Raw genomic sequence first — 115,343 nt, forward strand, 5'->3', positions numbered from 1 at the left:
GTCACTTTTTATATGAAGATCTTGCCACCCGAAACGGGGAACATAATGAATGATTTCCTCTCTTGTCACCAGACCGTGAATCCCGATTACGACACCGACTAAACCATAGCGGCTTGTTGTACATTCTTTTTGGAAAATTTGAATGTGTTTAACTAAAAGAGGGAGAATGGTTTCATACTCAGTCGTTTCTATTTTCACGGTATAGGCCGATACTGGCTGGCCGAGCAAGTCAGATAAAGCAAACGTTAACAGCCCATAATCGAGATCAATGCCAAGCGTATAACCGGCTGATCGGTTGACAGACAGTATAATCGGGCGTCTTCCTACGCCATAGTGTTCGGGATGTGTTTCTACAATTAGTTCATCTTCAAGCAAATCTGCTACTTGGGCGGAAATAGTCGCTCTTGTTAAAGAGGTTAATTTTGATAAATCAGCCCGAGAAATCATGTTTCTTTCGATAATTTTTTGAACAATAAGGGAACGATTTATTTTTTTTATGTAAGCGGCATCACCAGCAGCCATGTATAATCCTCCTTCATAAGTGTATTCTTTTATTATACAGGTTTTTTTCTGTGAGGAAGGTTTATTGACGTATAATACAGAGACATGATAAATTAATAATATATTTAATTTGTTTAGTAAACGAATTAAATAGATGCCTTATTTTTGATTAATTATATCGTTCTGAAAAGGTTTACAATTTTCAACTTTAAAAAATACAGTATCATAAAATGGGAGAGGGCACAACATGAAAAAATTTTTAGACAATCATTTTCTTTTAAATAATGAGACAGCCGTACACTTGTATGAAAAAGCGGCAAAAGATACACCGATTTTCGACTTTCACTGTCACCTCAGTCCAAAAGAGGTATGGGAAAATAAACCGTTTGAAAACATCACGCAGCTTTGGCTTGCAGGTGATCACTATAAGTGGCGATTAATGCGTATGCACGGCGTGAGCGAGTCACTGATTACGGGTGATGCAAGTGACTGGGAAAAGTTTCAGGCTTGGGCATATACCGTACCACATTTAATAGGCAATCCGCTTTTCCACTGGACACATATGGAATTAAAAAAATACTTTGGCATCGACAAATTGCTTACACCGGAAACAGCGAAAGAAATTTGGGATGAATGTAATGAAAAGCTTCAGTCACCTGGATATGATCCAAGATCGTTTATTCAAAAATCAAACGTGTTATTCATTGGTACAACAGATGATCCAGTATCGGACCTTCGTTACCATAAACTGCTGAAAGAAGATGATTCATTTAAAGCAACCATCGCGCCTACATTCCGTCCGGACGGAGCTCTTTTTATTGAACGTCCTGCATTTGTAGAATGGCTTGGCAAATTAGCGGGTGTTTCCGGTTTGAAAGTAGAAACATTTGAGGATCTATTGGCAGGACTTCAAAACCGGGTTGATTTCTTCTATGAAAATGGCGGGCGAGCGTCGGATCACGACATTCCAAAAATGGTATATAAAGAAACGACGAAAGACGAAGCGGAAGCGGTCTTCAACAAACGGATCAGTGGAGAAGAGTTAACCGATGAAGATTTGCTTGCTTACCGTTCATTCCTTTTAAAAGAACTTGGCAAGATGTACGCGGAAAAAGGATGGGTTATGCAGCTTCATATGGGTGCGATCCGCAATAATAATACAATGATGAAAGAAAAAATTGGGCCGGATACAGGATTTGATTCAATTGGTGATGGAGATGTAGCCGAAGGATTGTCTCGTTTTCTTGATGCACTTGATCAAGAAAGTGCTTTGCCAAGAACCGTTCTCTTTAACTTAAATCGCAAAGATAACGATGTGCTTGCGACCATGATGGGCAACTTCTTTGAAGAAGGGATTCCAGGGAAAGTTCAATTAGGTTCTGCCTGGTGGTTTAATGACCATATTGATGGAATGGAACAGCAAATGAAAACATTTGCAAGTGTTGGAGTGCTCGGCCATTTCATCGGAATGCTGACGGATTCCCGGAGTTTTATCTCATATACGAGACATGATTATTTCCGCCGCATTTTATGCAACATTCTTGGAGAATGGGTGGAAGAAGGAAAAGCTCCAAATAATTGTGCCTTCCTTGAGCGGATGGTGCGAAATATCGGGTATGATAATGCAAAGAGTTACTTTTTGGAGCGAAAAGGAGGAAACTAACAATGGGGATCATTCAAGATCTTGTTAAAGACATTCCTGTACCGAAAATGGTGAAAGTCAGACAGAAATTTGATGATCAGAAAATCGATGATCTGGCAGCTGTGTTTCAAAGCGAATTTGAGCGCGAAGTGATCCGTCAAAAAGTGAAGCCTGGCATGTCGATTGCCATCGCAGTTGGAAGCCGCGGCGTAGACCGGATTGTTGAAATTACAGCGATGACCGTTTCTTTTCTAAAAGAAATGGGTGCAAAGCCGTTTATCGTACCGAGCATGGGCAGTCATGGCGGAGCAACAGCGGAAGGGCAAATTGATGTGTTAAAACATCTCGGTGTAACCGAAGAAAGCACCGGTGCTGAAATTCGTTCATCGATGGAAGTGATTAAAGTCGGCGAGCTGCCAAATGGCCTGCCGGTTTACGTGGACAAATACGCATCTGAAGCGGACGGCATTGTCGTGATTAACCGCATTAAGCCGCATACCGCTTTTCGCGGACCGGTTGAAAGCGGCATTATGAAAATGATCAGTATCGGACTGGGCAAGCAAAAAGGGGCAGAAGCGTGCCACCAGCTTGGTTTTAAGCATATGGCGGTGCACGTGCCAGCAATGGCGAAAATGATTATGGAGCATCTGCCGGTATTATTCGGTGTTGCAACACTTGAAAATGCCTTTGATAAAGTGGCGGTCGTTAAAGTGCTTGCAGCAGAAGAAATTGAAGAAAAAGAAGCAGGGCTTCAAGCAAAAGCAAAAGAGCTGCTGCCAAAACTGTTTTTTGAGCAGCTTGATGTACTTGTTATTGATCAGATTGGCAAAAACATTAGCGGCGACGGCATGGATCCCAATATAACAGGCCGCTACCCAACACCATACGCGCATGGCGGACCGGATGTGAATAAAATGGTCGTCCTTGACTTAACGCACGAGACAGAGGGAAATGCGAACGGGGTCGGCACCGCCGATTTTACGACGCAGCGCCTTGTTGATAAAATGGATCTAGAAACAACGTATGCAAACGGGCTGACATCAACCGTTGTCGCACCAACCAAAATTGCAACGACACTCGCAAATGACAAAGAAACCATTCAAGCGGCGATTAAAACGAGCAACATTCTTGATTTTACAAAGGTGAAAATGGTTCGTATTAAAAATACTCTTGAAATAAGCGAGATTGAAGTGTCTGAAGCACTGCTCCCATACGTGCAGCAACATGCGCAGCTTGGAGCAGTGACAGAAGCGGAAGAACTTTCATTTGATCAAAACGGAAATTTATTTTAATTATTAAAGGGAAATCAGGAGGATACATCATGACTACATTATTTGACTTAACGGGTAAAACAGCGGTTGCCATCGGAGGAAACAGTGTTCTTGGATCATCCATGGCAAAAGGACTTGCTGCTCACGGCGCAAAAGTGGCGATTGTTGGACGCAACCTTGAGAAAGCAAACGAAGTTGTCAAAGAAATTGAAGCATCAGGAGGCATAGCGAAAGCATTTCAGGCAGATGTTGTCTCGAAAGAATCGCTTGGAGCAGCGGCGGCGGCAATTGAAGAATGGTCGGGCGGATGGGACATTTTATTAAATGCGCCCGGTACAAATAGCCCGACGCCGTTTTTTGATCTTGATATGGACGAATGGGATCAAATCATGGATGTTAATCTAAAAGGAATCGTTTTAACGTGCCAGATTTTCGCTAAAAAAATGATCGAGCAAGGCAGACAAGGAAGCATTATTAATATTTCATCTGTTTCCTCGACAACACCGCTGTCAAAAGTGTTCACGTATTCTGTTTCAAAAGCAGGACTGAACAGTGTCACCCAATTTTTAGCGCGTGAATTCGCGCAAGATGGCATTCGTGTGAATGCGATTATTCCAGGCTTTTTCCCGGCTGAACAAAACCGAAAGATTCTAAGTGAAGAACGCATTGCTTCTATTATGGGTCATACACCGATGAACCGTTTCGGCGATCCGGATGAATTGCAGGGAGCAGCGGTATGGCTTGCGTCTGAGAAAGCATCAAGTTTTGTGACGGGTACGCTGATCCGCGTGGATGGCGGATTTGGCAGCATGACGATTTAACAGAAAGGATGAGTCATGGTGGTAAATGAAAAGTATGGGGACCTGCAGTCGATTCTCCGTGAAATGGGTTCTGTTGTCGTCGCGTTTTCAGGTGGAGTGGATAGTACGTTTTTGTTAAAAGCGGCTGTTGATACACTGGGTCCAGAGCGGGTACTCGCTGTTACGGCGGATTCCGAAACATACCCATCCACTGAACTGGAAGAAGCAAGGACGTTAGCTAAACAGATTGGCGTGCAGCATACGGTGATCGAAACGTCAGAATTAGCGATTCCGGGGTATACAGAAAATGATAAAAACCGATGCTATTTTTGCAAAAGCAGTTTGTTTGATCACCTTATCCCCATTTTAGACAAACAAGAGTTTAATAACATCGTGTACGGCGTGATCGCAGATGATATGAATGAATTTCGCCCGGGGATGAAAGCGGCGAAAGAAAAAAATATTCGTGGTCCGCTGCAGGAAGCGAATTTGTTTAAAGAAGAAATAAGAGAGCTGTCCCGTAGCTTTAATTTACCGACGTGGGATAAACCATCCTTTGCCTGCTTGTCTTCCCGCATTGCTTATGGGGAAACGATCACAAAAGAAAAGCTGACCAAAGTGGAAAAGGCAGAAGCTTATATAAAATCGTTATCCATTCGTCAAGTACGAGTACGGACGCACGAAGATACGGCCCGCATTGAAGTGGAGCCGAAGGATATGGCACGTGTACTTGAGTATCACGCGGCCATTGCCAAAAGACTGCAGCAATTCGGCTATAAATATGTGTCATTGGATCTTGTCGGCTATACGAGCGGCAGCATGAACAAAGCATTAGAAAAGGATGAACAACATGTCTAAAGAATACGTTATAGGACTGGATATGGGCACGACCAGTGTCAAGGCAGTCGTCTTTGATCGAAGCGGAAAAGTAACTGCTGAATCCGAACAGTTAACGAAATCATTTTATCCGCATCCAAACCACGTTGAGCAGGATCCGGAAGCACTTACATCCGCTTCCGTTTTCGTTTTAAAAGAGGCGATTCAAAAAGCGGGTGTGACACCGGATCAAGTAGCTGCTATTGGTTTTTCATGCGCGATGCATTCTCTTATTTGTGTCGATGAAAACGGCCGGGCGCTATCAGGTGCCATTATTTGGGCAGACGGGCGCGGCAGTGATCAAGCAGAACGTTTGATAAGTGAGAATGGGATGGCACTATATGAAAAAACAGGTACGCCCATTCATCCGATGTCTCCCCTTGTCAAGCTTCTGTGGATGAATGAAACGGGTTACGAACCGTTTCAGAAAGCCGCTTATTTTATGTCTGTAAAAGAGTATTTGCTTTTGCAATGGTTTGGCAAGCGCATCGTTGATTATTCAATGGCCTCTGCTACCGGTTTGTTCAATGGCAAAACACTTGATTGGGACACGGAAATTCTTGAATTGTTGAACGTGAAAAAAGAACAGTTGTCGCGCCCGGTGCCTCCAACAGAAATATTGACAGGCTTAAATAAAATCATTGCCGACTACATCGGCATACCTGAAGATATTCCATTTGTCATTGGTGCGGCAGACGGACAGCTTGCCAACCTTGGCAGCGGCGCCATTTTGCCAGGCGAAGTGGCGATCACTGCCGGCACAAGCGGAGCGGTTCGCCAGTGGGCGAATGGATTTCGTGCAAATGAAAAACATGAAACGTTTTGCTACATGTTTACCGGAGAAACATCCATTATTGGCGGTCCGACCAATAACGGCGGGATCGCGCTTGAATGGCTGAAAAACTTGTTAAACTATCAAGGAACGTACGAAGAATTTACGAAAGAAGCGGGCCGGGTTGGACCGGGGGCAGATGGCATTCTCTTCCTGCCATACATTAATGGCGAGCGGGCACCATTATGGAATCAGCACGCACGCGGGAACTTTTTCGGAATGTCGATTACGCATAAGAAAGAACATTTCGTTCGCGCGGTACTAGAAGGAATTACATTTAATTTATATCAAATTAGCGAGGCGCTTGAACGCTTGGCAGGTCCTTCTGAGAAGATTTATGTAAACGGAGGTCTTGCACGGTCGTCGATCTGGCTTCAAATGATGGCTGATGTATTTGGGAAAAACATGTATGTATCTGAAAGCCACCATAATGCAGCCTGGGGAGCAGCTTGGACAGCACTTGTCGCAGTCGGAGAAGAGAATTCATTTGAAGACATTAAGAACAACTTGCCAATGGATGAAGCGGTTGTACCGAATGCAGAGAATCATAAAGTGTATCAGGACATTTACAAAAAGTACGTACGACTCGCTGCGGATGTAACAAAGTATTTTTAAAAAAGGTGTGTGGTTAAAATAATCGATCGTATTTTAGAACAGGTCCAAAATGGGACGTTAACGGCAGCGGAAGCAAAGGAAAAGCTGTCGACATATGAAAATTTAGGATTCGTGAAGATTGACCACCATCGGAAAAAAAGACAGGGATTTCCGGAGATTGTATTTGGTGAAGGGAAGTCAGCGGAACAGATTTTAGCGATTGTCCAGTCACTCCGGGGGCGTAATGACTCTGTGCTTGTGACACGCATTTCGTCTGAGAAAGCAGCATTTGTGCAAAAGAAATGCCCGGAGTTTAAATATAATGAAATGGCTAGAACACTTGCCTGGACGGAAGAAAAGCCGAAAACAAATGGATACATAGCAATTGTATGTGCAGGTACATCCGATTTGTCGGTAGCGGAAGAAGCAGCCGTAACCGCTGAGACCCTAGGTGTTCATGTTCGGCGTATTTACGATGTCGGAGTGGCCGGCTTGCACCGCCTGCTTGATAATATTGAAGAAATTCAGAATGCAGATGTCTCCGTTTGTGTGGCCGGTATGGAAGGCGCGCTGCCGAGCGTGCTTGGCGGGCTTGTGACCAATCCTATTATTGCTGTGCCGACAAGTGTCGGTTATGGAGCGAACTTTAACGGTTTATCGGCTCTTTTATCGATGCTCAATTCATGTGCGTCAGGTGTGAGCGTTGTGAACATAGATAATGGATTTGGAGCGGCCTATAATGCCGTTCTCATTCACCGTTTGGCGCATAAAGGAGAGAATGAATATGACGACACTTTACTTTGACTGCTTCTCTGGCATGAGTGGAGACATGGTCATCGGGGCGCTTCTTGATGCAGGCGCCGATCCAGTAAAAATGGAAGCGGAATTAAAGAAACTGCAAATAGAAGAAGAGTATGCATTATCGTGGGAAAAAGTTGTGAAAAAAGGCATCACGGCAACAAAGTTTGATGTACAGTTGGCAGCCGAAAGTGGTCACAGCCATGACCATGATCATACACACAGTCATGACCACAGCCACGAGCATGATCATACACATAGTCATGACCACAGCCACGAGCATGATCATACACATAGTCACGATCACAGCCATGACCATGATCATGACACACACAGCCATGACCATGATCATGACACACACAGTCATGACCACGGACACGACCATCATACGCATAGTCATAATCATACACATGATCACCACCATCATCACGCTCACCGCTCGTACAAGGATATCGTGGAGATGATTAAAGCGGCAGGTTTTAAGGAAGAGGTCACACGCATGTCACTGGCCATTTTTAAAAAGATCGGTGAAGCGGAAGGGCATATTCATAGTATGCCGCTTGAAACGGTTCATTTTCATGAAGTGGGTGCGGTCGATTCGATTATCGACATTATCGGTGCAGCCATTTTAATAGATCAGATGGACATCACGTCCATTAAATCATCGCCGGTACCTGTAGGCACAGGGAAAATCCAAATTGATCATGGCGTTTATCCGGTTCCTGCTCCTGCGACACTCGAAATGTTAAAAGGGGTGCCAATTGCCAAAAGCGATATTCGTTTTGAGCTGACGACACCGACAGGCGCTGCGATTGTATCTGTTCTGGCAGAAGAGTTTTGTTCGATGCCCTCGATGACAATCGATTCGATCGGTTATGGCGCTGGTACGAAAACCTTTAAAGATCACCCGAATGTGCTGCGTGTGGTCATTGGAAAAGAATGAAAAGATGACGAATCAGCGTCCGCCGGATCAGGAGCATGTCGATGATCAAATGGTGAAAATGGAAATAAATCTGGACGATATTTCAGGTGAATGGCTCGGTTACGTAATGGAGCTGTTGTTTGAAGCAGGCGCAAATGACGTTTATTACACACCGATTTTTATGAAAAAGAATCGTCCGGGTGTCCTGCTTCAGCTGCTTTGTTCAAGCCGTTCAGTCGGAAAAATGAAAGATATTTTATTTGCTGAAACGACAACGCTTGGCGTGCGGTATTATCCGTTAACGGTACATCGGCTTGAACGGGCATTTATAAAAGTGGAAACGCCGTGGGGACCGGTAACCGTGAAAGAAGGATTTTATAACGGAGAGGCGGTACAGCGAGCGCCGGAGTTTGATGAATGCCGGAGAATTGCTGTAAAAGAAGGAATTCCACTCAAGCATGTATATGAAGAAGTCTGGAAGCGCCTTGGCGGGAAATCCGATTAAAAATAAGTTAAAGTCATTCAAGAATTTAAAACGGACATAGAGAGGGGTCCTGTCCTAAACGTCAGTGAATCATTGACTAGGACAGCCCTATTTTTTTTGAAAACAATTTAGAGAGCCGTTCATGCCCGATTTAGTGTCATCGTAGCGAGAATGAAGATGTATAGGATTGAATTGCACGTTGGATACTCATTGAATGAAGGCTTATTTTAAATTGAACGGGCAGTAAGACCCCGTAGGAAGTTTCACTTTATTGATGGCTTTAGGCTTTTTGAAACGAAAGAAAGGATGCATTAAATGAACGATCAACAGTTGGCTAAAGAAGAAAAAGAGTCAATGATGTCAAAGATTTTAGGTATAATTTCAGGAAGTTTTGCTCCTCTACTAGGTGTACTTGCTGGGTCGGGGTTGTTAAAAGCATTATTAACGGTTTTAACCATGTTAGGATGGATGTCTACTGAAAGCGGGACATATGCAATTTTATCTGCTGCGGGACATGCCGTTTTTTATTTCCTGCCTATTTTTCTCGGAATTACGCTTTCGATTAAACTGGGTGCCAATCCATATGTCGGCGGAACCATTGGTGCAGCGCTTTTGGAGCCGACCTTTACGGAATTAGCAGCAAACGGAGCAAAAAGTGTAGACTTTTTAGGGATTCCTGTCGTGTTAATGAGTTATTCTTCGACCGTTTTTCCAATCTTCATTGCTGTTGCTATTTATGCAGTATTAGATAAATTCTTGAAAAAGATTGTTTATAAAGACATTCAAATGTTTGTAAATCCGATGATCTCCTTACTTATTATTGTTCCGTTAACGGTGCTTATTTTCGGTCCTTTCGGTGTATACGTCGGGGAGGCAATCGGTGCAGGCATCGAATTTTTAAGCTCCAAAAGTGGTCTTTTAACCGGAGCAGTGTTAGGAAGCGCTTGGACCTTTCTTACAATTATAGGGCTTCATTGGGCGATTATCCCTATTGCCATCGCTAATCTTGCTATTGGCGCAGACCCTATCATCGGGATGGCAGCAGCAGCGCCATTTGCTCAAATCGGGATGGCGATCGGCATTTTCTTGAAAACAAAAGATAAAGATTTAAAAGGTCTCTCTGCAACAGCCATTTTGCCAAGTGTATTGGCAGGTACAACAGAACTGATCAACTATGGGATCATCTTACGCTATAAACGAACGATGCTTTATGTAGCGATTGCAGGAGCTGTCGGCGGAGCTATTAATGGCAGCCTCGGAGTGAAAATGACCGTATTTTCTTTCCCGAGTTTATTGACGATCCCTGCGTTTTCACCGATGTTACAATATACAATCGGTATCGCAGTTGCCTTAGTTTTAGGAATGGTTCTTACGTATATATTCGGGTATGAAGATAAAAACCAAAAAGCTATTTCAAAAGCAAAGTTTGACACAGGTCTGATAAGTGTGAAAAGGGAAACGATTGGAAGTCCATTGAGTGGGGAAATCATTCCATTACACAAGATCAGTGAGCCACTTTTCGCTACAGAAACAGTGGGGAAAGGGATTGCGATTGAGCCAGAGAAAGGGGAGGTCGTTTCACCAATGGATGGGATCGTTACCACTTTATTTCCGACAGAACATGCGGTTGGAATCACATCAGAGGGTGGTGCGGAAATTTTAATTAATATCGGGATTGACACAGTGAATTTAAAAGGTCAATTTTTTACCTCTCGTGTCAAACAAGGGGATAAGGTGCGGCAAGGTGACTTGCTTATTGAATTTGATATTGAAAAGATTAAAGCTGCCGGGTATGAAGTGACAACACCGGTTGTGATCACTAATACAAGTCAATACGTTGATGTTGTGAAGACAAAGAATTCCTTTGTAACGGCGAAAGACGAATTATTAACAGTTATTGTATAATATACAAACAGAATTCAAACCCTGCCAGCAGCATGGCAGGGTTTGAATTCTGTTTAGTGAAGGATTGAAAATCAAAATAGAACAAAAATTTGTATTGACAAAAAGAAAATGGGGTGATAAAATTTCGTTAATTAGTTTGTTTAGTCTATAAACTAATTCGCTGATTGAAAAAACCACACACATAGTATGTCTTTATCCTCCTTGGAAGGGAGGAAAAAGATTAGAACGTTTTGAAAACGCATACTAATGTCGATAAAATAGAAAGATGTCCCAAGAGCCAGTGACAACTGACTTTTGGGACATCTTTTTTTCATCATCGTGACTAAGGTGGCTTGCTTAAGAAGCGAATTTTTATCTTGCTTGAACCAGCAGTAAGACTTTGACTTCAACATATTGAAAGGAAATGAAGTTTCACTTTATGAAGGTTCGATTGTTTCGCCAATCGCTCGGTATCTGTCTGATTCTTTTTTTATAAACAAATGTTAATAATATCCTTATAAAGCAATTATAGTCCTTTTTATAAATCGGAATAAGCAAAACCCGCCGTCACTGTTAGACGGCGGGATTATTTGTGTTTATGGCGGGATTCTGGTGATCGACGGCGGGATTCCAGCAGTTGATGGCGGAATAACCACTAGAATATGGAGAATCTCGCCAACATGAATCAAAATCCCGCCGTTACAAGGTAAAATCCCGCCATCCCGGGGCATAATTCCGCCAGAAGGCCTGCTGTTACTCCGAGAAACATCAGGCCTTTATTACTCAAACTCCTTCAGCAAAACCTGACCAAAAAAGATTTTCAATTTGAGCAGGGAATCGACAAAAAACGTCGTATTGTTACAGGGAGATAAAGGAGATGAAGTATTGAAAAAATCAGTGTGGCACCAAAAAGTAGAAGGGCTTGAGGCCAGACTTATAAAAACTGCTCCGCAATGGACAGCTGTGCGAGAGGAACTGCACCGATGTGAAGCAGGATTTAAGGGGGAGCGGCGAGTCGTTTACTACTTAGCTGAAATGAACGAATCATTCCGTATTCTCCACGATATCCGCCTTCCATTTCCAAACGGCTTCACATTTTTCCAGATGGATACCATCGTCATCTGCCCATCCATTATCTTAATTCTCGAATCAAAAAATCTAACTGGACATCTTATTTTCAATCGCCGGACGAAGCAGCTCATACGTGGCAGCCAAACGTTTGACGATCCGATCACTCAAGTGCAGCGCCATAAAAGAGGTCTTGAACACTGGCTTGAAAAACCAGTTCCAATTCTCCCAGCGGCCGTAATCAGCCATCCAAACGTGCGCGTAGAACTCGTTCCAGAAGATTCACCCGACCATACCTTCATCATACACGCTCCAGAAATCCCTGCAAAAGTAGATGAGTTTCTAGACGAAAAACGTCCGGTTCTCACTGCCGGGGAAGTCCACGAACTTGCCCGCTCCCTGCAAAAACATCATCAGCCTTACGATCCAGACATTCTGAAAAAATTCAATATTGAGCGTGAACAAATTCAAAATGGTATTCGCTGTCCAGCCTGCAAAACGTTCAATGTGATCCGGTCCAATCGAAAATGGTGCTGCCAGTCGTGCGGAACTGTGTCAAAGGATGCCCATTTAACGGCGATGAAAGAATATGTCCTTTTGTTTGGATTAAAAGTAACAAACAGAGAACTAAGAAATTTTTTAAATATTAAATCTGAATCCATCGTTCAAAAATTACTGAAAAGATGGGGTGTATCCTATGAGGGAACAACAAAAGACCGGGTCTATATGCTGCCGGAAGAGTGGAAAAACTTTAAGTAACAGAGGTTCAAAAATGGGCCGCGGCGGGATTTTAGTGATCGACGGCGGGATTCCAGCAGTTGACGGCGGAATAACCGCTAGAATGTGGAGAATCCCGCCAACATGAATCAAAATCTCGCCGTCATCACAGGAAAAAAGCTTCCCTTTAAAGGGAAGCTTTATAAATGGCTTCATATTTCTCAGCCGCAGCCAAATGAGAGTAATCCTCTTCAATTTTCTTACGGGCAGCCGCTGCAAACATTTTGCCTTTTTCCGGATTGTCCAGCAAATCAATCATAGCGTCAGACAATTGTTCTACATTTTTCTCTTCTACGAGTAATCCGTCGACACCGTGATCAACAATTTCTTTTAACCCGCCGACTGCACATGCAATTAAAGGAGAACCGGAGCCCATGGCTTCAAGGGCAGAAATCGATGTCGCTTCTTCTACGCCTTCTGAATAGACGCTAGGCACTAATACAACGTCTGCCAGCGCATAGTATTCTTTAATGACGTGATGGGGAATCGCGCCTAACAATTCGACACTCGCACCAATGCCGCGTTCTGAAATTAACCTTTTCATTTCATCCATCGCTTCACCCGTACCCGCGTAAATAAGCTTCGCATTCGGGTACTTTTCAAGCACAGCAGGCAAAGATAAAATCGGGTAAATGACCCCGTTTTTCTTCGTTAAACGGCGAGGCACAAAAAACACAGGCGCGTCCTTGGAAACATGATGTTTTTCCCGATAAGCCAATTTATTTTCTGCATCCGGTTTAAAATCATCCACATTAATGAAATTGCGAATAGCTGTTCCTTCAATGCCGGCTTCACGCTTCACGTACTCTTTAATGCGGGTGTCGACTGTAATGATCGAACGCGTTTTTCGGTACGCTTCAATTTCTTGAGCAAGCAAAAATGTTTCTTCCGGACTGCCTTTTAAAATATTTCCAGCTGAAAGTGCTTCATAGGTTAAATAGCCATGAACCGTTGAGACGACGGGAAGTCCCGCGTCAAGGGCTGCGAATGTCGCATACACTTCCTGTGCATTTACAATGTCATAATTTTTCTCTTTTTGTGCTTCCATCAGCTTTTGCAACATTTTTTTCCGCTGTTTTAAGCCGTATACAAACCCTTTTCCTTTTGACACTTTATTCATTAAAAAGCCGGGTCCGCGCACTGCTGCTTTTTGCTGGAATTCTGGAATATCGGTAAACGATAAAATATCAACCTCGTGTCCGCGTGCCTCAAGTCCAGCTTTTAGCGTCGCCACGTGCACAGACAGCCCGCCCGTATGCGGATAATGGTACACTGTTGCAAGCAAAATCTTCATTCCGACATCTCCCTACATGAAATACTTTTTCAGTAATTCAATATTTTCAATCGCTTCATTCCGCATAACCGCCGCATTTTGGGCCACTTTCGTACTCAACTCGGCCCGGTTATTCAATACATAACGCGTATTTTCGACCAGTTGATCTCGGTCAAGATCCTCTAAACGGAACGAATACTCCCACATCCCGCTCCGCTTTAATAAACTTTCAACCTTTTTATCATAACTGATCCCAACGTGTGGCACAGCTGTGAGCGCTGAGAAAATTAACGAATGCAGACGTAAACCAACCGTAACTTCGCATCCTCCGATAAAGTTCAAGTATTGATTTGGCGTAAAATCACCGGCTAATAAATGACAAGAAGAGGCGTTCTTCATCTTTTGAAGCACCCGCTTCGACGCGTCAACGTCATGATGGCCTTCCATCGGAACGAACACAGGCGTCACACCGTCGCTTTCGATCAATTCATCAAGCGCAGAGGCAAGCTTGTCCTCGTAATCACTATGTTCAAACCATGGTCGAACGGACACAGCGAGGAGTTTTTCACGGCCTGTCAAATTCAAACTTTGCAAACAGGCGGCATCTTCTTTTTTCTGAAAAGCAAACACGATATCAGCCGTCACAACCGTTTTGGGGCGGGTAACGCCGAGGTCATGAAGATAGTCTTTTGAATATTGGTCGCGCACTGTAATAAAGTCTGCTTTGTTCGCGAAACGTCTCATTAAAAACTTGCCCCACGTAGACGTGACAGGGCCGATACCTTGCGAGAAAAACATGACGCGTGCGCCGCATATTTTCGCGAGCATGGCAATGATTAAATAGTAAGGAAGAGGGCCAAATAAAAACTTCGTCGGATACGTATCCTGCAATAACCCGCCGCCGCCAGAAATTAAAACATCCGCCTCCCGGAGCGCTTTTATTTTCTCTTTGTTTTCACGCCGCCACGCACGGTACACCGTTTTTACATCGTGTTCTCGCGCTGTTTGTTCAGGCGAAAGCGAAAACACTGTTATATCAATATTGGGAACTTCTGACCGTAAATTATCGACAATCGACTCAAGGATCGCTTCATCCCCGGTGTTGCCAAGTCCGTAAAAACCGGAAATCACTACTTTCAAACGGGTATTCCTCCTCGGTTATACTTCAAAACTAACCTTCATTTTATCACCGAAACGTGGCGTATTCAAATCGAATTTGTTATACTATGAAAAGCTATTGAAAGAAAAGAGAGGATCCTTAGAGATGCAGAAAATATGTGTTATTGGATTAGGATATATCGGACTGCCCACTGCAGCCGTCTTTGCCCGCGCCGGTTATGATGTTGTCGGTGTGGACATTAATGCAAAAGTGATTGAGCTGTTAAACAAAGGTGAGATTATAATAGAAGAAAACGGTTTGCCGGAAGTGGTGAAAGAAGCAGTGGAATCTGGTAAACTGCGTGCATCACTTGCACCGGAAGCAGCAGATGCGTTTATTATTGCCGTGCCGACACCGGTTCATGAAGACCATAAAGCGAATGTTGATTACGTTGTGAGCGCCGTGAAACAAATTGTGCCGCACGTGAAAAACGGCGATGTGATTATCGTTGAATCAACGATCCCGCCGCGGACAATCGATGATGTGGTGGCACCGATTTTTAAAGAAGCCGGTTTTGATCCGGAAAAAGACATTCATCTGGCCCATTGCCCGGAACGCGTGTTGCCAGGCCGCATTTTGATCGAGCTTGTTGAAAATGCGCGCATCGTCGGCGGTCTTACGCCCGAGGCGGCTGAAAAAGCGGCAGACGTCTACCGCCGCGTCGTAACAGGCGATATTTTGGTGACCGAAGCGGTAACAGCTGAAATGTCGAAGCTGATGGAAAATACGTTCCGTGATGTAAATATTGCGCTGGCAAATGAATTGTCCAAAATTTGCGGGGCACTCGGCGTCGATGCACATAAAGTGATTGAACTGGCGAACCGTCATCCGCGTGTGAATTTGCACCAGCCGGGTCCAGGCGTTGGCGGTCATTGCTTGGCCGTCGATCCGTATTTTATTGTGGAAAAAGCGCCAGAAGAAGCGCGGATCATTAAATTGTCACGTGACATTAATAACTCGATGCCAGATTACGTAGTCGATCAAGTGCTGCGCATGACGGGCGATATTGAAAAGCCGACGGTTGCGCTATTTGGTTTAACGTATAAAGGAAACATTGATGACGTCCGCGAAAGTCCGGCGATCGAAATCGTTGAAAAAATGATTGAAAACCCGCGCTTTCATGTACGCGTCCACGATCCGCACGTTCGGGCAGAACAAGTGAATTTCCCGCTTGTTTCATTTGAAGAAGCCATTGCAGGGGCTCATCTAATCGTGGTGCTCGCGGATCATAATGAATTTAAAACATTAGATAAAGAAACATTAGTTGCCCGGATGGCCAGCCCAATCGTATTTGATACAAAAAATTGTACAGGTTTAACGAGCGAAAGCGGCCTAACCGTACATAAAATTGGTGACCTTCGCGGCTTGTAAAAGGAAAAGATGCGAAAAACGGAGTAAACGATCAATGAAAAAGGTGAGATAAACGGTGAAAAAGGAACAATATTTAGGTGTGTCGGTATCGCCGCTCACGTATGATCAAATTATTAAAGATATGAAAAAGCGGATCCAGTCCGGTGTTCAGTCAACCGTCATCGCTGTTAACCCTGAAAAAGTGATGACCGCAAGACGCGATCCGCTCGTCAAAGACCTTATTAATCATTCAACGTATCAGATCGCAGACGGTGTCGGCATGATCATTGCGGCTAAATTGAAAAAAGGCAAGCTAAAAGAACGGGTAACAGGCGTAGATATGATGGGACGCATATTGAAGATGGCAGCGGCCGAAAATCTCGGTGTCTTTTTCTATGGCGCGAAAGAAGCGACTGTGAAGAAAGCGAAAGAAAATCTAGAAGCGAAGATTCCGGGATTGCGCGTCGCCGGATATGAAAATGGCTATGTGAAAGATCAGGATGCTCTTCTTGAAAAAATTCGCGAGTCCGGTGCGCATATCATTTTTGTTGCCCTTGGAAGCCCGCGCCAAGAGCTATGGATCCGTGAAAATATGCCGAAACTGCCAAAAGTAAAAGTATTTCAAGGCGTCGGCGGCAGCTTCGATGTGTATTCTGGTAACGTACAGCGCGCACCGGAATTTTACCGAAAAGCTGGGCTCGAATGGCTATACAGACTCATGAAAGAACCGAAACGACTGAAACGTCAAATGGCGCTGCCGAAATTTCTTGCAGCGGTCATTACATCGCGGGAGGACAAAAAATGAAGGTGCTTCATTTAATTAGCGGGGGCGAAACAGGCGGATCGCGGAAACATGTTATTACGCTTCTTGAACAATTTGAGCCGGCGGAAGTCACGCTTGCTGTTTTTCAAGAAGGTGCACTTGCAGAAGAAGCCCGTGCAGCAGGTATCCGCACTGAATTGTTCGCGCAAAAATCACGCTATGACCTGTCTGTTCTAAGAAGACTTGCAAATTTTATTCAAACGGAGCAGTTTGATATTTTGCACTCGCACGGCCCGCGCGCGAATCTGTTTGGCATTTATTTAAAGAAAAAAACAGGCATTCGCTGGGTGACGACCGTTCATAGCGATCCAGCACTTGATTTTGTGAAAGGCGGCATAAAGGGCACAGTTTTTACAAAATTAAGCATGTACGCGATTCGGCAAATGGATCATTATTTTGCGGTATCAGACCGCTTTAAACAAAACTTAGTCTCGCTCGGGGTTTCAGCCGAGAAGGTACAGACCGTTTATAATGGCATTGATTTTACAGAAGAACCGGCTGCATCCGCTCTGCTGCCGGTACCAGAACATGCATTTGTCATCGCGATGGTGGCAAGACTTCATCCCATTAAAGGACATGAAATTGTCTTTGACGCGTTACGCCAGTTAGAAATAAAGCCCCACGTTCTTTTAATAGGGGATGGGCCGATTGAAGATGAACTGCGCGCGAAAGCGAAAGATCTGCAAGAATACGTTCACTTTTTAGGCTTCCGGAAAGACGTCGCGAATATATATGCGGCGTCTGATGTGGCACTGCTTGCATCATACAGTGAAAGCTTTCCCCTCGCGCTGCTCGAAGCGGCGAACGAGCGAATTCCGCTTATTTCGACGGATGTTGGAGGAGTAGGTGAGCTGATCACGCCAGACGAAACGGGCTGGATTATCCCGACAGGAGACAAGGACGCACTCGCTAGTGCCATCCGAGGAGCAATGAAGGCGGATGTAAAAGCGATGGGGGAAAAATTGTACGAGCATGCGTCCATGAACTTTTCACTAGACCAATTGCATAAAGCAACGAAAAAAGTATACGTCAAAATCGCGTCCCGTTAACCGGCACGCGATTTTTTTATTGGTGGAAAAGGAGTAAACGGTTTGAAAACGGGATAAGCCGCTTGTAAAAGTAAGCCATATTCCAATAAAGATTAATCCAATATATGGATTGCCACAAAAATGTAACAAAAAGAAAAAACATTACACATAAGACAGCCAATGCACGCATAGACTTGATTTATCGTGTTTTTAAAGTGTTTTTATAACAGCTGAAATCAAAGTGTAATATTTTTTTAAGGGTTTCCGCTCTAGTAATCATGCTTTATGCGACAATCATGACAAAATAAATTAGCAATATACTTTAAATTTACCTAGCATATGGTATATAATGAATAAGCTATTGAACAAATAATCTACTTTCTCCTTTTTTTGCTAGTATTTTTACATATATTTTTCATAATGATAACAAACATTACGTTTCTAATAAATTATGGAAATATACAAAAAAAGGTTGAAAAAATTACTATGTTTGATAGAATATTACTTGAGTTGTAATCCTGTTAAATTCTCCTTGTCTTACATAATGATTCATCTAGTGAGAAATTCAACCAGGTACTCGGTGTTATGTTTTACGGAACGGTCGGCTACAAGCTGATCGGTTTCAATATATATTAAAAAACCTTTACAAAACGGGAGGAACTTATTACATGGCTTACCAACCAAAGTCTTATCGTAAATTCGTTGCTACAGCAGCAACAGCTACACTCGTAGCATCAGCAGTAACTCCTGCTTTCGCAGCGTCATTCACAGATGTGGGTGATCGTTACAAAGAAGCAGTAGACTATTTAGTAGCAAATAACCTTACTCAAGGTGTTAGCGAAACTCAATTTGGTGTTGACCAACAAATCAAGCGTGTTGACTTCGCAGTTATGGTAGCGAAAGCAGTTCTTACACAAGAACAAATCGACAACGCGAAAGATTCTGGCTTCACTGATGTTCCAGATCGTGGTGTAAAATACGTAAACGCGCTTAAAGAAGCGGGTATTGCGAACGGTAAATCAGATACACGTTTCGGCGCAAGCGATGAAATCACTCGTGGTGAAGCAGCATTAATGTTTGCGAAAGCTTACAAAATTACAGGCAACACTGCAAACATCGCATTCACAGATGTTTCTGAGCGTTACGCTGCTGCAGTTGCTGCACTTGTTGACAACAAAATTACATCAGGTAAAACACCAACTAAATTTGGTACAACTGATCCAATCAAACGCGGCGAGTTCGCTATTTTCTTACACAAATTAGAAACACTTGATCAAGTAGATCCAGGACAAACTGCGAAAAAAATCACTGACGTAAAAGCAATCAATGATACAAAAATTGATATCACTTTTGACGGTGCATTCGACGCTGACATTGCGGATGAAATCGAAAAAGACCCTACACGCATTGTTGTGTTCCACGGTGGACAAACAGCAAACAGCGAAGAAGTTATTAAATCATCATTCATTAGCTTTAATGCTGACCGTACAGGCGCATCTGTTATTTTGGCGGATGATGTTGCGACAGTTGAAGCAGGTATCGAGTACACAGTTGCTTTGATGGATGGTACTGATAACGAGGTTGCAGATGTTGTTCTTAAATCTCAACCGACTGTATTAAAAGCAGGCGCAGATAAACCAACAGTTGAAGTAAACAAAGACCAAGATAAATTTGTTCTTAGCTTCAAAAAGAAAATGAGTGACTCTGCACTTGATCTTACTAACTACACTCTTTATGACGAAAATGATAGAGAATTAGGTGACCTAACAGGCTTCGCAGAAGATGGAGCTTTAACAGGGGAATGGGTTGACTCTACTGAAAAAACAGCCGTTGAGTTCAATATTGAACCAGGTACATTATTGGCTGGTAAAACATATAAAGTAAAAGTTGATGCAGCAGTTGAAACAGATAAAGGCGACGCGCTTTCTAGCAGCCAACGTACAATTACAGTAAAAACACCTTCTGTTTCTGAAGCACAACCAGTAGCGAAAGTAGCACGTGTTGTTGATGACAGCATCGTTGTGACATTCGATCAAGATTTAGCTGAAGAAGTGAACTTCAATACAAGCTTAATCACAATTAAGACCCCTACTGGAAAAACACTTACAATTGCAGAGCCGTTAACAACTGAAGGAAATGAATTAACGATTCCGATTGATGCGGATGGTATTGCGTTAGATGAAGATTTAACGTATACAATTAATCTTCCAGCTAACGGTGTTGCAAATGAAATATTCACAAATGCAACAAACAAAGAAGTAACAGGTCTTAAAGCAGTTGCTCAAAAAGACATTGAAGTAAAAAGCGTTAAAGCTGAACTTGTCCGTCAATCAGATGAGAAAACAAAAGCAGATCTACGTCTTACATTTGATCAACGTGTAAACTTGGATACACTTGTTGCGGATGGCGTGACGATTGAAGAGTCTGGTAAAGAATACACACTTCAAGCGGGCGCAGACATCGAAATCTATTCTGGTGATACATCAGGTAAAACAATCAAAATTAAAGATGTTCAAGAAGCATTTGATAATGATTTTACACCTGAATCTGGAGAAACATACACAGTTGTTATCGCACCTCAAACTGTTCAAACAGACGCTGGCGAAGGTTCGAAATTCAACCGTGTTAAACTGAAAGCAAGTTTGACAGGTATTGACGTAGTAGCTCCTAAGATCGACAAAGTAACTGTTGAATCTGCAGAGAAAATCGTTGTTGAATTTGACCAAGCTATCGATGCGAAAAACTTGAATGCATCTGACATTAAAGTTCTTGGTTTTGAAAAATACCGTGGCGGACGTTTTGAAGAACTTACTCTTCAAGGTTCTACACAACTTAAATTCAGTGCAAGCGGTGATACATTAACAATTACACCTGCTGACAGCTCTGTGAAATTCCAAACGGGTGCTGGTGAAGATGCACTTGCTCTTGTAACAATTGCAGGCGATGCAATTAAAGGTGCAAATGGCATTGTTGCAGAAGATGAACTTGTACTTGCAGACGAAGAAGATTTCATCGATAACGCTGCGCCAATCATGATCGGTGCAGATGCCGTTGTACCAGATGGCGTTACTGTTACTTACAGTGAAACAGTTTTGTTTGACAGTGAAGACGATGCTAACGCTGGAAGCCAGTACACTGTAGAAGGTGCAGAACGTGACTCTTACGGTACTACTGCAACAGTAGCTGACAATGAAGTATCTGTAACATTCAAAGATGAAGTATTCGAAGATGGTGAAGATTACTCTCAAACAAAAGTAATCTACAAACGTAATTCTACATCTGCTGTACAAGATGCTGACGGTAACGAGCAAGCAAATGCAACTCTTACTGGTGTGGCTAACTCTAACGACTAATATTACTTTATCAGCTGATTGATTCAGCAGCATAAAGGGAAATGCCCGGTGAAGTTAACTTCACCGGGCATTTTGTTATGAATCTCAAATAACCAGGCTAGAAGTTCTATTGAGTAGGACTCTCAAAAAGAACATGGAAAAGCCTTTCTGATGCTAGATTGTTTAACGAATCTAATGATCTTTAAAACTTTTTTTGCTTTTATTAAGAGAATAGGAAGGAAAAAGCAAAAAGACATAGAATAAGTAAAACTGATAAAATATTAAAAATATTGTAAATAATTCAATAGATGTGTAAAGTAGGATTGATTTGTCAATGAAAATTATGTATGATTTTAGTAACATACTAGCAGGAAGATTTTTCATAAGGAAGCCTGCAAAATAAATTGAAGAGGTGACAATTTTCGTGAAAAAGTATCCATTTAGCAGCAAAGCAGTAAAAGCCATGATTGCAGCAACAGTCGCATTTACACCAATCGCAACAACAGCTATCGTTTTTGATGCGAACAAAGTGGAAGCAGCACACGTACAGGATTCGGCCCATTTTAAAAGTGTAGCTGCATTCGAGAAATATGCCCTTGAAGTACGAGACGATTCGAATACAAGCGATGAAGTAGCGGATGCGTTGGATAGTCTTAATTGGGGAGATGCTCTTAACCCCGTATTTGATTCAAATGCAACTCCGGCTCAAAAAGAGGCTGTAGCAGCTCTTCTTGAGTTACAAACAAGTATTTATACAGGTACGTACAAAAAAGGTGACTTGCAAAAATTTATAAAGAACCATAAAGCAGAACTAGGTAACTTGCCTGATAAAGAGTACGTTACATATTTAGGCGCGGTAGAAAAATCTGCTTACGATCAAATAAAAGACATAGCGGATGATGATGTAAACTACACGCATGCCATTTTTAATAGCATTGTTAATGCCGTGAAAGAAGCAGACCACGAGGGGATTCGTCAACATGTATCAGACGTGCTCGTTATTACAGACCTTAAGATGAAAGATGTCGTTTCAAACATTGAAACACATTTTACCGCGAACAACGTAACAAGAGCAGAACTGAAAACTGCTATGATGTTTGCTGGAGCAGCCTGGCTATCAAACTATGCAGCTCCCCACGGCGGTGGCGGTGGCGGCGGCGGTACCACTGATCCGGAACCTGGTAATCCTGGAGAACCTGGTACAGTAGAACCTGGCACTGGCGGCAATGTTACTGTATCACCGGAGATCGAGGAAAACGGCACACAAATACTAGCAACGATTCCAAGCGATCTTCAAACCCGAATCCTTGCGGGCATTAGAGCTCAAACAACTGAAATTACGATCCAATTGCCAGACGGAGAACCTGGTCAAACTGTATCACTAGATATTCCGGCACCACTCGTTGATGCGATTGAAGCAAAAGCGCCAAACGCAACAATCGTTGTTGTGGGCGACGGTGCAACATACTACTTGCCAGTAGCGGAAATCGATACAGCAGCGATCGCGGCAGATCTTGGTACAACAGTAGCAGAACTGAAATTCCGTGTATCGATCAACCCGGTTCCATCTGCACGGGCAATTCAAATTACACAATTGCTGCAGTCTCGCGGTGCGAATGTAGTAGCATCCATCGTAGATATTACACTTGAAGCCGTTGTCGGCGATAAAGTGTATCCAATTAAGAGCCTTGGCAATGTATATGTAGAACGTGCATTCGGATTGAATAAAACCGTAAACACAAACCGTACAACAGGTGCTGTTTTGGAAAATGACGGCACATACCGTGCACTTCCAACAAAATTTAAAACAGTGAATGGCAAGCAGCAGGCAGTTGTCAGCTCATTGACAAACTCTATTTACACAGTAGTAGAGAGCGATGTTACATTCCCTGATGTAAATAACGGTAAAAACTGGGCAGAAAGCTACATTGAAACATTGGCGTCAAAATACATCATCTCTGGTACAACAGCGGGCACATATAAAGGCGACGAGTACATGACGCGTGCGCAATTCGCAGTGCTTTTAAGCCGTGCGCTTGGCTTGCCTAGCGAGAAATACGACAACCGCTTTAAAGACGTAAAAGGTGATGAGTGGTTTAATGCGAACGGTGCTTTAATGTCAGCTGTTAAACACGGCATTATTGCCGGTAAAAAAGACGGCACATTCGCACCAAATGACCGCATTACACGTGCTGAATCAGCAGCAATGATTGGCCGTGCGCTTAACCTTAAAATGATCAAATTTGATACGGCTAAATTGAACAAAAATAAAAAATTAGCTGATTTCAAAGATGCGAAAGCAATCGGTGCGTCAACACGCGAAGAAGTATTGAAAGTATACCAGGCTGGTATCATGGCTGGTACAAGCAAAGGTACATTTAATCCGAATGAATTCACAAAACGCGACCAAATGGCCCGCATCCTTGCTGAATTCCTCATCAAAGCGGAATTAATGGAAGCCATTAAAAAATAAGAATGACATCTTGAAGGTCTGATCCAGGTAACAGCTGGATCAGACCTTTTTTATGCGGAAAAAAATAATTAGCCGGCAGGGAGGGGATGTGCGTATTTATTGTCATCTTGCGCATAGGTTTATACAAGGTACGATTACTACTTTACAGAAAGAGGGGAGTTATGTGAGTGTTAGGTTGATTAAAATTTCTGTAGTGTATTTAGTCCTTGGGGTACTGCTCGGTTATTATATGTCCATCGTGCATAATTATGATCTTGCCGGTGTTCATGTACACATCAATCTTTTAGGCTGGACAGCGCTGACTCTTATCGGTATTTTATATCATTCCTTCCCGGCGCTTGCTTCAAACGGTTTGGCGAAAACACATTTTTGGCTTCATAACATCGGTCTACCGGTGATGATGGGATCCTTGTTTCTCCTTCTTGTAACTAAAAACGAGGATCTGACCATGGGTATTGCTACTGGCGCAACGTTGACGATTCTCGGTTTGATCTTCTTTGCGGTCAATGTATTGAAAAATTTAAGAGCGTAAAGAATGAAAAAAGCAGCCGGGGCTAAATGCCCCGGCTGCTTTTGTGTGTAAAGAAAGAGTTATCCGTGGTGCTTCGCTTCATATTCTTCACGAATCGTATCGTAAAAATGAGCGAATGTAACACTAATATACGGAATGATCCAGAGGAAACCAATCCCGAGTGTAACCACGCCAAGCAAGAACCAGCCGATAAACGTCAGCCCAAGAACGAAGGCTTCTCCTTTATGGCCATCCATCATTTTGCGTGACTCTGTAATGACTTGCAGCGGGGACAATTCCGGACGGTCGCGCAAGATATAAAACGTTAGCATGTAAGAAAATGATTTAATAATGCCGGGTACAATGAATAGCAGCGTCCATAGGATAAGGAAGAGTCCTTGTAAGAATGAAACGAAAATGGTTTTCACAAAAATCGTTTGATATGGATGGAGCAAATGGTTAAAACGAACGTTTTTCCCGCGTGACAGATCAATCCATGCCCAAATCAATCCAACGGTCATCGGCGTGAGCAGCAAAGTGGCAACGATGACAGCGATGTCTCGCCATGAGAAGTCGTATTCATTTGGATTAAAAATAACATCAGGCGCCATCAAAATCAGGGTCGAAACGACGAACAATCCAATCGCAATCAGCCAATTGCCTTTCAATGACTCGCGTGCTTTTGCCCGCAAATTACTGTAGTACATGTAAAATCACCTCCCTCTATACTCTTTTATACGTAAGTAAACGGGAAAAGATTCATCCAACTCAAAACTTACGTCATCACAGATGAAAATCATGGAGCGCAAATTAGGATAGGCCTCATGTTTAACTTAGAGGAGACATACAATCAATAGAAATCCCCTGTACGTAGTCTTTAAGTGTTTTGTCGAAAAAATAGAATAATATCTAATCCGTATGTAGATATGGGAAAGGAGAGGAAGTTTTGAGCTTTTGTACACAATGCGGACATAAACTAGACGATCCCTCTTTAAAGTTTTGTCCATCATGCGGTGTGTCCCTTTATCCAGACCCAACGCCAACGAATCCTGAATTCGTACAATCGGCTGTACCGATGCAAAAAAGCAAAAGAAAGCAGTTTGCTTCCCTATTGATCATTTTGTTTGTTATGGCAGGAGCTGTTTTCGTCTGGTACGGAAAAAAAGAAACGGATCCGATGAATCAAGTGAAGGCATTTGAAGAGGCAACAGCTCAAAAGAATGGAAAAGCGATGGCGGTCTTACTCACACCAGCGGTTAAAAAGATGAAGATCACGGAGGATAACGGCCAGCAGCTTGTCGACTATTTAAATGAAAATCCCGATGTGAAAGAGGAGATGGTCAAGCTCTTTAAAGAGCAAGTCGTGACAAAGCGCACGGCGGATATCCCAGAAGAGTATCCGCAGCTTATATTGAAAAAGGTAGAAAAGAAATGGTTTTTCTTTGATACGTACCAATATGAAGTGCAGCCCTATTATGCACATATTCATGTAAATTTTAAAGGAACAGCTATTACGGTGGACGGCACATTGCGTGGGACAACAAAAGAAGAGAAAGAGGTCATTCAAGCAGGACCATTTGCACCGGGTATGTATAAGCTTGTCGCAGATTATAAAGGCGAATACGGGAAGGAAAAAACAGAGATGACGATTGATTTTTATGAATCGCTTTCTGAAGAAGCATCGTTTTATGTTGAAATGACCGGCGATGGTGTAGCGGTTACGTCAAACAGGCCAGAAGCCATTTTGTATGTTAACGGGGAGAGCACAGGTAAAACAATTGGAGAAATAAGAAAATACGGTCCGGTAAAACGGGATGGATCGGTTGAATTGTCTGCTGTATATGACTATCCATTTGGTTCGGGAAGCGCAGAACCCATTCAGGTGAAAGACCAGGAGAAGATTCACTTTGACGTACATCCTGATCGACAGGACGTCTATGAAGGACTGCGAAATACGATTGTTGACCACACACATGAGTGGATTCAAGCTTTTGAAAATCAAGATACTTCTTACTTTACGCACGTTCAAGATGACGATTACTTTGCGCGGCAAAGAGGCTATTACAACGAACTTTTCAATGAAGGAAAGCAATGGACAGGTTCGTTTAATTATCTTCGTTTTGATCGTGATTCACTGGTTATATCCGAAGAAAACGGCATCACATATGCGTCGTTTGATGCGGAAGTGAATATTATTGGAAGAACATATAGCGCCTCTTCATATGAAGAGGATTATATAGATGACACTTCTGATTTTTGGAAGTATGGACTAAAGTACGATGAAACAGCGGGCAACTGGTATATTGTCAATACAACAAAAATAGACGGATTGTCCGGCAGCAATATTGAAACCTTTCGATAAAAAGGAGACAGTGGAGGGGACAAAATGAAATGCAATCAGTGTGGGCATGAACAGGCAAGCGGAAAATTTTGCGGGAACTGCGGTACATCACTGGAAATAACAGCAGCAGATCAGCCAGTTGCCCTAGAAACAACGCCAGTAAACGAACCTGCCCACCGGCATGAACCGAGTATGCACGTGGAGAAAGTAAAGAATCGCTTCAGGCAATATGGGGGATATGCCGTTAAATATATAAAAAAACCTTCTCTCGTTTTCGGATATGGCGAACGGGAATTTACAAACGGACTTCTTTCAATGGCTATACTTGCATTTTTAATCGGATTGACGACTTATACAATGACAAGCCATTTCACGGAAGGCATGAGCGAGCTCTTCGGGAGTGACTATTATACGGAATCGGGCTTTTCCTCTATCTTGAGCAACAGTGTAATTTTTACGGTGTTGTTTACTGTCTGTACGTTGTTTGTCCTATTTCTGATCAATTGTTTTTTCGGAACAGGACATTCCGTTAAAGAAATAACCGGTGTGTATGGTGTTCACCTTCTCCCATCTATTACGCTCATGGGTTTTTCATTCTTTTTGGTTTTATTGAAGGCATATGTGTACAGTAGTGTATTCATGGGTTTGTCTCTTAGCCTTGCGTTGGTTGTCATGCCCCTTTATTTAATCAGTGCGTTGTTAACGAAAAAATCGAACACTCTTGACCCGCTGTACGGCTATTTTCTTTATATTATTTTCTCGGTTATATTATTTGCAATCATTGTTGGTATGTTGGCTGATTCCGCAATGGGAGAAGCGTTAAACGAATTGTTTTATATGTAACGCGAAAGAAAGACAGCACTCTTGCTCGAGTGCTGTTTTTTTTATTGGATAGGGAAATGCGAATTTTTCTTACTAACACAGTAAGAAAATCAGCTCGGCTCGGCCGGGCTGATTCGTTGTGAGCGAATCGGTGAAGTTAGGTGCGAACCTTTGTTATTGAAAGTAAATAGAATGAGTAAAAAACGAGTTTAGTATGAATGTAAAATGCACCTTGACCATTTTGACACTCCCACGGCTAAGCCGCAAGCCCTTCACCTTGCGGTGAGGCGGGTGGGATTCTGAAGTGCGAACGCGTTCCCAGTCCATTTCTGTTTAGAACTCGCCTTCAGTTAGGGGCGGTGTCATCAGCCCATCCTGCTACGTTGTCTTTGCCTTTGGACATAGACGTACCTTACAGGCGGTCCTGCTGTTACCACAGGACTAGGTTAAGCTGCTTGCTTGTTTTTCTTTTTTGAAAGGCCGCTGATGGCTTTCGAAATATTAATGGCCGCATTCGCATCCGCATGAAGTTTATACTGACATTTGACACACGCAAACGTGTGTCTTTTTCGATTCTTTTTGTCTACATGGCCACATTTACATGTTTGAGAGGTATGATGTGGATTCACATATTCAACTTGAATCCCAGACATTTTGGCTTTGTATTCAATAAACTGCTGAAGCTGATAGTGTGCCCAAGAGTGCAGATTTCTGCCTGCATCTTTTTTTGATTTGGCTTTACGCCGAATGCCTGTCAAATCTTCCATTCGAATGCAGCGAACACCGTTCTCTGCAGCGAAATGAATAATTTGCCGGCTTATTTTATGGTTCAGATTTTTTATCCATTGGGATTCTTTATTTTTAGAGGCTTTAATAACAGAAAGAAGCTTATTTCTTCCTAAGGTTTTTCTCCTTGAAGAAAATGTTCTTCGAATAAAAGCAGCCTCGTTTCCTTTGAAAAACAATGAATTTGTCCCTATTGAAGCAACAGCTAAATAATTTAGCCCTACATCTACACCCATCACTTTAGAAGAAGAGGAAACAGCCTTCGGTTCAAAGGAAACCGCCACAGACATATACCATTTCCCTTTTTTCTCATAAAGCTTGCCGGCACCTAATTTTGCTTCGCCGGACAATACTTTATCAAGCCAATGCTGCTGATAGAGCTCTGCCACAACGGGAACACCGACTCGTTTCTCTAATGTAGGAAAAGAGAGTTTATATAAGCCGTTTTCCTTTTCAACTTTTAAATTTTGGTTGTTAAAGGTACACCAGAAACGGCGAAAGGTTTTTGCTTTTTGATTCTTCTTTTGTGACTTCACTTCTCGGATGGTTTGGTTGACAATGGCCGAAGGCAATTTGTCCGCAGAAAAAAGTTTGTAGACCTTCGAAGTGACTTTTGAAAGTTCATCATACTGAAGAAGCCAATTGGAAAAGCCGGTGTTTAATTCGGTCATTTTGCAGTATATCTGTTCTTTCGCATTGGTTGGCTTCATTAGTTCTAGCTTTAAAGAAATCGTTTCCATTTCGTTCCTCCTTTCCAGAAAATTAGGTTGTATCAAGCATATCAAACAAACGTTCGATATACAAGAGAGATAAGCTAAAAGAAAAAAATCGAACCTTTGACATGCCTGAAGACATGCCCGGTTCGACCTCGCTATCATCCCACACCTGAAGGAGTGGGCTTTCCCGCTCGTAAGGTCTGTAAAAATTTTTCGTATGTCGTATGTTATAATTTGATCAAGTTACTTGAAAAGAGGGATATGTTTGGATAATAGAAACCTAGTTTATTCGAAAGAAACGATTTACTTTATTTTATGTTGTGTCGTCAGTGTTGGACTTTATATTGCGGCTGCTTTTTCGATCATTCTTCTTCCTATTATTATAGGTCTTTTTCTTATATCATTGTTTTTTCATGCTGTTTCCATCGGTTCGATTCGCGGCAATGGGGTGCGGGTAAGTGAGCAGCAGTTTCCGGATGTGTATGAGCGCATTCAAACGCTATCCTATGAGATGAGACTGCCCCGCGTGCCGGATGTGTTCATTTTGCAATCAGGCGGCGCACTCAATGCGTTTGCGACACGTTTCTTTGGGCGAAATGTCGTCGTTCTTTATTCAGAAGTGTTCGAGCTGGCCCGTGAAAAAGGCGATAAAGAACTCGATTTTATTGTTGCCCATGAACTGGCACATGTAAAACGGCGTCATGTATGGAAAAACTGGCTGATTCTGCCGGCGATGTGGGTGCCTTTTCTAAGTGAAGCATACTCACGGTCCGCTGAATATACAGCGGACCGGCATGCTGCTTATTACACAAATGATGGACAAGCCGCCAAAAATGCGTTAACGATTTTAGGCGTGGGCAAAGTCCTTTACCGTGAAGTAAATGAAGATGCCTACTTGCAGCAAATTCAGCAAGAATCCAATCTATTTGTCTGGCTGAGCGAGAAATGGTCCACGCATCCGAATTTGCCAAAACGTATTCAGCACATTGGCCAATTTATGAGAATACCAGATACACCAGCCTATCAAGCGAATAAAAGGAAGGTTATTGGCGGTGTGGTCGTGCTCTTTCTGGCCGGGGGATTGTTATACGGCGGAATCGCAGCAGGATTTGGGTATGCGCTGACGAAAATGGGATCATCGGATTTATTTGCTTCACTGATGGCATCGGACGATTACATGGCGGACGATGAAAGTGAAAGTGAAGTAACGAACTACACCGATTTAATGGATGCGGCTTCTGTTGGAGACACGGGAAAAGTCACACAGCTTCTCGGGAGCGGCGCTGATATTGATGAACAAGATAGTGAAGGAACACCTGCGCTTCATTACGCGATTTATAATTCACAGTTTGAAACGGCTGAACAGTTATTAAAAGAGGGAGCCGATCCGAATAGTGAAGACTTGACCGGCTATACCCCTTTATTTTTAGCTTACGACTACGGCGATCTAAAAATGGCCGAGTTACTCATGGAGTATGGAGCCAATCCGGATCAGAAAGACATATATGGCGATACGCCAAGAGAGCTCGCGAAACAAGATGGAAACCAGGAATTTTTAACTGTTTATAATCAATAAAGACTCTATACCTTGCGAACAAGCAAGGTATTTTTTTAGTATGGAAGGGTTTATTCTCATCTAAATCTATTTACTTTCCTCCAGATGAGATATATATTGGAAGTAATATAGATAATAAGAATTAGGAGGATAGACTATGAGAAAAATTCTAGTATGGATGATGGCATTTCTTTTAATGATCACGCTTCTTCCTGCCAAGCAGGCGGAGGCAAGTACGGGACATCACACCGTCAATGTGGAGACAACATTAAACGTGCGTGAAAACCCAAGCCCGAGAGCAAAAGTAATCGGTTCTCTCAAAAACGGAGCAGTCGTGTATGTGTACAATACAGAACCGGGTGGCTGGTCCAAAATCAAATACAACAACAAAGCAGGTTATGTCGCATCGGGTTATTTAACACCGAGTGTTTCTTCAACGCCAAACTCGGGCGGCGAGAAGGCCACTGTTACCGCTTCACCAAGCTTAAATGTAAGAGCGAATCCGAGCCCGAGAGCGAAAATCATTGGTTCACTGAAAAAAGGAGCCACCGTCTCTATATATGGAACGGAGCCGGGCGGCTGGTCTAAAATCATGTATAATGGCCGATATGCGTATGTGGCATCCGGTTATTTGAAAAAAGCCTCACAGGAACCTGTCTATTATTCTTACGGGGGATCTGCTTTCGCTGACGCGAATAACTTAAACGTACGGGCGACGGCAAGCAAGAACGGGAAAGTGATCGGCCAGGTCGATCGAGGATACGAGTTCTACGTTTATGGCACGATGTCGAACGGATGGGCAGAGGTTTATTACAACGGCCGGACCGCCTATGTAGCTACCCAATATTTGTATTTCTATTAAAAATAACCCGCCTTGCATAGATTGCAAGGCGGATTATTTCATCTTGTCATAAACATTTGTGTAAAGTACGACCCGTAGTCGCCGCCATCTACATACCCAATCCCGATTTCAGCAAAGCCTGGATTCAATATGTTTTGACGATGGCCGGGGCTGTTCATCCAAGCTTCCATCACCTGTACGGCTGTATTTTGTCCGGCTGCGATATTTTCGCCGGCAGACGTGTAAGTAAGACCGAAGTCCTTCATCATCTGAAACGGTGATCCGTATGTAGGCGACGTATGGTCAAAGTAATCTTGATTCCGCATATCTTTTGATTTCGCGCGTGCCACAAAGGAAAGATCGTTCGCCAGTTTAAGAGGCTGCACACCTGCGTTCATCCGTTCGTTATTCACAAGAAGAAAAATTTGCTGTTCAGTCGCATTGAATGTGAAATTTGGATCAATTTCATAGGTTGGTTCAGCTGGTGGTTCCGGCTCTGTACCGGGCTTTTGAAACTGCACAATATTGTACATAAAAATCGCCATCTGTCCTCGTGTGACGGTGCCGTCCGGATCGTAAAGGTTGTTTCCTACACCGGATGTGATGCCGGATGCAGCGAGGGCCTCAATATAAGGAGCGGCTTTCAAATGATCCGGTACATCTGCAAAGGGCTTGTCCATTTTTCCTTGCAAGCTGAACGCTTTTACAAGAATAATCGCCATCTCCGCGCGTGTTAATGGCCGATCCGGATAAAATTGATCATTCCTAGAAAAGACGCCTTGATTGGTGAGTTCTGCAATATACGGATAGGCCTTCTGGTTCGGTGAAATATCGGTGAAAGTCGATTTGATGGCAGTGTCAGGTGTGATGTTCATCATGCGGCCAACGAAAATCGCGCTCTGCGCTCGTGTAACGGGTTGATTTTGCCTGAATGTACCGTCGGGAAATCCAGAGATCACATCTCGCACGGTCATTTTTTCAATGGCTGTATAAGCTCTTTCATTTGGATAGACATCAGAAAACGAAGCAGCTTCTGCCGGTGTTGTGAGTAGGGAGGCTGTTAAAAGGGCGGCCATCATACGAGAAAAAATACGCCTTCTTTTCTTCATGAGTATTCTCCTTTACCATTATTTTCTTCTACTATATCATAAGATGACAGGCAAAAAACTTGATTTCTAGAAAAAAGAAGGAGAAAGAATAAAAAGAAGAGAGGTTTTCATTTGACAAAACTATTAATTGATGCAGACGGATGCCCGGTTGTGGACATTGCATGTGAAACAGCGAAAAAGTTTGATCTGCCCGTCGTTTTAATTTGTGATACTGCGCATGAAATGTCACGTCCTGGAGCAGAAACGATTATCGTTTCAAAAGGAATGGACGCGGTCGACTTTGTTCTCGTCAACCGTGTACAAAAAGGGGATATTGTGGTGACGCAGGATTATGGATTGGCGGCGATGGTGCTTGCGAAACAAGGCTTTGCGATCGACCAAAACGGCAGGCAGTATACCCCGGGAAATATGGATCAACTTTTATTGAGCCGCCATACAGCGAAAAAGATCCGCCAGGCAGGCGGCCGGTTGAAAGGACCGAAGAAGCGGCGGAAAGAAGACGATGCAGCGTTTGAAAAAAGTTTAACATCCATGCTTTCGAATAACTAGAAAAAGTAACCACCGTAGGGTTTTAAAGGATTTACGTAGGGTAAATGTAGGAGTAGCGCTTGCGCCTTTTGATATTTGTAGAAACTGTCGAGTCTGTGGGAAAATGAAAGAATAGTTTACAATTATTATTCAATTTGGAGGAATTAGATAAATGGCTTACCAATCAAAATCATCTCGTAAATTCGTAGCAGCAGCGGCAACAGCAACGCTTGTGGCAACAGCTGTCACACCAGCATTTGCGGCTGGATTTACAGATGTATCCGATCGTTACAAAGAAGCAGTAGATTATTTAGTAGAAAAAAAGATTACAAACGGAATTAGCGAAACGAAATACGGCACATCCGCAACGATTACACGTGTAGATGCCGCTGTATTGATTGCGAAAGCGCTTGAGCTTAATGTAGAAAATGCGAAAGATGCCGGCTTCACAGATGTACCGGACCGTGCATTAGCGTATGTAAATGCATTGAAACAAAAAGGCATTATTAACGGGAAAACAGCGACATCATTTGGTTCATCACAAAACATTACACGCGGCGAAATGGCGCTCATTATTGCGAGAGCCTATGACCTAGAAGGCAATAAAGCAAACCTTGCCTTTACAGATGTAGCAGATCGGTATGACGAAGCCGTTGCCGCACTTGTGGACAACAAAGTGACATTTGGCAAAACGGAAACGAAATTTGGCACAAATGATTCTGTCACACGCGGTGAATTTGCGCTTTTCCTTCATCGTTTAGCAACACCAGGGGAAGGGTCGGCTCCGGCTGTCACAAAAGTGGAATCCGTCAATGCAAAACAAGTTACTATCATCTTCAACACAGCATTGAATAAAGAGGCAGCGGCACAAAAAACGCTGTATACAGTGAATGGGGAAAACCCAACAGCGGTGAAACTTTCCGATGATCAAAAATCAGTCACGCTTACATACGCTGGCAGCATCGAAGCAACAGACGGCGTTGTGGTCGTGAATCCAATTGCAACCGAGCAAAAAGATGAAAATGGAGTCGTACTCAAAACAGCCAAGTACACATCTGTTTTCACGTATGAAGATACAGTCAAACCGACTGTAACGAATACGTCTTATACAAATGGCGTCATCACGCTGACGTTCTCTGAAGAAATTGGAACGAAACCGACTGTTGTTCGTGTAAACGGCACACCGGTGGCCAGTGATTCCATCAGCATTGATTCGTCCAATAAAACAGAAGTGCACATTGCAAGTGATCTGTCTGCAGGTTCATCGGCATCACTGTACGTAGCAGGGGCAAAAGATACAGCCGATGTTAAAAATGAAATGGACCTTTACAACGGTTTCGTATCAGCACCAACAGCAGATACGAATAAACCGCATGTAACAGACGTACAAGTAACAGGTCAAAATAAAGCGAAAATCACGCTGAGCGAAGCGGTGACGGAAGCGGAAATTAATGCAACGGTACAGCGTGGTGCGGACCAAACAGCGGTGAAACTAGTAAAAGATGCAGCGGATACGAGCGGTAAAACGTACACATTCACTGTTGACGTCAATGGTTCAGCGGCCGGCGATGGCATTTTCACCGATTCATCTGTAAGCGAAACGTTCACGCTTTATATTCAAAAAGATGCGATGACCGATCGTTCTGGTTTGAAAAATGATCTGTACAGCACGCCGCTAACACTCACAAAAGATACACAAGCACCATCCCTTGTTTCTTCAGAAGTAACAGCCGGCAACAAAAAATTGGCCCTTACCTTTAATGAAGCGGTCACGGTAAATGGTGCGGTGAATGCAATCGACATCCGCAACGAAGACGGAGTGAAATTCACAGCCATTGCGAATGAAAGCTCTTTGACAGAAGATAAAAAGACATTTGAAATCGATATTAAATCAGGAGACACAGCGATGGATGCAGGCACGTATGCCGTCACGCTTCCGGCTAATTTCTTCTCTGATGCGAATGGAAATAAAACAGGCGCCTTGACAGACAAATTCACTATCGGAACCGCAACAGGTGAAGATACGGAAAAACCGACAGCAACGGTGAACACAACAGGCAAAAATGAGTTTAAAGTGACGTTTAATGAAGAAGTATCAACGTCAGCTGTCGCGTTGTCGAACTACCGCCTTGACGGTCAAGCGCTTCCTGACGGAACGGATATTTATTTTAACGATTCATTAAAAAAAGAAGTAATCATTACCTTGCCTGAAGGTTCGGTGAACATCGGGGATCAAACGAACGGTGCTCCAGCCGTGCTTAGTGTTTCAGGTGTTGCGGATAAAGCAGGAAATGTGATTACAGCAGCAAACTTCGTTGTAAACGTGAAAGACAACACACCAGCTACCGTAACAGGTGTAGACGTGTACGGAGCGACCGTTGTCGTTCAGTTCTCTGACGTCATTGAATTGCCGATTGCGCCAACAGATGCCAACGATGTACTCAATATCACTGTTAATGGAACAGTTGTGGAAGCACAAAATATTACAACGGTTTCCGGAAACAACAAGGCATTGCAATTTACACTGGCAGCCGCTCCAGCAGCGAAACCGGTTGTAACTGTAAAAGAAGGCCAAGAAACATTGAAAGATGCGAATGGCGTCCTTGTAAAATAATTGCCTGGAAACAGTGTAACGAACCATTCTATCAGTATCCGAACATAAAAAAACAGCCATCCCGGTCAAGGGATGGCTGCTTTTGTTTTTTACATGCCTGTTGCTTTGCTAAGCAATTCGCTGCGGTGGCTTTCTTTCGTTGCTTCATAATCTGCTTTATATTGCTTCGCATGAGATTCGCTAAAGCCGTGTGCTTTTAGTTCACTTGTCAAACCCGTATAGAGCGAGTTAAACGCCGCATCTGTTTTTGATTCGACACTCGAAGCGGCACCGCTGTATTTTTGATAAAAATAAGCGGGATCCACTGTTTCACCGGATGCTTTTTTCTGTACATATTCGCCTTTCGCCTGGCTAATTAATGAGCCGAGCTGGGAATTAACCTGGCCTTCTAAACTTTGAAAAGAAGAATCATAGCGGGCTTTAATTGTCTCAACCGTCATCCCGGCAGGTGTCTCGTTCGTACCGCCTGTTTCACCAGTTGGTCCCGAACCAGAACCGGCATCTGGACTAGTAGAGCCGCCAGTTGCTTTATCCGGAGTACCGTCACTAGAACCGGTACTTGGATCCGTGCCGCCAGTAGAAGCAGCGGGCGTACTAGAATTGGAAACGCCGTTACTTGTGCTGCCTTTTTCTGTTGATACGGCAGCCGTATATTCCGGCGAAGCAAACCATTCTTCAGGACTCATCACGGCTCCGCCTTCTAATAGAAAGTTGCCGTCTTTATCAACAATAACCAGACCTTCTTCATCTTTTTGCGCGCCTTCTGGGATCGGTGTTCCTTCAGGATAAGCAATCGAATAAGGAGAATCAATAATTTCATCCACTTTTTCATCGGCTACATCGTATGTTTTCACCTTCGTAAAATAATACAAAGCCCCGCCTCCGACTAAGGCAAGAAACAAAACAACAAGGAGTGCTATTTTAATAAACTTCTTCAATCTACCATCCTCCATCAATAAGTTGTCATTTTTACCAGTATAGCATGAAAAAAATGAAAATAAATATTGATTGAACAATCTAACAAAATAGGAACATGTTTTTAACAATTGTTAAAATTTTGAAACAAAGTATTGATTTCATCTAGGGACTTCTGTATGATTTTAACTACAATTACGGGAAATTTTTCCTATAATCAAAGACTTAATAAAATGAAGAGGTGGCCACATTGGTAAAAAAATATCCACTCAGCAACAAAGCAGTAAAAGCTATGATTGCAGCGACCATCGCATTTACCCCAATCGCAACAACAGCTATCGTTTTTGATGCGAACAAAGTAGAAGCGGCACACGTACAGGATTCGGCCCATTTTAAAAGTGTAGCTGCATTCGAGAAATATGCCCTTGAAGTACGAGACGATTCGAATACAAGCGATGAAGTAGCGGATGCGTTGGATAGTCTTAATTGGGGAGCGGCTCTTAACCCCGTGTTCGATTCAAGTGCAACCCCGGCTCAAAAAGCGGCTGTAGCAGCTCTTCTTGAGTTACAAACGAGTATTTATACAGGGACGTACAAAAAAGGAGACTTACAAAAATTTATAACGAACCATAAAGCAGAACTAGGTAACTTGCCTGATAAAGAGTACATTACGTATTTAGGAGCGGTAGAAAAATCTACTCACGATCAAGTAGAAGATATAGCAGATGATGATGTAAACTACACGCATGCCATTTTTAACAGCATTGTCCATGCAGTGAAAGAGGCTGATCATAAGGGCATTCGTCAACATGTATCAGACGTGCTCGTTATTACAGACGTTAAGATGAAAAACGTCGTCTCGAACATTCAAGGACATTTCACTGCGAACAATGTAACGAGAGCGGAACTGAAAACAGCCATGATATTTGCTGGAGCAGCTTGGCTAGCAAACTATGGAGCTCGCCATGGTGGACATGGAATTCCAGACACACCAGACCGTTCAGATGATGACGACGGTGAAGTAATACCGCCGTCTAATCCAGGCGATGACGTGAATGTTAAACCAGTTATTGTTGACAATGGAGGCACATTGACAGCAACCATTCCAAGTGCGCTTCAAACACAAATTTTGGCGAGTGTAACAGCCCAAACGCCTCAAGTAGTGATTACGATTCCGGCAAGTACTGATGGCAAACCAGTCGCCGTTGATATTCCAGGATCGCTTGCTGCTGCCATTAAAGGAGCAGCACCGAATGCGGATATCGTCATCAATGTAGGGGAAACAAGCTATGTTCTTCCATTATCACAAGTAAGTATTGCTGATCTTGCAGCTGTTCTTGGCGGAGACTTAACGCAAGTATCATTGCGCGTGACAATTGATCCATTAACGGAGTCGGAGAACAAAAATCTTCTTACGAAAATGCGGGCTAGCTTAACGACATCAACAGCCGCTTCTTCACAAACAAAAGCGGCAGCAGGCGAGAGTATTGTACAGGTTGCACCAGCAGTGGAATTTAAAGTGGAACTCGTTTCAGGCAATAAAGTGACTGAAATTAAAACGTTTGGTGATATTTATGTTGCACGTGAATTTGTCCTGAATAAAACAGTGAAGACGAATGGAACAACAGGTGTTGCCGTCGCAGCAGACGGTTCATTTACATCACTTCCAACAACCTTTAAAACAGAAGGCGGCAAGCAAATCGCGGTTGTTCGTGCACTGGCTAACTCGGATAAAGTGTACACCGTGGTTGAAAGCAACGTTACATTCCCAGACGTAGACAACAAGAAAAACTGGGCGGAGAAATACATCGAAACATTGGCGTCTAAATATATTATCTCAGGTACAACCGCTGGAACGTACAAGCCGAATGATTACATGACACGTGCGCAATTCGCGTTGCTGTTAAGCCGTTCGCTCGGTTTACCGGAAGTCGCTTATGACAAACGTTTTAAAGATGTAAAAGGCGATGAGTGGTTCAATGTGAATGGGGCATTGATGGCAGCTGTCAAAAGCGGCATCGTTGCTGGTAAAGCAGACGGCACATTCGCACCGAACGATCACATCACGCGTGCAGAAGCAGCGGCGATGATCGGCCGCGCCCTTAATCTTAAGAGCATCCAATTCGATTCTTCTAAATTGAACAAAACGAAGACATTGGCAGACTTTAAAGATGCGAAAGCAATCGGCGCTTCTACACGCGCAGATGTCTTAAAAGTCTACCAGGCGGGCATCATGGCTGGTGCAAGCAATGGCACATTCCAGCCGAACGAGTTCACAAAACGCGACCAAATGGCTCGCATTTTGGCTGAGTTCCTGATCAAAGCAAACTTGATGGAAAATATTAAATAAAAATAGGTCGAAAGGGTCTGATCCAGGCAATAGGCTGGATCAGACCCTATTTTTTTATAAAGTAACTAAAATTGACAATATAAAAAGATACTAGATTATGGTATAATGCCAGAGACTATCATTATAGGAGGCACTTTATGGAAGAAACTATCAGCCTGAAAGAACTGGCGGAAACACTGAAAAAAAGGCTGAAATTGATCGTGCTCATCACCATTGCAGCAGCGCTCATCAGCGGACTTATCAGTTACTTTCTTTTAACGCCAATCTATCAAACGTCGACTCAGCTGCTTGTGAATCAGACGAAAACGGAGCAGCAATTGTACAACGCAGGAGAAGTGCAGACGAACCTTCAACTGATCAGTACGTACAACGTGATCATGAAATCACCGGCTATTTTAGACAAAGTATCAGAAAATCTGGCACTTGATCTAACAGCCTCCCAGCTTTCTTCTAAAATCACCGTTCAAAGTGAACAAGATTCACAAGTTGTCAATGTGACGGTGCAAGATGAAGATCCTGGTATCGCTGCGGATATCGCCAATGAAACAGCGCGCGTCTTCCAAGCAGAGATCGTCAAAATTATGAATGTCGACAACGTTAGTATTCTTGCGCCAGCGGAAGTAAAAGAAAACATGTCTCCTGTAAAACCGCAGCCTATGCTGAATATCGCGATTGCGATTGTTGTCGGTTTAATGGCAGGTGTCGGTCTCGCATTCTTACTCGAATACTTGGATAACACGGTGAAAACAGAACAAGACGTAGAAAAACTGCTCGGTCTTCCAGTCCTTGGCAGTGTCACGACCATCCAAGTAAATGAAGGACCATCATCTAAATCATCTTCACAAACAAAACAAGCAGTAAGAGGTGAATCGATTGGCTCTTAAACGGAAAACGAAAACAACGGCAGCACCCGGTTCTGCGAAACGGAAACTTATTACATATACCGATCCGAAATCGCCTATTTCCGAGCAATACCGGACGATCCGGACGAACATATTATTCTCATCTGTTGACCAGTCGCTTCGCTCCATTCTTGTTACCTCAACAAGCCCGGGAGAAGGGAAGTCGACAACGATCGCGAATTTGGCGGTTGTCTTTGCCGATCAAGGCAAAAAAGTGCTGCTCGTGGATGCAGATTTGCGTAAGCCGACGATGCACTACACATTCGGTCTTCAAAATACATTCGGCTTAACGAATATTTTAACGAAACAAACAACATTGGATGCAACGGCCGTGCAGTCAGACATTGAAAACTTATCTATTTTAACATCAGGCCCCATTCCACCCAATCCAGCTGAACTGCTTGGTTCATTCTCGATGAAAGAATTTCTGGAACATTCACTCGAACAATATGATTTTGTGTTATTTGACACGCCGCCCGTTTTAGCTGTGACCGATGCGCAAGTGCTCGCGAATCAATGCGATGGCACAATCCTTGTTGTGAACAGCGGCAAAACGGAAATTGACGGGGTACAAAAAGCGAAAGACTTGCTGCAGTCGGTAAAAGCGAAGCTGCTTGGCGTTGTCTTAAACAACCGCACGATGAAAGACTCCAGTTATTACTATTATTACGGAAAAGAGTAACTATTATTTAATTTTTGTAAATTTTCGAAAAAATTCTACAAAATACCAAAATTCATGCTATAATCAGTGTACATTCGAAGGGGGGTGCGGTGATCATGGTGGACATTCACAGTCATATTTTGCCAGGATTAGACGATGGAGCGGCAGATATAGTCGAAAGCATCGAAATGGTGAAACAGGCGTCGCAGGAAGGCATTCGAATGATTGCCGCAACGCCTCATCATAAAAACGGACGGTATGAAAACGAAAAAGCAGCTGTGGAAGCAGCTGTTTTAACCTTGAATAAACACCTGTATAGAGCCAGCATCGACGTTACGATCTATGCCGGTCAGGAAGTACGGATGTACGGGGAATTGTTGGAAGATTATGAAAATAATAAACTGTTGCCTGTTGCCGGGTCATCCTATATGCTAATTGAGTTCCCTTCGAATGGCATTCCGGCGTTCGCGGAACAAGTACTGTTTGACATGCAATTAAAAGGGATCACGCCGATTATCGTACACCCGGAGCGTAACACAGCGATCAGTGAAAATCCGGACAAGCTATATACACTCATAAAAAATGGGGCACTCTCCCAAATCACCGCTGCGTCTGTTAATGGCCAATTCGGCAAAAAAATTAAACAGTTATCAATGCAGCTTATCGAAGCGAACTTAACCCATTTTATCGCATCAGACGCACATAATACATCAACACGCGCTTTCGGGCTTAAACAAGCATACGACGCGATTGATCCAGATTACGCCGCATACTTTAAAGAAAATGCGGAAATTGTGCTAAACGGCGGCCACATCATGAAAGAACAACCACACCATGTTGCCCGCAAAAAAAAATTCCTTGGTCTATTTTGAACTAATTGCTCATTACATAACAAGTATACGAAAAAAGAGATCGGTAATGTCTCCTCACCGCTATCAATGGAGGCACTCGGTCACACTGTGGGTTCAGCAGGACAGACTGGACCTTAGACGCAACTGTCGTCAAGAGTGTGGTGTGAGGACGGGTTAGATGCCCGATTTATTATTACACACAAACAATATGGAAAAGACAGCTAATAAAAGCGCATTCATTTTTGATGTGTGTGCTTTTATTAGCTGTTTTGCATTTTCTATCTATTATTATGAAAGAGGTGAAGCGGTATTGGCTTATCAAAAAAGAATGTCCTTTTTAATCGGACTTGATTCAGCCATCGTTTTATTTTCCATTTATATCGGCTACTTTATTTTGCATCCGTATATGAATATATACAGTCCAAGCACACTATTGGCCAGTTCCATTGCACTGCTTGCCAGCCATCATTTTTTTGCGGCGATTTACCGGCTTTATCATAAAGCGTGGGAATACGCGAGTGTGCGGGAATTGATCGCGATTGCTAAAGCGGTCACGTTTTCCATTTCAGTCACAGCGATTGTCCAGCTAGTTGTGTTTCAAGATGCTTACGTCCGCGTGCTGCTCGTTACATGGATGCTGCATATTTTATTAATCGGCGGTTCCCGCTTCTCGTGGAGAGTATACCGTGACCGATATATACGTAAAAATCATGACGACCGAAAGCGGACGATGATCGTCGGCGCCGGATCAGGCGGCTCGATGGTCGTCCGTCAGCTGTTAACGAATGAAGCTGAATTTGAACCGATTCTGTTTGTCGACGATGATCCGAACAAACTGCGCCTTGAAATTCACGGTCTGACTGTGGAAGGCACAACACGCAACATTCCATTGCTCGTCAAAGAACACGACATTGACAACATTATCATTGCGATTCCATCACTAAAGCGTCAGCAAATTAATCACATTTACGAGCAGTGCGCCAAAACAGATGCAAAAGCGCAAATTATGCCGCTTATTGAAGATGTCATCACGGGCAAGCTGTCCGTCAGCAGCCTTCGCGACGTGGCGGTCGAAGATTTACTTGGCCGTGACCCGATTGAACTTGACATTGAATCGATTGCCGAAAAGATCACAAGCAAAACGGTGCTTGTCACCGGAGCAGGCGGCTCGATCGGCTCGGAAATTTGCCGGCAAATTAGCATTTTTAAACCGAACAAACTCGTTCTCGTCGGCCACGGCGAAAACAGCATTTATCAAATTGATATGGAAATGCGCAACAGTCACGGAGATTCAATTGAAATCATCCCGGTCATCGCGGACGTTCAAGACCGCGAGCGCATGTTTGACGTGCTCGGCACACATCGTCCCGACGTCGTCTACCATGCGGCTGCACATAAACACGTGCCGCTTATGGAGTACAACCCGAAAGAAGCGGTCAAAAACAACATTTTCGGCACGAAAAACACCGCCGAAGCAGCCGCTGCCGCCGGCGTGAAACGATTCGTACTCGTCTCAACCGACAAAGCCGTGAACCCAACGAACGTCATGGGTGCCACAAAACGCGTCGCCGAAATGGTCATCCAGCAGCTCGACCGTGAATACGACACAACATTCACAGCCGTACGATTCGGCAACGTACTCGGCTCACGCGGATCAGTCATCCCGCTCTTTAAGAAACAAATCGAAGCAGGCGGCCCGCTTACGGTTACACATGAAGACATGACACGCTACTTCATGACGATCCCAGAAGCATCAAGGCTTGTTATCCAGTCAAGCGCACTCGCACGCGGAGGAGAAATCTTCGTCCTCGACATGGGCGAACCAGTCAAAATCGTCGATCTGGCACGCAACTTAATCCGACTATCCGGATACACAGAGGAGGAAATCGGAATCCAATTCTCTGGACTCCGCCCAGGCGAGAAAATGTTTGAGGAACTGCTAAACGAGAATGAAGTGCATCCGGAGCAAATCTTTCCGAAGATTCATATCGGAAAAGCAGGGCTTGTGGAAGGGGAGATTCTTTGGCGGTTTATTAGCAGTTTGCCGGATAAGGAAGCAGGTTTATTGAAACAGCAGCTGATTGAGATTGCCAATACGAAAGAGGAAATTCAACAAATTATGGAAAACTGTGTTGTATAATACACGCTTAAAATTATTGAGTATTCTTAGTTGATTAAAAAGGGGACTTTGTGCGACCTATTAAAAAAATTTAAGTTAAATGAGTACTCTTATTAATAATAAATGGTCAGGTGAAAAATGAAAAATAAAGTATACAAATGTTATAAATATATGAATTTCTTCTATGAAAAAAAAATTCCAATAATACCTAATTTAATAATGAGATATATAAGATTGCGTTTTAGTTGCTATATACCATTTTCTTGTAAAATAAATGAACATGTTACATTTCCTCATGATGCTTTAGGGATTGTTATTCATGAACATGCTGTTATTGGAGAAGGATCAAAAATTATGCACAATGTAACTATAGGAGGAAGAAATGGCAGTGTAGGTGCCCCTAAAATAGGTAAAAATGTTTTTATTGGAGCAGGAGCTGTCTTGTTAGGTGACATAGTTATAGGTGATAATTCCAATATAGGTGCTAATGCAGTAGTTTTAACCTCTGTTCCTGAAAATTCTACAGCTGTGGGAATACCAGCAAAGGTTGTTAAAAGCTCATCGCGAGGTGAAAGATGAATAAAGTTTCTGTTATAATGGCGGCATATAATTGTGAAGAGTATGTAGGAGAAGCCATTGAAAGTATACTAAATCAGACTTACTCTAATTTTGAATTGATAATTTGTAATGATGCCTCAACGGACAATACTTTAGAAATATTAAAAATGTATCAATCAAAAGATTCTAGAATTAAGATTATAACTAACGAAAGAAATCTTAAATCGGCTGCTTCAAGAAATAAATGCATAGAGCTATCAACAGGAGATTATATTGCAATCCAAGATTCAGATGATACTAGTGATTTGATGAGGCTAGAAAAACAAGTGAACTTTTTGGAAGAAAACAATCAAATTGATTTTGTTAGTAGTGGAATGAAATGCTTTGACGAAACTGGTGTATATAGTTCCATTTCACAAAAAAAATTTCCAAGTAAAAAAGATTTTCTCAAAAATGTACCTTTTTGCCATGGGAGTACAATGTTTCGAGCGATACCTCTCAAAAAGTTAGGCGGCTATCGTGTTTCAAAGGATACTATTAGGGGTCAAGATGCTGATCTTTTTATGCGTTTATATTCAGAAAAGTATATTGGAGCTAACATACAAGAACTTTTGTATAATTATCGAGAAGGAAATCAAGCTTTTAAAAGAAGGAAGTATAAATATCGCATTTCTCATTTTAAAATTAGAATTACAAATTTCAGGAAGATGGGTTTATTTCCTGTGGGTATTATTTATGCCTTTAGACCACTATTAATAGGTTTAATTCCTCGTAGGTTACTTTTAAAGCTAAAAAGAATTAGGAGTATCTAAAAAATGAAAAAAGAAATTGTTATTATATCAGGATCTCTGAAAAGTGGCGGGGTACAAAAAAGTCTGATCAATATGCTAAATGAAGTCGACTATGAAAGATATAAAGTCGACTTAATTCTATTAAATAAGGAAGGGGAATTAAAGGAGTACCTTCCTAAACAAGTAAACTTATTGGAAACACCAGAAATACTAGAGATGTTTCAAATTAATAAAAAGCAGCTGCATACAAATATCTTCAAGTTTTTTAAATATTTTAAATTAAAAGGAAGTTTGATCTATCTAAAAGAGATAAACAAAGGTCTGATTGAAAAAAATATGGCAGTTGCACGTCAAAGATTGTGGGTTAGTTTACAAGAAGATATACCTAAACAACCTCTTAAGTATGATACAGCAATTTCATATCAAGGAGGTTTGGGAATGTATTTTTTAACCAGTTTAATTGATGCGAGAAAAAAAATAATGTGGATTCATAATGACTATAGAGTGCTGAAAAGAGATAATTCAATTGATGAGATTTATTTAAAGAAAGTCGACTGTTTTATAGCTGTATCTGAAAAATGTAAAGAAATTTTCAGTGAACTATTCCCTCATTCTTCAAAAAAAATTAATGTAATACATAATATCTCATCAAAGAAACAAATTGAATTATATAGTTTGGAAGAGATAACAGAAATAAAAAAAGAAAATGGCCTGTATAATATAGTTTCTGTAGGCCGGCTTGATCCTAATAAAGGATTTGATTTAGCTATTCCTGCAATCAATAAATTAATAGATGAGGGCTACAAAATTAAATGGTATATTATCGGAGAAGGGCCTTCGAGGAAAAAAATAGCTAATTTGATTAAAAAACATAGTCTTGAAAAAAATATTTTTTTATTAGGAATGAAAAAGAATCCATATCCATATGTAAGGGCAGCAGATATTTTTCTTCATCCATCTAAATTTGAAGGCAAGTCGGTTGCAATTGATGAAGCAATGCTCTTAGCCAAGCCGATAGTAGTAACCGACTACCCTACAGTTCATGACCAAATTGTGAATGAAGAGACTGGAATTATTGTACCGATTAGCGTCACGGGTATTTACCAAGGGGTTAAGCTATTATTAAACAATAAATTACTTCGTAAAGCTCTCTCGGAAAACCTATCTCTTAACTACAAAGGAAATGAAAAAGATATAGAAAAAGTATATAAAATTATAAACTAGAAATGGGGGTGAATTAAGATTAAAGTTAATAAAAAAAAAGCTAACGTATTAATATTTCATATAGTATTCATATTGTTAAGTGCGCTTATTTTTTATAATCAGATTAACAGTATGGAATATGAAAACGTATCGGATAATAAACTTTTTTTTCTTTCTTGGTATAATAATTTAACATTGATTTGGTTGTTATATTCTTGGAGAATAGTTAACAAGCAAATACTTACACCTTATATTTTATTTATGTTTTCTTGTTATATATTTTTCACAGGTCAAGTCCTGCTATATTCCTTGGGTTTAAAATACGAAAAATATGATTTATTTACTTTATTTAATAATGAAGAATTATCATTGGCGGTAATTTTCACAATTTTATCTTTGCAATGTATACATTTAGGAGCAATTTTAGTTGTTGAGGCAGGAAAAAAGGAAGAAGTTTATAAAACTAAATTAACAAATATATCATTAATTAATTCAGTGAAATTTGTAGGTTTATTTTTAGTTTCGATTTCCTTTTTTCAATACTTTTATTATGATATTAGTTTAGCTTATAAATCAATTACCAGTGGTTATGGAAGTTTATATAAAGAGGATACAAATGCTGCATCAATTTTTGTCTCACTTAAACTTTTTTTTATACCAGGGATTTTATTGCTAATGACAGTATATAAGAATAATCATCTTATTACTAAGTTCATTTTATCAATACTAATCTTTTCAGTTTTAATAGGATATCTAAGTGGAGGTAGAGGAACCGCAACAGCGTTACTTGTAGTTATTGTGTGGATCTGGCATGTTCAAATCAGTCCCATCAGAGGAAAAACTTTTTTTTCACTTACTTTTTTAGGACTGATATTAACTAGTTTTCTATCAATTATTGGAGAATATAGAAGAGAGACAGAAAAAGGTTTAAGTGAATTTCTTTATTTTACTGCTAGAAGTTTTAAAGAAGAAAATCTACTTGTTAATATTATTGGAGAGTTAGGCTCCTCGATATTTCCTTTGGTGAAAATAATGGAACTTTTCCCAACATATTTTCAATATAAATTTGGATTAACATACGTTTATTCCTTTCTTATGATACTTCCGGATTTTGTGCGTATTGACAACTTTGAAGATACTTCTATTACTTCTCCAGCGAGGTGGTTAATGTACACATTAGATATGACGTATGGTCCGGGTTTTTCATTAATAGCAGAGGCGTTTATGAACTTTGGATGGTTAGCTTTATTATTTTTAATTCTTTTCGGTAGTTTAATAGGTCTAGTGTTTAAGAACTTCGGTAGAAATTTAGATGAGCGGCTTGTTTATAATGTTTTCATAGCGGTTATGCTATACCATCTTATATTCATGGTGCGTGGAACTTCTACTTTATTTTTTAGAAATGAAGTTTATTTTGTATTTTTCCCTGTCTTTTTAATCTTTTTGTTAAAAAATACTCTGTATCCTAATTATAGAAAGAAAGCAGAGGGATATAGAAGAGGAGATCAAATTGTTAAATGAATCAAAATTATTTATCAATAAACTAATGAAATTTTCTTTATCTACTTGGGTTTCTGCAGTAATAAGTATAGTTAGTATACCCCTAATTACTAGAGTTTTTGATCCTGTAGAATTGGGGAAATTTAATATGTTTATCATTGGAGCATCATTGTTTTCACAATTTGTCATATTTGCTATGGACAATAGTTATTTAAGATTTTACCATGAGCCCCCAGACAGTAGAAAAAGCTCTGATATTTTAATTCAATGTATATCATATGCTACAATACTTTGGGCATTATGTTCTTTTGTAATTATTTTGTATAAAGAGCCGCTATCACTTTTTTTATTCGGTGATATGAACTTTATGGCTATTTATTTTCTATGTATATATGTGTGCGGTTTTTTGATTCTAAGATTTCTAAATTTAACATTTAGAATGAGAGGAGATCATTTCAACTACAATCTACAAGCAATATCTATAGCGATTGTTCAAAAGTTATTATTTGTTTTGGTAATTTTTCTGAGCCCTACTTATAGTAATGCAATTATGTTACTTTCAATAGCTTTGTTCTGTCTTGCGTTGTTTTATCTTTTAAAACAAAGAAGAGTTTTTGACTGGAAAAACTTTAAATTCTCTCGTCAAGTATCTAAAGAGATAATGACTTATAGCATTCCTTTAGTACCAGTAAATATAATGTCCTGGGCCAATATTTATATCAGTAGTATAATAGTTCAAAAATACTTAGGATTTGAAAACTTAGCAATATTTAGTATAGCAATAACACTTGCTGCAATAATGAATTTATTTCAAATAGGGTTTAACAATTACTGGTCTTCTTATTATTTAGCGAATTATAAGAGCAATCAGGAATTCATTAAAAACATATCAACATATGTAAGTTGTTTAATGATTTTTGTTGGTATATTAGTTATTGTATTTCAAGATATAATTATAATGATCTTAGGAGAAAAGTATCGAGAAGCTGCTTTGTATTTTCCATTTCTGTTGATCACACCTGTTTTATATACGATTTTGGAAACAACTAGCATAGGTATAAATTTAAGTAAAAAAACGTATCTACATACTTTAGCAACTATAATTTCCTTATTGGTAAATATTGTAATATCTCTTGCTTTAGTCAAATTTTTGGGGATAATCGGGGTTTGTATAGGGAGTTTAGCAAGCATTTTAGTTCTCTTTATTTTAAAAACTTATTATGGTCAAAAAAATTATAAAAGTATTGAAAATTACGGTTATCTAATTATAAATTTGATAATATTGATGGCTATGCCAATAATGAATTATGTATTATATGAAAATATATTATTAAAAAGTTGCATTTTAATAATAATAACAATATTTTTTATATGGTTTAATAAAAAAATATTTAAAACAATTATTGATATTCTATATACCTTTTTTAAAAACAAGAAATACAGGAGGGTTCAATGAAAAAATATTTAATTACAGGAACCGCTGGTTTTATCGGCTCTCATTTATCAAAAAAATTACTTGAAAACGGTTATTCTGTTATCGGAATTGATAATTTAAATGATTATTACGATGTGAATTTAAAGCATTCTCGTCTTTCTTTATTAGAAAACGAGAATTTTTATTTTGAAAAAGCAAATTTAGAGGATCGTGGCGCCATAAATGCAATCTTTGAGAAGTATCAACCAGATGCAGTAATTAACTTAGCTGCACAAGCAGGAGTTCGATACAGTTTAGAAAATCCACATGCTTACATTGATTCTAATATCGTTGGGTTCACTAATATTTTAGAAGCATGTCGTCATAATAAAGTAGGTCAATTGATTTACGCATCTTCAAGTTCTGTTTATGGTGCTAACACGAATCTTCCTTTTTCTGTGCATGATAATATTGACCATCCAATCAGCTTATATGCAGCAACGAAAAAAGCAAATGAATTAATGGCTCATACATACAGTCACTTGTTCGGTTTGCCGACAACAGGACTTCGTTTCTTTACGGTGTATGGTCCATGGGGTCGCCCTGATATGGCATTATTTTTATTTACAAAAGCCATTATTAAGGGTGAACCGATTAAAGTGTTTAATAATGGGGAAATGATGCGTGACTTTACATACGTAGATGATATTGTTGAGAGTATTTATCGTCTTGTACAGCGCAAACCGGAACCAAATCCTAATTGGGATGGAAACGCACCTGATCCAGGGACAAGCTATGCACCTTATAAAATTTACAACATTGGTAACAACAGCCCAGTTAACTTAATGGACTTTATAGGTGCGATTGAAGAAAAACTAGGTATTGAAGCGAAGAAGGATTTTATGCCTTTGCAAGCTGGTGATGTACCTGCAACATATGCGAATGTGGAAGACTTATATCGGGATATCGATTTTAAACCACAAACATCGATTAAAGATGGTGTTGGTAAGTTTGTTGATTGGTATATTAACTATTATGGGGTGAAATTATAATGAATCGTAAAATTGGAGTTGTAGGGTTAGGTTATGTAGGTCTACCGGTGGCAGTGGCTTTTGGAAAAGAACATGATATTGTTGGTTTTGATATTAACCAGCATCGTATTGAAACACTTTTAGATGGTGTTGATTATACAAATGAAGTAACAAGTGAAGAGTTACAGGCAGCAAATATTATGTTTACAAGTAATCCATCTAGCTTAGCTGAGGTGGATTTTATTATCGTTGCTGTTCCGACACCGATTAATGAGCATAAGCAGCCGAACTTAACGCCACTACTTAAAGCATCGGAAACCGTCGGTGCAAACTTGCAAAAAGGTACTATTGTTGTTTATGAATCAACCGTTTATCCAGGAGCCACTGAAGAAGAATGTATACCTGTATTAGAAGCAAAATCGGGATTAAAAGCTGGAGAAGACTTCTTTGTTGGTTATTCACCAGAACGTATTAATCCTGGGGATAAGGAACATACATTTACGACAATTACTAAGGTTGTATCGGGTCAGAATGATGAAATCCTTGAAGTTGTAGCTGACGTGTACAGTTCCGTTGTGAAAGCAGGGGTACATAAAGCGAGTTCCATTAAAGTAGCAGAAGCAGCGAAAGTGATTGAGAACACACAACGTGATGTGAACATTGCGCTTATGAATGAATTAGCTCTTATTTTTGATCGACTTGAAATTGATACATCAGAAGTGTTAAAAGCAGCGGGTACGAAGTGGAACTTCTTGAACTTTACTCCGGGACTTGTTGGCGGACATTGTATCGGTGTTGATCCATATTATTTAACACATAAAGCAGAATCAGTAGGGCATCATCCAGAGGTTATTTTAGCAGGTCGCCGAATTAACGATAACATGGGTAGCTTTATAGCAACATCACTTGTGAAAAAGATGATTCATAATAATCTTCAAGTGCAGGGTGCGAAGGTGACAGTGCTTGGTTTGACATTTAAAGAAAATGTTCCCGACTTGCGTAATTCAAAGGTTATTGACGTCATTCGTGAACTGCAGGAGTTCGGAGTGGATGTACAAATCACGGATGCACAGGCAGACAGCAAAGAAGCAGAAGAAGAATATGGTGTTAGTTTAGTTGACTATAGTCAATTAGAAGCGGCTGATGCCGTTGTATTTGCGGTTTCTCACAGAGAGTACATTGAAGCTGGTTGGGGTCAATTTGGGAATTTGTTGAAAGATGGAACAGGTATCGTTGTTGATATTAAATGTGCACTTGATCAATCAACTTGCCCAGAAGGCATTGATCTTTGGAGATTATAAAATGGCGTCAAAAAAGATTTTGCAAATTTGTGCTATTGATTTAAGTGTAGATGCGCTTTTAAAACCGCTTATTCTAAGGTCTATGCATGAAGGGTATGAGGTTCATAATGCTTGCACAGACACAGGAAGGTTTGAACGATTAAGAAAAGAAGGATTAACAATGATTGATATTAAAATTGATCGTGAAATTAGTCCCTTGAAAAATATAAAGTCTATTATGAGCTTATATAAACTTATGAAAAAAGAAAAATATGATATTGTGCATGTACATACGCCTATAGCAGCATTGCTTGGGCGTATTGCGGCTAAACTTGCAGGTGTTGGGAATATTATTTATACGGCACATGGCTTTTATTTTCATGATGAAATGTCAACTAAGCAATACAAGTTGTTTTACAATATTGAAAAATATGCAGCTCGGTTTATGACAGACTGGTTACTTTTACAGAGTAAAGAGGATTATGATCTTGCTATAAGGGATCGATTTGTTTCGGAAGAGAGGACTATTCATTTAAGTAATGGTGTCGATATCACGAATAAGTTTAATATGGAGTTATTTTCTTCGGAGCGGTTAGCTGATTTACGGCAAACTTTAGATATAGAAGAGAATGACTTTATTTTTGCGTTTATTGGGCGATTAGTGAAAGAAAAAGGCGTTTTTGAATTGCTGGAGGCTTTTACAAAGTTAAGCAAGGAGAATAAAAACGTAAAACTACTCATGATTGGCGGACTGCTTGAGAGTGAGAGAGATCAGGAAAGTTATCAAAAGCTTGAACGTTACTTACAGAATGATCAAGTTCTGTCACTAGGATTTCGAAAAGATATTCCAGACCTTTTAGCTGTATGTGATACTTTTATACTCCCATCTTATCGTGAAGGATTGCCCCGGTCTATTATTGAAGCAATGGCTATGAAAAAGCCTATTATTGCAACTAATATTAGAGGATGTAGAGAAGAAGTGTTTGATGATGTGAATGGTTATCTTGTTGAGAAAGAAACAGCCGAATCATTGTATGAAGTGATGAAAAGAATTAGTAGTGGTAAAGAACTGGCTGTTAAGATGGGGCTTGAGAGTCGAAGAATAGCAGAAGAGTTATTTGATGAAGAGAAAGTGCTAATGAAGCAGGTAAGTCTGTTTAAAACAATAACACGATAGCAAAAAAGAAAGTTGGGAGGGAAAAAGATGTCGGGATTTGATTCATTGTATAAAAAAATGCCTATTCCTGTTCAGGATGTTTTAATTTCCGTATATGGAATGAAGCTGTATAAAGAAAGATATGGCGTTTTTTATAAGAATAAAATGCAAGAGTTGTTATCAAGAGACACGAAAACCTTTGATTTTGAGGAGTATCAAAAAAATGCCTTATACGATTTTCTTCAATATGCAAAAAAGAGCAGTCAATATTATAGCGAAATCATACCTGAATTAGGTTCAAAAAATGATTTTTCATTAGGATTTTTAAAAAGTCTTCCTATAATGGATAAAGAGATACTAAGAGAAAATATTAATGAAATAGTGACTGTTGATAAAGAGAAAGCTATAAAAGGTAATACTGGCGGTACAACAGGTAAGAGCTTAATTGTTTATTATACACAACAAGATATGCAAGAAAGAATGGCACTTCTAGATTATTTTAAATACCAGCATGGATTTAAAAAAGGAATGAGTAGAGCCAGCTTTACAGGAAAAGACTTGGCAGCTAATAATCCTAATAAGCCAGTTTATTGGAGAAGTAATCGTACTTTAAATCAATTGTTATTCTCTACTTTTTATATCAATGATAGATCCATTCCCCATTATATTAAGGCCTTAAATAAATTTAAACCTGAATCAATGGATGGATTCCCAACATCAATGGTAAAAATAGCAAAGTATATAATCAATAATAATATTTCTTTGGAATTTTCGCCGACAGCTATTTTCCCAACTGCAGAAACTCTTCTTTCAGAAGACAAAATGATTTTGGAAAAAGCTTTTAAAACAAAAGTAAGAGATCAATACGCATCTTCAGAGGGAGCGCCATTTATTACTGAATGCACACAAGGAAACCTTCATCTCCAGCTAGATACAGGAGTGTTTGAAAAAGTTGATGATAGCAATGTAAGTGAAATTCTAGTGACAAGTTTTTCAACCCACGGTACCCCTCTAATACGTTATAAAATTGGTGATAAATTAGAATTTACCGAAGAAAAATGCACCTGTGGTCAAAACACGCCAATAGTGAAAAGAATTATTGGTCGAAATTCTGATTACTTATATTCAGAAGAGAGTGGGAAGGTTTACAGCGCAAACATATCTAATATCGTAAAATACATTCCTTATTCAGTAAGGCAAATACAACTTATTCAAAATTCTGTTGATGAGGTTAAAGTAAAGGTAGTTCCTGATAGAAGCCTATACAAAGAAGAGCATACTCAGCTGATCATTGATGAATTAGTAGTTCGTCTAGGAAATAAAATGAAATTTCCGATTGAATTGGTAGATGAAATACCCACAGAAAAAAGTGGGAAAACAAGATTTATAAAAAATAATTTGAATTTGTCTTAATTAAATTAGTTTAATACAAACAAGTGGGTGTAAAATGAATATCATTATAACCGGGGGTGCCGGATTTATAGGCACTTTTACAATTGAAGAGCTTCTAAAAGAAAAAGAACATAAAGTGACAATCATTGATAACTTAAGTACAGGTTTGGAAAGTAATCTGTCTAAAGACATTAACTTTCTTCGAGGAGATATTTGCGATTCATTATTTATGAAGACAGTTGATATAGAAAAAGCAGACATTGTCATGCATTTAGCTGCACAAACTAGTGTTCCTCATTCTATTAATTATCCTGCTTATGATTCAAAAGTAAACATACTGGGATTAATTAATACATTAGATATGGCCAAAAGGTTGAAAATTAAAAAAGTTATATTTGCTTCAAGTGCTGCAGTTTATGGTAAAAATGAAGATGTTCCAATTAATGAAAATGTTCAGTTAGACCCACTCTCACCTTATGGTATCTCCAAAAAAACAGGTGAAGAGTATATAGAATGGTATTGTAACCATCATGGAATTGATTACGTGATTTTTCGCTATGCAAATGTATACGGTCCAAAACAGACCGAAAAAGGTGAGGGCGGAGTATTAAAGATTTTCGTTGACAATATGCTTAATGGAAAAGAGAACTATATATTTGGAGACGGTAATCAAACTAGAGATTTTATTTATGTAGAAGATATTGCAAAAGCTAATGTAAAAGCTGTGGAGCTACCTACCGGTATCTATAACGTTGGTAGTGGGAAAGAAGTAAAAATTAATGACTTATTCAAAATAGTTCAAAAATATTGTCAAACCGAAAATGAACCTGTTTATAAAGAAGAACGTGAAGGGGATATTTACCGTAGTTGTTTGAATAATAAAAAGATTACTCAAGCAGGTTGGTATTCTGACTTTTCTCTTGAAGAAGGAATACAAAAAACAATTGAAGCGATGAGTGAACAGAAATAATGAAAAGGTTATTTGATTTTTGTAGTTCTTTAGCAGGAATAATCATCTTATTACCCGTCATTTTAATAACTGCTTTTCTTATTCGATTGAATTTGGGTTCGCCAATCGTATTTAAACAGCAGCGTCCAGGCTTGCAAGGCAATCCCTTTTTTGTATACAAATTCCGGACAATGACCGATGAACGAGATGAGAATGGCGAGTTACTACCAGATTCAGTTCGCTTGACTTCATTTGGTCAGTTACTCCGTAAATTGAGTTTGGATGAGTTACCTCAGCTATTTAACGTATTGAAAGGTGATATTAGTCTTGTTGGTCCACGACCACTTTTAATGGAATATTTGGAACTTTACACTTTAGAGCAAGCCCGCCGTCATGAGGTGCGTCCTGGTATTACAGGATGGGCACAAGTAAATGGCCGCAATGCAATCTCATGGGAAGACAAGTTTAAGCTGGATGTATGGTATGTGGATAATCGAACATTCTGGCTCGATATTAAAATATTGTTTATGACGGTCCAGAAGGTGTTTAAGTCCGAGGGGATTAGTCAGGCAGGACATGTAACAATTGAGAAATTTGCCGGTTCGAAAGGCGCTGATAACGAGTGAAATCAATTGTTGTAATTGGCGAAGGCGGTCATAGTAAAGTGGTACAGGATATTATCGCTGCAGAAGGACTATATCAGGTGATTGCGGTTTTGGATGATAAATATGATGATGTATTTGAGAAGGATCATGTTTTAATTGGTCCTGTTTCTTATGCAGAAAAACTGATTGCAGAAACGGATGCTGTTTTTGTGATCGCGATTGGGAATAATCGAGTCCGTGAAAAGATTGCTAGAATGTTGTTTGAAGCGGGCGCTGTGTTTGAGAAGATTATTCATCCTTTTTCATCGGTCAGTCCTTCTGTGCATATTGGTGCTGGCACTGTTGTGATGGCAGGAAGTGTGATTAATGCGGATGCGGTCATGGGGGAGCATGCGATTATTAATTCTGGTGCTGTCATTGAACATGACAATCGAATTGGTGATTTCGCACATATTTCGCCAGGTGCTGTGTTGACGGGGAATGTAAGTGTTGGCACGGGTGCTCATATTGGTGCTGGTGCGACAGTAATCCCAGGGAAGAGCGTTGGCGATTGGTCAGTTGTTGGTGCCGGTACAGTAGTAATTAAAGACATCTTAGATGATGTAACGGTTATAGGTGTCCCAGCGAAAGTAATGAAAAAATAATACATAGAGGAGTGATCGTATGTCTGAACAACCAAGAATTTATTTGTCTTCTCCGCATATGAGCGGAAAAGAGCAAAGTTATATTAATGATGCATTTGAAACGAACTGGATTGCACCGCTTGGGCCGAATGTGGATGGATTTGAACGTGAGATTGCAGCCTATACGGGTGTTGCAGATGCGGCAGCGGTAAGTTCGGGAACAGCAGCGATTCATCTGGCGCTTCAATTGTTAGACGTACAGGCGGGCGACACAGTATTTTGTTCAAGCTTGACGTTTGTGGCGAGTGCGAATCCGATTGTTTATGAGGGTGCTGTACCAGTTTTTATCGATTCAGAACCTGAGACATGGAATATGTCACCAGACGCTTTAGAGCGAGCTTTACAAGAAGCTGAAGTGTTGCCAAAAGCGGTTATCGTCGTCAACTTGTATGGACAGAGTGCGAAGATGGATGAAATTATGGCGATTTGTAATCGTTACGGTATACCGGTCATTGAAGATGCAGCAGAATCACTTGGCGCCGAGTATAAAGGCAAGAAAAGTGGTTCATTCGGGAAGTTTAATGTGTTTTCATTTAATGGGAATAAAATTATTACAACATCTGGCGGCGGTATGCTTGTTTCTAATGACGAAGAAGCAATGCGTAAGGCTCGTTTCTTAGCGACCCAGGCACGTGACCCAGCTCCGCATTATCAGCATAGCGAATTGGGCTATAACTACCGGATGAGCAATATTTTAGCCGGTGTAGGCCGTGCACAGCTAGAAGTGCTGGATGAACGTGTAAATGCGCGTCGTGCAGTATTTGATCGGTATATAGAGGCATTCGGTGATGTGGATGGGTTTAATTTCATGCCGGAACTAGAAGGTTTCAAACATAATCGTTGGTTGACGACGTTGACGATTGATCATAAGAAAGTCGGGTTTACACCAATGGAGCTGATTGATGCATTGTCTGCAGAGAACATAGAAGCACGTCCTGTGTGGAAGCCGCTGCACTTACAACCGTTATTTGAAGGAGCGAAATATTATACTCACGAAGAAGGCCGAAGTGTGTCAGATGAATTATTTGAGAATGGTGTTTGTTTGCCATCGGGATCGAATATGACAATAGAGCAACAAGAGCGGGTTATTCATTTTATTGGTGAAATGTTGAAGACGAAATCATTGCAGGTATAATATGGACTCAGTCGGCTGTGGCCGACTGTAGGTGTTTTTAAGTGATTTTTACCATGTAGGATATTATATCTAACAATATCCTAAAAAGGCGCCTTTCTTTTAGAATGTAAGTATGACTAAACATTCTCAAGAAGAAGGTGCCCCCTATGATATAAAACGTAATGCCACAAACATAAAGCATTAAAAGCTGACGTCCCCCCTAGTAAAATTGCTTATTTTACTAGGGGGGACGTCAGCTTTGTATACTGTTTCCGCGTACCCTTACTATTTTCACTTTCAACATGAAATATTGTCATGTGTTTATTATTATTTATCAACGTATGGTCGTATGTACTTAACAGTTTGTTCTCATAGTTCGTTAACTTTGAATTACCCCGTAACCTTTCCAACCACCGGGTTTCCCTTCCTCAATACAAACTAAACCTACATAGCCGCCGGCCACTGGAGTCGGGTTTGTTATAATACTTCCGAGATAATGGTACACGTCCCTTCTAGCCACAGAAGCATTATAGGATGATGCCCAAATAGTTCCTTCAGGGCTTTTTGTTTGGCGATACGTTACACCTGTTTCAGGATCGTACAGCATGGAACCAACGGCGGCTTTAAGCACTAACTTCGCCGATCTTTGGTAAACATATCCATCTACACGCGGATACCCATCCGCGATTATCTGCGTGTAAGTTCCTGTAACATTAGGCTTTTTGATTTCATTTTTAATCAGTCTTAATCCTGTGGATGCTGAATCTTCCGTAATTAAGCCTTTTTTAAAGTAGGCAATACCAGAAATCATTCCACCAGATTTGCGAACATCTGAAACATTATTGTTTTCGATTGTGACGTTTTCAAATTTTCTGACGTTTGTCATTCTTATACCGTATCCGGACTTCCCAAGCTGCCCTGGATTTTCGATATAATTCTGGCTAATATCCACGTTTTTTACAACAGAATCAGCATGCGAGCTATTCAAGAACTCAAAGTTAATACCCGTGTTAATCGGATTTACAATTGAGTTTTTCTCGATTTTAATGTTATCAATAATATATTTGACCCCTTCTGTAAGTGCGGCAAAGGTAATGCCGTGGCTTACAGTATTGGGAACTTCTTTCGAGTTGATATTGAATTCAATCGTATTTCCTGAAATGTGAACATCACGTATGCTGGTTGCTGCCCAGTTAGGAAGTGTTCCAATGCCCCAATGTGATTTTAAGACTTTGGAAAGGCCTCCTCGACTTGGACTGATTTTAATAATGTTATCCATTATTTTTATGTTTTCTAGGTTAATAGAAAGCTCCGTCCACAATGTAACCCCTAATGCCACATCTTCCAGAATATTATTAAAAAACATCACATTACGGTAAGGGCTAGGCGCTCCAGCTAATGTATTATCTGCCACGATGAATACTCCATTTGTATAATTTTTAATAATATTATTGTGGCACCTGGTATCACTATTATGAAGTTCAATTCCAGTAACAGCATTTCTTGATCCGTACAGAAAATTATCCCTGACGATCGCCCCTTGTCCCCCTACATAAAAAGAAGTCCTGTCATACGCGGGCACCTTTTCGACTGACATTTCAACTTGGCATCCGATTATTTCCAGCCTGTCAATAGAACTTGTGGTGATCTGATGTACGCCGATACAGTCCTTCATTACAACATTTGAAAACAACACGTTTTTCGAATTATCTACCCAATAGGAGAATAACGTACGCCTGTTCTTTCTTGTATTTGCATCTGTTTTTGGGTTTCCAATTGTGTTTTCATCTATGGTTAAATCACGTATAACCACATTTTCTGCCTTTGTAACTAATTTAAACATATAGCGAAAGTTGCCAAATCCATCTTTTATCTTCAGTACCCCTTTTCCAGTTAGTGACACATTTCCGGGTATTTTGAAAATAGTATTATCGGCAGGATGAAGAAGGGTTCCTATAATGAAGGTTTTGGAATCTTGGAAATGTATTTTTATGTGGCGGGAAGTATCATTGCAATAATTCAACAAAGTTTGGATCTTAGAAGAATCGTCCGACTTATTATCACCTTTTGCTCCAAACCATTGAACATCGATAAAATCTGTATACACTAAAACTGCTTGAAGACCATTTTTGAGTGTGATAACGGAACCCCCGTTTTCTTTTAAATTAGACGTTTGAACAAGATAGGATGCCCCCCCACCGTCATTTTTTGAGTAGTAACCTAAAGTTTGAACGGAATCACCCGATCTCAGATTAGTAGCTAATTTCATATCATCTAAGCTATTGAAGAACTTTGTAGTTTCGGCCACCTCTTTATTTAAAATTTCGATTTTTTCAGAAATTAAGCTTCCGTCTTTGTCAATAATTATAGTCGATTCAGTATTTCCGACCCTATAGCCAAAAAAGAAAGTTAATATCCAAAGGATAAACTTAACTAAGAAGTTTCTTCGACTCACAATATCCTCTCCTTACAAAACTACACCTTAGTTTATTTATAAATATCAATAAACACTTAATGAATAGTATAAATTATAATCATTTATACTTACAAGTCTCCCCCACTTTCTCAATAAATGTATCCTATGTATTGATTATGAATAATTTACCGCAAATAAACAACAAAAAAGAGCCCTTCATACAAAATATAAAGATGACCAAATAGTAGAGATCCTTTATAAGAAATGATGACGAAGAAATGAGACGGATCAAATATGGAATCATTGTTGTAACTCTGACTGGTATTTTTATAAGTACGAGAAGAAGTTTTTTAGTGGCTGATGAAGAACCAAAGAAAGGAGATGTGTACTAGGTAATAGAGATAAGTTCCTTTTTATTAAGGCTCATGTATAGTCTGAATTCCTTTATTTTCTAAAAAACGGTTATAATGAAAATAAAAAGGGGCACTTCGATGAAAAAGAGCAGCATTTTTTGTGTTCGTCACAGTCGTCATTGTTTTCGGCTTGTTAGTTTCAGGTTTTGTCTCGAATCAGGGGTAAGTTGGACAAGGTTGCTAGTGAAGCGTGGGCCCAGCCAAAGTTTGAAGCAGGAAGAAAGCATTTTATTAGAGGAAATGGACCGGAGTATACATCCTCAGCAATCTATATGAGACTTTTTACGTTATCAACCTTTAGTAAAGGATGAAGTGACGATCTCCTTGATTGGAGTTGATAGTCTAGCGAGCGTGGAAGATTCCTTGTTACAAAACAAGCTGCAATTATTCGATCCAAATTTTACAACCATTACTGTTCATCCTCATGGTTTTGAGCGGTATTCCACTTCTGATTTATTGAAAGGGGACAAGCATTTGGCCGTTGTGAATGATCAGCCCGACTTGGTTCTCTTTGAAACATCGATTATCGCCAATCAAAAGGAAGAAGTTTATTATGATCAAACGAGGGGCTTAAGTGTATAGGCTAACATATGTTCAACGAGTTCTTGATCTACAGGATTATTGATTTCAATCCAGAAGATGGCTGGTTTTTTCTGTTTTATTGATTGGGAATATTGAATTTGTTTTGATCAATTGTTTTCGATGCCGAGTTTGCTGTAATAGCTCTTGATTCGTATAAAGACAGGTGAATCTTTCCCACTGTACAGAATTTCGCCGCTCGCGCATTTGAATAGGCAAATGCCGGCTGTTGTGCCAAGTTGATTTTCAATGAAGTCTAGTAAAGCAAGGTTGTTGACCATTTTTGTATAAAGTATATGAATGGAGTTCTAAGACTCTGGATCAAAAGCGAACTTTTTTTTCAAAAGTGTCTGGGTTTTGTTGATTATGGTTTGGTGGCCGTGGCCCCCTTTTTCACTTCTTAAAACAGTAGTACATTGAGTTCATAAATATATAGCGTATGAAACGAACTGAAGTATACATAAAGAAATGCCGTTGCTGAGGAAACTCACTTTTGAGTAACGTAAAGAGTCTACTCAACCAAAAAATGTTTTTCGTGCCCTTTTTCTGGGTAAATATCTAAACCCCCTCCTTCTAAAAATGAAAAATTGAACATGAAGTCCCTTTTATAGGGTTCATCTAAAAAAGGAGAGATGGCCGTTGCCAGTTGAATTAGAGCATTATTTAATGACCATGTCTTCAACAGTACGTGAAATGAAAGTGGAGTTAGCCGAAAATCGAAAGATCGCAGATGAGAATCTGTATAGTGAAAAGGTCGATCAGTTATTAAAAAATTGGCGAGAAGAGTTAGTTGAAATTTACGCGGATTCTCTCTCTCAAACCGAAGATGAATCTTTTTCACGCCTGGCCCTATGGGGACAAGAAGTAGTTAAATTATTGGTTAAATTAAATCTGCCCCTTGATGTCGCCATCAATGAAATCTACTACTACCGGGATTCCATCGGATTGTTCATTAAAGAAGAATCAAAAAAGAATGAATTGGGCCTGGACGAATTTTATGAAAACCTTTCTAAATTCGATCATGTGGTGGATTACGCGATCCATTGGCTCAGTTTGTCTTATGTGAAAGTCTATGAATCGAATATGAGTGCTGCTGCTTATATGGTACGCGAGCTCTCCGTTCCCACGATCAAGATTTCTAAAGAGATAGGCGTCATTCCGTTAATTGGTGACATTGATACGTTACGAGCTCAACAGTTAATGGAAACGGCTCTCAATGAATCCGCTAAAATGAAAATTCAAACCTTGATTATTGATTTATCAGGGGTTCCCATTGTGGACACCATGGTGGCATCACGCATCTTTCAAGTAATTGACGCTCTTCAACTGACAGGAGTGGATGTCATTGTAACAGGCATACGGCCTGAAATTGCGCAAACCATGGTTGGCTTAGGCATATCGTTTAAAAACACGAAAACATTCAGTAGTTTGTATCAGGCTATTGAATCTATAAACAAAAGCATGTCCACCACCGGAATGAAATATCTATAAAAGGGTATTTTTGAAGGAGGAGCTTTTACAAATATTGTTTACCTTTAAAAGAAAACACCTGTTTCGAGTGGTTTATTGCTCAATAACAGGTGTTTTTTTGGATTGTATAAGTCTATGGATCTCGTTCGGTATAGAGCTGGAAATGGAAACGTTAAGATGTTGAAAAGGTTTGTCGATTGTCTGCGGATGGCACGGAGAAGAAAGGGATTTAGCCCGGCTATGGCGAAGTTTTCTAACAAAGGGACTTTTGAATTATATGGTAGAGTATTATTTATTTTCCATATGGATTGATTTATAATAACTATAATGAAAATAAAAGGAGCGCTTCGATGAAAAAGAGCAATATTTTTGTGTTCGTCACGGTCGTCATTGCTTTCGGCTTGTTGATTTCAGGGTTTATCTCGTATCAGGGCAAGTTGGACAAGATTTCCAGTGAAGCGTGGGCTAGCCAAGAGTTAAAGCAGGAAGAAAGTGTTTTAGTAGAGGAACTGGACCCACGTACACACCCTAAGCAATCGGTATTGGATTTTTTACGCTATCAATCTTTGACAAAGGATGATGTGACGATCTCTTTGCTTGGAGGTGATAGTTTAGCTGGTGTGGAAGGTTCGTTATTACGGAATAAATTGCAATCATTTAATCCCGCCTTTTCATCTGTCACTGTTCATCATCATGGCTTTGAGCGATACTCGATTTCAGACTTATTAAAAGAGGACAAGCATTTGGCGGTCGTGAAGGATCAGCCCAACCTGGTGATCTTGGAAACATCGATCATTGCCAATCAAAAGGAAGCAGTGTATTATGATCAAACGAATGAGGATATTCAAACGATCGTGTCTGAGCTGAAAAGCAAACTGCCGAATAGCCGTATTTTGATCATCTCAGCGAATCCAACAAGGGATGATAATCGGGGAAAGAATAATCCGATGGGGTATACACGTCAAGGCTATTTAGATGAAACGAAGGCCTTTATCGCAGAGGCTAAATGGGAGTATTTTGATGTGAATGTGGCGATGAAAACGAAGTTAGAAGAAGAACATCGAAGTGTGGAAGACATTTTGGCTGATGATATTCATTTGAATGAAGAAGGAAATGCGATGTGGAGTGACGTTCTGTTTGATTACTTTCAACGTGCTCGTCCATAATAGCCAATGACAGAGAACGACAAATAGGCCCGTGCGTCGGCGCTATTTGTCGTTCTCTTTTTGTGTAAAAAAGAGTTTATATATGAAATAAAGGGTATATATTTGAAAGCGCTTTCGTTAAGCATCTAAAATGAAGAAGAAAGGATGATGGCTATGAATGATACAAAACAAATGGAGATGTCTATTAATAAACTGTATGGAGAGGGCGGGAGAAAAGATAGTTTAAGGGCCCTGACGTTTGTTCAAAAAATGATCATGGCATGGCACAAACATCATTACTTAAAGTATCAATATTTGGAGGAAGGATGTATCAATAAAAAAATTAGAAGGGAACTTGAGGGAAAGAAAGTCTATCATTATGAAAAATACGTAGAAATCTCATAGCAAAACGGCAAATAGCCCCGGCGTACCGAGGCTTTTACCGATTTAATGGTTTCTCTTTTCGAGCATCCGGGCTTCCACTTTTTTGTAGGTGATCAAACCATTCAGGAAGTAGGCGTCTTTAAGATCACATTCTTGCTGGAATGGATCGTGAAAATCGTACAGATGGGAAAAGGCCCGTCCGTGTTTATATAACCATATTCTTTGTGTATGGAATGCGATGTCAATGATAAAGCGGCATGTCTGTTTCTCCAAGTAATAGCAAAAGCCGGTTTCGTTAAAAATGGCTTTCGGGATGTGGTTTCGGATTCGTGCACCCGATGCATATTTGGATTTGGAATAACGAACGTATTCGCCCGCATCTAATATCCAGATCGGGTGTACACCGGCCAGTACATATTGGTCTTGGTGCTCGTACCACGTTTTGAGCGGCATTTTTTCGTCTAGATAAATGAAGACCGATATGGTTTCATTCGGATGCAGGACGCGAAAATCGCGTCCTGTTTGTATGTGTGCAGCCGGAAACTGTTTCGTGAGCCAGCTAAACAAGAGATGCTTGCTCATTCGTTGTCACCGAATTGTTCTTTAAGCTGTTTCATAGCCGCCATTTGCCATTTTCGAACAGCGGCTGGTGTGACGTTTTCGCGCCGCGCGATGTCCGGGTTTGTGAGGCCCTGGATAATGGATAAGTCAAACCAGCGCTTCGCTCGCCCGGTTAGTTGATCACCGTGTGCTTTTGTGACGGCAATCGTATCAGGCGTCGGGCCAGGGTCCACTCCTTCAAATAGAACGGGTTCGCCGGTCAGGACGGTTCCGTCGCTGAAGGCTGCGTCTTTCGTTAGGGCGTTCATGATGCGCCCTTGAATGTACGAGTAGGCGTAAGGCGGAAAGGCGCCTTTTGCGCTGTCGAACTTTGTGTGTGCTTCCCATAGGGCGATCAGTCCTATTTGATGATAGTCTTCTTTGTTTTTGTAAATATGCAGTTTGTTCATGATGCGGTGGATCATCGGCGTGTACTGCATGGCTAGTTGTTCGAATTGCATGATTCATTCCAATCTGACTAGCGCGCCAGCCGGGGATTACCCAGGTTACTTTGAATATATAGGTTAATATACCTATGTGTAAATGGCTTGAAATGATGAACAAATGCCCTATTTTAATAGGTGAAAGATTGTTAATGGATAATAATTGGAAGGTGAAAGAGGGTTTGATACAATAATAGGAGTCGATTCCCATTTGGATGTTTGAAAGCGGTTTCTTTTCGTATGGAGCGGGCTTTATGAAGAAGTGTTAAGTGGATGTAAAATTTAGAAATGAGCAATGGTTGAATAGATGGAAGGCATGAAGGAGATTCATATATATGAATCTCCGGTTTTGTGGGAATTTGTCGAACGAATCATCTTCCGATAAGAGCAGCAAGGTTTTATAATGAACGTGTACTCCCATTATTGTACGAAAGGGCAAAACCGCTAAAAGGCGGTGACGCAAAACTGCAGGGGCTAAGGTGAAGCGACTATGCCAGCCAGTTGTCGAAACGATTTCAGTACAATATTTTCATAGGAGGAACTGCTATGCCGCTCTATAGTATGAAAGAAATCTGGACGCCGCTAACGTGGGTGGGAATCAAGTTTTTTAAGACGCTTGATGACGATGGTTCTTACTATATAAAGATCGGAAACAAGCCGAGAACGAGAATGCGATAAGGAACGCTGCCCTTCTTGTTTCGTATAAATAAGGAATTACACGTTGTCAAATCTCTCTTACCGGGAGGTTTTTTTGTAGGAGAAAAGAACGAATCTAGTGAAAAAAGGTATACAATTGAAAGCGTTTTCATATAGTATATAAAAAATAAGATGAAAAGGGTGATGGCAATGAATGAGACGAAACAAATGGTGATGTCTATGAATCAACCGTATGAAGAAGAGAAGAGAAGACAGGATTTCATGGCAGGGACGTTTATTCGAAAAGGGATCATTGCCTGGCATAAATATCACTATCTTAAATATCAGTATTTAGAAGAGGGCTGTATTAATAAAAAAATTAGAAAAGAACTTGAAGGAAAGAAGATCCGTCATTATAAAAAATATACGGCCATTTCATAGCAAAAAGAGTGATGAACCTCCTGGCGTACCAGGGGGTTTTAATCGATTCATTTTTTCGTGTGCCTAGTCGTGACTTTTATTCAACACCGGGAGCAGCACCGCTGGAAATGGCTGCTACTTATATTAAAAACGTTGTTGGCGGCGTATTCAGTATGGACATCGTACAAGAAGTCATTATTGAAGGTCATAATGCCATGCCAAATCAAGCTGAAGCTATTATTGCGGAAGGTTTAGCAAAAGTGGAAGCAGCAGCAAAAAGTTTATCAGCCGTAACGGCTTAATTATTATAGGCCTCTGTAAGGTCTATTCAAAAAGCAGTAAAATCTAAATGTTAGATTTTACTGCTTTTGGTATGAATATATTTTAAAATTAAACTGTATCGTTAATTCAATGATGATAGAGTCAGTTATTTTCTTTGATAATCTTTCGGCAAAGAAAATCCCCTTCCGACAATGTCTGAAGCGTTCAAAAAGATCACAAAAGAATCGGCATCATGCCTCTGTAGTAACTCTTTTAGATAAACGGCTTCTGATTGTTCAACTACGCTAAACAGCAATGCTTTTCTTTGATTCGAAAATCCTCCTTCTGACCACACTCGGGTAAAACCTCTATTGATTTCGTTCCGAATCAGATTTGTTACTTGCTGCTCATTTTCCGTAATAATTAAGACAAGCTTGGAAGAGGAGGAGCGAAGTTGTACGACATCTATGACTTTGCTTCCGATAAAAATTGAAATCATCGCATAAAGAGCGAGCTCTAAGTCAAAGACAATCATCGCAAAAATCACAACACAGCCATCAATTATTAGCTGTGCAAAACCACTTGATAATCCTGTGTATTTTTTAATGAGCTGACCGATAATCGTCGTACCGCCGGTGGAACCGTTCCCCCGAAAGACCAAGCCAAGACCTGTACCTAAGAGTATTCCCCCATATATCGAGGAAAGCATAGGATCTTCTACAGCAAAAGGCAAGTCAGAGGTGATCCAAACAAATAAAGGAAGTGACGTAGTTCCCACAAACGTTTTGACACCAAAATCTTTTCCCAAAAGGAAATATCCAAGAAAAAAGATAGGAATATTAAAACACCATTGAACGAAAGCAGGCGTCCATCCATACAGACTATAAAGAATCGTGCTTATTCCGGAGACCCCTCCTGCTGCTAAAAGAGCCGGTAACAAAAAGAGATTAAACGACAGTCCGACAAAAAAAGTACCAAGTACAATTAAACTATAAGAGCGTAATTCTTTTTGTATGTTCATAAATATGCCCCTTCACATTTCCGTTTAATGACAAATACTAAAGCGAAATATCCTTTACTCATCTCTATGTCCTCTGCCCATTTTGTTATGATCATTATAAACGGGATTTTTCGCCAAAATACAAAAAAACCCTGAATAGGGATTTTTTTAAGTATCCACTATTCGGGGTACAGTTCAAACCTCTCTTAACGGGGAATTTTTTTCTAGGAAAAAATCTCATGGATACGGGCCACTTTTACTTTTTGTTTTTGATAGTTTTTCGCTTCGGATAACTTACATTTCCGCTTCATCGCGCCTTCTTTCCGGCGGGCAAGAATACGTTGTTCTTTGGCAAGCTTTTTCTCCAGTGTACGGAAGAATTTCAGATTTTTGTAGACAGTGCCGGTTGAAAGGATCGCAAAGTCTTTTAATCCAACATCAACGCCGCAAGATGAGTTGGTTTTAGCCAGCGCCTGCATCTCTGTTTCAACCAACAAAGAGACAAAGTATTTGCCAGAAGGATTCCGTCTTACCGTCGCATTCAGATACGCCCGTTGACTTCTCGGCTTTTCGCAAAGCGAACCCAGCCAAGCTTCGAGGGAAAAGCCCCGGCACTCGGCCAGGGCTTTAATAGATAAATGTTGGTTTAATTCCAAATCGCATGTGCCCATTCCGGGTGGTCAATAAAAGGATTGCGGTTATGTTGATACGATTCAAAAATAATGTCATTTCGTCTTTGTTCAAAGGCATCGACCGGGTCTTGTTCGTGCCAATCAAGCAAGACAGAGAGTTTTCCGTGGAACGGATTGGATCCGTTATTCACGTTATCATTTAATTCGAGATCAAGTTCTCCGCTATCTCCTTCATAGCGTACAGCCATATAGAAGAGCATTCTGGCCACGTCTCCTTTTACTTCGTCACGAGGTTCCCAGGAGTCGCTGTCATAATAATTTCCTGGTGCTTCTGTATGTTCTGTTCCTCCGTTATCAAAGTCGAGATTCCCTCTTGAGCTGTTCACGGTCACATCGGTTGGGCGCAAGTGATGAATATCGGTTCCAGGCCCCATAACAGTCCCGAAATCACCATGTGACTTTGCCCATACATGTTCCCGGTTCCAGTCATTTACATCGCCTCCATTCGTGTTCTCGGATTGAGAGCGCCCGGAATAAAGTAAAATGACATTGTTTGGATTCGCCGGATCTTCATCTGTGTTTTTTAGGGCCTCCCAGACGGTTGAATACGAGATTTCGGTATGATCGTCGATGATGTTATGAAGGCTCGTTTTTAACGCTTCTCCCGTTTTTCCAGTCGCCGCATCATAATAAGAGCCGACATTTGGGTTTGGGTCAACAGGCGGTTCAGGATCTACTGGATCTTCCGCCTCGTCAGCAAGCTCCATTCGGGTCACGCTTTTTATCCCTGGATGGGAAAAATAAGCGGTAAGAGAGCCGGTTACTTTTAGTTGTTTTCCTTTTAAATTAGGGTTGCTTTTCAAACCAAAGGCCGCTCTGAAATCAGATGGAATTTGAACATAAATCATGTCAGATGTATCCGTTTCAGAAGGGCTGTCCGCTAGGGCAAGTGCATAATCGTCTGAAAAATTGCTTGTTTCAATGGAAGTAGAGGAGACCGGTTTCCCGACTACATATCCGATGACTGATTTGTTTGTTTCTCCCTGGTTCACGATCGATTGCGTCACACGATAAGGCGATTCCCACGTTCCGCTGCCGTCTTGTGCAGCGGCAAAAACAGGCGTTAAAATGGAAAAAACGAGCAGCAGGGAAAGGAAAAATGGATATTTTGATAAAATTTTCTTATTCAAGTTAATAGACCCTCCATTTCCATTATTTATTCCGTTCTAACCTAGCATGCCATTGTGAATCTATCTTTAAAAAATTGTAAATTTTCTCTCTTCTCACAGAAAATAGGTAAATAAGAGGAGGGGGAGTAGGTCTAATTCATTCCTTTATTTTTGGAAATGAAGAAAAAATGTTCCATTTTGACGACTTATGTCGTATGATAGAAGATATAATACAAATTGTACGAAAAGGCAAAATCATTGAAAAGTGATGACGCAAAACTAGAGGGACTAAAGTCTGGAGATCATGTCAGCCAGTTGTCGAATACGGGCCTCCGTATCAATTAAAAAAGAGGGGGAAGTAAAAATGGTTATCGCACAAACAGGAGAACAAGAATTAAAACGAGTTGGCTTTATTCAAAAAATCATGGTGGTCAGGCATAAACACCAGTATTTAAAGTATCGCTATCTAGAAGCGGGCTGTCTAAATGAAAAAGTCAAAACAGGTTTAAGAGAAAGAAAAATGTATCACTATAAAAAATATAAGAATATGATATAAGGCGCTTCTTCTAGGAAGTGCTTTTTTTTATTACTGTGTAAAGCAAAGAACGCCGGGCTGTGTGCCGGCGTTCCTTACGTTTCCTTTTTATCGCAGATTAACGGGCAGTAAGCCTTCCAATTTGAAAATAGAGGAATCGAAAAAGGAATAATGGGAGACAAACTGCCCGTAAAGGCCCGATTGGTTCGGGCCAGGCTGAGCCGGTCACTCAGGTATTGCCGCAGGACGCGGCGCTTTTTACCTGAGTTCCTCTATCAGTCGTGAAGATTCACTTTATGATGAAACGGGCATTTCCCTTTGATCGGTTCGATGTCGTCCCCGATGAAAAATTGCTTCCATTCGTTATGGTCCGGGTCGCCGAAGTGGCTAATGTCCGGATGTTTCGGCAACTGATCCCACTTTTCAACACGCTCCCGCACTTTTTCGCGAGACATGATGCCGCCTTTTTCGGTTCCCTTTAATCCTTCAAAAATTTTGCGGGGCTGAAACCCGAGCACCATGGAATTGCCGAGGTGACGGGTTTTTCGCTGTTTATACGCCGGTGCATTGCCAAAGACGAAGATCGGTTCTCCATTGAAATGAAAGTCCCATAGAAAGTGTTCAGGGTTTTTCGGGCTTTCCGGGGGCCATTCTTCCTGGTCTTGTTCATGCACGTACTGGAGGATGTCCCAAAACTGTGCTCTGTATTGTTCGAGTGTGCCTTCTTGTTTAAATGGTTCAACGAAAACGAAGAGACCATGCCGGATGAAAGGAGGCGTTTGGAAAAGGGCTAAAAAGTGTTCCAATGCATGCGGCAATTGAGACCAGTCTTTTTGCGTAATATACGCATAGCGCAGCTCACCTTTCCGCTCCCCGTTCATGCCAAAATAACAAGGAAATGTCGGATCGGTTACGGTTTGATGAAATGTTGCGTATTCCCGCTTCAGCCACTCGGGCAAATCTTCACGTGTGTTCATATCTTCTTTTGTTAATAATGTTGTTTTTGTTTTCAGCAATCCATCGCCGCCTCCCGTTCATTCTTTTTGGATCATCGCTATGTGTATGCAGGACATTACCCTTTTTCAAGCGGATTGAAACCAAATCTGCTGTATAAAATAAAATAAGTGTGGGCATAGTAACGGTAAAAGAAAAGAAAAGGGCGAACTATTATGAGGGCAGATGAATACACTAATATGGATGAATATCAGGAAGAGGGCCAGTTCTTTGTCGGATTAACGTGGGCAGCTGTTTTCAGCGTTCCACTCTGGATTTCATTTTTTGGATGGATCAAATTAATGCGACATTTGATGTGAGAGAGTACAAGGGGAATAGCACATTTTTAAATCGGGAGGTACGACGAATGCCACTCTATCATATGAAAGAAATTTGGACGCCGTTAAAATGGATGGGGATTAAAATCTATAAGTCTTACGGTCAAGGTGAAGGCTATTATATGAAGTTTCGTGATCAGCACCGAAAAAAAATCGGGTTCTAGCATACAAAAAAAAGAGTATGAGCAATCTATTCTTTACGAGGACGGGCGCATATGTGCCCGTTTTTTTATGCTGAATAATAAAAAGAGGGGGAACGGCCCTAGTATATAGGCCGTTCGTTTCATCAGCCGGTGTACGATTGCACGTTTGAGCGCGGAAGGGCAAGGTAGATGTAGGTGTAGTTTTTAAAATGAAACAGCGATTTTCGTTTTTTCTTTTCAAAGTACACCCGGTAGGCATCGCCAATATTTTCAAAGCCAATGTAGTGGAACTGCTGATCTATACTAAACTTTAGGGCAGCTTCTTCAATATCCGTGACATTATGAACGGCAAAATCGGGACGCCTGTAGTCGATGACAGACGGGCGTTCATTAATGGATTCGAGAAAAAATAGCATGTCTTCATCTCCTTTTCAAATAAAGTGAAACTTTATTCAATGGGGGTTAGGCCCATAGGATGTGGGTCATGCAGACGTTGTCACAGGACGTGACGGGTTTAGTCTGCGTTCCGCTATCCCCATTGAATAAAAGACGAACTCAGGTAAAGAGCGCCGCGTCCTGCGGCAATACCTGAGTGACCAGGCTCAGCCTGGCCCGAACCAATCGGGCTTTTACGGGCAGTTGATCCCAAACGAAGCCTTCTTTTCTTTCCGAAATCTTGAAGTGGGGGGTCTTACTGCCCGTTAATGCGGGATAAGTCTTATTATAGAATATAGAGTGTTACACTAACGTTACACGGAGATTGAAAAGCAAAGAAAAAGGCTATTCCCAGGGGGCCCAGTGAGCAAGGGAATAGCCTCGTTATTATGATTGGAGCGGTCCGCGGGTGATAGCGGTCAGGGCTTCATTAATTCCAAATAGTTTTGCATTGACGTTCGTGATGCCAAAGCCGTTCAGGCGTTTTTTATGCATTGTTAAGTAGTTTTCGGCGTCTGTTTTTGTTTCGAAAATATAGATGCCGCCTGCTTCCTTCGTTTCTTTGTTTTCTGTCCAGACTTTCCAGAGGAATCCTTTTTCTTCATTAATGCTTTTCGCCAGATCGGAAAAAGCAGCCGTCATTTCGTCTCCGAACGGTCCTTCATGTTTAAAGTCTACTTGTAATAAGTATGCCATTTGTCATTTCTCCTTTACGGTTTTTGAATATACAGTTCTCCGAGAATTTCGTTCCGCTCGTATGAATGAGCGGAAAGTTCTTTTTGAATAAATGATGGAATATCTGTTTGATCGATATCGTACAGCACTTCGATTTCTTTTGAAAACAACAGGCCTTCTTTTTCAAGAAGGGATGAGAGTGCAGGAAGTGTTCGTGTTTGAAGCGGCTCTGCTTCTGAAATTTGCCCGAGGCCCTGTACATAATAGTCAAACGGCCGTGCGCCGACGATTTTGATGCCTTTGTTTTCTTCGTTGACCATGATGATCGTCGGGAATCCGCGGGCGCCAAGCTGCCGTGCGAGGGCAAAGTCTTGCTGCAATAGCTGTTCGCCTGCATCACTGTTCGCTTCTTTGATAATGCTTTCTCCGTCAAGCTTCATTTCATTTAAAATGTCGATTAAGACCGCATCATCCGCGATGTTTTGATTGAACGCAAACACAGCTTCCCGCGCCCGTCGTAAAAAGGTGGTCGCAAGCCCGGGGTCTTTTTGCTGGACGATTTTAAAGACACGGGAAGGCGGGTAGGAGGAATGGACGGGATTTTCGAGCCATACGGAACCGTCTATTGGCATGCGGGAATGTTCGCCCACTTCTTTCCAATGTGCGGCAACATCTGCCGAACCGGAAATGCCGTTTGCCACATCCCGGAAGCCTTCCCACGTTTCAAGCAGTCCGCCCATGACCGTTTGGACCGTGAAATAGTGCCCGTATTGCTGTTCAAATCGGCGTAAAACCGGTTCGAGTGCCCAGCAATGGGAGCAAATCGGATCAGTGATGTAATAAAGAGTGATCTTTTTTTCAGGCTGGTTTAAATCAATCATTTCAAACGCTGTATCGCTAGCATCCCCACAGATGCCTGTTTCTAGATCGCATATCATCTTATTGTTTGTCATCATTATTTCCTCTTTTCTTTCTTATTTTTTGTATTGAAGTGCCCATTGTTGAACGGGCCCGAGCGCAACGGTTAAGGCCCGGCCTTTTTCGGTTAATTCATATGAAATGGTGACGGGGGTACCCGTTGTCACTTTTTTCTCAATTAATCCGTGTTCGGCGAGCTCAGTTAGTTTTAATGATAAGGCTCTAGGTGTAATATCTGTCAGGTCTCTTTTCATTTCAGAAAAATGGGCGGTGCCATTTGGGCAAAGAGACAAATAATGAATGATGAGCCCATTCCACTTTTTTCCTAGTATTTCAAATGAATATTGTAAGTATGGACAAATTTCCACAGGTGACACCTCACTTATGAATACAGTATATCAAATATAAAAAATATATCAACTATAAAAAGTATACTAATTTTGACAAAAAGGAATAAGGGCCTTTCGTTATAGAATGGATACAGGAAAATCGATTGAGTCCCGGTATGTTATGATAAACATAGAATATTTTGTCAAATTGGAGGGTTTCGTTTGATCGAGTTGCGAGAGGCAAGAAAAGGGTATCGATCGGGAAGCAGGAAAGAGGAGATTTTGCGCGGTATTGATCTGCATGTCGAAAAAGGCGAGTATGTGGCGATTATGGGGAAGTCCGGCTCCGGGAAAAGTACGCTGCTGAATTTGCTCGGTGCGCTTGATGGATTAGATGCAGGCGAGTATGAATTAGCGGGGAAGTCTGTGCATAAAATGAGACAGGGCCGCCGAGCTGCGCTTCGTAATAAAGAAATTGGCTTTGTGTTTCAGCACTTTCAGCTTATTCCAAATTTGTCTGTGTATCAAAATGTGATGCTGCCGCTCGTGTACGGCAAGAAGCGGCTCGGAAAAAAGAAGTCGCGTGTGCTTCGTCTTCTTGATGAAGTTGGTTTGCTAGATAAAAAGAATCAAAAGCCAGCCCGCCTGTCCGGCGGCGAGAAGCAGCGTGTCGCTATTGCACGGGCGCTTGTGAATGAGCCGGGGCTAATTTTGGCCGATGAACCGACAGGGAGCTTAGATGAAGAGACGACAGACAGTGTGTTGAATTTGTTTGATCGTGTACATACGCAAGGAACGACGATTATCATGATTACACATGATCATGATGTGGCAGAGCGGGCTGAACGCACCTTGCACTTGAAAAATGGGGTGCTCGTATGAAGTTGATCACGGCGTTTAAACTAGCGTGTTTCGGCTTATGGTCAAATCGCTTTCGAGTACTGTCGGCGATGATGGGGGTGGTGATTGGCATGTTTGCGGTCATCGTGCTCACATCGATTGCCATTGGGGTAAAAGATACGCTGCTCAAGCAGATGGGCAGTCTCGGCGCGGAGCAAATTCTCGTCATGCCAGGCCGGGTGCTTGATACAGCGGGCGGACAGAAAGATTTTTTAAGCGGACTGACGAGTGTGCCAAGTACGTTAACGTATGACGATGCGAAAGCGGTCGAACAAGTGCCGAATGTAAAATCGGTGACTCCGCAGCTTGAAACAGTGACAGTGGCAAAGCATGGAGAGAAAAGTGTGCAGTCAGTGTTGGTTGGCAGTACGCATCAATATAGCCGTATTCAGCATGCGGATTTATCGGAAGGGCGCTTTTTTACGAAAGAAGAGCAGGGCGAGAAAGCAAAGGTTGTCGTTCTCGGAAGCAATATTCATGATGCACTGCTCGGTCTACATACAGAACCGGCTGAAGGCGGCGACACGGGACCGGCTGAAGCAAAACCAAAAGCCTTATGGCAACGCATACTGGATTCGCTGCTGGCAGGTGTTGTGTCAGCTGAAGAAGTATCGTTAGTCGGGAAGACGTTGACGATCAATGAGAATGAATACAAGGTGATTGGTGTGCTGGAGCCGAATGCGACGCTCGGATCGAGTACGGATAATAATGTCATCATGCCGATTGAGACGGCGCTTGAAACGACCGATATGAAAAATTTGAATAAGATGGTCGTGGAGGCATCGAGCCTTGATGTGATTGATGAGGTGGATGGCGCGGTGTTTTCAGCGATTAAAGCGAACCATCAGGAAATTGATTTTAGCGTCGTGAAGCAGGATCAAATGCTGGGTGCGCTCGATAATGTGACGTCGATTTTGCAAGTGATGCTTTTTGGCATTACGGTGACGGCTCTTCTGATTAGCGGAACCGGCATTATGAATGTGATGGTCATGTCGGTGCGTGAGCGGACGCGTGAAATTGGTATTCGCAAGGCACTCGGCGCAACGACATTTGAAGTGATGGGCCAGTTTTTCTTTGAGACGCTGCTGCTTTGTTTTATTGGCGGCGCGGTTGGAATTGGTCTCGGATACGGGTTTATTGAACTATGGAACAGCCAGGTCGATGTGTTCGCCCTCGTGCTGCCGATTTGGGCCGTGAAATTGGCCTTGTATTCATCGCTTGTGATCGGCGGATTGTTCGGCATTTATCCGGCGTTGAAAGCAGCGCGGATGAACCCGAGCAAAGCATTACGGTTTGAGTGAGAAGCTCGCTATATTCAGATGAATGGACAATATTGGATTTGTGCGTTATCCTTTTAAAACGAAGCCCGCCCGGTGTTTGGCGGGCTGTTTCCGGCAGAGGTGGTTTTTTGAAACGGATACTAAAAGTCGGTATGCTGCTTTTGGTCGGCGCGGTCATATTTCATTTTTCTTCCCAGACGTACGAGCAGCAGTCGCTTGTGCCGCTTCTCAGGCGGCTGCTTCCAGGCGAGCCGTTTGCAGGCAGCCTGTCGCATATAGAAGTGTCATACTGGAACTCGATTATTTCGGTCGAGACGAAAGGGTATTATTACTTTTTGGAGTTTTTGATCCGAAAATTTGCCCATTTGGTTTTGTTTGGGTGTTTAGCGATGGCGCTTTTTAGTGTGATGATGCTGGCGAGGCCACGGCACATATGGCCGGTTGTACTGTTTTCATTAATGGGAACGGGGATATATGCAGTGCTGGATGAGTATCACCAGATGTTGACAGGAGGGCGGACACCGCTTTTAAAAGATGTCGTACTTGATATGATCGGAGCGACGGCGGCCCTTTCATTTTACGTGCCGCTGTTATTGTGGAAAATGAACCGGAAGTAAAAAAGGTATGCCCCTAGGTTTTCAGTATAAGACTGAAGAGGGAACATACCTTTTTTTCGTTCGGGGCCCGGCCGTTTATTTCATCAAGGATGGAATCCATGTTGAAAGAGGCGGGAAGAACGAGATGATCAGTACATCAAGTATTAAGATGAGGATGAGCGGGATAACTGCTTTCCCGATTTTCACAATCGATAGTTTGGTCAGCTGCGAGACGACGAACAAGTCAATCCCAACTGGCGGTGTGACCAGGCCGATAGCCAAGTTACATACCATGATAACACCGAAATGAACGGGATCGATGCCTAATGCGATCGCTGTGCTTAACAATAATGGAACAAAGATCAGAATCGCAGCCCCTCCATCAAGGAACATACCGGCGATAAACAAAATAATGTTGACGATAATTAAGAAAACGTATTTATTTGTTACAAATTCTGAAATGGTTGCGTACACCATATCAGGAACGCCCGTGATGCTAATGAAGAAGCCGAATAAACCAGCCGCTCCAATAACAATCATAATGACGGCGCTGCTAATAGCAGAATTTCGAAGCGTTTCAATCAATTGTTTAATCGTAATTTCACGGTAAATAAGGAAACCGATGATGAATGAGTACACAACAGCGACAACAGATGCTTCTGTCGGTGTGAAAACACCGCTGTAAATACCGCCTAACACAATGATTGGCATTAATAGAGCGAGAATTGCTGATTTAAACGCTGACCACACGTCAGCAGGCGTTTTACGCTCTTCCCCAACATATCCGCGCCGGTTGGCGATAATATATGCGCTGATGAGAAGGGAAAAGGTAATCAGTATACCAGGTAGAATACCCGCTAAAAAGAGATCGCCGATGGACACTTCTGCCGCAACCCCGTATAAGATCATCGAAATACTTGGCGGAATAATAACACCGAGAGCCCCTGCAACCGCCTGGTTGGCCGCTGCATATTCTACATGATAGCCTCTGGCAAGCATAGCTGGGATAAGGATGGAACCGATGGCCGCTGTTGTCGCCGCTCCGGATCCGGAAATAGCCGCAAAAAACATCGATGTGACGATGGCAACCATGGCAAGGCCGCCTGTAAAATGACCGACTAGTGAACTAGCAAAGTTGACGAGACGTTTTGAAATCCCGCCTGCTCCCATTAAGTTTCCAGCGAGGATGAAAAATGGGATGGCCATTAAAGGAAACGAGTTGATTGCGACGAAAATCCTTTGCGGAACAACGTCTAGCGGCAAAGAATCATGCAGCCAAATTCCAGCAACGGTAGAGAGCCCGAGTGAAAAAGCAATCGGTACGCTTAGAAACAGGAGAACGAATAAGGAAATAAAAAATATAGGAAGCATGTTGTCACTCCTTTCTTCCTATGAACTCTTCAAAAATACAGGTGATGGAGTTCATGAAAAATAGTATTCCTCCAATAGGAAGAGAAAGATAAATAATATACATTGACATTCCGGTTCCTGGAGCAATTTGATTAGAAAACTTTTGAGCAAGGTCTAACCCGTAAACAATTAAAATGTAATAAAAAACCATTGAAATAAGATGAGTAAGAATGATGATCCATTTTCTTATGTTTTCATTAAGCAATTCCGGAACCACTTCGACGGCTAACAAATTTCTATTTCGCAAAGCGAGAGAAGCCCCGATTAAAACGACATAAATCATGAGAAAGCGGGAAAGTTCCTCAGACCACGCAAGAGAGGATCCGAGCACATACCGAGCAATAACTTGCCAGAAAATAAGCCCCGTCATGACCGCCATCATTAACGCAACTAAATAGCCGCAAAATTTATTAAATACGTCAGTTATGCGTATATAGCCTTGCATAATGTTTTTCATTGTCTCAACTCCTTAATGAAGAAGGGGGGATAATGATAGACTCATTATCACCCTTCAAGCAGTTCTAATTAATATTCGGTATTCTGTACTCTCTCAATCATTTCTTCGCCAATTTGCGGTGCCCATTTTTCATAGACAGAATCTACTTTTGCTTTAAATGATTCTTTGTCCGGCTCTGTAATAACAACGCCTTCTTTTTGGATGAATTCAGCAGCTTCTGCTACTTTATCTTCGTTCGCTTGACGCCCGATCGGTTCAGCGGCTTCAGCAGCTTTTAAAACGGCTTCTTGCTGATCCGGTGTTAAACCTTCAAAAATACCTTTTGAAATGGCGATCGGTGCTGGAGAAAAACGGTCTTCGATTAAAGCAACGTGGCTTTGAACTTCATAAATTTTAGATGTTTGAATCGTCGCGAGTGAGTTAGAGTGCCCATCGATTACACCTTGTTGAAGGCCTGTAAATACTTCTGTCCATGCCATTGGTGTCGGGTCTGCTCCAAATGCTTTCCATGTGTCGATTTGCACTTCATTTTCTTGTACACGCACTTTCAAGCCTTCTACATCTTCTACTGATTTAATTTCATTGTTGGATGATGTCGCAACGAACCCATTTTCAACCCAGCCAAGGATCTTGACGTTTGCTGCGTCTTCAAATTTTTGTGAGAGTTCATCCCCGATTTCCCCATCTAACACAGCGTACGCATGCTCGCGGTTATCAAGGAGGAATGGCAAGTCAAACATGTTAAATTCCGTTACCCAGTTGCCCATAGGACCGGCAGAGATAATTCCCATATCAAGAGAGTCCATACCCATTAGTTCGAATACTTCACGCTCGCCGCCTAATGCATTGTTATAGTGAATTTTGACTGACATTTGATCATCTGTTAATTCTTCTAATTCATCTCTAAACGCTTTCGCTGCTACATCAAATTTTGCGCCTTCTGGTTCAGGAATACTTAAGTCTAGTACGATTTTTTCGCCAGATTCAGCCGTGTTTTCATTTGCGCCATCCGAAGAAGCACCGCAGCCTGCAAGTCCTAATGATAAAGCGGCTGCCAAAGATGTTACTTTTAATAATTTTTTCATGATAAATCCCCCTTGTTTTTTATGAATTTGGATACACAATGACTTTCAAACTTTCACTTCGATTGGTATGGGCTTGATGCATCGCTGCTTGAATATCGTCAAGCGGATAGCTGTCGGTTAACAGGTGCTGCATTTGGCTATCCATTGATGTCAGCAAATCAATCGCCAGTGGATACGTATTGGTATAGCGGTAAACCGAATACAAATTAATTTCATTTTGAAGCATAAACGTGACGTTAAGCGGCACTGTCTCCGTTGGCGGAAAGCCGATCACAACGATCGAACCGCCGCGCTTTGTCAGCTCAGGAGTAGATTGAAGCGCTTTCGCGTTACCGGAAGTCTCAATCACGATGTCAGCACCGAGCCCGTCTGTCAGCTGTTTGACTTCGTCTAAGATAGACTGTTTTGAAATATCGACGGCCTTTGTTGCACCGAGTTTCAGGGCAGCATCAAGGCGGAGCGCTTCCATATCACTTACAATAATTTCTTTTGCGCCAAACGCTTTTGCTGCTGCAACGGTTAATAGTCCGACCGGTCCCATTCCTGAAATGACAACGGTATCGCCTGTTTTCAACTGACCGCGCTTCACAGCGTGAATGCCGACTGACAGCGGTTCTGCCAAGGTAGCGTTTTCATAAGAAAGCTCATCCGGTATCGCGAATAAAAAATCCTCCCGGTGCTTTAAATATTGAACAAACGCTCCTTTAACCGGCGGCGTAGATAAAAACTGTACATCGGGACAAAGATTGTACCGGCCTTCCCGGCACCATTCACAGGTCATACACGCAACACCAGGCTCAATCGCTACCCGGTCTCCCGGGGTACATCGGGTTACTTCTTCTCCTACAGCGACGACAATTCCAGCGCATTCATGACCTTGAATGTGGGGATACTGCACTTCGCGTTTTCCAATCCGGCCGTGCGCATAATAATGAACATCTGAGCCGCAAATTCCGACTGCCATAACTTGAACGAGTACCTCTTTCCCGGTTATATGCGGAACGGGTGCGTGGGCTACATTTACTTGCAGCGGCTTTTCAAGATAAGCGACTTTCATCGTTTCTGGTATAGTTAAAGATGGTTTAGCTGTTTCTGTCTGGCACATAAGGCAACTCCTTTCTTTAAGGTAAGCGTTTACTTTGAATGAAATAAAAAATTAACTGTTATAACTGAGAAGCACTTTTCCGCATTGTTTCTGTTCACAAAGTTCAAAAGCATCTTTCCACTCGGTAAGAGGAAGCTTATGCGTAATGATCGGTGCCAGATTGATTTTTTTCTGTTCAAGAATGTGCATAACCCGATCCCACGTTGTCATCGAGTGGGCAAGTGAGCCGAATACTTGAAGCTGTTTATATAGAACTGTATCAAAGTCTAACGTAATTTCTTTTCCGGCAATCCCGACTTGAATATGTTTCCCGCGTTGTTTCAATGCGGACAGACAACTTGAAACAGATGGGCCTGCTCCTGCACATTCAACCGTTACATCAACGCCCAATCCATTCGTTTCTTTCATGACAATCGCTTGTAAATCTTCTTTTATAACATCGACAACGATGTCAGCGCCAAGTTCTTTTGCTAGTTCAAGGCGAGTAGTATCTGCTGACGTTCCGGCAACAATGATTTTACAGCCTTTCATCGCTAGTAATGAGAGACAAATTAATCCAATAGGTCCAGGTCCGGAAAGTAAAACGGTATCACCGATTTGGATCGTTGTCAGTTCTTCAATGGCTTGAACGGCACAAGCGAGCGGTTCTGACAAAGCGGCTTCTTCAAGACTTACGCTGTCCGGCACTTTGTAAACCATGTCTTCACGAACGACCGCATATTTTGTGAAACTGCCGTTTACACCGTGACCCATTCCGCGGCGATCTTTGCAAAACATGTAATAACCAGTCCGACAATATTCGCAAGAACCACATGTGACAGCGGTTGAACCGAGAATGGCCACCCGGTCACCTTTCATTACTTTTGTGACCTGTTGCCCAACTTCTGCAACAACACCGGAAAATTCATGGCCCATAATAACAGGCGGATAACTTTTGAATGTTTCATGGTATATATGCAAATCAGTACCGCAAATCCCGGTATAGGCAATGTCTATTTTCACACCATCATCCGGGCATTCAGGCTCAGGAACTGACAATAATTCAACATTTCCAATCCCATACTTCGTTTTAAGTAGTGCGTCCATAGTAGCCTCCTACTTTTCGATTTAATTTGGTAAAGCGCTTTACTTAACTGGATAGTCCGATTATAAAAAGAGCATACAGAAAAGTCAAACAGTTTTTTAAAAAAACTTTTTTTCTTTTAATAAATTAGCAGAGTTACTGTCAATTATAGACTTTTTTTAAAATTGACAAATTCAGCAAAGAATGATAGTTATTTTCATTAAGCAAACATTATTTTATCGATAGAAAGAGAGCATTGACTATGAAACCAACCATTTATGATGTCGCGAGCAAAGCGAATGTTTCCATTGCAACAGTTTCAAAAGTGCTAAATAGTTCAGGAAGGATCAGTGATGAGACAAGGAAACGTGTGCTGAAAGTGATCGAACAGTTAAACTATCAGCCGAGTATGATGGCGACAGCGTTAACAGGCAAAAGTACGTTCACAATTGGGCTGCTTATACCTGATATGGCCAACCCGTTCTTTGGCGAATTAGCGAGAAGTATTGAAGACAGGGGCCATGAACTCGGCTATAATTTGCTCATTTGCAGCACAGATTACCAGCCGGATAAAGAACAAAATTACATCGAGTTATTAAAAAGAAAAAGTGTTGACGGTCTTATTTTAGCTTCTGGATTTGAAGAGACTTCTGAAGTGGATAAGCTCATTAAAGAAAAGTTTCCGGTAACGATTGTCGCACGTGACTTTCCTTCCACATATGTGAATTCTGTGTCGTTAGATGATTTTCAAGGGGGGTACGAAGCAACATCGTATTTAATTCAATTAGGCCATCGGCAGATCGCGATTATCGCACGGGATGTATGGAGCAATCGCGAACGGATGAGAGGGTATAAACAAGCGCTCGAAGATCATGGTTTAGAAGAATACGGCATGTTTACATTTGTGGAGGAATCGAATGTCGAGTGGGGAGGAAAAGTGGCGGAGGAATATTTACGTTCTGGGAAACCGCTTACTGCGATCTTCGCTTGCAATGATCTGTTGGCGAGTGGGGCGATCCAGGCTGCTCGGACTCTTGACCTTCACGTGCCGGATGATGTATCCATTATCGGTTTTGATAACACCATCATCGCGACGCTTGTCGATCCTCAGCTGACAACGATGGCTCAGCCAATTAGAGAAATGGGGCATGAAGTGATGGATTTAATGGTGGAGGAAATTAAGAAAGGAGGGCAGTCGAAAAGACGAGTTGTCCTTAGTCCGACTTTGATCAAGCGCGGTTCCACCGCCAAATTGAACAAATAATAAAAAAGGGGTGTATTTACTTTGAAAATTTCACAAGTAAACTCATCCCTAAAAATGAAAGCGCTGACTAAAAAATCATGAGAAAATTTTAAAAAGTGTTTATTTTTTCTTTAAGATTGATTATAGTGTTAGGTAAGCGGTTACCCAAAACAATTTTGTTGAAGGTTATTTTTTTTATTACTGGTTAAGCGCTTTACCTAATAATAAAAATGTATATGAGTAAAAAAGGAGGATTATACAATGTCAGCACAACTTAATTTTGCAGAAATAGAGCAATTAAAACAAAAGGCAGCCGAGGCGAGAAGACTTGTTGTAGAAACAGTCCATCATGCTGGAGCTGGTCATATTGGCGGCCCCCTTTCGGCTATTGATATGCTGGTAAGTTTGTATTTTAACGTGATGAACATTAATGAAAACGAGCCGAAATGGGAAGACCGGGATCGTTTCGTTCTTTCAAAAGGGCATTCAGCCATTGCTTTATATACAGTTCTTGCACAGCGCGGTTATTTCCCGATTGAGGAATTAAATACATTTGACGAAATTAATTCCCGTTTGCAAGCGCATCCAGACATGAATCTACTGCCGGGTCTTGATATGTCATCCGGATCGCTCGGACAAGGGATCTCAGCAGCAGTCGGCATGGCACTCGGGGCAAAACAGCTAGGAAAAGCATTTTATACGTATTGCATGATCGGTGACGGTGAATCCCAGGAAGGGCAAGTGTGGGAAGCAGCCGATATTGCGGCGAAATACAAGTTGGATAATTTGATTGTCTTAATGGATTTCAACGGATTGCAGCAGTTTGGCTGGGATGGATCAGAAGGACGGGAAAGAGAACGTCCTGTTGCGTCACCTGCTGAGCGCTTTAAAGCCTTTGGCTGGCATACGATTGAAGCTTCCGGACATGACTTTGAGCAAATTATTCAAGCTTGTCAAGAAGCGAAAGAAGTAAAAGGCAAGCCAACGATCATTATTGCCAAAACGATCAAAGGAAAAGGCGTCAGTTTTATGGAGAACCAATATTTGTGGCATTCTAAAATTCCGACTGCGGAAGAGTTAAAACAAGCTTCAGAAGAATTAATGGCGGGGGTGTAAGAGATGAGTCAATTGTTGCAAGCAGGCGAAAAAGCATCAATGCGTGATGTCTTTGGAGAAGCGTTATTAAATATTACGAAAAAAGATGCAAAAGCTGTCGTGTTAGATGGAGACTTAGCGAATTCAACGAAAATAGACACTGTGGCAAAAGGGAACCCGGCGCAGTTTCTCCAAATGGGGATTGCGGAACAAAATATGATGGGCGTGGCGGCCGGCCTTGCTTCTGTAGGTCTGCAAGCATGGGCGTGTACATTTGCTTCTTTTATTACGAAAAGAGCGCTTGATCAAATTACGGTCTCCGTCGCTCAGCCTAAATTAAATGTGAAAATGATCGGTGCTTACAGCGGGCTATTGACGGGCTGCACAGGCAAAACACATCAAGGGGTCGAAGATGTAGCGATTATGCGTAGCATCCCGAATATGGTGGTTCTTGCACCGGCAGACGGGGTAGAGTTAATTGAAATGATGGAATTTGCTCATCAATATGATGGCCCAGTTTACATTCGCCTTGCACGGGATGAGCAGCGGCAAATCTTTGACGGGAAAACGCACCGCTTTGAATTAGGGAAAGGTGTGGTGATCAAAGAAGGGCGTGATCTGACAATTATTACGACAGGCACACAAACAGAACGTTCATTAGAAGCAGCTCGCTTATTAGAAGAAGAAGGTATTCATGCCTCTGTTTTGCATATGCCGACGATCAAGCCGCTTGATCAAGAAGCCATCGTAAAGGCAGCCCGTGAAACGGGAGCGATTGTCGTGGCGGAAGAGCATAACATTATTGGTGGACTGGGCAGTGCAGTCGCTGAAATTCTCGGTGAACAGTATCCGACTCCAATGATCCGGGTCGGTGTGCAAGATCGGAACACGGAATCAGGCAAGAATGAAGAACTTCTGAAAAAATACAACCTTACACCTGCTGACATGGTTTTAAAGGCGAAAGACGTTTTAAGCCGGAAGAGATAAATAACGGAGCCCCCTCCGGCTTTATGCCGGCCTAAACGACAAATAAAAGATGAGGAGTGTATACAAAATGTCTGAAACGACAAATAAACAGCAATTGTTCATTAATGGAAAATGGGTGGAAGGATCTTCTTATACGAAACTAACTTCTCCTTATAACGAAAAAGAGATTGCCCAAATTCCTTCTGCAAATGAGGAAGAAATTGACAATGCCATTGAAGCAGCATTCCAAGCTAAAGAAGTGATGGCTAAAATGCCGGCGCATCAACGTGCTTCTATTTTGGAAAAAGTGGCTCAGTTGCTTGAGGAACGTGGAGACGAGGCAGCAACCATTTTGGCACAAGAAGCAGCGAAGCCGTTAGTATATGCCAAAGCGGAAGTAGGCCGGACGGTTCAAACATACAAATTCGCGGCAGAAGAAGCGAAAAGACTTCACGGTGAAATGATTCCGATGGATGCGGCTGTAGGAGGAGAAAACAGAATCGCGTATACAACGCATGAGCCGGTTGGCGTGATCGGCGCGATTACTCCGTTTAACTTCCCGCTCAACTTAGTGGCACATAAGCTTGGCCCTGCGATTGCGGCTGGAAACACGGTTGTGCTGAAACCAGCGAGTCAAACGCCATTAACATCATACTTTACTGCAAAGCTGTTTGAAGATGCAGGACTGCCTGTCGGTGCGTTAAACGTTATTACAGGCGGAGGAAGAGTCGTCGGCGATAAAATCGTGACAGATGACCGCGTGAACATGGTGACATTTACAGGAAGCCCAGGCGTAGGCATTGGCATTCGGAATAAAGCAGGATTGAAACGGGTTACGCTGGAGCTTGGCTCAAACTCTGCTGTTATCATCGATAAAGATGTCGATATTGATAAGATTATTGATCGTTGCATTATGGGCGCATTCTCAAACCAAGGACAAGTATGTATATCCTTGCAGCGTGTCTATGCTCATGAGGATGTGTATGATTCATTTGTTGAAAAGTTTGTGGAAGCAACAAATAAGTTGACGTTAGGCGACCCGCTTGATCCAAAAACGGACGTATCGGCTTTAATTACACCAGGAGATGTGGATCGTGCGCTCAGCTGGATTCAGGAAGCGAAACAAGGTGGCGCGACGATTGCAGCAGGTGGCGAATCGGAAGGCCATATTCTTCATCCAACCGTCATATTAGACGCTGAACCAACGTTAAAAGTATCTTGTCAGGAAGTCTTTGCGCCGATTGTTTTAATTAACAAAGTGAAAACCGTTGAAGAAGCGATTGATCTTGTCAATGATTCACGCTTTGGACTGCAAGCAGGCATTTACACAGAAAACGTGCATACCGCATTTAATGCAGCAGATGCTTTACATGTAGGCGGCGTTTTAATTAACGATATTCCTACTTTCCGTGTGGATCATATGCCGTATGGCGGTGTAAAAGAAAGCGGATCCGGCCGTGAAGGAATTAAATACGCGACAGAAGAAATGACAGAAATGAAACTGGTTATTTTTAACCGTAATTAAAAAAGAAAGCGGGGCGGGGCCTTTGGATGAAGTTACATCCTCGCCCGTCTTTCTTTATAAGAAGTTATCGTTCGTTAACATAATTGAAGGAGTGAGCGGTTTGGTGAAAGAATATAAAATTGCTGTCATAGCCGGAGATGGAATTGGCCCTGAAGTGATTAATGAAGGGATCAATGTTTTAAATGAAGTAGCCAAGATGGATGGTAACATCACTTTTGACTTTACTCATTTTCCATGGGGGTGTGAATACTACGCTGAAACAGGAAAAATGATGGACGATGACGGGATGGAAAAGCTGAAAGAATTTGACGCGATTTATTTAGGTGCTGTCGGATTCCCAGGTGTTCCGGATCATATTTCTCTTTGGGATCTCCTTTTGAAAATTAGAAAAGGATTCGATCAATATATTAACATTCGGCCGATTACGTTATTGAATGGCGCTCCTTGTCCGCTTGAAGGGGTCAACAGAGAAGAGATTGACATGCTGTTTATTCGTGAAAACAGTGAAGGTGAATACGCAGGAGCTGGAGACTGGCTGTTTAAAGGAAAGCCGGAAGAAGTTGTCTTGCAGACAGGCGTGTTTTCCAGAAAAGGGACGGAGCGTGTCATCCGTTATGCATTTGAAGAAGCACGAAAAATGAACAAATCACTGACGAGTATTAGTAAAGGGAACGCGCTCAACTATTCCATGGTATTTTGGGATCAAATTTTTGATGAAGTGAGCGAAGAGTATCCGGATGTCAAAACGTATTCGTACCTTGTTGATGCTGCAGCGATGCTCATGATTAAAGATCCAAAACGTTTTGAGGTTGTTGTTACATCGAACTTGTTTGGTGACATTTTAACCGATTTAGGGGCAGCGATTGCCGGCGGGCTTGGACTGGCTGCGGGCGCAAATATTAACCCGGAACGCGACTATCCTTCCATGTTTGAACCCATTCACGGTTCTGCACCAGATATTGCAGGCGAAGGAATTGCCAATCCGCTTGCTTCTATTTGGTCCGCAAGTCAAATGTTTGACTACTTTCATCGCCCTGATCTAGGCGCACGTGTGTTAAAAGCGATTGAAGACGTATTGACAGAAAAAGAATATGCAACACCTGATTTAGGAGGAACATCTTCTACTTCTGAAGTTGGCGCACGTGTTATTCATTATTTGAAAAAACAAAAGAAGAATTAAACCGGGCAAAAAATGTAGAAGCGAATTCCCTTATAGAAAACGGAGTCGCTTCAGCAGAAGACATCGTTACGGTCGTTCGTTATAGGTTAGGGAGTCGTTTGCTTATAACAAATCCTTTTAAAAGAAGAGAAAATGAAAAAAACGGAATGAAAGTCATGCTGATAAGAGTTGTTTTGAAAGGTGGAGAAATCCGGCTTTTAAAACAATTCTTTTTCTTTTCGTTAAGAATGTACCGTGATAGCATGAAAAGAAACGGACTTCGATTAAAGCGATTGCGGGATTGAGAAGCAGTGCTGAATCATTTTCAAAAAAGGGGTTGTAGGATGTGCTGACGTTAGATCAGACGATTCAAGAGGCGTTGATCTTCATTACAGAGCGAAAGGCGGAGTCGGCGGCGATTGTGGATCAAGACAAAACGGTTGGGATGATTACGCTGGAGGAGATTCGTGTGGCGATTCAGAACGGCCATGTGTTGATGACGCTTCGGGCCTTTTTTCAGCAGCCGTTTTTACAGGAGTTTCTCAAGGAGCAGGAGTCGGACATGTTTCGTGAGATGCTCGTTAGCAAAATGTTTTCCGATATGATCAACTCGTTGTATGACGGTGTGTACATTACAGACGGGTATGGGTTTACGGTAAAGGTGAATACGGCATATGAGCGGATTACCGGTATTTCATCGGAGAAAATAATTGGTCTTCATATGAATGATATGGAGAAAGCGGGCTATATTTCAAAGTCGGTGTCGGTTCAGGTTATTCAGGAGAAAAAAGCGATGACACGTATGCAGGAGCTGGCGAATGGGCGGAAAGTGATCGTGTCGGCTAGTCCGGTATTTGATCAAGAGCAAACGATTTTGTATGTTGTCAGCAGCGTACGTGATATTACTGAGTTAATTCAGCTGAAGCTTGAGAATGATGAATTAAAAGAAAACAAGGCAGAGAGTGAAGAGGAAACGAATGAGACAGAACACTTTCCATTTATAGCAGGAGATCTAAAAGCAAAGCGTTTGATGCGAAAGGTTGCCAAAACGAATGTAACGGTTTGTTTGATGGGTGAGAGTGGTGTTGGGAAAACGATGTCCGCTTCATATATTCACAGGCACTCGTTGCGAAAAGAAAATCCATTTATTGAAGTGAACTGTGGGGCGCTTCCGGCGAATTTAATTGAAGCAGAATTGTTCGGTTACGTAGGAGGAGCCTTTACGGGAGCACTTTCGAAAGGAAAAAAAGGACTGATTGAAATGGCGAATAGAGGGACCCTTTTTTTGGACGAAATTGGGGACATGCCGTTTGAATTACAGGTGAAGCTATTGAAAGTGCTCGACGATTTTTCGTTTACGCCAGTCGGTTCAACGGTGCCGAGAAAGGTTGATATCCGGGTCATCGCAGCGACGAATCAGCCATTGGAAGAGCTCGTTAAAAAAGGTGCATTTCGTGAGGATTTGTATTACCGGCTAACCGTTGTCCCAATGTGTATTCCACCGCTGCGAGAGCGAAAAAAAGAAATTCCTGGCCTGCTGTCGTATTATTTGGAGCGGTTTAATGCTACTCATCAAGAAGCTGTCACGTTGTCAGCGGACGCGTTTGATGAGTTGTGTGAATACAGGTGGCCGGGCAATATTCGTGAGTTGAAAAACGTCATCGAATATTTAGTGGTGACAGCTATTTCGGCGCAGGTGGACGTAGAACAGCTTCCGGCGAAAATCCAGCGGGAGCCGATTGCAGAATATCTATTGGATGGTCAAATCATTCCGTTGAAAAAAGCGACGGATCAGGTGGAGCGGCATTTAATTGAAAAAGCAATGCGCATACATAAAACGACTAGAAAAGCGGCGGAAGCTTTGCAAGTTAGCCAGTCGACTATTGTGGCGAAAATGAAAGGCTGGGCGTCTTCTGATTATAATTCTGATCAAGAAAGGTGATTTTGAGTATTTTTTAAATCAAACAAAGAGATGAATCCTTCTTTTTACGCTTTTTTCTTATTGGCACGGAACTTGCAATAAGAATAAGGAGAAGAAAAAAGGAGGATTTTTTATGACTATTTCTACGTTTAAGATTGCCAATAAATTAATTACTGGCGAAGGTGCAACCAGACAGTTGAAAGTGGAAGCGGAACGGTTAGGAATGACGAACCCGCTCATTGTCACAGATCATATTATTCAACAGACAGGGATGCTTCATAACATTCAAGGAATTTTGGAAGGGCTTACGTGCGGCGTATTTTTAGAAGTAAAGCCTGAGCCAGAATTTTATGTGGTGGAAGAGTGCCGGAAAGCGTTTCAAACAGGCGGACATGATGGGCTGATTGCAGTTGGCGGCGGGAGCGCGATGGATACAGCCAAAGCCGTTTCAGGGTATGTGAATTATACAGGTGCACTTGTGGATCTCGTTGGCACGGACCACGTGGAGCAAAAGGGATGCCCGCTCATTGTGATTCCAACGACGGCAGGTACCGGTTCTGAAGTGACAAATATTTCGATCTTGTCCGATAAAGAAGAGCAAGTGAAAAAAGGAATTGTAAGCGATTACCTATTGCCAGATGTGGCCATTGTTTCACCGGAAATGACATTGACGATGCCAGCCGGTGTTACAGCAGCCAGCGGGATTGATGCACTTGTTCATGCTATTGAAGCGTACATATCTGTTCATGCGTCACCGATTACGGATGCGTTAGCAATAGGCGCGATGAAAATGATTGCGGTGAACTTGCCAAAAGCATATGCAAATCCAGACAATGTGCGGGCGCGTGAGCAAATGGCGACAGCAAGCCTTATGGCGGGCATGGCGTTTGGTAATGCAGGTGTTGGTGCCGTCCATGCATTGGCGTATCCGCTTGGCGGCCGGTTTCATATTCCGCATGGCGTAAGTAATGCCCTGTTGCTCCCATATGTAATGGAGTGGAATAAAATTGGCTGTTTGGAACGTTTCCGGGACATTGCTGAAGCGCTTGGTGAGAAAGTCGATCATGTAACGGATAATGAAGCGGCGGATCGGGCTATTTCAGCCATGCGTGTATTGTGCGAAGCGGTTCGTATTCCAGACGGGCTATGTGAGATGGGCATTAAAGAAAGTGATTTAGACGATATGGCGGAAGATGCGAGTAAAATTGACCGTCTATTGAAAAATAATCCGAGAATGTTCACGAAAGCAGATATTCTCGCCATTTATGAAGCAGCATATCAAGGAGGGAAAAACAAATGAAATGGCAAAATCGAGCATATGGAGAGGAATCTCCCTACATTCCACTAGGCCCGTTTAAGCTGCGGATCCCGTTTATTCATTACCGGTTTGAGTGGCCTGATTATGTGCAAGGGTTATTAATGTGTGCAGTCGATCTTGCAGCGATTCCATTGCTAATAGAATTGCTAGGGATGCCGTTTGAAGCAGCACTTGCTGTGGTCATGATCAATGGACTTTTTTATTTGACGCATCATTTACTTGGTGATCCCGTTGTTCCGGGTTGGATTACACCAGCCATTCCATTAATTATGGTGTATGTTTCTCAGTTTCCGGCAGACGAACGGGTGCATGCGTTAGTTGCTTTTCAGCTGACACTCGGTTTGTTTTCCGTTTTTCTCGGCGTGACAGGGCTTGCTAGTAAAGTCGTCAATCTTGTGCCAAGTGCCATTAAAGCAGGGATTATTATGGGCGCTGGTATTGCTGCCGTTATTTCTATTTTTCAAGTGGGTGGGCGTTTTGAATCATTTCCGTGGACGATTTCAATTGCAGTCGGGATTGCGTTTTATTTAATATTCTCAAGACATTTTCAGGTATTAAAACAGAAAAATAAGGTATGGGGAATGATTGGAAAACTAGGTATTTTTCCAATCATTATTTTAGCCGTTGTGATCGCTCCTTTATTTGGCGAAGCGCCTTGGCCAACGATTGAATGGGGTTTTTCAACACCTGATTTTGCTACATTATGGAATGAGTATACTGTATTCGGTCTTGGTATGCCGCCGCTTCTTTTGTTTATAAGCGGATTGCCAACTGTTTTGGCAACGTATATTGTGTTGTTTGGCGATATTTTGCAAAGTAAAGCGATTATTGATGAAGCTGATGACATTCGACAAGACGAAAAAGTCGACTACAATCCAAATCGCGCGCATTTAATTTTTGGTGCGAGAAATTCAATCATGAGTATCATCGGTCCAGATGTGACAATGTCCGGTCCTATGTGGTCGGCCATGCAAGTCGTTGTGGCAGAGCGTTATAAAGAAGGCAAGAAAGTCATGGATTCCATTTTCGGCGGCTCGGGTTCATTCCGTTGGGGCACGAATACAGGTTTGCTGTTACTGCCAATTGTTAGTCTCGTAGAACCTATTTTAGGTGTTGCCCTTGCATTGACATTACTCATTCAAGGATATGTAAGTGTCCGGATCGGTATTATGGAAGCAAAAAGCCAACGCGATCTTGGAATTGCTGGTATTATAGCGGCAGTGTTAGCGATCAAAGGTGCTGCCTGGGCATTTGCGATCGGCATTATTTTATGTTTCTTAATTTATGGTAAAAAGTTCTTTGTCGGTGAGAATGACGGTACGTTTACGAAAGATGTAGAAAAAGAAGCGCAGTAAAGGAGAGAACATGATGAGAGCATGGAATATGTATATTAATGGCGAATGGGTAGACACGGAAGAGAAGATTAATGTTGTTAATCCAGCGACGCTTGAAGTGATCGCGACTGTTCCGAAAGCGGGAAAGAAAGAAGCAGCAGCTGCTGTTGATGCAGCAAGCGCTGCACTTCCTGAATGGACTGCTAAAACGGCAGCGGAACGAAGTGCATTGTTAATGAATTGGTTCCGTTTAATCGATGAGCAAAAAGAAGAGATTGGACGGATTATGACGACGGAGCAAGGGAAGCCATTGAAAGAAGCGATCGGTGAAGTGGGGTATGCGAACAGCTTTATTTCATGGTACGCAGAAGAAGGGAAGCGGATTTACGGGGAAACCGTTCCAGCATCTGCTCCGAATAAACGGATTTTCGTTACGAAGCAGCCCGTTGGTGTTGTGGCGGCCATTACGCCGTGGAATTTTCCAGCAGCGATGATGACAAGGAAAGTGGGTCCTGCGCTGGCAGCGGGATGTACGGTCGTTGTAAAGCCGGCAGAATTAACGCCTCTTACGGCTTATAAATTGGCGGAGCTTGCGGAAGAAGCAGGCATTCCAAAAGGCGTCATGAATGTGATTACAGGTGACGCGGCGGCGATTGGTGAAACATGGATGGCTGACAGCCGCGTTCGTAAAATTTCGTTTACGGGGTCTACAAATGTCGGGAAGTTATTGATGCGCCAGGCAGCCGATACGATGAAAAAAGTATCACTAGAGCTTGGCGGCCATGCACCGTTTATCGTCACGGAAAATGCAGATCTTGACAAAGCAGTTGAAGGATTGATGGGGTCTAAATACCGGAATGCAGGACAAACATGCGTCTGCGCGAATCGCGTGTACGTGCACGAGTCGGTTGAAGCAGAGTTTGTTGAAAAGCTGAAGGAAGCGGTCGATCAGCTATCGGTCGGCAACGGGCTGAATGAAGGTGTTGAGATTGGACCGCTGATTAACGAAGCGGCAATCGATAAAGTGAAAAAGCAATTGGAAGACGCCCTATCAAAAGGAGCCCAGCTCGAAACGGGCGGAGAAGCATTGCCCAGTGAGAAAGGTTACTTTATTACGCCTGCTGTATTAACGAATGTATCAGACGACATGGTATGCATGATCGAAGAAACATTCGGACCGCTTGCGCCGGTAACAACATACAAAACGGCTGAAGAAGTGATCAAGCGCGCCAACAACTCACCATACGGACTCGCCGCATACGTCTTTTCGCAAGATATATCAGAAGCGATCACCATTTCAGAAGGACTTGAATACGGGATCGTCGGACTAAACGATGGACTTCCATCCATTGCTCAAGCTCCATTTGGCGGAATGAAAGAAAGCGGACTCGGCCGGGAAGGCGGGCACTGGGGAATAGAAGAATATTTGGAAGTAAAGTATATTTCACTCGGACTTTAATAGAGTGAGTGGGTTGTTCAGAGATTGTATGCAAGACGATATTCATTTTTTTGGAGCTGTGTCAAAAGTATATACTTTTGACACAGCTCCTTTTCATTTTTAAAAAGGAACATCTAGTGGCGGGATTTCTTCTTGTTTTGGCGGGATTTTTGACTGTAACGGCGGGATAAAGCGATCTAATGGCAGAATAAGTCCTAATGAATGACAGATCCCGCCGACAGGCACACGAATCCCGCCATACTTTTTCTTTTGCCCCCCTTTTTAGTACACCTGTATAATGAAGTGTAAATACAGGCGACTTAGATTAGGAGAGGAAGATTTGCTATGATCATAAAAGGACATGATGTGCGTGGCAGTGTGCTGGATGAAGAGACACGATGTGCGCATTATCATCAAGAAGTAGACCGGATTGCGATTAAGTTTTATTGCTGCAAAACATATTATCCATGCCATCAGTGCCACGCGGAAGATGGATGCGGTAAGGTGCAGGTGTGGCCGAAAGAGAAGTGGGATGAAAAGGCAGTACTGTGCGGGGGCTGCGGCCATGAGCTGACGGTTCGTGAATATTTAGCATGTAAGTCCGCTTGTCCGAGCTGTGGTATGGCGTTTAATCCGGGCTGCCAGTTGCATAAGCATTTTTACTTTGAAGTGTAAGCGGTCATGAAAGGAAGCCTTATCTTGACCAAATTTTAATAGGATGATATTGTACGATAGTTAGTAAATTCACTAAACAAATTAAGCGTATATAAAATGTGTGATTTGATAAAAGGGGAAGTAAAATAGGGGGCGTATGCAAGATTCAGTATGGAAAAAGTATGGTCCTTTAGATGAAGGAGTTGGATAAATGAGCAAGAAATTTTTAGGCTTAATCGCCGCAGCTGTTTTCGTTTCTTCTATTATAATAGCAGGCTGTTCACAATCGGATTCTCGCGGGCCGAGTGAAGAGCGCAAAAAGGATGAACTTGTGTTAGCTGTTGGAGGAGAACCGGATACAGGATTTGATCCAGCGACGGGCTGGGGACGTTACGGATCACCGCTTTTCCAAAGTACGCTCTTAAAACGGGATCAAGAACTGAACATTGTTAATGACATAGCCACTCATTATAACGTGAGTGAAGACGGAAAGGTTTGGACAGTTACATTGCGCAATGATGTGAAATTTTCGGATGGACAGCCTTTAACAGCTGCTGATGTGACGTTTACGTTTGAAACCGTATTAAAAAATGGATCCGTCGTGGATCTGAATATACTGGAGGAAGTGGAAGCAAAGGATGAATATACCGTCATCTTTACGTTAAAAGAAGCCCAATCAACGTTTATCAACTCTCTCGTTGCCACAGGGATTGTCCCGGAGCATGCGTACGGAGCTGATTATGCGGAAAAGCCGGTTGGCTCAGGCCCTTATCAGCTCGTTCAATGGGACAAGGGACAGCAGCTTATTGTACAAGCGAACCCAGAATATTATGATCAAAAGCCTTCTTTTCAAAAGATGACCTTTTTATTTTTAAGTGAGGACGCTGCTTTTGCTGCTGCTCAAGCAGGAAATGTAGATGTTGCGGCTATTCCTGCTGCGTTTAGCAGGCAGCAAGTACATGGCATGCGGTTAGAAGCAGTCAAAACAGTGGATAATCGCGGCATTGCGTTTCCATACGTAAAATCGGGACGGGTGACAGAAGAGGGCTACCCAATAGGCAACGATGTGACGGCTGATCCAGCGATTCGTCATGCCATAAATATTGCGATTGATCGAGAGGCGCTTATCGACGGTGTTTTGGAAGGATATGGATCGCCTGCTTATACGTCAGTAGATGGCTTGCCTTGGTGGAATCCTGAAACTGTTTTTGAAGACGCCGATTTAGATGGGGCGAAGAAGATGTTAGCCGATGCCGGGTGGAAAGATACAGACGGTGATGGAACGCTGGAGAAAGGTTCTTTGAAAGCGGCGTTTACGTTATATTACCCGGCGGATGATGCGATCAGACAATCGCTCTCCATAGCCGTTGCGGATATGATCAAACCACTTGGTATTGACATCAAAATAGAAGGGCAGAGCTGGGATACGATTGAACAAAAGATGTATTCAAATGCAGTTCTGATGGGCTGGGGAAGTCATGACCCTCATGAGATGTACAACGTATATAGCGGCCAGCATGCGGGAGCAGCCTACTATAACACAGGTTTTTATGAAAATAAAACAGTAGATGATTATTTTGAAAAAGCGCTGCATGCAACTAGTGAAACAGACGCAATGGCTTTTTGGAAAAAAGCGCAATGGGATGGAACGACAGGTTTAAGTGCAAAAGGGGATGCTCCATGGGCATGGTTAGTAAACATTGACCATTTGTACTTAGTGAAAGATGGGCTGGATATCGGGAAACAACGAATTCACCCTCATGGGCATGGGTGGCCTGTAACGAATAACATTGAAGAATGGAAATGGACTGAATAATGTGGACAAGAGAATAAATCGAAATATTGGACGCTTTCTTTTGCTGAAAAGTATACGAATGGCGACATTACTAGTCGCCATTTGTTTCATTTCCTTCCTATTAATAAAGAATTCTCCCATTGATCCGATTCAAGCGTATATCGGTGCGGATATGCTGAAGGTGGGCCCTGAGCAGCGAGAAAAGATTGCGGCGTATTGGGGACTTGATCAACCAGCCTTCGTACAGTTTATCAGTTGGGGCTCTGCCTTGCTTACAGGCGATTTAGGAACATCGATGATTTACCGCCGTCCTGTCGCTGACGTTATTCATGAACGTTTTTTGCATTCTTTCGTTTTAATGATGACAGCATGGCTATTATCGGGAATCATTGGATTTGCTATGGGCGTGATCGCAGCGATGAAAAAGGATACGTGGATGGACAAATTCATTAAATGGTATTGCTATACGTTGGCGTCTACTCCGACTTTCTGGATGGGACTTCTTATGCTCATTGTTTTTTCTGTATGGTTAGGGTGGTTTCCGATCGGGTTAGGGGTTCCGGCGGGCGTTCTTGCGGAAGATGTCACAATTGCTGATCGAATTCATCATCTTATCCTTCCGGCGCTGACGTTGAGTGTTATCGGCGTTGCGAATGTCGCTTTACATACGCGTCAAAAGTTGATCGATGTTTTGGCGAGTGACTACGTGTTGTTCGCGAGGGCAAGAGGAGAACACGGTTTTGTGTTATTTTGGCGGCATGGATTGCGAAATGTCGCTTTGCCTGCCATCACGCTGCAGTTTGCTGCTTTTAGTGAATTGTTTGGCGGAGCCGTGCTTGCTGAACAAGTATTCTCGTATCCAGGTCTTGGACAAGCTACCGTAGAAGCGGGGCTAAGAGGAGATGTTCCGCTTTTATTAGGATTGGTCATATGCAGCGCGCTCTTTGTTTTTGCAGGGAATGTTATCGCTGATTTGATTTATTACGTGGTAGATCCGCGAACAAGAGAGGGGCGAAGGATTTGAAGGCTGCCCTTACCATCAAAAAGAGAAAGATTGATCTAAACGATTTTAATAGAAGGAAACGGGCATTCATCGTGACCACCATCGCTGTTGTTTTGTTAGTAAGTATTGTAGCGGGAGCGTTTTTATTAGATGAGGGAAGAGTGGCCACGAACTTGAATGTGCGAAATGCTCCCCCTTCAATGGACCATCTTTTTGGTACCGATTGGTTAGGAAGAGATATGTTTACACGTACCATTATGGGGCTTTCGTTGAGTATGGGAGTCGGATTGATTGGCGCCATTGGCAGCACCTTCATTGCTCTTATCATTGGAATGACCGCAGCGATAATGGGGAAAAAAGTCGATCAGCTCATTTCATGGCTCATTGACCTTTTTCTTAGTGTGCCGCACCTCGTTACACTCATTTTGATCGCTTTTACAGTAGGAGGCGGAATGAAAGGGATTGTGATGGGCATTGCCTTTACCCATTGGCCAAGTCTTGCCCGTGTCATTCGAGCGGAAGTGATGCAAATTCGTTCGGCTGAATTTGTACACGTTTCTCAGAAGATGGGGAAATCCCGCTGGTTTATTGCCGTTCAACATATTTTGCCGCATGTCATTCCGCAAGTGTTCGTCGGATTCCTGTTATTGTTTCCTCACGCGATCTTGCATGAAGCGGCTGTGACTTTTTTAGGTTTAGGGTTATCGCCCCACGAACCAGCAATTGGCATTATTTTGTCAGAATCGATGAAGTACTTGTCTTCAGGTATGTGGTGGCTCGCCTTTTTCCCAGGCCTTTGTTTGCTTATTGTCGTTCGGGCATTTGATACGATCGGCGAAAATCTCCGAATGCTTATTGATCCAACGAGAGCGCATAATTAATGACTGTTTAAAGAGGTGTGAAGGAACGTATGTCTATTCTTGAAGTAGAAGATTTGTCGATATCGTTTAAACAATATACAGGTGGTTTCAAGCAGAAACATCATCACGTCATCACCAGTTTAAATGTCACACTTGTGGCAGGTGAAATACTTGCGGTGGTAGGAGCAAGCGGTTCGGGGAAAAGTTTGCTGGCCCATGCTATTTTAGGCATTCTTCCGAGTAATGCGAGCATGAGCGGGGGGACGATCAAATATGCAGGAGATGAACTGACAGCTGCCCGGCAAATGGCTGTAAGAGGCAAGGAAATTGTGCTCGTCCCGCAATCTGTTAATTATTTAGATCCGCTTATGCGCATAGGTGCTCAAGTCCGTACGTCTGTCAAACAGGGCGATGCTGTTACGGCACAACGTGAGGTTTTTAAACGTTATCATTTACAATCAAATGTTGAGAACATGTATCCCTTTCAACTGTCTGGAGGAATGGCGAGAAGAACGCTTTTATCGACAGCGATGGTGAGTGAGGCGAAAGTGATTATTGCGGATGAACCGACACCAGGACTTGATCCAGTCGTCATTACAGAAGCTCTTCATGACTTTAGAGAGCTTGCAGACAATGGGTGTGCGGTCATGCTTATTACGCATGATATGGAGTCCGCACTAAAAATCGCCGATAAAATTGCCGTATTTTATGCAGGGACAACGGTTGAAGTCGCGCCGGTGGATAACTTTGCCGGGAAGGGTGAGGCGCTACGGCATCCGTATAGTAAAGCGTTATGGAGAGCGCTGCCGCAAAATGATTTTATACCGATCCGAGGCTCGCAGCCCCATCCAAGCGCTTTGCCAGCTGGATGTTTATTTGAACCGCGATGTGAAAAGGCGACACATGAGTGTAGACAGGCACGGCCAAAAATGCGAAATCTTCGTCATGGAATGGTGAGGTGCATTCATGCAACTTGAAGCAAAAGATGTGGGGTTTCGTTACGGAAATGGACCGTGGTTGTTTCGAGGGGTTAATTTAACACTGGAGCCAGGGGAAATCGTTGGTCTCATTGGACCGAGTGGATATGGAAAAACCTCATTTTGCAAAGTTTTAGCAGGCTATGAGAAACCTGTGGAAGGACGTGTGACGATTAATCATTCTTCCTTACCAAAAAACGTCTATCATCCTGTGCAACTCGTTTTTCAGCATCCGGAAAAAGCCATTAATCCAAGGTGGAAGATGGTAAAGACGCTTCGTGAAGGAGGACCGCTTGACGAAGAGCTGCTTAAATTAGTAGGAATTGAACAGGAATGGCTCACGCGCTGGCCGAACGAACTGTCTGGAGGAGAATTGCAGCGGTTTTGTGTGGCCAGGGCGTTGGGACCTGAGACGCGTTTTCTCATTGCGGATGAAATGACAACGATGCTTGACGCCATCACACAAGCTCAAATATGGCATGTCGTTCTAGAAATGGCTAAAAAGAGAGGGCTGGGTGTACTTGTTGTCAGTCATGATGCGAAGCTTGTTCAACAACTTTGTCATCGCGTCATTGAGTTTCAGCAGATGAACGTAAGAGGATCATGAAATGGTTCTATACGATAATTGTTTGAATAATGTAAAACATCATGTATTTTCTGAAAATAACTGAAACTTTTTTTTGCGTTATGCGTAAAAGGAAGGTGAAGTGATAGAGATAGGGAAAACGATGATGCTGACATTATTCTTTTTTATTTCTCTTGCTTTAAGCGCTCGCTGTCGATTATATGATGACCGGTGTAAAAATTGATGCGAAATAGACAGGTTGCTGTGCGAGAGTTACATACATATTTAATTGATAGCGAGTTCAATAAAATTACCGGGGAAATGAGTAGGATCACCTGTGCAACGTTTTATTATGAAGGAGGGAATAGGATGAAAGTATTGATCGGTTCGGTCCTTGTCCTTTTGCTGATTGGCACTGGCCTTTGGCTTATGCTATCGCCGTCATTTAAAAAAGTAGGGGAAACAGCCAGCAAAGTGAAAGATAATTTAAAGGAGGGTTCACACGATGGGAGAAGTGAAAAAGATGAATAAAGGAATGAATAAAAAGGTGCTTGGCGGCACGATCGTCGCAATTGCTCTTGTTTTAGGTATTGCCTTACTTACATTGTTTATTGAAAAAATTCCGAACGGCTATGTCGGTGTTGTGTACAGTCCAAATGGCGGTGTTCAGGATGAAACGCTTGGTCAAGGCTGGCATCTTGTTGGCTTATTTGACAAAGTAACGGTGTATCCGATCCGGATGCAGACGGTTAATTATGCCGATATTCAAGTTGCGACGTCAGACGGAAAAAGTGTAACCGTTGACTTTGCTTACAACTACAGCATCGAGCCGGATAAAGTCGTCGATGTGTTTAATAAATTTGGCCCGATTCCAGTGGAGCAAATTGAAGAATCCTATTTGCGCACACGTCTTTGGGATGCCGGACGTAAAGGGATTGCCAAATACTCTGTCATTGATACGTATGGTGAAAAGTCATCTGAAGCGGCTGTCGGTGTCCAAAACATATTTTCCGATGACATTAAAGAACTTGGTTTCGTCGTTGATAATTTGACGCTCGGTGTGCCAAAGCCGGATGAATCGACACAAGCGGCGATTAATAAACGGGTAGAAGCGGCGCAGGAACTTGAGCGGAAACAAATTGAGCTGAAGATTGCGGAAGCCGAAGCACAGAAAAAGAAAATTGAAGCGCAAGGGATATCTGACTACAATAAAATCATTAAAGAATCCATCTCACCTGAAGTCATTCAAAACAAATGGATTGAAAAATGGGACGGTGTTATGCCAAAAGCGACTGGCTCTAATCAGTTGATTGAAATTCCGATTGATGATGCAGGTACCGCTGCGAGTGCTGGGCAGTAATATTCATCACTACACGATAAAAAAGGCGAGTTGTAAACTCGCCTAGTGAAATGAGCTGTTTAGAATAGACAACATGAAAAAGTCTCAAAGAACGCAGGGACTTTATCTTGTTGTCTTTCTGAATTTACCGGGTGACAATCCGGTAAATTTCTTAAAGAGTGAATTGAAATAGTTCGCATTCGGATAGCCCACCTTGAAAGCGATTTCACGAACGGGCATATTTGTGTGAATTAATATTTCTTTCGCTTTCTCAATGCGGTATTGGATTAAAAACTGAATAGGTGGAACGCCAATTTCACTTTTAAATGTGTGCGCCAAGTGATAGGGGTTTACAAATACAATGCTTGCTAATTCATCGAGGCTTAAGTCGCGATTATAGTTTTCCTTTATGTACTTAACGATTTTTTCCGACATCGATGCTTTCCGATCGCTATTTGTATCCGAATGGATAAAACGAAGTATCTTTATGAGTAACGTAACGAGGATGGAAGAAACCAACTCTTCGGAGCCGAAAGCACCGATTTTCATTTCCTCCTCTATGTTCTCCAAGTACTTTTCAATCGTCATATAATTCTCCTGCGCTTTATACAGGCATGGCTGATCCGGCAATGTTAAAAATCCTTTTGGAAGTTCCGATAACTCCAGATGAAGAAAAGAGAGTACATATGCTTTAAATGGTTCTTCTGAAAGTGGCCTCAAGTGATGCTCTGTAAACGGATGTATGATTAACAGGTCCCCTCTTTCTACAGTCAGCTTTTGTCCATTAATCAAAAACGCTGTTTGGCCTTCCTGTATGAAGATGATTTTTGTACCATCATTCTTATGTATCCCTGTTTCAGTATAAGGTGTCCGTTCAGTAAAGGCACAAATAGAATTAAAGACGGGCTGCTTGATAATGGATGGGAAATTATTCAATATCCACCTCCCCCTTATACGGCTAATATTTCATTCTATTTAAACAAGAGTATAATGTTCAAACAACACATTTTTTGATAACATTGTAAAAGGCATTTAAAAGAAAGTGTTTCCTCATGAGCCTCATTATAATTAAAGAATAGGATATCTAGATGCCCTCGAAAATACCATTATAAGAAATTATCCATAATGAATCGGACAAATTCAAGATGATTAATTGAATTCCGCAATAATCTTTAGTTTTATACCAATTTAATAGATTTGATTATTTCCATTTGTTCTATACACTTTATAAAAGACAGTTCTCATTTAAAGTGAGAGAGGTGAATAATGTTGTTGAAAATGATAAATATTAATAAATCGTTTAACGGGAATCAAGTGCTTCATCATATAAATTTTGAATTAAAGCCCGGGGAAATTCATGGGATCGTTGGAAAGAATGGCGCTGGAAAATCAACGCTCATTAATATTGCCATGGGATTGTATAAACCGGATTCTGGGGAGATGTACGTCAATGATGAGCCCGTTCGGTTCAAGTCAGTAAAAGATGCACATGCCCGTGGGATAACCGTTATTCATCAAACACCTAATTTAGTTCCTGAGATGAGTGTGGCAGAGAACATTTTTTTAGGTGTGGAGCCCAGATTTTTAAAGTTTTTTGTGAATCCGCTTAAAATGAGAAAAGAAGCTAAAAAGTTATTGAGTGTACTGGGGTCATCTATAAATCCAAAAGTAAAAGTGAAAAATACTTCAGCGCGCGAGCACTATTTAATCGCTATCATGAAAGCAATCTGTCACCAGAGTAAAATTTTAATTATGGATGAGCCGACAGCAAACCTGTCAGAATCAGAACGGAATGAATTATATAAACTAATGAAGCAGTATAGAGATAATGGAATGGGCATTCTCTTCATTACACATAACATCAGTGAGATTCAAAAACTGTGTGATCGGGTGACTGTTTTACGAGATGGCAGGCAAATAGCCACCAAGGCGGTCAGTGAGGTTAATGAACAAGAATTAACGAAGCTGATGGTAGGACATGAAATTGAACATTATTATCCGCCAGTAAAGGTAGCAGGAAAGAGCAAGCTACTCAAAATCGAAAACGTTTCCAAAAGGCCGTATTTGCACAACGTCAACTTTTCTTTACACGAAGGTGAAATTCTCGGAATTGCGGGGCTTGCGGGCTCTGGAAGCTCTGAAATGGCCAAGATTATTTTTGGGCAAATGAAAAAGGACAGTGGAAACATCTACTGGAAAAACAAAAAAATCGACTTCGTTCATCCTACAGAAGCAGTGCATAATGGTTTCGGATATGTATCCGGAAACCGCTTTTCTTCAGGGCTCCTTATGAATATGAGCGTAACGAAAAACTTGTCACTTGCCAGCCTTGAAAGTATGAATAAGCTCAACTTTATTAATCCGCATGTGGAAGTGGATGAATCACTCGATAAAGTGATTGATCTGAATATAAAAGTTAATAATGTTAATCAAAAGGTCCAATTTTTAAGCGGGGGAAGCCAGCAGAAGGTTATGCTAGGCAGATGGCTGATGGCAAAAAGTGACTTATATCTGCTTGACGAACCGACAATTGGGGTTGATATTAGTAGCAGGTGTGAATTATACGTTAAAATTCACGAGCTTGCGGATGAAGGAAGAGGAATTATTGTTATTTCTTCCGATACCTCAGAACTGATAGGTCTCTGTTCACGCATTCTCGTCATGCATAAAGGACAGGTTGTCGCGGACATGATTAATGACAACTTATCAGAAGAAACGCTTTATCAATTAATAAATGGAAAGAAAAAATAAACGTGGAAAGATCCTGCAGAAGCCATCTATTATCTGCAGGATCTTTTTATATGCAGAAAATTCTCAATACCGCAAGATAGTGAATGTTTACCTCAATTTTGTTAATTGTCGCGTTTGGGAAGACAGCGTATGATTACTTTAAGAACAAAAGAAATTGATTTTAACAACCATTTTGAGGAGGATATAAAATGTTTAAGTATAGCTATGATTCATTGGTTTATTTTGGAGAAGATGTATCGAAAAGTATTGAACGGTTGTCTAGATTTGGTTATGATGCGATTGAGCTTGTTGGTGAACCAGCGGCATATGATACGAAAAACGTACGGAATCTTGTAAGCGATTACGGAATGACTGTTTCTTCAATTTGTTCCATATATAACCAGGACCGCGACTTGGCTCATCCTGATGCGGACAAGCGTAAACAAGCGGTAGATTATGTGAAAAGAGTGGCGGATATGTCGGCAGAGGTTGGTGCACCAGTTATGATCGTAGCGCCAACAGCAAATGGAAAAATTGCTTCTTTAACGGATTTCGATGATGAAATGAAATGGGCGATTGAAGGAATTCGCGAAGGGGCGGAATATGCAGCAAAACAAAACGTGAACTTATGTATTGAAGCGTGGAATCGCTATGAAACGTATATGCTGAATCGACTGGATCAAGCGGTTGATATGTGGAGAGAAGTAAACCTTCCAAATGTCGGAATTATGGGCGATACGTTTCATATGAACATTGAAGAAGAGAATATTGCGGATGCAATTCGCAAAAGCGGAGATGCACTCATTCATATTCATTTGGCAGACAGCAACCGAAAAGCACCGGGATTAGGTCATATTGACTTTGCGCCTGTATTGCAGGCATTGAAAGAGATTGATTACAAAGGGCATCTTACATTTGAAATTTTACCAGCAGCAGCTGATCCGTTCGGTGTCATGGAAAAAGGCGGCGGTCAAGAATTCTTTGATGAATATACAAAAAAATGTATTGACCACATTAAATCAATTGAAAAATCAATTGGATAAAGGAGAGAAAAAAGATGAAATTTGGTGCAAGTACATTTATCTGGGTTTCACCCTTTTCAAATGAAACACTCGACCTTATTGATAAAGTAAATGAAATGGGCTTTGATTACATTGAAATATGTATTGAAGATCCGGATACGATTGATACACAAGCTATCTCTGACCGGTTGAAAGCAACAGGTGTAGAAGCATTAATATGTGGTGCATTTGGACCAAACCGGGACATAAGCTCAGAAGATGTAGCTGTTCGTCAGGAAGGAATTGACTACATTAAGAAATGTGTGGATATAGCAGCGGATCTCGGTTCTCCACTTGTATCCGGCCCAATGTATACAGCAACAGGAAAGACACGCTTGTTATCAACAGAAGAAAAAGAACAGCAATGGAAATGGGCAATTGAAAACCTGAAAGAAGCAGCAGATTATGCAGAGGAAAAAGGAATCAAATTAGCAATTGAACCGCTGAATCGTTTTGAAACCGATTTCGTTAATACTGTGCAGCAAGGAATGGAATTTCTGAATCAAGTAGATAAAGAAAACGTTGGCTTTTTGCTGGATACATTCCATATGAACTTGGAAGAAAAAAATATCAGTGATGCATTGAAGCTGGCGAAAGGACATATTTTTAATTTCCATGCGAGTGAAAACGATCGTGGGACACCGGGAACAGGGCATATCCCATGGAATGACGTTTTTGAAACGCTGAATGAGATTTCGTATGATGGCCCGGTTGTTATCGAGTCATTTACAACGGAAATTAAAGAAATTGCCCGTGCAGTGTCACAGTGGAGACCGCTGGCACCTTCACAAGATTCGATTGGTGAAGATGGCCTGAAGTTTTTGAAACAGGTAACATTAGCATGATTAGCGAAATGCACGTCCGTAATGTCAATAAAGGATTCAAGGGCGTTCAAGCTTTACGTGATATAAGTTTTACGATATATGGCGGTCAGGTACAGTGCCTTCTTGGTGAGAATGGAGCGGGCAAATCGACACTAATTAAAATATTAGCGGGATATTATAAGCCGGATGAGGGAGACATTATCATTGATAATGAGACTGTTTCCTTTTCCAGTCCGAGAGATTCGCAGGCACATGGCATTTCGGTTATTCATCAAGAGCTGCTTCTTGTGCCACATTTGTCCGTAGCGGAAAACATATCACTCGGACAGTGGCCGAAAAATAAAAAGAAGATGATTAATTGGAAGGATACGCAAGATCGTGCTATTGCTGCACTGGATATGCTCGGAGCCAAGATTGATCCCGAAGCACTCGTTTCCAGCCTGTCGACTGGAGAGCAGCAGATGGTAGAAATTGCGCGTGCTCTTTCCAAGGACACAAAAGTACTTATTTTAGACGAACCGACCGCTTCTTTGTCTGAATCGGAAACGAGAAGACTGCTGCAAATCGTGAAAAACTTGCGGAAGAAAGGGCTGGCCATTTTATACGTCTCTCATCGTCTGGAAGAAGTATTTGAATTAGCGGATATGATTACGGTCTTTCGCGATGGAAAGTTAATTTCTTCTGCGACGACAGAAGAAATTACACCGGATAATGTTGTCCGTCTTATGGTCGGCCGGGATGTATCACTAGAAAGAACGCGAACTTCAAAGCCGGGCGAAAAGGTAATGGAAGTACGGAATTTGACGCGAAAAAGCACTGTCAAAGACATTTCATTTGATCTGCATAAGGGAGAAATACTAGGGTTAGGCGGACTTGTCGGAGCAGGCCGGACAGAAATTTTTCGTTGTTTGTTTGGCGTTGATGAAATTGATCACGGAGACATTTTGATCGATGGGAAAAAGGTTGAGATCAAAAGTGCAACGGATGCCATTAAACATGGAATCGCACTGGTACCGGAAGACCGGAAGACGCAAGGATTGGTTTTAAGCGGAAGTGTGAAAGAAAACGCGTCGTTGTCCGTCTTGAAAACAGCAATGCCTTTTGGCTGGATTAATCAAAAGCGCGAAGTGGAAATCGTTCAAAACTATAAAGATCAACTGCGTATTAAGACACCGACGCTGAATACGCCTGTAGCATCTCTAAGCGGAGGAAATCAGCAAAAAGTTGTGCTGGCCAGGTGGCTGGCGACAAAACCGAAAATCCTTCTCCTTGATGAACCAACTCGCGGAGTGGACGTAGGCGCCAGAGCAGAGATTCAGCAGATGATTGAAACGCTTGTTGCACAAGGGCTTGCTATCATTATTATCTCGTCAGACATTATGGAGCTATTGCAAATGAGTGATAGAATTCTAGTCATAAGAGAAGGAAGAAGTGTTGCTGAACTAAAAGGCGATCATTGCACAAAGGAAGAGGTGTTAAAGTATGCAACAGGAGCAAATGCAGGCTAAACAAAGTATAAGAGCAGAAGAATCATATGACGGCCAGGCGAAAAAAAGCAAAGGTTCGCAGTTGTTTAAGCAATATTTAGGCAGTCTCGGATTGTTAATGGTTATTGCGGCATTTTGTATTGTACTCAGTTTTTTATCACCCGTTTTTTTGACAACAACAAATTTAATTAACCTGCTTATGCAGTCAACTATTTTGGTCACACTCGCTTTAGGTGTCACTTTAGTTATTATAACGGGCGGAATCGACCTTTCTGTTGGAGCCGTTATGGCACTTTCATCAGCTGTTGGTCTCGGTGCCATTGTCTATAATGGTGTTCCTGTAATTGTAGGCGTTTTCATCATGATATTGATTGGTGCGGTATTCGGGCTGATTAATGGGGTATTCGTGACGAAATTTATGGTCCCGCCATTAATTGTGACGCTTGCCACAATGGGCATTGCGCGGGGAATTGTCTTAATCTATACAAATAGTGCCAACGTGAATCCAGTTCCGGACAGCTTTATTACGCTTGCAACGGGAAGCGTCTTTGCCATTCCGAATTTGATCCTTGTCGTGACCATTTTAGCGGTCATCACGCACGTTATGTTGAAACATACTGTTTTAGGCCGATCCATTTATGCGAGTGGAGGAAATGAATTAGCAGCAAGGCTTTCAGGTGTCCGTACGAAAACAATTATTACGGCAACATACGTTATTTCAGGGGTTACGGCTGCCCTTGCAGGGCTTCTTTTAACGGCCCGATTGGAGTCGGCAGGACCTGCAGCCGGTACTGGCATTGAGTTAACGGTCATTGCGGCTGTTGTTATTGGCGGAACAAGCTTATTTGGAGGCCAAGGGAATATTATAGGAACAATCCTCGGTGTGATTCTCATTTCCCTTGTCTCAAATGCCATTAACTTACTCGGTGTTCCACCAGCTTGGGATTCACTTGTAACAGGAGCCGTCATATTAGTAGCCGCTTTACTGGATGTATATCGTCGCAAGCTATCATTAAGTTCGTAATGAAAATTTGTACAGGTGTGACTATTACATTATAAGGGGTGTATGAGCATGAACCGATTTAAACACGTATTAATATGGATGATCATTGCGGCTTTTTTAGCAGGATGCGGTGCAAATAATCAAACTTCTTCTTCAGGCGAGTCTAATACAAATGATGCTGGTGGGGATGATGGCAAGAAAGAAATCGCCGTTTTGTTATGGAGCCGCGGATTTGAATTTATGGTTGCGTTAGATCAGGGAATTCAAGAAGAAGCGAAAAAACTGGGTGTTAATGTAACCGTTCTAGATGGGAAAGCAGACAGTCAGGTTCAGTTAAGACAAATTGAAGATAATATTGCTAAAAAGGTTGATTTAATTATATTGTCACCGGCTAATTCAGATGAACTCGTTCCAGGTGTTAGAAAAGCAAATGACGCTGGAATTCCAGTTGTCACAGTGGACAGTGTCGTTTCAGAAGGTGCTGATGTGGTCAGCAGTGTAGCCTTTAACAATGCTGCAGCCGGAGAAATGGCCGCAAAATTTATTGTGGATCAATTGGATCAGAAACAAGGTACTGTTCTGGAATTAACAGGCGCACCGGGAACATACCATGCGACATTACGTGGCGGTGGCTTTAATGACGGAATGAGTGCGGCGAAAAAACTGGAGCTTGATACGAAAAATGCGGAATGGTCTGCAGAAAAGTCTCAAAGTATCACGGCGGATTCTTTGACGGCAAATCCTAATATCCGTGCGATCTTCACACACAATGATGATATGCAGCGTGGTGTATTAAGCGGACTTCGCCAAGTTGGGAAATTAAAAGGCGCGGATGAAAAAGGGCACATTATGTTAGTAGGCGTGGACGGTACGCCTCAAGCTCTTGAAAGAATCCGAAAAGGCGAACAGACGGTTACGATCAATCAGGATCCATTTGAAATGGGTGCATTAGCATTACAAACAGCTGTAGATCATTTAGATGGTAAGGAAGTTGAGAAGATGCAGTTAACGTCTCCTAAACTAGTAACGAAAGAAAATGTAGATGATCCTGAGCTGTGGGGCAACAAATTCGAAGGGAAATAATCGATTAGGGGGTGATCATGAATCGCCCCTTTTTCGTTAAAAAACATTGATGGAGGGAATAAAAATGCAACAACCTTTACGTATTATTCAAGTAGGTCTTGGAGGATGGGGATGGAGCTGGACGCAAGTTGTCTTAGATTCGCCGCATTGGGAGCTGGCCGCAGTGGTTGATATTAACGAAAGCCTTTTGGAGGAAGCGTGCACGCATTATCAATTGGATTCGGCCATTACATTCAAAAGTCTGTCTGAAGCAGCGCAGCAAGTAGAGGCAGATGCGGTACTCATTCTCGTTCCACCAAATTTCCATGCAAATATTGCGTTAGAAGCATTTGAACATGGTCTTCACTGCATTATTGAAAAGCCTCTGGCAGGAACAGTGGACGACTGTAAAAAAATTGTGGAAGCGGCAGAAAAAAGCGGATGCAAATTAATGGTCAGCCAAAATTATCGTTTTAAAAAAGCACCGCAGACAGTGAAAAAAGTAATCGAACAAAATGTCATCGGAGAATTGGGCAGTATTTATATTAATTTCCAGAAGGCACCCCAGTTCACAGGCTTTCGTACCGAAATGGAAGAGCCTTTAATTATTGATATGGCGGTCCATCATTTTGATCAGATCAGAGGAATTCTTGGTCTGCAACCGGTTTCCGTTAAAGCGCATTCATGGAATCCCAAGTGGAGCTGGTTTAAAGGGAACGCGGTAGCTTCTGTCCTGTTTGAAATGGAGAACGGTGCAGTCGTTTCTTATACGGGAAGCTGGGTTTCTCGTGGATGGGAAACGACATGGGATGGGGATTGGCGCATTCAGGGTGAAGGAGGAGAAATCGTGTGGGCCAATAATGACATTGTTGTAAAGCCTAACGATATCTTTAAATCCGTGTTTATGAAAGGCGCAAAAGAGTCAAAAAATGGCGAATTGATTGTGGACCTGGTTGATTTAGAGGCTGAAGAAAGATGGGCAAGCCTGCTGGAATTTGCACAATCGATTCGTGAAAATCGAGAACCTGAAACATCAGGAAAAGACAATTTATACAGTTTGGCTATGGTGCTCGGAGCCGTAGAATCGGTGAAAACAGGAAAAACTATTTTGATTGACGATGTTTTAAATATGACGAAAGAAGGAAGTACGGCATGAACAGGGTACGCGTAGGTATTGTTGGAACAGGCTTCTCAGCATGCGCTCACATAGAAGCATTAAGAAGAGTACCGCATGTAGATGTCGTCGCGGTTGCCTCCAGAAATATAGAAAAAGCGGAGAAGCTTGCCAGTACGTTCAGAATTTCAAAGGCTTATGGAGATGCTGCTGATTTAATTAATGATCCGGAAATTGATGCTGTCCATAACTGTACACCAACGTATATGCACTATGAAATTAACCGGCGTGTTTTATTAGCAAAAAAACATCTTTTATCAGAAAAACCACTTGCTCTTAATAGTGAGGAATCCGCTACTTTGATGAAATTGGCTGAACAAAGCGATGTTGTAAGTGCAGTATGCTTTAATTACAGACATTATCCATTGGTCGCGGAAATGAAAGAGATGATCTTAGAGAAGCAGTTCGGAAAAGTCAATTTAGTATACGGAGGATATATACAAGACTGGCTTTTGTATGACACGGACTATAATTGGCGATTGGATCCGGAATTTAATGGACCGTCGCGGGCAATCGCGGATATCGGTTCACATTGGTGTGACACCGTGCAGCATGTTTTAGGGAAAAAGATTATTAACGTCTTTGCTGATTTAAAAACGGTTCATGAAACAAGAAAAAAACCGAAGAAGGAAGTTAGCACATTTGGTATAGAGTCTGAGATAGAGGCAGAGGTCATAGACATCCATTCCGAAGATTACGGAAGTGTTCTTGTTCATTTTGAAGGTGGAGCACAAGGTGTATTTACTGTGTCACAGGTGAGTGGAGGGCGCAAAAATCATTTGCACTTTGACATCGCCATGGAAAAAGCAACTTTATCCTGGAATCAGGAAGAGGCCAATCGATTATGGATCGGCCAGAGAGATGAGCCGAATCGAGAGCTAGTAAAGGATCCAAACCTACTTTCATCTTCAGCGGCAGAACTGGCTCATTACCCAGGCGGACATCAGGAAGGATGGCCAGATGGATTAAAAAACTTATTCATTGATTTTTATCAGGCGATACAGCATAAAAAACAAAATCAACCGTACAGTCCAAAGTTTGCGACAATCGCAGACGGCCATCAATCGATGTGCTTAATCGAAGCGATTCTGGAAAGTCATCAAACGAAAAAATGGGTTGATGTTGCAAATAGGAGGTTATTGGTGTGAAGTTAGGCGTGCTTACTGTTTTGTATCAACAGTTACCTTTTGAAGAAATGCTAGATAAGGTTGCAGAGATGGGGCTGGATACGATTGAATTAGGGACGGGAAATTATCCTGGAAATCATCATTGTGATCCTGATGAGTTATTGGATAATCCGGAGAAGATTAAACAGTTTAAGAAAGCCATTGAGGACAGAGGTTTATCCATTAGCGCATTAAGCTGTCATGGAAATCCTTTGCATCCGAACAAAGAAGTGGCGAAAAAGGCGCATGAAACATGGCGCAAAACGGTTTTATTAAGCGAACAGCTTGACGTTTCTGTTATTTGTGGATTTTCTGGATGTCCGGGTGATTATGAAGGTGCGCAAAACCCGAATTGGGTGACATGCTCCTGGCCGCCTGAATATTTGGACGTTCTTAAATGGCAATGGGAGGAAGTAGTTGTCCCTTACTGGAAAGAGGAAGCTGCTTTTGCGGAAAAACATGGTGTGAAAAAAATTGCATTTGAAATGCACCCGGGCTTTGTTGTTTACAATCCGGAAACACTCCTGAAATTAAGGGATCAGGTAGGACCAATCATCGGTGCCAACTATGACCCAAGCCATTTGGTCTGGCAAGGTATTGATCCTGTTGAAAGTATTAAAAAACTGGGAAGAGAGAAAGCTATTTTTCACTTCCATGCCAAAGATACGTATTTGGATGATGCCAATATTAAAGTTAATGGTGTGCTCGATACGAAGCACTATGGTGACGTATTGGATCGTTCATGGACGTTTCGTTCGGTAGGGTACGGACTTGATGAAAAAACATGGCGCGATATAATCAGCACTTTACGCGCTGTGGAATATGATTATGTCATTTCCATTGAGCACGAAGATATGCTTGCCTCTACTGACGAAGGGCTTGGAAAAGCCATCAGTTTACTGAAAAATTCGATGTTTAAAGAAAAGCCAGAGGAAGCATGGTGGGCATAAAATGGAGGAGTCTCAAATAACAATTTGAGACTCCTCTTTTTCTACATATTTTACAGTTTAACGAAATGGTGTATGGAATTTTTTCCAGGTCCTCCTTCCTTTCAAATACTGTCCGGGAGGCGTCACCAAGGTACGTGAGTTTCTAGACAGCTTTTCCTCTTCTTTAAAGAGTGGAATTCAACAATTGCTCTCATTTTAAAAGCCCTCTGCATTTGGCAGAGGGCTTCGTTTATTTTGTATCGGCATACGTATGAATGCCATCTGCAAGAAGATTCATGACGTTTGTTAAATAAGCAGGATCGGACAACTTTTGATCTTCTTCTGGATTTGTCATAAAACCGATTTCAGGCAAGATGACCGGTACGTTGGACCAATTGAATCCAGACATGTCATTTCGGTAAAAAATACCGGTCTGATGAAGCGGGATGTCCCGAGAAACAGCTTGAATAACGTGATGGGCTGCCGTCTCACTATCTGCAAAAATGGCATTCGTATACGGACTTTCTTTTGCAGGGATAAGAACGGAAAACCCGCTTGTTGCGGGATTTTCGGAACCGTCCGCGTGAAGGCGGACGAATAAATCCGCTTTATTGTCATTGGCAACAGCCGCCCGCTCACTGTTGCTCATGTCAACGTCATTCGTCGTTCGTGTCAACATTACGTTCATGTTTCTTGATTCAAGCGCTGATTTTAACAGCTTGGCGGCTTCTAGATTTAATGCATATTCCGGCTTTTTCGTCACAACACCTGTCGTTCCGCCTGTTACTTTATACTTTGTTTCCGCTGCGCCCGGTCCGATTGGTTCTTGATCAAGGTTTGCTTTCGTCTGATGGCCGGGATCAATGACGACGAGAAATGGATCAGGAGCGGGAGCCGGTGCGGACGCAGGTTCCGGAGTGGATTTAGGAGTATGGTCGGCTTGTGTACCAGCTGTTTCTTTTGCCGAAGCGGCCGCCTCCCTAGACTTATGTTCTGGTTCTGCGATCTTAGGGACAGGTTCTTCTTTTACGGACGCTTCGGGCGGTTCGCTTGTTTCGGGTTCTCCGGTATATAAGCTGTTTAAGAGCCCTTTGGATGACTGCGAATCAATGAAAAGAAGCCCGGCTGATACGATCAAAGCGATGAGGACGAGAATCCAGGCACCCCATTGTTTATTCATACGCTTTAATGAACTCCACATTCTCTTTTTCAATGGATGATAAGCTGCCGTCATAATACGGATTTGGGCTATACCAGGACTGGCTGCTAAAATAGTTTTGCAGATCATTCGATTCAAAAACGTATCCATGACGCGCATAAATTTCATTTCGTGCAAGGCGAAGCTGACTGCTGGACATGCCGTACAAATCGCTGTCTGTCAAGTACGCGTAATCGCTATGCGGCAAAATATAGTAGCTTCCGCTTGAAGCAACAGGTACTTCACGGATCACTTCTTTAATCACGGTTTTTTCAGTTACTTCTTCTTTCTCTTTTTCTTCTTCCTTTTGTTCCTCTTCTTTTTTCGGTTCACCCGTATCAAGGGTTAAGGCCATTTCCCGTTCTGCGCCGCCGAGTATGACTTCTTCGGCGTCTTCTTTTTTGCCGCTATCGGTTGTACTCACTCCTTTGACTGTATACAAACCTGCAAGATAAGGACCGAATTCGCGCGATTCACTCGCTGCCTCAATCGTCCCGAGTTCACTGTTGTTTAATGTAACGACTGTTTTAGTGCCTGTCGATTCCACAGTTAAAAAGTTACCCGGCGTATCAATTACGTGCTGCTTAATAATGCCGTATTTTGTGCCTTCTTGTTTCACTGTAAACAACGGGCTGTCCAGCGATTCATTGGCTAGAGAGCGTTCGATTTCTGGTAATAACGATGGATTTTTATCCAGTAGAGCAAAAAGAGCATCCAGCGTCTGGTCATTCACTTTTAGGCGGGCATCAGTAGGCACAATGACATTCTTAAGCACACGTTTATCTTTTTCAGCCAGTGCCGTGGTGAACTGCTCCACGACTGCTTCTTCACTGTACTTTTTCGACATCATTTGATAGCCAGTAAACAATGCAATTATCATAACGGCAGCGAGTGCAAGTAAGAGCGGCATGGTTTTCGAACCCGCTTTTTTCCCGCTGTTTTTTCTCGATGCCTTCTTTGATAAATCTGCCCCGCATTCTGAACAAAAAGACTGGCCTGCTTCACTCGTATGACCGCACACAGCACATTTAGACATGAATTCATTCTCCTTATGTATTAATACTTTTATACTAATAAACTATATAAAGTTTTACAATCTAATTTTTAACGGTAAATGGACTAAAATGAAAATACCCCTCAATTTGGAATGAAGATTCACTGTATCCCCCGTTAATAGTCAGCAAGTGTCTCGCATGGAAGCTGATAGAAATTAAAAAAAAGAGAAACTAAAAAAATGCGGTAAAGACTTGATTGGTTCAGCCCGGCATAAAACTATGTCTCAAGTATGACAATAGAACGAGAGACTTTATAGAGGAAAGAAGCGGTTAAAGAAGAATAGAAAGAGACTACCTTTTTTATAATTTTCTGAAAATTTATGCTGGATTTTCGCCCTTTTTATGGTAGTATTGAATAATACTATCTTTTTTTAAAAGAATAAAATAAAAAATCAGGGAGCCTTATCTATGAAAAAATGTGTTGTGTCGTTGTTCGCTTTATTTCTCGTATTTGGACTTATTCAATCGGCTCAAGCAGCAGGAGAGACGGCGTTTTATGACGGAGTAAAGGTGACGCATGAAGATGGAGGCACCGATCAGCCGTTTTCCAAAAAGGAGAAATTAATGATTGATCTGGCCTGGTCGTATAAAGGCAGTCAGCCGGCTGCTATGACGCTTCCAGACATATTTACGGTAAAAGAAAATGTGCAAAAAGCGTTGATGACGAAAGATGGAATAAATGTCGGGACGGTAAAAGTAGATGCAGAGACACGGATCGTTACGGTTGCATTCGCAAACACACCGGCGATTGAATCAGGTACTTCGGGGGCGATTTTTATCCCTGTCGTTTTTAATGAAGCTGTTGTTACGGCGGCGGGCACATATAATGCGGCATTTAACATTGGGCAGACAGCACCAGTTGTCGTAAACATGACAGTAGAGAATCAAGCAGAAACAGGCACAGGGGCGTTGAAAGTCATAGCCATTGATGCGCTGACGAAAGAAAAAGTGGCAGATTCAGTGTTTACTGTAGTGAATAGCGATGGAAAAGTTGTGGCGTCCCTCACGACAAACAGCGCAGGTGAAGCGACAGTACCGAGTCTTTCGTATGGTACATATACAGTGACGCAAACGGCTGCGCAGGCAGGATATGCAGTGCCGGCCGATCCATGGAAAGTAGAGATTAATGAAGCGGTTGTGTCGAAAGAAGTGGCGCATGAGAAGGCAGCCGGTTTAATAGGCGGCTTAACGATTACAGCGGTTGAAAAAGGAACGACGAAACCAATTAAAGACGCGGAATTTGAGCTGAAATCAGAAAACGGCCTCTTTTTAAAGACCGTTGTAACAGATGAAAAAGGTACAGCTCTGTTGACTGGGCTTTCGTACGGCACATATACGCTGAAACAAACGAAAACAGCAGCTGATTTCGTATTGCCAACAGAAACATGGGATGTGGTGATCGATCGTCAAATACCCATTGAGAAAACGATAGAAAATCAATTACTCAA

Annotated in this window: 104 protein-coding genes, 1 pseudogene and 2 riboswitches (2 of these 107 cut by a window edge); of the genes and pseudogenes, 79 read left to right on the top strand and 26 right to left on the bottom strand. The window is 41.9% G+C overall.

The window, feature by feature from the left end:
• A protein-coding gene (locus ACZYRN_RS05915; protein WP_488910606.1) for an ROK family protein crosses the window boundary here: on the bottom strand, positions 1 to 522 show its 5' end (the start). It extends 690 nt beyond the left edge of the window; the window shows 522 of its 1,212 coding nt (coding positions 1-522); the start codon lies at positions 520 to 522; the stop codon falls past the left edge of the window.
• Between the two features lie 226 nt (positions 523 to 748).
• On the opposite strand from ACZYRN_RS05915, the gene uxaC reads away from it, so the two are divergent.
• From uxaC to ACZYRN_RS05965, 10 genes are all read left to right on the top strand, one after another.
• Positions 749 to 2,164 carry a glucuronate isomerase gene (uxaC, locus tag ACZYRN_RS05920; RefSeq protein WP_488910607.1) on the top strand — a complete coding sequence of 472 codons (1,416 nt, stop codon included), beginning with the start codon at positions 749 to 751 and terminating at the stop codon, positions 2,162 to 2,164.
• 2 nt (positions 2,165 to 2,166) lie between these two features.
• The gene (locus tag ACZYRN_RS05925; protein ID WP_488910608.1) at positions 2,167 to 3,435 is read left to right on the top strand and encodes a nickel pincer cofactor-dependent isomerase, group 22; all 1,269 of its coding nucleotides are present in this window, start codon (positions 2,167 to 2,169) and stop codon (positions 3,433 to 3,435) included.
• Between the two features lie 29 nt (positions 3,436 to 3,464).
• Positions 3,465 to 4,235, top strand: a complete 771-nt coding sequence (locus ACZYRN_RS05930; protein ID WP_488910609.1) for an SDR family oxidoreductase — start codon at positions 3,465 to 3,467, stop codon at positions 4,233 to 4,235.
• Positions 4,236 to 4,253: 18 nt separating this feature from the next.
• Positions 4,254 to 5,072 carry an ATP-dependent sacrificial sulfur transferase LarE gene (gene larE / locus ACZYRN_RS05935; protein ID WP_488911117.1) on the top strand — a complete coding sequence of 273 codons (819 nt, stop codon included), beginning with the start codon at positions 4,254 to 4,256 and terminating at the stop codon, positions 5,070 to 5,072.
• Complete coding sequence (locus ACZYRN_RS05940) at positions 5,065 to 6,537, top strand: gluconokinase (protein ID WP_488910610.1); 1,473 nt, start codon at positions 5,065 to 5,067, stop codon at positions 6,535 to 6,537. The genes larE and ACZYRN_RS05940 overlap by 8 nt, the downstream gene beginning before the upstream one ends.
• Positions 6,538 to 6,555: 18 nt before the next feature.
• Positions 6,556 to 7,320, top strand: a complete 765-nt coding sequence (gene larB, locus ACZYRN_RS05945; RefSeq protein WP_488911118.1) for a nickel pincer cofactor biosynthesis protein LarB — start codon at positions 6,556 to 6,558, stop codon at positions 7,318 to 7,320.
• Complete coding sequence (gene larC / locus ACZYRN_RS05950) at positions 7,301 to 8,257, top strand: nickel pincer cofactor biosynthesis protein LarC (RefSeq protein WP_488910612.1); 957 nt, start codon at positions 7,301 to 7,303, stop codon at positions 8,255 to 8,257. The genes larB and larC overlap by 20 nt, the downstream gene beginning before the upstream one ends.
• A 4-nt stretch (positions 8,258 to 8,261) precedes the next feature.
• Positions 8,262 to 8,741, top strand: a complete 480-nt coding sequence (gene larC2 / locus ACZYRN_RS05955; RefSeq protein WP_488910613.1) for a nickel pincer cofactor biosynthesis protein LarC2 — start codon at positions 8,262 to 8,264, stop codon at positions 8,739 to 8,741.
• Between the two features lie 294 nt (positions 8,742 to 9,035).
• Positions 9,036 to 10,625, top strand: a complete 1,590-nt coding sequence (locus tag ACZYRN_RS05960) for a glucose PTS transporter subunit IIA (RefSeq protein WP_488910614.1) — start codon at positions 9,036 to 9,038, stop codon at positions 10,623 to 10,625.
• A gap of 864 nt (positions 10,626 to 11,489) precedes the next feature.
• Positions 11,490 to 12,431 (top strand): nuclease-related domain-containing protein, encoded by a 942-nt coding sequence (locus ACZYRN_RS05965; RefSeq protein ID WP_488910615.1) that lies wholly within the window; start codon positions 11,490 to 11,492, stop codon positions 12,429 to 12,431.
• A 145-nt stretch (positions 12,432 to 12,576) separates the two neighbouring features.
• Here ACZYRN_RS05965 and ACZYRN_RS05970 read toward each other — a convergent pair whose 3' ends face one another.
• Positions 12,577 to 13,743, bottom strand: coding sequence for a glycosyltransferase family 4 protein (locus tag ACZYRN_RS05970; protein ID WP_488910616.1), 1,167 nt, complete (start codon positions 13,741 to 13,743; stop codon positions 12,577 to 12,579).
• A 12-nt stretch (positions 13,744 to 13,755) separates the two neighbouring features.
• Entirely contained in the window at positions 13,756 to 14,862 is a 1,107-nt protein-coding gene (csaB, locus tag ACZYRN_RS05975; RefSeq protein ID WP_488910617.1) for a polysaccharide pyruvyl transferase CsaB, read from the bottom strand.
• Between the two features lie 124 nt (positions 14,863 to 14,986).
• On the opposite strand from csaB, the gene ACZYRN_RS05980 reads away from it, so the two are divergent.
• From ACZYRN_RS05980 to ACZYRN_RS06005, 6 genes are all read left to right on the top strand, one after another.
• Positions 14,987 to 16,252 (top strand): nucleotide sugar dehydrogenase, encoded by a 1,266-nt coding sequence (locus ACZYRN_RS05980; protein ID WP_488910618.1) that lies wholly within the window; start codon positions 14,987 to 14,989, stop codon positions 16,250 to 16,252.
• A gap of 55 nt (positions 16,253 to 16,307) precedes the next feature.
• Positions 16,308 to 17,036 (top strand): WecB/TagA/CpsF family glycosyltransferase, encoded by a 729-nt coding sequence (locus tag ACZYRN_RS05985; protein WP_488910619.1) that lies wholly within the window; start codon positions 16,308 to 16,310, stop codon positions 17,034 to 17,036.
• Complete coding sequence (locus ACZYRN_RS05990) at positions 17,033 to 18,103, top strand: glycosyltransferase family 4 protein (RefSeq protein WP_488910620.1); 1,071 nt, start codon at positions 17,033 to 17,035, stop codon at positions 18,101 to 18,103. The genes ACZYRN_RS05985 and ACZYRN_RS05990 overlap by 4 nt, the downstream gene beginning before the upstream one ends.
• A gap of 647 nt (positions 18,104 to 18,750) precedes the next feature.
• Positions 18,751 to 21,435, top strand: coding sequence for an S-layer homology domain-containing protein (locus ACZYRN_RS05995; RefSeq protein ID WP_488910622.1), 2,685 nt, complete (start codon positions 18,751 to 18,753; stop codon positions 21,433 to 21,435).
• 403 nt (positions 21,436 to 21,838) lie between these two features.
• A complete protein-coding gene (locus ACZYRN_RS06000) occupies positions 21,839 to 23,887 on the top strand; it encodes an S-layer homology domain-containing protein (RefSeq protein ID WP_488910623.1) in 2,049 nt (682 codons plus the stop codon).
• 163 nt (positions 23,888 to 24,050) lie between these two features.
• On the top strand, positions 24,051 to 24,419 hold the full coding sequence (locus ACZYRN_RS06005; protein ID WP_488910624.1) for a cytochrome-c oxidase: 369 nt from the start codon (positions 24,051 to 24,053) through the stop codon (positions 24,417 to 24,419).
• A 59-nt stretch (positions 24,420 to 24,478) separates the two neighbouring features.
• Here the strand turns inward: ACZYRN_RS06005 and ACZYRN_RS06010 are convergent, their stop codons facing one another.
• Complete coding sequence (locus ACZYRN_RS06010) at positions 24,479 to 25,105, bottom strand: DUF975 family protein (RefSeq protein WP_488910625.1); 627 nt, start codon at positions 25,103 to 25,105, stop codon at positions 24,479 to 24,481.
• Positions 25,106 to 25,344: 239 nt separating this feature from the next.
• Here ACZYRN_RS06010 and ACZYRN_RS06015 point away from each other — a divergent pair, with 239 nt between their 5' ends.
• Both ACZYRN_RS06015 and ACZYRN_RS06020 read left to right on the top strand, forming a co-directional pair.
• Positions 25,345 to 26,760, top strand: coding sequence for a zinc ribbon domain-containing protein (locus ACZYRN_RS06015; RefSeq protein WP_488910626.1), 1,416 nt, complete (start codon positions 25,345 to 25,347; stop codon positions 26,758 to 26,760).
• Between the two features lie 24 nt (positions 26,761 to 26,784).
• Positions 26,785 to 27,582, top strand: a complete 798-nt coding sequence (locus ACZYRN_RS06020; RefSeq protein WP_488910627.1) for a DUF6574 domain-containing protein — start codon at positions 26,785 to 26,787, stop codon at positions 27,580 to 27,582.
• A gap of 425 nt (positions 27,583 to 28,007) precedes the next feature.
• Here ACZYRN_RS06020 and ACZYRN_RS06025 read toward each other — a convergent pair whose 3' ends face one another.
• On the bottom strand, positions 28,008 to 29,087 hold the full coding sequence (locus ACZYRN_RS06025; protein ID WP_488910628.1) for an RNA-guided endonuclease InsQ/TnpB family protein: 1,080 nt from the start codon (positions 29,085 to 29,087) through the stop codon (positions 28,008 to 28,010).
• Positions 29,088 to 29,328: 241 nt separating this feature from the next.
• Between ACZYRN_RS06025 and ACZYRN_RS06030 the strand changes: the two genes are divergently transcribed.
• Entirely contained in the window at positions 29,329 to 30,639 is a 1,311-nt protein-coding gene (locus ACZYRN_RS06030) for a M48 family metallopeptidase (protein ID WP_488910629.1), read from the top strand.
• 136 nt (positions 30,640 to 30,775) lie between these two features.
• Positions 30,776 to 31,480, top strand: a complete 705-nt coding sequence (locus ACZYRN_RS06035) for an SH3 domain-containing protein (RefSeq protein WP_488910630.1) — start codon at positions 30,776 to 30,778, stop codon at positions 31,478 to 31,480.
• Between the two features lie 38 nt (positions 31,481 to 31,518).
• Here ACZYRN_RS06035 and ACZYRN_RS06040 read toward each other — a convergent pair whose 3' ends face one another.
• Positions 31,519 to 32,568: an S-layer homology domain-containing protein gene (locus ACZYRN_RS06040; protein ID WP_488910631.1), complete on the bottom strand. Its 1,050-nt coding sequence runs from the start codon at positions 32,566 to 32,568 to the stop codon at positions 31,519 to 31,521.
• Positions 32,569 to 32,679: 111 nt separating this feature from the next.
• On the opposite strand from ACZYRN_RS06040, the gene ACZYRN_RS06045 reads away from it, so the two are divergent.
• Together ACZYRN_RS06045 and ACZYRN_RS06050 are read left to right on the top strand one after the other, a co-directional pair.
• Positions 32,680 to 33,117 carry a YaiI/YqxD family protein gene (locus ACZYRN_RS06045; protein WP_488910632.1) on the top strand — a complete coding sequence of 146 codons (438 nt, stop codon included), beginning with the start codon at positions 32,680 to 32,682 and terminating at the stop codon, positions 33,115 to 33,117.
• Positions 33,118 to 33,268: 151 nt separating this feature from the next.
• Positions 33,269 to 35,710, top strand: a complete 2,442-nt coding sequence (locus ACZYRN_RS06050) for an S-layer homology domain-containing protein (protein WP_488910633.1) — start codon at positions 33,269 to 33,271, stop codon at positions 35,708 to 35,710.
• Between the two features lie 89 nt (positions 35,711 to 35,799).
• Here the strand turns inward: ACZYRN_RS06050 and ACZYRN_RS06055 are convergent, their stop codons facing one another.
• The gene (locus ACZYRN_RS06055; RefSeq protein ID WP_488910634.1) at positions 35,800 to 36,648 is read right to left on the bottom strand and encodes a hypothetical protein; all 849 of its coding nucleotides are present in this window, start codon (positions 36,646 to 36,648) and stop codon (positions 35,800 to 35,802) included.
• Positions 36,649 to 36,875: 227 nt separating this feature from the next.
• Here ACZYRN_RS06055 and ACZYRN_RS06060 point away from each other — a divergent pair, with 227 nt between their 5' ends.
• From ACZYRN_RS06060 to ACZYRN_RS06145, 18 genes are all read left to right on the top strand, one after another.
• Positions 36,876 to 38,975 (top strand): S-layer homology domain-containing protein, encoded by a 2,100-nt coding sequence (locus tag ACZYRN_RS06060; protein ID WP_488910635.1) that lies wholly within the window; start codon positions 36,876 to 36,878, stop codon positions 38,973 to 38,975.
• A 137-nt stretch (positions 38,976 to 39,112) separates the two neighbouring features.
• Complete coding sequence (locus ACZYRN_RS06065; RefSeq protein ID WP_488910636.1) at positions 39,113 to 39,859, top strand: YveK family protein; 747 nt, start codon at positions 39,113 to 39,115, stop codon at positions 39,857 to 39,859.
• Positions 39,849 to 40,559, top strand: coding sequence for a CpsD/CapB family tyrosine-protein kinase (locus ACZYRN_RS06070; RefSeq protein WP_488910637.1), 711 nt, complete (start codon positions 39,849 to 39,851; stop codon positions 40,557 to 40,559). The genes ACZYRN_RS06065 and ACZYRN_RS06070 overlap by 11 nt, the downstream gene beginning before the upstream one ends.
• Before the next feature lie 95 nt (positions 40,560 to 40,654).
• Positions 40,655 to 41,410: a tyrosine-protein phosphatase gene (locus ACZYRN_RS06075; RefSeq protein ID WP_488910638.1), complete on the top strand. Its 756-nt coding sequence runs from the start codon at positions 40,655 to 40,657 to the stop codon at positions 41,408 to 41,410.
• A 289-nt stretch (positions 41,411 to 41,699) separates the two neighbouring features.
• Positions 41,700 to 43,529: a polysaccharide biosynthesis protein gene (locus tag ACZYRN_RS06080; protein ID WP_488911119.1), complete on the top strand. Its 1,830-nt coding sequence runs from the start codon at positions 41,700 to 41,702 to the stop codon at positions 43,527 to 43,529.
• A gap of 117 nt (positions 43,530 to 43,646) precedes the next feature.
• Positions 43,647 to 44,087: a serine O-acetyltransferase gene (locus tag ACZYRN_RS06085; protein ID WP_488910639.1), complete on the top strand. Its 441-nt coding sequence runs from the start codon at positions 43,647 to 43,649 to the stop codon at positions 44,085 to 44,087.
• Positions 44,084 to 44,878 (top strand): glycosyltransferase family 2 protein, encoded by a 795-nt coding sequence (locus tag ACZYRN_RS06090; protein WP_488910640.1) that lies wholly within the window; start codon positions 44,084 to 44,086, stop codon positions 44,876 to 44,878. The genes ACZYRN_RS06085 and ACZYRN_RS06090 overlap by 4 nt, the downstream gene beginning before the upstream one ends.
• A 3-nt stretch (positions 44,879 to 44,881) precedes the next feature.
• Complete coding sequence (locus tag ACZYRN_RS06095) at positions 44,882 to 46,081, top strand: glycosyltransferase (protein ID WP_488910641.1); 1,200 nt, start codon at positions 44,882 to 44,884, stop codon at positions 46,079 to 46,081.
• Positions 46,082 to 46,141: 60 nt separating this feature from the next.
• Entirely contained in the window at positions 46,142 to 47,581 is a 1,440-nt protein-coding gene (gene wzy, locus ACZYRN_RS06100) for an O-antigen polysaccharide polymerase Wzy (RefSeq protein ID WP_488911120.1), read from the top strand.
• Positions 47,571 to 49,016, top strand: coding sequence for a lipopolysaccharide biosynthesis protein (locus ACZYRN_RS06105; protein ID WP_488910642.1), 1,446 nt, complete (start codon positions 47,571 to 47,573; stop codon positions 49,014 to 49,016). Before wzy ends, ACZYRN_RS06105 begins: the two co-directional genes overlap by 11 nt.
• Positions 49,013 to 50,026 carry an NAD-dependent epimerase gene (locus ACZYRN_RS06110; RefSeq protein ID WP_488910643.1) on the top strand — a complete coding sequence of 338 codons (1,014 nt, stop codon included), beginning with the start codon at positions 49,013 to 49,015 and terminating at the stop codon, positions 50,024 to 50,026. Before ACZYRN_RS06105 ends, ACZYRN_RS06110 begins: the two co-directional genes overlap by 4 nt.
• Complete coding sequence (locus ACZYRN_RS06115) at positions 50,026 to 51,306, top strand: nucleotide sugar dehydrogenase (protein WP_488910644.1); 1,281 nt, start codon at positions 50,026 to 50,028, stop codon at positions 51,304 to 51,306. Before ACZYRN_RS06110 ends, ACZYRN_RS06115 begins: the two co-directional genes overlap by 1 nt.
• On the top strand, positions 51,224 to 52,462 hold the full coding sequence (locus ACZYRN_RS06120; RefSeq protein WP_488910645.1) for a glycosyltransferase family 4 protein: 1,239 nt from the start codon (positions 51,224 to 51,226) through the stop codon (positions 52,460 to 52,462). The genes ACZYRN_RS06115 and ACZYRN_RS06120 overlap by 83 nt, the downstream gene beginning before the upstream one ends.
• A gap of 27 nt (positions 52,463 to 52,489) precedes the next feature.
• Complete coding sequence (locus ACZYRN_RS06125) at positions 52,490 to 53,854, top strand: phenylacetate--CoA ligase family protein (RefSeq protein WP_488910646.1); 1,365 nt, start codon at positions 52,490 to 52,492, stop codon at positions 53,852 to 53,854.
• Between the two features lie 34 nt (positions 53,855 to 53,888).
• Positions 53,889 to 54,803, top strand: a complete 915-nt coding sequence (locus ACZYRN_RS06130) for an NAD-dependent epimerase/dehydratase family protein (protein WP_488910647.1) — start codon at positions 53,889 to 53,891, stop codon at positions 54,801 to 54,803.
• Positions 54,803 to 55,408, top strand: coding sequence for a sugar transferase (locus ACZYRN_RS06135; protein WP_488910648.1), 606 nt, complete (start codon positions 54,803 to 54,805; stop codon positions 55,406 to 55,408). The genes ACZYRN_RS06130 and ACZYRN_RS06135 overlap by 1 nt, the downstream gene beginning before the upstream one ends.
• Positions 55,405 to 56,031 carry an acetyltransferase gene (locus ACZYRN_RS06140; RefSeq protein WP_488910649.1) on the top strand — a complete coding sequence of 209 codons (627 nt, stop codon included), beginning with the start codon at positions 55,405 to 55,407 and terminating at the stop codon, positions 56,029 to 56,031. Before ACZYRN_RS06135 ends, ACZYRN_RS06140 begins: the two co-directional genes overlap by 4 nt.
• Positions 56,032 to 56,050: 19 nt before the next feature.
• Complete coding sequence (locus tag ACZYRN_RS06145; protein ID WP_488910650.1) at positions 56,051 to 57,205, top strand: DegT/DnrJ/EryC1/StrS family aminotransferase; 1,155 nt, start codon at positions 56,051 to 56,053, stop codon at positions 57,203 to 57,205.
• Positions 57,206 to 57,563: 358 nt separating this feature from the next.
• On the opposite strand, the gene ACZYRN_RS06150 is transcribed toward ACZYRN_RS06145, so the two are convergent.
• On the bottom strand, positions 57,564 to 59,639 hold the full coding sequence (locus ACZYRN_RS06150) for a hypothetical protein (protein ID WP_488910651.1): 2,076 nt from the start codon (positions 59,637 to 59,639) through the stop codon (positions 57,564 to 57,566).
• A 698-nt stretch (positions 59,640 to 60,337) separates the two neighbouring features.
• On the opposite strand from ACZYRN_RS06150, the gene ACZYRN_RS06155 reads away from it, so the two are divergent.
• From ACZYRN_RS06155 to ACZYRN_RS06170, 4 genes are all read left to right on the top strand, one after another.
• The gene (locus ACZYRN_RS06155; RefSeq protein WP_488910652.1) at positions 60,338 to 60,595 is read left to right on the top strand and encodes a hypothetical protein; all 258 of its coding nucleotides are present in this window, start codon (positions 60,338 to 60,340) and stop codon (positions 60,593 to 60,595) included.
• A 636-nt stretch (positions 60,596 to 61,231) separates the two neighbouring features.
• Positions 61,232 to 62,083 (top strand): STAS domain-containing protein, encoded by an 852-nt coding sequence (locus ACZYRN_RS06160; protein ID WP_488910653.1) that lies wholly within the window; start codon positions 61,232 to 61,234, stop codon positions 62,081 to 62,083.
• A 329-nt stretch (positions 62,084 to 62,412) separates the two neighbouring features.
• Complete coding sequence (locus ACZYRN_RS06165; RefSeq protein WP_488910654.1) at positions 62,413 to 63,228, top strand: SGNH/GDSL hydrolase family protein; 816 nt, start codon at positions 62,413 to 62,415, stop codon at positions 63,226 to 63,228.
• Positions 63,229 to 63,381: 153 nt separating this feature from the next.
• Positions 63,382 to 63,612 carry a hypothetical protein gene (locus ACZYRN_RS06170; protein ID WP_488910655.1) on the top strand — a complete coding sequence of 77 codons (231 nt, stop codon included), beginning with the start codon at positions 63,382 to 63,384 and terminating at the stop codon, positions 63,610 to 63,612.
• A 42-nt stretch (positions 63,613 to 63,654) separates the two neighbouring features.
• Here the strand turns inward: ACZYRN_RS06170 and ACZYRN_RS06175 are convergent, their stop codons facing one another.
• The gene (locus ACZYRN_RS06175; protein ID WP_488910656.1) at positions 63,655 to 64,173 is read right to left on the bottom strand and encodes a hypothetical protein; all 519 of its coding nucleotides are present in this window, start codon (positions 64,171 to 64,173) and stop codon (positions 63,655 to 63,657) included.
• The gene (locus ACZYRN_RS06180; protein WP_488910657.1) at positions 64,170 to 64,652 is read right to left on the bottom strand and encodes a sigma factor; all 483 of its coding nucleotides are present in this window, start codon (positions 64,650 to 64,652) and stop codon (positions 64,170 to 64,172) included. Before ACZYRN_RS06180 ends, ACZYRN_RS06175 begins: the two co-directional genes overlap by 4 nt.
• A 406-nt stretch (positions 64,653 to 65,058) precedes the next feature.
• Positions 65,059 to 65,143: riboswitch (cyclic di-GMP riboswitch) on the top strand.
• A gap of 37 nt (positions 65,144 to 65,180) precedes the next feature.
• Between ACZYRN_RS06180 and ACZYRN_RS06185 the strand changes: the two genes are divergently transcribed.
• From ACZYRN_RS06185 to ACZYRN_RS06195, 3 genes are all read left to right on the top strand, one after another.
• The gene (locus ACZYRN_RS06185) at positions 65,181 to 65,312 is read left to right on the top strand and encodes a hypothetical protein (protein ID WP_488910658.1); all 132 of its coding nucleotides are present in this window, start codon (positions 65,181 to 65,183) and stop codon (positions 65,310 to 65,312) included.
• Between the two features lie 168 nt (positions 65,313 to 65,480).
• Entirely contained in the window at positions 65,481 to 65,711 is a 231-nt protein-coding gene (locus tag ACZYRN_RS06190; protein ID WP_488910659.1) for a hypothetical protein, read from the top strand.
• A gap of 11 nt (positions 65,712 to 65,722) precedes the next feature.
• Positions 65,723 to 65,992: a hypothetical protein gene (locus tag ACZYRN_RS06195; RefSeq protein WP_488910660.1), complete on the top strand. Its 270-nt coding sequence runs from the start codon at positions 65,723 to 65,725 to the stop codon at positions 65,990 to 65,992.
• Positions 65,993 to 66,117: 125 nt separating this feature from the next.
• Here ACZYRN_RS06195 and ACZYRN_RS06200 read toward each other — a convergent pair whose 3' ends face one another.
• The 3 genes and pseudogenes from ACZYRN_RS06200 to ACZYRN_RS06210 form a co-directional block, all read right to left on the bottom strand.
• Entirely contained in the window at positions 66,118 to 66,972 is an 855-nt protein-coding gene (locus ACZYRN_RS06200) for a YitT family protein (RefSeq protein WP_488910661.1), read from the bottom strand.
• Positions 66,973 to 67,187: 215 nt separating this feature from the next.
• Positions 67,188 to 67,546, bottom strand: a pseudogene (locus ACZYRN_RS06205) (transposase); the annotation flags it as partial.
• 51 nt (positions 67,547 to 67,597) lie between these two features.
• Positions 67,598 to 68,773 (bottom strand): endonuclease, encoded by a 1,176-nt coding sequence (locus ACZYRN_RS06210; protein ID WP_488910662.1) that lies wholly within the window; start codon positions 68,771 to 68,773, stop codon positions 67,598 to 67,600.
• Between the two features lie 217 nt (positions 68,774 to 68,990).
• A riboswitch (cyclic di-GMP riboswitch) is annotated at positions 68,991 to 69,075 on the top strand.
• A 41-nt stretch (positions 69,076 to 69,116) separates the two neighbouring features.
• Between ACZYRN_RS06210 and ACZYRN_RS06215 the strand changes: the two genes are divergently transcribed.
• Positions 69,117 to 69,308, top strand: coding sequence for a hypothetical protein (locus tag ACZYRN_RS06215; RefSeq protein WP_488910663.1), 192 nt, complete (start codon positions 69,117 to 69,119; stop codon positions 69,306 to 69,308).
• Positions 69,309 to 69,562: 254 nt separating this feature from the next.
• Here ACZYRN_RS06215 and ACZYRN_RS06220 read toward each other — a convergent pair whose 3' ends face one another.
• Positions 69,563 to 70,264, bottom strand: a complete 702-nt coding sequence (locus ACZYRN_RS06220) for a YqcI/YcgG family protein (RefSeq protein WP_488911121.1) — start codon at positions 70,262 to 70,264, stop codon at positions 69,563 to 69,565.
• A gap of 383 nt (positions 70,265 to 70,647) precedes the next feature.
• On the opposite strand from ACZYRN_RS06220, the gene ACZYRN_RS06225 reads away from it, so the two are divergent.
• Entirely contained in the window at positions 70,648 to 70,782 is a 135-nt protein-coding gene (locus ACZYRN_RS06225) for a hypothetical protein (RefSeq protein ID WP_488910664.1), read from the top strand.
• Positions 70,783 to 70,904: 122 nt separating this feature from the next.
• On the opposite strand, the gene ACZYRN_RS06230 is transcribed toward ACZYRN_RS06225, so the two are convergent.
• The 4 genes from ACZYRN_RS06230 to ACZYRN_RS06245 all read right to left on the bottom strand — a co-directional run bounded on the left by ACZYRN_RS06230 (position 70,905) and on the right by ACZYRN_RS06245 (position 73,157).
• The gene (locus tag ACZYRN_RS06230) at positions 70,905 to 71,177 is read right to left on the bottom strand and encodes a hypothetical protein (RefSeq protein WP_488910665.1); all 273 of its coding nucleotides are present in this window, start codon (positions 71,175 to 71,177) and stop codon (positions 70,905 to 70,907) included.
• 406 nt (positions 71,178 to 71,583) lie between these two features.
• Complete coding sequence (locus tag ACZYRN_RS06235; protein WP_488910666.1) at positions 71,584 to 71,892, bottom strand: monooxygenase; 309 nt, start codon at positions 71,890 to 71,892, stop codon at positions 71,584 to 71,586.
• Positions 71,893 to 71,906: 14 nt separating this feature from the next.
• Entirely contained in the window at positions 71,907 to 72,824 is a 918-nt protein-coding gene (locus ACZYRN_RS06240) for a DsbA family protein (protein WP_488910667.1), read from the bottom strand.
• A 21-nt stretch (positions 72,825 to 72,845) separates the two neighbouring features.
• A complete protein-coding gene (locus tag ACZYRN_RS06245; protein WP_488910668.1) occupies positions 72,846 to 73,157 on the bottom strand; it encodes a winged helix-turn-helix transcriptional regulator in 312 nt (103 codons plus the stop codon).
• A 183-nt stretch (positions 73,158 to 73,340) separates the two neighbouring features.
• Here ACZYRN_RS06245 and ACZYRN_RS06250 point away from each other — a divergent pair, with 183 nt between their 5' ends.
• The 3 genes from ACZYRN_RS06250 to ACZYRN_RS06260 all read left to right on the top strand — a co-directional run bounded on the left by ACZYRN_RS06250 (position 73,341) and on the right by ACZYRN_RS06260 (position 75,915).
• Positions 73,341 to 74,000 (top strand): ABC transporter ATP-binding protein, encoded by a 660-nt coding sequence (locus ACZYRN_RS06250; protein ID WP_488910669.1) that lies wholly within the window; start codon positions 73,341 to 73,343, stop codon positions 73,998 to 74,000.
• Positions 73,997 to 75,319, top strand: coding sequence for an ABC transporter permease (locus ACZYRN_RS06255; RefSeq protein ID WP_488910670.1), 1,323 nt, complete (start codon positions 73,997 to 73,999; stop codon positions 75,317 to 75,319). Before ACZYRN_RS06250 ends, ACZYRN_RS06255 begins: the two co-directional genes overlap by 4 nt.
• A 107-nt stretch (positions 75,320 to 75,426) precedes the next feature.
• A complete protein-coding gene (locus ACZYRN_RS06260; protein ID WP_488910671.1) occupies positions 75,427 to 75,915 on the top strand; it encodes a VanZ family protein in 489 nt (162 codons plus the stop codon).
• Between the two features lie 75 nt (positions 75,916 to 75,990).
• Here ACZYRN_RS06260 and ACZYRN_RS06265 read toward each other — a convergent pair whose 3' ends face one another.
• The 5 genes from ACZYRN_RS06265 to ACZYRN_RS06285 form a co-directional block, all read right to left on the bottom strand.
• Complete coding sequence (locus ACZYRN_RS06265) at positions 75,991 to 77,265, bottom strand: TRAP transporter large permease (RefSeq protein WP_488910672.1); 1,275 nt, start codon at positions 77,263 to 77,265, stop codon at positions 75,991 to 75,993.
• Between the two features lie 4 nt (positions 77,266 to 77,269).
• Positions 77,270 to 77,761, bottom strand: a complete 492-nt coding sequence (locus tag ACZYRN_RS06270) for a TRAP transporter small permease (protein ID WP_488910673.1) — start codon at positions 77,759 to 77,761, stop codon at positions 77,270 to 77,272.
• Positions 77,762 to 77,829: 68 nt separating this feature from the next.
• Positions 77,830 to 78,846 carry a TRAP transporter substrate-binding protein DctP gene (gene dctP / locus ACZYRN_RS06275; RefSeq protein ID WP_488910674.1) on the bottom strand — a complete coding sequence of 339 codons (1,017 nt, stop codon included), beginning with the start codon at positions 78,844 to 78,846 and terminating at the stop codon, positions 77,830 to 77,832.
• A gap of 19 nt (positions 78,847 to 78,865) precedes the next feature.
• The gene (locus ACZYRN_RS06280; protein ID WP_488910675.1) at positions 78,866 to 79,951 is read right to left on the bottom strand and encodes an NAD(P)-dependent alcohol dehydrogenase; all 1,086 of its coding nucleotides are present in this window, start codon (positions 79,949 to 79,951) and stop codon (positions 78,866 to 78,868) included.
• A gap of 51 nt (positions 79,952 to 80,002) precedes the next feature.
• On the bottom strand, positions 80,003 to 81,037 hold the full coding sequence (locus ACZYRN_RS06285) for a zinc-dependent alcohol dehydrogenase (protein ID WP_488910676.1): 1,035 nt from the start codon (positions 81,035 to 81,037) through the stop codon (positions 80,003 to 80,005).
• Positions 81,038 to 81,276: 239 nt separating this feature from the next.
• Here ACZYRN_RS06285 and ACZYRN_RS06290 point away from each other — a divergent pair, with 239 nt between their 5' ends.
• The 17 genes from ACZYRN_RS06290 to ACZYRN_RS06370 all read left to right on the top strand — a co-directional run bounded on the left by ACZYRN_RS06290 (position 81,277) and on the right by ACZYRN_RS06370 (position 100,227).
• Complete coding sequence (locus tag ACZYRN_RS06290; RefSeq protein ID WP_488910677.1) at positions 81,277 to 82,278, top strand: LacI family DNA-binding transcriptional regulator; 1,002 nt, start codon at positions 81,277 to 81,279, stop codon at positions 82,276 to 82,278.
• A 240-nt stretch (positions 82,279 to 82,518) separates the two neighbouring features.
• Positions 82,519 to 83,373: a transketolase gene (locus ACZYRN_RS06295; RefSeq protein ID WP_488910678.1), complete on the top strand. Its 855-nt coding sequence runs from the start codon at positions 82,519 to 82,521 to the stop codon at positions 83,371 to 83,373.
• A 3-nt stretch (positions 83,374 to 83,376) separates the two neighbouring features.
• Positions 83,377 to 84,339, top strand: a complete 963-nt coding sequence (locus tag ACZYRN_RS06300; RefSeq protein ID WP_488910679.1) for a transketolase family protein — start codon at positions 83,377 to 83,379, stop codon at positions 84,337 to 84,339.
• Positions 84,340 to 84,406: 67 nt separating this feature from the next.
• On the top strand, positions 84,407 to 85,843 hold the full coding sequence (locus tag ACZYRN_RS06305) for an aldehyde dehydrogenase family protein (protein WP_488910680.1): 1,437 nt from the start codon (positions 84,407 to 84,409) through the stop codon (positions 85,841 to 85,843).
• A gap of 103 nt (positions 85,844 to 85,946) precedes the next feature.
• Entirely contained in the window at positions 85,947 to 87,023 is a 1,077-nt protein-coding gene (locus ACZYRN_RS06310) for a tartrate dehydrogenase (protein WP_488911122.1), read from the top strand.
• A gap of 325 nt (positions 87,024 to 87,348) precedes the next feature.
• On the top strand, positions 87,349 to 88,944 hold the full coding sequence (locus ACZYRN_RS06315) for a sigma-54 interaction domain-containing protein (protein ID WP_488910681.1): 1,596 nt from the start codon (positions 87,349 to 87,351) through the stop codon (positions 88,942 to 88,944).
• A gap of 112 nt (positions 88,945 to 89,056) precedes the next feature.
• Positions 89,057 to 90,223 (top strand): iron-containing alcohol dehydrogenase, encoded by a 1,167-nt coding sequence (locus ACZYRN_RS06320; protein ID WP_488910682.1) that lies wholly within the window; start codon positions 89,057 to 89,059, stop codon positions 90,221 to 90,223.
• On the top strand, positions 90,220 to 91,596 hold the full coding sequence (locus ACZYRN_RS06325) for a hypothetical protein (RefSeq protein ID WP_488910683.1): 1,377 nt from the start codon (positions 90,220 to 90,222) through the stop codon (positions 91,594 to 91,596). Before ACZYRN_RS06320 ends, ACZYRN_RS06325 begins: the two co-directional genes overlap by 4 nt.
• 13 nt (positions 91,597 to 91,609) lie before the next feature.
• A complete protein-coding gene (locus ACZYRN_RS06330; RefSeq protein WP_488910684.1) occupies positions 91,610 to 93,034 on the top strand; it encodes an NAD-dependent succinate-semialdehyde dehydrogenase in 1,425 nt (474 codons plus the stop codon).
• Positions 93,035 to 93,358: 324 nt separating this feature from the next.
• A complete protein-coding gene (locus ACZYRN_RS06335) occupies positions 93,359 to 93,688 on the top strand; it encodes a CHY zinc finger protein (RefSeq protein WP_488910685.1) in 330 nt (109 codons plus the stop codon).
• Between the two features lie 190 nt (positions 93,689 to 93,878).
• Positions 93,879 to 95,483, top strand: coding sequence for an ABC transporter substrate-binding protein (locus ACZYRN_RS06340; protein WP_488910686.1), 1,605 nt, complete (start codon positions 93,879 to 93,881; stop codon positions 95,481 to 95,483).
• Between the two features lie 40 nt (positions 95,484 to 95,523).
• Positions 95,524 to 96,486 (top strand): ABC transporter permease, encoded by a 963-nt coding sequence (locus ACZYRN_RS06345; protein ID WP_488910687.1) that lies wholly within the window; start codon positions 95,524 to 95,526, stop codon positions 96,484 to 96,486.
• Positions 96,483 to 97,346, top strand: a complete 864-nt coding sequence (locus ACZYRN_RS06350; protein ID WP_488910688.1) for an ABC transporter permease — start codon at positions 96,483 to 96,485, stop codon at positions 97,344 to 97,346. The genes ACZYRN_RS06345 and ACZYRN_RS06350 overlap by 4 nt, the downstream gene beginning before the upstream one ends.
• Positions 97,347 to 97,375: 29 nt before the next feature.
• Positions 97,376 to 98,302 (top strand): ABC transporter ATP-binding protein, encoded by a 927-nt coding sequence (locus ACZYRN_RS06355; RefSeq protein WP_488910689.1) that lies wholly within the window; start codon positions 97,376 to 97,378, stop codon positions 98,300 to 98,302.
• Positions 98,292 to 98,909, top strand: coding sequence for an ABC transporter ATP-binding protein (locus ACZYRN_RS06360; RefSeq protein ID WP_488910690.1), 618 nt, complete (start codon positions 98,292 to 98,294; stop codon positions 98,907 to 98,909). The genes ACZYRN_RS06355 and ACZYRN_RS06360 overlap by 11 nt, the downstream gene beginning before the upstream one ends.
• 327 nt (positions 98,910 to 99,236) lie before the next feature.
• A complete protein-coding gene (locus ACZYRN_RS06365) occupies positions 99,237 to 99,398 on the top strand; it encodes a hypothetical protein (RefSeq protein ID WP_488910691.1) in 162 nt (53 codons plus the stop codon).
• Positions 99,373 to 100,227 carry a prohibitin family protein gene (locus tag ACZYRN_RS06370; RefSeq protein ID WP_488910692.1) on the top strand — a complete coding sequence of 285 codons (855 nt, stop codon included), beginning with the start codon at positions 99,373 to 99,375 and terminating at the stop codon, positions 100,225 to 100,227. The genes ACZYRN_RS06365 and ACZYRN_RS06370 overlap by 26 nt, the downstream gene beginning before the upstream one ends.
• 102 nt (positions 100,228 to 100,329) lie before the next feature.
• On the opposite strand, the gene ACZYRN_RS06375 is transcribed toward ACZYRN_RS06370, so the two are convergent.
• Complete coding sequence (locus ACZYRN_RS06375; protein ID WP_488910693.1) at positions 100,330 to 101,142, bottom strand: AraC family transcriptional regulator; 813 nt, start codon at positions 101,140 to 101,142, stop codon at positions 100,330 to 100,332.
• Between the two features lie 330 nt (positions 101,143 to 101,472).
• Here ACZYRN_RS06375 and ACZYRN_RS06380 point away from each other — a divergent pair, with 330 nt between their 5' ends.
• The 9 genes from ACZYRN_RS06380 (at position 101,473) to ACZYRN_RS06420 (ending at position 111,663) form a co-directional block, all read left to right on the top strand.
• Positions 101,473 to 102,957, top strand: a complete 1,485-nt coding sequence (locus tag ACZYRN_RS06380) for a sugar ABC transporter ATP-binding protein (protein ID WP_488910694.1) — start codon at positions 101,473 to 101,475, stop codon at positions 102,955 to 102,957.
• Positions 102,958 to 103,145: 188 nt separating this feature from the next.
• Positions 103,146 to 103,979, top strand: a complete 834-nt coding sequence (locus tag ACZYRN_RS06385) for a TIM barrel protein (protein ID WP_488910695.1) — start codon at positions 103,146 to 103,148, stop codon at positions 103,977 to 103,979.
• 14 nt (positions 103,980 to 103,993) lie between these two features.
• Positions 103,994 to 104,842, top strand: coding sequence for a sugar phosphate isomerase/epimerase family protein (locus tag ACZYRN_RS06390; RefSeq protein ID WP_488910696.1), 849 nt, complete (start codon positions 103,994 to 103,996; stop codon positions 104,840 to 104,842).
• Positions 104,839 to 106,329: a sugar ABC transporter ATP-binding protein gene (locus ACZYRN_RS06395; RefSeq protein WP_488910697.1), complete on the top strand. Its 1,491-nt coding sequence runs from the start codon at positions 104,839 to 104,841 to the stop codon at positions 106,327 to 106,329. Before ACZYRN_RS06390 ends, ACZYRN_RS06395 begins: the two co-directional genes overlap by 4 nt.
• Positions 106,304 to 107,332 carry an ABC transporter permease gene (locus ACZYRN_RS06400; RefSeq protein ID WP_488910698.1) on the top strand — a complete coding sequence of 343 codons (1,029 nt, stop codon included), beginning with the start codon at positions 106,304 to 106,306 and terminating at the stop codon, positions 107,330 to 107,332. The genes ACZYRN_RS06395 and ACZYRN_RS06400 overlap by 26 nt, the downstream gene beginning before the upstream one ends.
• Positions 107,333 to 107,380: 48 nt before the next feature.
• Complete coding sequence (locus ACZYRN_RS06405; protein ID WP_488910699.1) at positions 107,381 to 108,394, top strand: sugar ABC transporter substrate-binding protein; 1,014 nt, start codon at positions 107,381 to 107,383, stop codon at positions 108,392 to 108,394.
• 64 nt (positions 108,395 to 108,458) lie between these two features.
• The gene (locus ACZYRN_RS06410; protein ID WP_488910700.1) at positions 108,459 to 109,529 is read left to right on the top strand and encodes a Gfo/Idh/MocA family protein; all 1,071 of its coding nucleotides are present in this window, start codon (positions 108,459 to 108,461) and stop codon (positions 109,527 to 109,529) included.
• Positions 109,526 to 110,695: a Gfo/Idh/MocA family protein gene (locus tag ACZYRN_RS06415; protein ID WP_488910701.1), complete on the top strand. Its 1,170-nt coding sequence runs from the start codon at positions 109,526 to 109,528 to the stop codon at positions 110,693 to 110,695. Before ACZYRN_RS06410 ends, ACZYRN_RS06415 begins: the two co-directional genes overlap by 4 nt.
• Positions 110,692 to 111,663, top strand: coding sequence for a sugar phosphate isomerase/epimerase family protein (locus ACZYRN_RS06420; protein WP_488910702.1), 972 nt, complete (start codon positions 110,692 to 110,694; stop codon positions 111,661 to 111,663). Before ACZYRN_RS06415 ends, ACZYRN_RS06420 begins: the two co-directional genes overlap by 4 nt.
• Before the next feature lie 229 nt (positions 111,664 to 111,892).
• Here the strand turns inward: ACZYRN_RS06420 and ACZYRN_RS06425 are convergent, their stop codons facing one another.
• Positions 111,893 to 112,822: an N-acetylmuramoyl-L-alanine amidase family protein gene (locus ACZYRN_RS06425; RefSeq protein ID WP_488910703.1), complete on the bottom strand. Its 930-nt coding sequence runs from the start codon at positions 112,820 to 112,822 to the stop codon at positions 111,893 to 111,895.
• On the bottom strand, positions 112,815 to 113,876 hold the full coding sequence (locus ACZYRN_RS06430; RefSeq protein ID WP_488910704.1) for a YARHG domain-containing protein: 1,062 nt from the start codon (positions 113,874 to 113,876) through the stop codon (positions 112,815 to 112,817). The genes ACZYRN_RS06425 and ACZYRN_RS06430 overlap by 8 nt, the downstream gene beginning before the upstream one ends.
• Before the next feature lie 427 nt (positions 113,877 to 114,303).
• Here ACZYRN_RS06430 and ACZYRN_RS06435 point away from each other — a divergent pair, with 427 nt between their 5' ends.
• Positions 114,304 to 115,343: the 5' portion of a SpaA isopeptide-forming pilin-related protein gene (locus tag ACZYRN_RS06435; protein ID WP_488910705.1), read on the top strand. Its footprint extends 430 nt past the window's final position; 1,040 of the gene's 1,470 nt are visible here — the first part of the coding sequence; its start codon is at positions 114,304 to 114,306; its stop codon lies off the right edge, out of view.

It is taken from the genome of Domibacillus sp. F004, assembly GCF_057814295.1.

Coding starts and splice junctions, on each gene's coding strand:
- uxaC (WP_488910607.1), top strand. CDS start 749: ATGAAAAAATTTTTAGACAATCATTTTCTTTTAAATAATGAGACAGCC.
- ACZYRN_RS05925 (WP_488910608.1), top strand. CDS start 2,167: ATGGGGATCATTCAAGATCTTGTTAAAGACATTCCTGTACCGAAAATG.
- ACZYRN_RS05930 (WP_488910609.1), top strand. CDS start 3,465: ATGACTACATTATTTGACTTAACGGGTAAAACAGCGGTTGCCATCGGA.
- ACZYRN_RS05940 (WP_488910610.1), top strand. CDS start 5,065: ATGTCTAAAGAATACGTTATAGGACTGGATATGGGCACGACCAGTGTC.
- larC (WP_488910612.1), top strand. CDS start 7,301: ATGACGACACTTTACTTTGACTGCTTCTCTGGCATGAGTGGAGACATG.
- larC2 (WP_488910613.1), top strand. CDS start 8,262: ATGACGAATCAGCGTCCGCCGGATCAGGAGCATGTCGATGATCAAATG.
- ACZYRN_RS05960 (WP_488910614.1), top strand. CDS start 9,036: ATGAACGATCAACAGTTGGCTAAAGAAGAAAAAGAGTCAATGATGTCA.
- ACZYRN_RS05970 (WP_488910616.1), bottom strand. CDS start 13,743: ATGAAGATTTTGCTTGCAACAGTGTACCATTATCCGCATACGGGCGGG.
- ACZYRN_RS05980 (WP_488910618.1), top strand. CDS start 14,987: ATGCAGAAAATATGTGTTATTGGATTAGGATATATCGGACTGCCCACT.
- ACZYRN_RS05990 (WP_488910620.1), top strand. CDS start 17,033: ATGAAGGTGCTTCATTTAATTAGCGGGGGCGAAACAGGCGGATCGCGG.
- ACZYRN_RS05995 (WP_488910622.1), top strand. CDS start 18,751: ATGGCTTACCAACCAAAGTCTTATCGTAAATTCGTTGCTACAGCAGCA.
- ACZYRN_RS06010 (WP_488910625.1), bottom strand. CDS start 25,105: ATGTACTACAGTAATTTGCGGGCAAAAGCACGCGAGTCATTGAAAGGC.
- ACZYRN_RS06020 (WP_488910627.1), top strand. CDS start 26,785: ATGAAATGCAATCAGTGTGGGCATGAACAGGCAAGCGGAAAATTTTGC.
- ACZYRN_RS06025 (WP_488910628.1), bottom strand. CDS start 29,087: ATGGAAACGATTTCTTTAAAGCTAGAACTAATGAAGCCAACCAATGCG.
- ACZYRN_RS06035 (WP_488910630.1), top strand. CDS start 30,776: ATGAGAAAAATTCTAGTATGGATGATGGCATTTCTTTTAATGATCACG.
- ACZYRN_RS06040 (WP_488910631.1), bottom strand. CDS start 32,568: ATGAAGAAAAGAAGGCGTATTTTTTCTCGTATGATGGCCGCCCTTTTA.
- ACZYRN_RS06050 (WP_488910633.1), top strand. CDS start 33,269: ATGGCTTACCAATCAAAATCATCTCGTAAATTCGTAGCAGCAGCGGCA.
- ACZYRN_RS06065 (WP_488910636.1), top strand. CDS start 39,113: ATGGAAGAAACTATCAGCCTGAAAGAACTGGCGGAAACACTGAAAAAA.
- ACZYRN_RS06075 (WP_488910638.1), top strand. CDS start 40,655: ATGGTGGACATTCACAGTCATATTTTGCCAGGATTAGACGATGGAGCG.
- ACZYRN_RS06085 (WP_488910639.1), top strand. CDS start 43,647: ATGAAAAATAAAGTATACAAATGTTATAAATATATGAATTTCTTCTAT.
- ACZYRN_RS06090 (WP_488910640.1), top strand. CDS start 44,084: ATGAATAAAGTTTCTGTTATAATGGCGGCATATAATTGTGAAGAGTAT.
- ACZYRN_RS06095 (WP_488910641.1), top strand. CDS start 44,882: ATGAAAAAAGAAATTGTTATTATATCAGGATCTCTGAAAAGTGGCGGG.
- ACZYRN_RS06110 (WP_488910643.1), top strand. CDS start 49,013: ATGAAAAAATATTTAATTACAGGAACCGCTGGTTTTATCGGCTCTCAT.
- ACZYRN_RS06115 (WP_488910644.1), top strand. CDS start 50,026: ATGAATCGTAAAATTGGAGTTGTAGGGTTAGGTTATGTAGGTCTACCG.
- ACZYRN_RS06120 (WP_488910645.1), top strand. CDS start 51,224: ATGGAACAGGTATCGTTGTTGATATTAAATGTGCACTTGATCAATCAA.
- ACZYRN_RS06125 (WP_488910646.1), top strand. CDS start 52,490: ATGTCGGGATTTGATTCATTGTATAAAAAAATGCCTATTCCTGTTCAG.
- ACZYRN_RS06130 (WP_488910647.1), top strand. CDS start 53,889: ATGAATATCATTATAACCGGGGGTGCCGGATTTATAGGCACTTTTACA.
- ACZYRN_RS06135 (WP_488910648.1), top strand. CDS start 54,803: ATGAAAAGGTTATTTGATTTTTGTAGTTCTTTAGCAGGAATAATCATC.
- ACZYRN_RS06145 (WP_488910650.1), top strand. CDS start 56,051: ATGTCTGAACAACCAAGAATTTATTTGTCTTCTCCGCATATGAGCGGA.
- ACZYRN_RS06165 (WP_488910654.1), top strand. CDS start 62,413: ATGAAAAAGAGCAATATTTTTGTGTTCGTCACGGTCGTCATTGCTTTC.
- ACZYRN_RS06170 (WP_488910655.1), top strand. CDS start 63,382: ATGAATGATACAAAACAAATGGAGATGTCTATTAATAAACTGTATGGA.
- ACZYRN_RS06175 (WP_488910656.1), bottom strand. CDS start 64,173: ATGAGCAAGCATCTCTTGTTTAGCTGGCTCACGAAACAGTTTCCGGCT.
- ACZYRN_RS06180 (WP_488910657.1), bottom strand. CDS start 64,652: ATGCAATTCGAACAACTAGCCATGCAGTACACGCCGATGATCCACCGC.
- ACZYRN_RS06185 (WP_488910658.1), top strand. CDS start 65,181: ATGCCGCTCTATAGTATGAAAGAAATCTGGACGCCGCTAACGTGGGTG.
- ACZYRN_RS06190 (WP_488910659.1), top strand. CDS start 65,481: ATGAATGAGACGAAACAAATGGTGATGTCTATGAATCAACCGTATGAA.
- ACZYRN_RS06195 (WP_488910660.1), top strand. CDS start 65,723: ATGAACCTCCTGGCGTACCAGGGGGTTTTAATCGATTCATTTTTTCGT.
- ACZYRN_RS06200 (WP_488910661.1), bottom strand. CDS start 66,972: ATGAACATACAAAAAGAATTACGCTCTTATAGTTTAATTGTACTTGGT.
- ACZYRN_RS06215 (WP_488910663.1), top strand. CDS start 69,117: ATGGTTATCGCACAAACAGGAGAACAAGAATTAAAACGAGTTGGCTTT.
- ACZYRN_RS06220 (WP_488911121.1), bottom strand. CDS start 70,264: ATGAACACACGTGAAGATTTGCCCGAGTGGCTGAAGCGGGAATACGCA.
- ACZYRN_RS06225 (WP_488910664.1), top strand. CDS start 70,648: ATGCCACTCTATCATATGAAAGAAATTTGGACGCCGTTAAAATGGATG.
- ACZYRN_RS06230 (WP_488910665.1), bottom strand. CDS start 71,177: ATGCTATTTTTTCTCGAATCCATTAATGAACGCCCGTCTGTCATCGAC.
- ACZYRN_RS06235 (WP_488910666.1), bottom strand. CDS start 71,892: ATGGCATACTTATTACAAGTAGACTTTAAACATGAAGGACCGTTCGGA.
- ACZYRN_RS06240 (WP_488910667.1), bottom strand. CDS start 72,824: ATGACAAACAATAAGATGATATGCGATCTAGAAACAGGCATCTGTGGG.
- ACZYRN_RS06255 (WP_488910670.1), top strand. CDS start 73,997: ATGAAGTTGATCACGGCGTTTAAACTAGCGTGTTTCGGCTTATGGTCA.
- ACZYRN_RS06265 (WP_488910672.1), bottom strand. CDS start 77,265: ATGCTTCCTATATTTTTTATTTCCTTATTCGTTCTCCTGTTTCTAAGC.
- ACZYRN_RS06270 (WP_488910673.1), bottom strand. CDS start 77,761: ATGAAAAACATTATGCAAGGCTATATACGCATAACTGACGTATTTAAT.
- dctP (WP_488910674.1), bottom strand. CDS start 78,846: ATGAAAAAATTATTAAAAGTAACATCTTTGGCAGCCGCTTTATCATTA.
- ACZYRN_RS06280 (WP_488910675.1), bottom strand. CDS start 79,951: ATGTGCCAGACAGAAACAGCTAAACCATCTTTAACTATACCAGAAACG.
- ACZYRN_RS06285 (WP_488910676.1), bottom strand. CDS start 81,037: ATGGACGCACTACTTAAAACGAAGTATGGGATTGGAAATGTTGAATTA.
- ACZYRN_RS06290 (WP_488910677.1), top strand. CDS start 81,277: ATGAAACCAACCATTTATGATGTCGCGAGCAAAGCGAATGTTTCCATT.
- ACZYRN_RS06295 (WP_488910678.1), top strand. CDS start 82,519: ATGTCAGCACAACTTAATTTTGCAGAAATAGAGCAATTAAAACAAAAG.
- ACZYRN_RS06300 (WP_488910679.1), top strand. CDS start 83,377: ATGAGTCAATTGTTGCAAGCAGGCGAAAAAGCATCAATGCGTGATGTC.
- ACZYRN_RS06305 (WP_488910680.1), top strand. CDS start 84,407: ATGTCTGAAACGACAAATAAACAGCAATTGTTCATTAATGGAAAATGG.
- ACZYRN_RS06320 (WP_488910682.1), top strand. CDS start 89,057: ATGACTATTTCTACGTTTAAGATTGCCAATAAATTAATTACTGGCGAA.
- ACZYRN_RS06325 (WP_488910683.1), top strand. CDS start 90,220: ATGAAATGGCAAAATCGAGCATATGGAGAGGAATCTCCCTACATTCCA.
- ACZYRN_RS06330 (WP_488910684.1), top strand. CDS start 91,610: ATGAGAGCATGGAATATGTATATTAATGGCGAATGGGTAGACACGGAA.
- ACZYRN_RS06335 (WP_488910685.1), top strand. CDS start 93,359: ATGATCATAAAAGGACATGATGTGCGTGGCAGTGTGCTGGATGAAGAG.
- ACZYRN_RS06340 (WP_488910686.1), top strand. CDS start 93,879: ATGAGCAAGAAATTTTTAGGCTTAATCGCCGCAGCTGTTTTCGTTTCT.
- ACZYRN_RS06355 (WP_488910689.1), top strand. CDS start 97,376: ATGTCTATTCTTGAAGTAGAAGATTTGTCGATATCGTTTAAACAATAT.
- ACZYRN_RS06360 (WP_488910690.1), top strand. CDS start 98,292: ATGCAACTTGAAGCAAAAGATGTGGGGTTTCGTTACGGAAATGGACCG.
- ACZYRN_RS06365 (WP_488910691.1), top strand. CDS start 99,237: ATGAAAGTATTGATCGGTTCGGTCCTTGTCCTTTTGCTGATTGGCACT.
- ACZYRN_RS06370 (WP_488910692.1), top strand. CDS start 99,373: ATGGGAGAAGTGAAAAAGATGAATAAAGGAATGAATAAAAAGGTGCTT.
- ACZYRN_RS06380 (WP_488910694.1), top strand. CDS start 101,473: ATGTTGTTGAAAATGATAAATATTAATAAATCGTTTAACGGGAATCAA.
- ACZYRN_RS06385 (WP_488910695.1), top strand. CDS start 103,146: ATGTTTAAGTATAGCTATGATTCATTGGTTTATTTTGGAGAAGATGTA.
- ACZYRN_RS06390 (WP_488910696.1), top strand. CDS start 103,994: ATGAAATTTGGTGCAAGTACATTTATCTGGGTTTCACCCTTTTCAAAT.
- ACZYRN_RS06395 (WP_488910697.1), top strand. CDS start 104,839: ATGATTAGCGAAATGCACGTCCGTAATGTCAATAAAGGATTCAAGGGC.
- ACZYRN_RS06400 (WP_488910698.1), top strand. CDS start 106,304: ATGCAACAGGAGCAAATGCAGGCTAAACAAAGTATAAGAGCAGAAGAA.
- ACZYRN_RS06405 (WP_488910699.1), top strand. CDS start 107,381: ATGAACCGATTTAAACACGTATTAATATGGATGATCATTGCGGCTTTT.
- ACZYRN_RS06410 (WP_488910700.1), top strand. CDS start 108,459: ATGCAACAACCTTTACGTATTATTCAAGTAGGTCTTGGAGGATGGGGA.
- ACZYRN_RS06415 (WP_488910701.1), top strand. CDS start 109,526: ATGAACAGGGTACGCGTAGGTATTGTTGGAACAGGCTTCTCAGCATGC.
- ACZYRN_RS06425 (WP_488910703.1), bottom strand. CDS start 112,822: ATGAATAAACAATGGGGTGCCTGGATTCTCGTCCTCATCGCTTTGATC.
- ACZYRN_RS06430 (WP_488910704.1), bottom strand. CDS start 113,876: ATGTCTAAATGTGCTGTGTGCGGTCATACGAGTGAAGCAGGCCAGTCT.